This window comes from Streptomyces sp. NBC_01216 (genome assembly GCF_035994945.1).
Classification (GTDB): domain Bacteria; phylum Actinomycetota; class Actinomycetes; order Streptomycetales; family Streptomycetaceae; genus Streptomyces.
Map to the genome: position 1 here is coordinate 5,647,128 of NZ_CP108677.1, position 113,751 is coordinate 5,760,878.

Consider the following 113,751-nt stretch of genomic DNA (forward strand, 5'->3'; position numbering starts at 1 on the left):
TGATGGCGCAGGCCCGCACCGTGCTCGATCTGGGGGCGGCCTTCGAGGAGAGGCTCGGCGAGGTGGGCGCCCGTGAGCTCCTGCACGACGTCGAGCTGCCCACCTCCGCGCTCCTGGCCCGTCTGGAGCGGCACGGCATCGCCGCCGACCGGGCCCATCTGGAAGCCATGGAGCAGCAGTTCGCGGGCGCCGTGCAGCAGGCCGTGAAGGAGGCGCACGCGTCGGTCGGCCACGAGTTCAACCTCGGCTCGCCCAAGCAGCTGCAGGAGGTCTTCTTCGGCGAGCTGAACCTGCCCAAGACGAAGAAGACCAAGACCGGGTACACCACGGACGCCGACGCCCTCGCCTGGCTGGCGGGCCAGACGGAGCACGAACTGCCGGTGATCATGCTCCGGCACCGAGAGCAGGCCCGGCTGCGCTCCACGGTCGAGGGCCTGGTCAAGACCATCGCCGCGGACGGCCGCATCCACACCACCTTCAGCCAGACGGTGGCCGCGACCGGGCGTCTGTCGTCCACCGACCCGAACCTGCAGAACGTGCCGGTCCGCACGGACGAGGGCCGGGCGATCCGGCACGGCTTCGTCGTGGGCGAGGGCTTCGAGGGCCTGATGACCGCCGACTACAGCCAGATCGAACTGCGGGTGATGGCCCACCTCTCCGAGGACCAGGGCCTCATCGAGGCGTTCACCTCGGGCGAGGACCTGCACACCACGGTCGCCTCGCAGGTCTTCGGCGTCGAGCGGTCCGCCGTCGACGCGGAGATGCGCCGCAAGATCAAGGCCATGTCCTACGGCCTGGCGTACGGCCTGTCCGCCTTCGGCCTCTCCCAGCAGCTGAACATCGAGGCGGGCGAGGCGCGTGCCCTGATGGACACGTACTTCGAGCGTTTCGGCGGGGTGCGGGACTATCTGCGCCGGGTGGTCGACGAGGCCCGTGCCACGGGCTACACCGAGACGATGCTCGGGCGTCGTCGCTATCTCCCGGACCTGAACAGCGACAACCGCCAGCGCCGCGAGGCGGCGGAGCGCATGGCGCTGAACGCTCCGATCCAGGGCACGGCGGCGGACATCGTGAAGGTCGCCATGCTGAACGTCGACCGGGCGCTGACCGAGGCCGGTCTCACCTCCCGGATGCTCCTCCAGGTGCACGACGAGATCGTGCTGGAGATCGTGCCGGGGGAGCGGGAACAGGTCGAGGCCCTGGTGCGCCGTGAGATGTCCGCCGCCGTCACCCTGCGCGCGCCGCTCGACGTCTCGGTGGGCGTCGGCCCGGACTGGGAGTCGGCCGCGCACTGACCATGCCGCCCCGTCTTGCGTCGTTCCGTCCTGCGCCGCCGCGTCTTCGTGCCCGTTGCGCCCCGAGGCCCGGCCCGAGGGTCAGTGGGGGCGCCCCGAGCGGGCCGGCGGCGAGGCCCGGTCCCCGGCGGGCGGGCCGGCCTCGGGGCTGCCGGTCGGCTCCGCGGGGACGGCGGTCCTGCGCAGCCGCATCCACGCCCCGTACAGCAGGATTCCGGCGGCCAGTCCCGCGCCCGCACCGAAGCAGGCCGTCGGAATGAGGTCCAGCGGCTTGTCGATCCGGCCCCAGTACGCGTAGAAGCGCAGGCAGCGGTGCACGATGCCGGCGAGGAGGCACGTCCCGATCAGCCCGTAGGCCAGTCGGCGCCCGCGCCGGTCCAGTACCGCGACCTCCACCGGCGGGGCCGCGTCCGGGCGTGTCGCGCGCAGCGCCCGGACCGCGAACCACACCAGCAGGCCCAGGGCCAGAGCGGAACCCCCGTATTGCGCGTACAGATAGACCGGGAACCCGGCCACGAGCTCGCCGAGGAACGGAATCGCCCGTGTGCCCCAGCGGTCGGGATGGGTGAAGGAGTCCCACACGACGTGCGTGGTCGCCCCGAGTACCGCGGACAGACAGAACCACCCGGCCAGGACCGGAGCCCGTCGCCCGCGCCAGGAGCGTCCCCGTACGAGGCCGTGGACCCGCCCCCGCCATCGCGTGGGGAGCAGCGCCACCAGCGGCTCGCGCACCACCAGCCATGCCGCCACCAGCGCCGCGGTGATGAACACGTCGACCGTGACGACTCCCACCGCCGAGTGCGTGACGCTGCCGAAGAGCATCGCGCCCGGGATCGCCGTGGCGGCGAAGTAGGTCATGTCGGGCGAGAACGAACCCGCCACGAGCGCTGAGGCGATGAGCGGTCCCCGCGCGGTGCCGTCCCGTCTGATGACCGGTAGCATCGCGGCGGCATGGCTCAACGTGAACGGCATCGATGGTCCCCCTCAGGATCCGGGCCGGCCACCAGGGTCCTTGCGTCGGCGGTCGGCGGAGATGTCCAGTATGCGGGGGGTGATTTCCTCGCGAGGGTATGCGGCCGAGACGTGACGAAGGCGTGAAGCACGATCAGAACCCGGTGTCCCGGGGTCCGGAGTTGTCGTAGGGTCGCCTGGGTCTCGCGCGGGGAGCGCGGGCGCAGGCCAAGGGGAGGGGACCGTAGGCATGGCAGCGCAATTGGGCCGTCGGCTGCGCAAGGGGGCCACCAGTAGCGCTGTGGTGGCCGCGGCGGTGGCCGCGCTGGCCGCCTCGCAGGCCCCGGGAGTGACACCCCCGCCCACCGACAACACGAGCGGGGACCAGGCCCTCGGCATCGGCGATCCGTCGGTGCCCCCGGACGGCTCCGCGACCGGCGACTCCCCCTACTACACGGCCCTGCCGCCGCTGAACACGCCCAACAAGCCCGGTACCGCGCTGGACACGCCGATCGTGACCGGTCCGGCCGAGGCGGGGATACCCGCGTCCGTGCTCGCCGCCTACAAGCGCGCCGAACAGTCCATACGGTCCAGCGATCCCTCCTGTCACCTTCCCTGGCAGCTCCTCGCCGGCATCGGAAAGGTCGAGTCGGGCCAGGCGCGGGGCGGCCGGGTGAACGCCGACGGCACCACGCTCTCGCCCATCCTGGGTCCGGTGCTCAACGGCGTCGGCTTCGCCGACATCTCGGACACCGATCACGGCGCCTACGACGGGGACACGAAGCACGACCGCGCCGTCGGCCCGATGCAGTTCATCCCCTCCACGTGGGCTACCTGGGGCCAGGACGCCAACGGCGACGGCCGCAAGGACCCCAACAACATCTACGACGCCGCGCAGGCGGCCGGTCTCTACCTCTGCGCCGGCAACCGCGACCTCGCGGTCAAGGCCGACCTGGACCGGGCGATCCTCAGCTACAACCGCTCGACCGAGTACCTCAACACGGTCCTCTCCTGGTTCGAGTACTACAAGCGCGGCACCCATCAGGTCCCGGACGGGACCGGCGTGCTCCCGGCGGACCGCGGCGACGTCCCGAGCAGTGGCCAGAGTCCCTCGCCGTCCCCGGTCACCCCCAGCCCGTCGAAGCCCGTGACGCCCTCGCCCTCGCCCAGCCCGTCGAAGCCCACCACGCCCCCGCCGACCCCGCCGCCCGTGACGCAGCCCCCGGTCGCCCGCGTGGCGCGGCTCGCCGACTCCGGGACCGGCACGCTCCAGGCGACCGCCGGCGGCGTCTTCGCCGCGCGCCCCACGATCGTGGCGCTGGACGCCGCGGGCGAGCCGGTCGCCGGTCTGGCCGTGCGCTTCGAGATCGTCGGCACCACCGACTCCCACTTCGGCGGCGGAGCGAAGAGCATCACCGTCACCACCGGCCCGCAGGGCAAGGTCGTCTCCCCGGCCGTCCGGGCGGGCGAGCAGCCGGGGGCGTTCACCGTGCGGGCGTCAGTCGAGGGGCGCAAGCTGCTGCCCGTCGATTTCACCGCGACCGTCACGGTCCGGCAGGCCGACGCCCTGGCCGCCGACACCGAGGAGCTGACCGCCGTCACCTCCTCCGGCTTCGCCGACCGGATCCTGGTGAAGGCCACCCTCGACGGCGCCCCCGCCGCCTCGGTGGGTCTCACCGCCGCCGTCCTCACGGCCGGCGAGGATCCGCAGCCCGCCGCCGAGGGGCCGCACTTCAAGGACGCGAAGGGCGATCCGGTCCGGACCCTCACCGGTCTCAGGACCGACGAGAAGGGGCTGCTCACCCTCCCCGACCTCTTCGCGGACGACCAGGCGGGCACCTTCGTGCTGCGCCTGACGGCCCCGGGAGGGGGCACCGTGGACATCCTTCTGAAGGTCACCACCGCCGAGCCGGCCCCGAAGCCGACCCCGACTCCCACGCCGACCCCGACCCCGACTCCCACCCCGACGTCGTCGCCGACCTCACCTCCCGCCTCGACGCCGAGCCCGACGCCGACCTCGACAGGCTCCGCTCCTTCGCCGTCGGCCTCTCCGGCCACCTGAGCCTCCGGCTCCTCCTCTCTTCGTGCCGCCTCGCCGCCCGACCGGACGGCGAGGCGGCACACCGCGTTCCGGGTACGACGTGTTCTCATCTCGCGGTCGCGTTGCTACGGTGCCCCCGACCTGACGCTACATCAGATCGAGTACCGGGAGGCCGAACCGTGCGCGCCCTTGTCGCCGCCGCCATCGGGCTGCTCCCCGCCCTCCTGGTCGTGCTGCTCTTCGCCTGGGTGGATCTGCCGCCCGAAGGCCCCACCTCTCCCCGCCCTCTCCTCACCGCCGACCCCGGCCCCCTGAAGTAGGAGGTGCGCCCATGCGCCGCCTGGCGAGCCTCGCGCTGCTCTCCCTCGCCGTCTGCTTCGCCTCGATGGCTCCCACCCTGCGCTGGTACGTGTTTCCCCGGGCGGTGAAGATCCCGCCGAACCAATACCAGGTGACGGTCCTGGAGGCGAAGCCCGCGACCCTGCTCGACTACTCCACGCTCAAGGCCGAGAAGGTCGAGAAGATCACGATCGTCCAGACCCTCAAGGGCAACGTCGAGGAGTCGCGACGGATCGAGCGGGACGCCGGCCGGGACGTCGTCGTCTGGGACTCGCTCTCCCACGTCATCGGCCCCGACGGCAAGATGGTCTCCCAGGTTCCCGAGCGATACGTCTTCGACGCCCACACCCAGGACCCCGTCCACGCCACAGGCGAGATGGTGGACGGCGACGCCGTCCGGCGGGAGGGTATCGAGTTCAAATGGCCCTTCCTGACCGAGAAGCGGGACTACCAGTACTTCGACGCCCAGACCCGTGCCTCCGCCCCGATCCACTACAAGGGTGTCCGGGACTTCCGGGGGATGGAGGTCTACTACTTCGAGCAGGACATCCCCTGGACCGAGGTCCCCATGCCCAAGTCGATGCCCGTCGAGGGCATCACCCCCGAACTCCTCGCCAGGACCGGCCTCACCCGCTGGTACACCACCCGGCGCATGTTCTGGGTCGACCCGGTGACCGGGGCACCCGTCAACGGCGAGGAGGTCCACCGGGAGGAGCTCCGCAACGCCCGCGCCCTCATGGGCCAGGACACCGTCACCGTCTTCGCGGGCCACGTGAAGATGCGCGAGGACTCCCTCCGGAGCACCGCCGAACTGGTCAGGGCCAACCGCACCCCCATCCTCCTCCTCACCTCCTGGCTGCCGTGGACCTTCGCGGGAACCAGCCTCGCGCTGCTCGCCCTCGCCCTCTGGCTGGAGGCCCGCGGTCGACGCGCCGCCCCGGACCCGGTCACCCCCTCTCGGACCGCGCCCGGGTGTACCGGGTAGGCGGCGCGCTCCGTGGGTCCTCCGGCCACGGATGCCGGGGATACCGCCCCCGCAGTTCCGCCCGCACCGAGCGATAGCCCTCCCGCCAGAACGAGGCCAGATCCGCCGTCACCGCCGCCGGGCGCCCCGCGGGGGAGAGCAGATGGACCAAAACCGGCACACCCGCCACCCGAGGCGTCTCGGCCAGGCCGAACATCTCCTGGAGCTTCACCGCCAGCACCGGCTGCTCGCCGCCGTAGTCGACCCGTATCCGCGATCCACTCGGCACCTCGATCCGCTCGGGCGCCAGCTCGTCCAGCCGGGCCGCCTCACCCGACCCCCAGGGCAGCAGACGCTGGAGCGACCGGCCGGCGTCGATCCGGCCCAGATCGGCCCGCCGCCGCGCCCGTGACAGCTCGGGCTCCAGCCACTCCTCCGCCCGGTCGAGCAGACCGCCCTCCGTGACGTCCGGCCACGGTGCGCCCAGCACCCGGCGCAGGAAGCCCAGTCGCCGCCGCAGCTCCGCCGACTCCCGGCTCCACCGCAGCAACCCCAGCCCGTCACGCCGTAGACCGTCCAGCAGCGCCGCCCGCACCAGCCCGGGATCGGCATCGTCCCGCAGCGGACGTACCGTCAGCTCGACCGCCCCGAGACGGGAGACGGACCGGGCGACGACATCACCGTCCTCCCAGCGAACCTCCTCGTCCTCCGCGAGCAGCCGGCCGGCCGCGGCGCGCGCCACCTCCTCGTCCGCCACGGCCGCCAGCCGCACCCTCGCCGTCGCGTCACGCGCCGTACGGTCCGCCACGGCGACGGCCAGCCAGGGAGCGTCGCGCAGGACCGAGCCCGCGGAGAGCTCCGCACCCGTACCGGACACCATCAGCAACCCCCGGCCCTCCCGGGCACGCGCCACCCGCTCGGGAAACGCCAGCGCCGTCACCAAGCCCGCCACGGCGTCGTCCCCCCGCACCGGCCCCTCCGCACGCCCCGCGACGGAGGCACCGCCCCCGTCACCGGCTCCCTTCCCCGTGCCGGCGCCGACCGGCTCCCCCACCGAGCGCTCCAGCCTCCGCGCCTCCGTCTTCCAACGGGCCGCGTACCCGTCACCGCCCCGACGCGCGGCCCGCCAGGCGACCGCCAGATCGTCGCCGTACTCGCGCGGCGGCTCCTCGCTCAGCAGCGCCACCACCTCGGCCGCCCGCCGGGCGCCGACCTCCGGTGCGCCGTCCAGCAGAGCCCGCGCGAGCCGCGGCTGCACCCCGATCCGGGACATCCGCACACCCCGGTCCGACACCCGACCGTCCTCGTCCACCGCGCCGATCGCCGCCAGCACGGAGCGGGCCGCGGCCATCGCCCCGGCCGGAGGGCCGTCGAGGAGCGCGAGCCCGGCCGCGCTCGGATCACCCCAGCACGCCGCCCGCAGCGCGAAGGACGTCAGGTCGGCGATCCTGATCTCCGGCGACGGGAACCGGGAGCGGTTCCCGTCCTCCGCCTCGGACCAGCAGCGGTAGACAGCGCCCGCCGCCTCCCGCATGGAGCGCCCGGCGCGCTGCGTCGCCGCCGCGACCGACACCGGAACCGTCGCCAGGGACCCCAGCCCTCTGGCATGGTCCATCCGCGGCTCCCGCGCGAGCCCCGAGTCCACGACGACCCGGACCCCCGGGACGGTCAGGCTCGACTCCGCCACCGAGGTGGACAGCACCACCCGGCGACGGAGGCCCGGCCCGGAACCCCGCAGCACCGCGTCCTGCACGGCCGCCGGCGCCCGCCCGTGCAACGGGAACACGTCCGCGTCGACGTCGCCGAGCAACCCGGCGACCCGCGCGATCTCGCCCGTCCCCGGCAGGAAGCACAGCACGTCCCCCTCGTGCCGGTCCATCGCCCGCCGCACCGTGGCCGCCACATGACGCAGCAGCGCCGGGTCCACCCAGGTGCCGTGCGCGGGGCGCACCCCCGACGGAGGCGCGGCGAAGAAGACGCGGTACCCGTGCGCCTCCCCGGTGCTCTCCACCACGGGCGCCGGTCCGCTTCCGTCGAGGACCGTGAGCAGCTCCGCCCACGCCGGGGCGTCGCTCGTCGCGGAGGCCGCGATCAGGCACAGATCGGGGCGCAGCGTCGCCCGTACGTCGACGAGGAACGCCATCGCGGTGTCCGCGTCCAGATGACGCTCGTGGCACTCGTCGAGCAGCACCACGTCCACGTCCGGGAGCTCCGGGTCACGCTGGAGCCGTTGGAGCAGGACGCCCGTGGTGACCACCTCCACGCGGGTGGCGGGTCCCTTCCGGCGTTCCCCGCGCACGGAGAACCCGACGGTTCCGCCGGGCTCCTCGCCGAGCAGCCACGCCATGCGGCGTGCCGCCGCCCGGACCGCCATCCGGCGCGGCTCGGCCACCAGCACCCGCCGTCGCGGACCGCTCCCTATGAGTCCGGCCAGCGCCAGCGGTACCAGCGTGGTCTTGCCGGTGCCGGGAGGCGCGGACAGTACCGCCGTGCCGCGCTCCTCGAGCGCGGTCAGCAGCTCGGGTACGGCATGGCGGACGGGGAGACGGTCGAGAACGTCGTTTCGGATCACGACCTCAGTCTCGTCCCTCGGCGGAGACGGCGGCCCCCGCTGTCCACAGGCCCCAGCTGTTCATAGGACTTATGGAGTCCGTCGGGTCCGGGGGACCGCCGGCTCCGAGGGCCGCCGGGAGCCGTCCGGCGCGCCGGTCTCGTGACGGCTGGGACCGGCGGTGCGCCGGCCGGGCCGGGGCGACGAGGTGTCCGCCGGTCGCGCCCCGGCGGCGCGGTACCGCCCGACGGGTCTCAGGACCGCTCGTCCCGCTCGCAGACGAAGATCGCCGAACCTGGGATGAGGTTGCCGCGCAACGGGGACCAGCCGCCCCATTCCTGGCTGTTCCAGGCCGGCCACTCCGGTTCGACCAGGTCGAGCAGCCGGAAACCGCCGGCCACCACGTCGCGCACCCGGTCGCCGATCGTCCGGTGGTGCTCCACGTAGACGGCCCGTCCCTGCTCGTCCTGTTCCACATAGGGGGTGCGGTCGAAGTACGAGGCCGCGACCGACAGGCCCTCGGGGCCGGGCTCGTCCGGGAAGGCCCATCGGACGGGGTGGGTCACCGAGAAGACCCAGCGCCCGCTCGGCCGCAGGACCCGGCGCACCTCTCGGAACACCCGCACCGGGTCGGCGACGAAGGGAACCGCGCCGTACGCCGAGCACGCGAGGTCGAAGGAGCCGTCCCGGAACGGCAGCGCGCAGGCGTCGGCCTCGACCAGCGGGACGTCCGCCCCGATCCGCAGCGCGTGCTGGAGCTGCCGGTGGGACAGATCGAGCGCCACCGGTCGCGCGCCTCGCCCGGCCAGCCACCGGGAGCACTGCGCCGCACCGGCGCCGATCTCCAGCACGTCGCGCCCCTTCAGCAGGTCCGCCGGGCCCAGCAGCTCGGCTTCCGCCTCGTCGAGTCCCTCGGGGCCCCAGACGAAACGGTCGTCCCCGAGGAACGCTCCGTGCTCGGTCTGGTAAGCGTCGGCGTTGCGGTCCCACCAGACGCGACTGGCCCGGCTGCTCTCCGCGTCACCGGCGTCACGCCGCGTCGCCTCCGGCTCGAAGCCGCCCTCGTCTTCCGGTCCGTACTCTTGGTTCATCTCGCCCGTCGATGTAGTTTGCGCACAGCGCGGCTGCGCGGCCCCGCGGCCGGTACGGCCTGGGGCGACTCGAGTTGCGCCGGTTATGGGGTGATCTGCCCCGGGTGCGCGCTTCGCGCATTGACCCTGTCCGGCTGCCCCCGTATGCTAAAGGTTGCGCTGCGGGCCTGCGCGCCTCAGACGGAGCAGGCCGCGCTCGCACCTGTTGTATGTCCCCTCGGTTTTCGAGGCGCCCCCGTTCGCGGGATCGGCGCTTCATTGGCTGTCCGGCTTCTTGGTGCGATACGGGCTCTCGGCGTAGCAGTACCTACGACTTTCTGTCCGTAACCGGAGCCCTTTCCCACATGACGAGCAGCACCGAGACCACCGCCACCACCCCGCAGGTTGCGGTCAACGACATCGGTAACGAGGAAGCCTTCCTCGCCGCGATCGACGAGACGATCAAGTACTTCAACGACGGCGACATCGTCGACGGCGTCATCGTGAAGGTCGACCGGGACGAGGTCCTGCTCGACATCGGTTACAAGACCGAAGGTGTCATCCCGAGCCGCGAGCTCTCGATCAAGCACGACGTCGACCCGAACGAGGTCGTCAAGGTCGGTGACGAGATCGAGGCCCTGGTCCTTCAGAAGGAGGACAAGGAAGGCCGCCTGATCCTCTCGAAGAAGCGCGCCCAGTACGAGCGCGCCTGGGGCACCATCGAGAAGATCAAGGAAGAGGACGGCATCGTCACCGGTACCGTCATCGAGGTCGTCAAGGGTGGTCTCATCCTCGACATCGGCCTCCGCGGCTTCCTCCCGGCCTCCCTGGTCGAGATGCGTCGCGTCCGCGACCTCCAGCCCTACGTGGGCAAGGAGCTCGAGGCGAAGATCATCGAGCTGGACAAGAACCGCAACAACGTGGTCCTGTCCCGCCGTGCCTGGCTGGAGCAGACCCAGTCCGAGGTCCGCCAGACCTTCCTCACGACCCTCCAGAAGGGTCAGGTCCGCTCCGGCGTCGTGTCCTCGATCGTCAACTTCGGTGCCTTCGTGGACCTGGGTGGCGTCGACGGCCTGGTGCACGTCTCCGAGCTGTCCTGGAAGCACATCGACCACCCGTCCGAGGTCGTCGAGGTCGGCCAGGAGGTCACCGTCGAGGTCCTCGACGTGGACATGGACCGCGAGCGTGTCTCCCTGTCGCTGAAGGCGACGCAGGAGGACCCGTGGCAGCAGTTCGCCCGCACGCACCAGATCGGCCAGGTCGTTCCCGGCAAGGTCACCAAGCTGGTTCCGTTCGGCGCGTTCGTCCGCGTGGACGAGGGCATCGAGGGCCTGGTCCACATCTCCGAGCTGGCCGAGCGTCACGTGGAGATCCCGGAGCAGGTCGTCCAGGTCAACGACGAGATCTTCGTCAAGGTCATCGACATCGACCTCGAGCGTCGTCGCATCAGCCTCTCGCTGAAGCAGGCCAACGAGTCCTTCGGTGCCGACCCGGCCTCGGTCGAGTTCGACCCGACCCTGTACGGCATGGCCGCGTCCTACGACGACCAGGGCAACTACATCTACCCCGAGGGCTTCGACCCCGAGACCAACGACTGGCTCGAGGGCTACGAGACCCAGCGCGAGGCCTGGGAGACCCAGTACGCCGAGGCGCAGCAGCGCTTCGAGCAGCACCAGGCTCAGGTCATCAAGTCCCGCGAGGCCGACGAGGCCGCCGCTGCCGAGGGTGGCCCCGCCGCTCCGGCCGGTGCCCCGGCGGGCGTCTCCGGTGGTTCGTACTCCTCGGAGTCGGACGACAACTCCGGCGCCCTGGCGTCGGACGAGGCCCTGGCGGCCCTGCGCGAGAAGCTGGCCGGCGGCCAGAGCTGAGGCTCTGAGCGCCAGCTGAACAGCTGAGGCCACAAGGCCCGCTCCCCTCGGGGGGGCGGGCCTTGTGTCGTTTCACGGGGCGATGGGCGATGCCCGGCCGTCCACCGTGGCCGTCGGCGATGCCGGACGCGATGCTCCGCTCGCCGACGAGACGCCGGTCGTGGCGTGTCGGGGTCCGGACCGATCCGCGCACGGGCGGCCCGACTGCCGACGGGCCCGGGAATGGACGCTCCCCGGACGGCGTTCCCTCCAGTGCCGCGTCAGCCGAGGTTCGCCCCGCCGTGACGCCCGGCACGGCACTTCGCCCGACTGCAGCATCGACCGAGTAGACCCTTACAAGGCCGGTCCGGCACCTCACGAAGCGCCGCACCGGACGCCGCGTCCTTGACGGGCACACCTCACCCGGCGCGGCACCAGGAACAGAGGAGGAGCGGAAATCGTGCTTGACCCCCAGGATTTGTACGAATGGGACCGGAAGGGCCGGGCCGCGGTGGACATGGCCCTGGCACAGGAGTCGGCCGGGCTGGTCATGCTCTACCACTTCGACGGTTACATCGACGCGGGCGAGGCCGGAGAGCAGCTCGTGGAGAGGCTCCTCGGCTCGCTGCCCCACCAAGTGGTGGCCCGCTTCGACCACGACCGTCTGGTGGACTACCGCGCCCGCCGCCCTCTGCTCACCTTCCGCCGTGACCGCTGGACAGCGTACGAGACCCCGGCGATCGAGCTCCGCCTCGTCCAGGACGCCACCGGCGCACCCTTCCTGCTGCTCTCCGGGCCCGAGCCGGACGTCGAGTGGGAGCGTTTCGCCGCGGCCGTCCGCCAGATCGTCGAACGGCTCGGCGTGCGGCTCGCGGTGAACTTCCACGGCATTCCGATGGGCGTTCCGCACACCCGTCCCGTGGGTCTCACCCCGCACGGCAGCCGCACCGACCTGATGCCCGGCCACCGCAGCCCCTTCGACGAGGCGCAGGTGCCCGGAAGCGCCGAGTCGCTGGTGGAGTACCGCCTCACCCAGGCCGGTCACGACACCCTCGGCGTCGCCGCGCACGTACCGCACTACATCGCCCGCTCCGCCTACCCCGACGCGGCACTGACGGTTCTGGAGGCCGTCACCGCGGCCACCGGGCTGGTTCTGCCGACCGTGGCGCACGCCCTGCGGGCCGAGGCCCGGCGCACCCAGACGGAGATAGACCGCCAGATCGGCGAGGGCGACGAGGAGCTCGTGGCGCTCGTCCAGGGCCTTGAACACCAATACGACGCGGCGGCCGGCGCCGAGACCCGGGGCAGCCTGGTCGCGGAGCCCGTCGATCTGCCCTCGGCGGACGAGATCGGCCGGGAGTTCGAGCGCTTCCTGGCGGAGCGCGAAGGCGACGGGTAGGCCGGGCGCGGCCCCCGCGCGGGCACCGGCCGGGTGGGGGTCCTAAGCTGCCGCTCATGCTGAAGGTGGGCCTGACCGGTGGAATCGGCGCCGGCAAGAGTGAAGTGTCGCGGTTGCTCGTCTCCCTCGGGGCGGTCCTGATCGACGCCGACAAGATCGCCCGCGAGGTCGTCGAGCCAGGGACACCCGGGCTCGCGGCGGTCGTCGACGCCTTCGGGGCCGGGGTCCTCTCCGCCGACGGGACACTGGACCGGCCGAAGCTGGGCTCGATCGTCTTCGCCGACGCGGAGCGCCTGGCTGCCCTGAACGCCATCGTCCATCCGCTGGTCGGCGCCCGCTCCGCCGAACTGGAGCGCGCCGCGGGACCGGACGACGTCGTGGTCCACGACGTTCCGCTGCTCACCGAGAACGGCCTGGCCCCGCTCTATGACCTGGTCGTCGTCGTGGACGCGTCCCCCGAGACCCAGCTCGACCGGCTCGTCCGGCTGCGGGGCATGGCCGAGCCGGAGGCGCGGGCCCGGATGGCCGCCCAGGCCACCCGCGCGCAGCGGCGGGCCGTGGCGGACCTCGTCGTCGACAACGACGGCCCGCTCGCCGAGCTGGAACCCCAGGTGCGGACGGTCTGGGCGGAGCTGGCGCGGCGAGCGGCGGCCGACCGAGACCGGGACGGGACGTGACCAAGCCGCACGTGTGACGGCGGAGGCGTCGGCGCGACCGCGTCGGAGGTCGGCCGCTCACCGGTCCGCGCGCAGGACGGGTACGGCCGCTTCCACGCTCGGGCCGGCGAGGCGCGGCCGCCGGAACGGAACGGGCGCGGGGAGCGTGCGGGGGCGCGGCGTCCGGCCCTGGAAGAAGCCGGCCCGGGGCGCCGATGCCCGCGGCTGTCGGCTGGGTAGGTATCGCCGGGACGGCCGCCGGCTCCCGCCCGCCGTGGAATACGGCTGTCGTCCGCCATGTTGAACCGCCGGAGTGAGGGGAAGGATGCCACCGTGGCCGAGAACAACCCGGAGACCCACGTCATCGACTTCCGTGCCGCCGAGCAGTTGCTGGCCGCGCGGGACCCGCGCGGTGCCGTGAAACTGCTGGACTCGGTGATCGCCGCCCATCCCGAGAACACCGCGGCGCGACTGCTGCGCGCCCGCGCCTTCTTCGCCGCGGCCCAACTGCGTCCCGCGGAGCTTGAGTTCGAGCTCGTTCTGGAGCGCGAGCCGGACAACGCCTTCGCCCACTTCGCGCTCGCCCGGACCTTCCAGCGCTCCGGCCGTCCCGAACAGGCCACCCGCCACTTCCGGCTGGCGGCGGCGCTCGACCCGAAGCCGGAGTACCTGGAGGCGGCCCGCTTCGGCGGCCTGGAGGACCGGTCCCTGGACGACTGATCCGGCGAGGTCAGCGGGGCCCGTCCCGGCCGCCGTGGTCGGGCTCGTACGGAGGTACGTCCCGGCCGGGCTGCCAGTGCGGGCCCTGGCGGAGGTGACGCACCACGAGGACCAGATCCACTGCGACCACCAGGAACAACGCCCCGCAGGCCGCCGCCCACCCAGGCCGTCCGACCAGTGCGAACACCGTCGTGCCGAAGGCCGCCCAGAGCAGCCCCCACAGACCCAGCCAGAACCTCATGCGCAGCGGGCTGCGCGCGGTCGACGGTTCGCTTCCGGTACGCATCACGGTCACACCTCCGACGGTGCCTACCGGGCATGTACCCGCGACGAGGACCGGCGAACGGACGCGCTCGGCAGGAGTGGCGGCCGCAGGCCCCGGAACGGTCCGGCGGACGGGGGTCCGGGACTTGCCGGGCTCGTTGCCACCCCGCCAGGTGTGCCGCGCCCGGTGGAGACGTCCGGGCACGGCACACATGGCGGCGGGGCCGGTCGAGGCGCCGCCGGGCGGTCGTGTCCGGCCGCCGGGGCCCGGCGGCGTGCCGCGTCGTCCGTCGCCCCACCGGCCTGACCGGGAGGCTCCGCCCCGCCCCTCCGTCCCGCTCCCCGTCGCAGGCCGGGGCCCACCGGGCGCGGCCCGCACCCCCACGTCCCGAGGCGCTCAGTACACGACGCTGTAGCTGCGCCAGGGGAGGCTGCCGGGGACGATCTCGTTGGTCGTGTTGGTGGCGATGTAGATGGGGTCCGGGTCCTTGCAGTCCCGCGTCCGGTACATCTGGATGTCGTTGAGCGTCCGGTTCTCGACCTTGCGGGTCCCGGCCGGCCCGAGCCGGTGGCAGCCCTTCACCGGGGGGCTCGTCACCGTCACGACGAGGTCGCGCTCGGTCTCGTACGTCAGCGTGCCCACCGCGGTCCGGCCGAGGCCGGAACAGCCCGCGACGGCGAGGGTCAGGAGTGCGGCCCCGGCTGCGGTGCCGAGACGCCGTGGAACGGACATGGCGGGTCCTCGTCTGTCGGGCGAAGGAGGCGGAGGCCTCGTTCTCTCGCACCTTGCCGTCTTGCGCGCGCGACGGCACCCGCTGCTGGTCCGGCCGGGCGAAGCGCGGCGGCACCCGTCGCGCCGGATCCCCGCGCGATACCGCGCGCACCCCCGCTGTCAGACCCCACCCGTAAGGTCGGAGGTCCAGTCGCAATCCGTCACCCGGGAGCGGGGAGGTGAGCAGCGCCGTGACACACACCTGGCAGACCAGTGCCGCCGTCTTCCTGCCGGCCGCCCTGCCCCGGGAGGGCCGGGTCGCCTTCTGGGCGCCCGATGGCGCCGCCCTGCCCGACGGGGGCGAGCCGGCGGCACGAACCGAGCTGACCGTCGTCCGGCGGCACGGCACCGGAGTCCGCGGGCGCGCCGTACCGGTCGTGCTCCTTCCCGTCGCCGACGCCCTGCCCCATCTCGTCGCCGCCCGCTCCTACCCGGCCGCCCATCCGGCCACCGCCTGTTGGGGCGCCGCGGCCCTGCACGCCCTGCACCTGGTGGCCCGCGGGCGCCTGCTGCCCGGTCTCACCGCCGACGACCTGGACGCCTGGCGGGCCGGTCCGCTCGACGCGGAGGACATCGCCCATCTGCGTGCCGTCGCCGCCGCCATGCCGCACGAGGCCCACGCCGTGCCCGTTCCCGGCCGGGGGCCGCTCCGGCTGCCCGAACCCGAGGCACTCGTCCGGGCCTTCCTCGACGCGGTCGCCGACGCCCTGCCCCGTACGCCCGCCGCCGCCCACGCGGCCGGCGCGCCGTTCGCCGCCCGGGAAGCCCAGCACCTGCCCCGCGCACGTGCCTGGGCCGCCGAGGCCGCGGCGGGCATGGACGCCGGGGTCCGGGTCTCGCTCCGCCTCGACCTCACCGGGTACGAGCTCTTCGACCCCGCCGAGGAGGGCGGCGACGAGCGACCGGCCGCCGCCGCGCTCCTCCAGGTGCACAGCCTCGCCGACCCCACCCTCGTGATCGACACCGCGGCGCTGTGGGCGGGTGACGGCGTAGAGCACTTCGGACCGCGCGTCCAGGTCGACGCCGTCCTCGCCCTGCGCCGCGCGGCCCGTGTCTGGCCGCCGCTCGGCCGCCTCCTGGAGAGGGACGTCCCGGACACCCTCGCCCTCACCGAGGACGAACTGTACGAACTGCTCGGCCCCGCCGCGGCCCGCCTCGCGGACGCCGGAGTCGCCGTCCACTGGCCACGGGAACTCGCGCGCTCGCTCAGCGCCTCAGCCGTCGTCCGGCCGCCGCGGTCCGCACCGGGCTCCGCCACCGACGGCACGGCTTTCTTCGACGGCGGGGACCTGCTGCGCTTCGACTGGCAGCTGGCGCTCGACGGCGATCCGCTCAGCGAACGCGAGATGGACGCCCTGGCCGAGGCGCACCGGCCCGTCGTACGCCTGCGCGACCAGTGGGTGGTCGTCGATCCGGACCTCGTCCGCAAGGCCCGTAAGCGTGAACTCGGCCTGCTGGAGCCGGTCGACGCCCTCGCCGCCGCGCTCACCGGGACCGCCCAGGTCGACGGCGAGAACGTCCCCGCCGTGCCCGTCGGAGCCCTCGCGACCCTGCGCGACCGGCTCGTCGGCGGCCCGGGGGACGTCGAACCCCCGGCCGGTCTGCACACGACCCTGCGCGACTACCAGCTCCGCGGCCTCGCCTGGCTCGACCTCATGACCTCGCTCGGTCTCGGCGGCTGCCTCGCCGACGACATGGGGCTCGGCAAGACCGTCACCCTCATCGCCCTCCACCTCCGCCGTGCCCGCCGCGCGCCCACCCTCGTCGTCTGCCCCGCCTCCCTGCTCGGCAACTGGCAGCGGGAGGTGCGGAGGTTCGCGCCCGGCGTCCCCGTGCGCCGTTTCCACGGCGCCGACCGTTCCCTGGACGGACTCGACCACGGTCCCGGCGGGTTCGTCCTCACCACCTACGGCACCCTGCGCACCAGCGCCCCCCGGCTCGCCGAACAGGAGTGGGGCATGGTGGTCGCCGACGAGGCACAGCACGTCAAGAACCCCTTCTCCGCGACGGCCAAGGCCCTGCGTACCATCCCGGCACCGGCCAGGGTCGCTCTCACCGGCACGCCCGTGGAGAACAACCTCTCCGAGCTGTGGGCGCTCCTCGACTGGACCACGCCCGGCCTGCTCGGCCCGCTCAAGACCTTCCGTTCCCGCCACGCGCGCGCCGTCGAGAACAGCGAGGAGATCGAGAACGACGAGGCCGTCGAGCGCCTCGCCCGGCTCGTCCGGCCCTTCCTGCTGCGCCGCCGCAAGTCGGACCCCGGCATCGTCCCCGAACTGCCACCCAAGACCGAGTCCGACCACCCCGTCCCCCTCACCCGCGAACAGGTCTCCCTGTACGAGGCGGTGGTCCGGGAGACGATGGCGCAGATCGAGGGAGCGCGGGGCATGGCCCGGCGGGGGCTCGTCATGAAGCTGCTCACCTCGCTCAAGCAGATCTGCAACCACCCCGCCCAGTACCTCAAGGAGCACACGGCTGACGGCGGCGGCACGCCCCGGCTCGCAGGCCGCTCCGGCAAGCTCGCCCTGCTCGACGAACTTCTCGGCACGATCCTCGCCGAGGACGGAGCCGTGCTCCTCTTCACCCAGTACGTCTCCATGGCCCGGCTCCTCGCCGACCACCTCGCCGCCCGGGGTGTTCCGGCGCAACTGCTGCACGGCGGAACGCCGGTGGCGGAACGCGAACGGATGGTGGACCGCTTCCAGGACGGTGAGGTCCCCGTCTTCCTGCTGTCGCTGAAGGCCGCGGGCACCGGACTCAACCTCACCCGCGCGGGCCACGTCGTCCACTACGACCGGTGGTGGAACCCGGCGGTCGAGGAACAGGCCACCGACCGCGCCTACCGCATCGGACAGACCCAGCCGGTACAGGTCCACCGGCTGATCGCCGAGGGCACGGTGGAGGACGCCATCGCCGAGATGCTGCGGGCCAAACGTGCCCTGGCCGACGCCGTCCTCGGGTCCGGAGAGGCCGCGCTGAGCGAACTGACCGACCGGGAACTCGCGGACCTGGTCTCGCTGAGGAGGCCGTCGTGACCCCTCGCCCGTCCGCCCGGGGGCTCGGCCCGCGCCACGACGACCGCCGCCGTACGTTCCCGCCGCTCGCCCCGCGCGAGGCGCCGGACGGCCGCTTCGCCGGCACCTGGTGGGGCAACGCCTGGGTGGACGCCCTGGAGGACACCGCCCTCGACCCGGCCCGCCTGGCCCGGGGCAGGGCCTATGCCGGACGCGGCCACGTCGACGCCATCACGGTCACGCCCGGCCGTGTCGTCGCCTACGTCCACGGCAGCCGGCCCCGCCCGTACCGCACCGAGATCCGGCTGCGCTCCCTCGGAGAGGACGGCTGGGAGGACTTCCTCGACGAGGTGACCGCCCGGCCGGACCACCTCGCCGCCCTCCTCGACAAGGACGTCCCGCACGCCGTCGGCGCGGTGACGGGCCTGCTGCCCGCGCCCGGCGATCTGATCCCCGACTGCTCCTGCCCGGACGACGGGTTCCCCTGCAAGCACGCCGCAGCTCTCTGCTATCAGTCGGCCCGGATCCTCGACGAGGATCCCTTCGTCCTCTTCCTGATGCGCGGGCGCGGGGAGCAGGAACTCCTCGCCGCTCTGACCCGGCGCAACGCGGCGCGGTCGGCGGCCGAGGCGAGCGCGGCGGCCCCCGCCCTGGCGACCGTCCCCGCCCGCGCCGTCCTCACCCCGCCCGCGGACGACTCCGTGCCGCGGCCCCTGCCCCCACTGCCCGAACCCCTGCCGGTGCCCACGCGCCCTGGCCGCCCGCCCGCCTTCCCGCCCGACCCCGACGCCCCCGACCCGGTGGCCCTGGACCTCCTGGCCACCGAGGCCGCCGCTCGCGCACACGCCTTCCTGACGACTGGTCAGGATGCCGTCGCCTCGCTCTCCCCCTGGCAGGACGCCGTCCGACTGGCCGCCGCCCACCCCGGCTCCGGCCTCACCGCGTCCACCCGCGCGCTCTACCGTGACCTCGCGGACGCCCTCGACCGCACCCCCACCGACCTGGCACGGGCGGTGGCCGCCTGGCGGCAGGGCGGTCCGGCCGGTCTCGACGTCCTCGAAACCCCCTGGGACCCGCCCGCCGGCCCCTTCGACCGGGCCCGCCCCGCCCTGCTCGCCACCGACTTCCCCGCCTTCCGGCCCTGGCGCAACCGGCTCTCCACCCGCTCGCTCCAGCTCCGTCTCGGCCGTGACGGCCTCTGGTACGGCTACGAGTCCGACACCGACCGCGAGGACTGGTGGCCCCGCGGCACCCCCGACGCCGACCCCGTCGGCGCGCTCTCCGCGCTCCTGGGCGGCTGACGGGGCCCTGGGTCCCGATCGCGGGAACACCCCCGCCCGGCACATCCCGCCCGCGCCGGCCGCCACACCCTGCCCGCGCAGGACGGCGGACGCCCCCCGCCGTCCTGCGCGGCGGCACCCGCGGCCGAGTGGCGGCACCCGCCCCGGCCGGGCGCGGCGGCCCGCCTCAGCTTCCCCACGCGTGTTCGACGGTATGCCCACTCGTTGGAGTGAAACACGCCGACGGCCTGATCCCGCCGCGTCCGCCTCGCGTTATTGCGGATGCGGGCAAATACCCGTGAACACCTTCCGGAAGGCAGGAAGCCATGAGGCAGATTCGCCGAAGTGGTCTGGCCACACTGATGGTCACGGGCGGCGCACTCGCCCTCTCGGCGGGCGCCGCGCACGCCGACGCCGGCGCACAGGGTGCCGCCGTCGGTTCGCCGGGCGTGATCTCCGGCAACAGCGTCCAGCTGCCGGTGCACGTGCCGGTCAACGCGTGCGGGAACACCGTCAGCGTCGTCGGGCTGCTCAACCCGGCGTTCGGCAACAGCTGCGAGAACCGCTCAGGCGGATCCGACGGCGTAGGCCGTGCGCACAAGGACCAGCCGGGCACCCCGCGTGCCGGACAGCAGGGCGGTCACAGCGGTCATACGGGCGGGAACGCGTCCAACGGCGGCGGCGCCGCCGCCGAGGGTGTGGCGCACCACTCCCCGGGTGTGATCTCCGGCAACGGTCTCCAGCTGCCGATCGACCTCCCCGCCAACCTCAGCGGCAACTCGATCAACGTGGTCGGTGTCGGCAACCCCGTCTACGGCAACACCGCGGTCAACGGCCCCGCCACGCCCGAGACGCCCCGTGTGGTGACCCCGCCGACCGAGACCGTGGAGAACCCGCCCGCTCCGAGCACCGCCGTGGACATGCCGGCTCCTCAGCCGCACGCGCACTCCGCCGCGCTCGCCAGCACCGGCTCGGACACGGTCGGGATCGCCGCACCGGCCGGCGCCGCGCTGCTCCTCGGCGGCGCGCTGATGTACCGCCGCGCCCGTCGGACGGGCGGAGCGGCCTGAGGCCCTCCAGCCCTCATCCCGGACTCCAGGCCCGGAGCACCGTCTCGATGACGGGGGCGACCCTCGACCGGGCCTGGTGACGGGCAACCCCGCGCATGAGCAGCGTGTCGTAGTCGGTGTCCACGTGCCGGACGGAGGCCCGCACCGCGGCGGTGACCGCACCCCGGTCCAGCGCCCGGCCGGCCGCCGTGCGCCCCACCCGGCCACTGCCCTTCCGCGCTGCGTGCGCGGCGATCTCCGCCGCCCGCTCCGGCGGGCAGGACGGGAAGAGCCGCCGGATCTCGTTCTCCAACAGCGCCGTGACCTCCGCGTCGCGCTCCGCGCGGCGGGCCGCGTCCCGGGACCGGCGCCGGGCCCGTGCCTCCGCGTCCGCCAGGCAGGCCGTCTCCGCCAGCGCGAGCGCGGCCTCCTCGACCAGCAGCCCCCGGCGCTCGTACCGGGTGCGCCGCCTGTTGTGGCGTACGACCACCGCCCACAGCGCGCTGCCCTCGCGGGCCCTGCGGGTGAGAGCGGTGTCCCCACGGGGGAGGAACACCAGATGGCCGAGGTCCGCGCAGTCCAGGCAGACCGGCGCGTTGAACTCGACGATCATCCGCTCCAGCGGGCCTCGGCGGCACTCGGAACAGTGGCGGCGTCTCAGCGGCTCGACGACCACGGGTGCGACGAGTTCCACGGTGTCTCCCCTCACTCGGCGGGCGCCGGGGCGGGGACCGGGTCGCACGGACCGGGCGGGTGCCGGTCCCGTCCCCGGGCGCCTGCGGGGAGGCGGCGACGCAGAAAACCATTCGCTCCCTCACGGCGGACGGCCCTAGGGTCGGCCGTGTGGCAACGAGACTCAATCAGATCATCGCCGTGGAGAAGGGCGTCAAGTCCCGGGCGCATCAGGACCTGACGGCTGCTCATCACGGTCTCCAGAAGCCGGCGTTGCTCGCCGGCATCTCCCGCACTTACCAGCCGAAGGACGAGGAGGGCGAGCAGTTGCCGCCCGAGTCCACACGGGTGCAGGTGAAGGCCGAGGACGTGCTGCGCGACACCGCGCGGGTACTGACCCGCCTGTTCGACGTAACAGCCACCAAAGACTGGGCGAACTGCGAGGCGCGGGCCGACATCACGGTCGACGGCCGCGTCCTGGTCGGCCGGGTGCCCGTGGCCTACCTGCTCTTCCTGGAGAAGCAGTTGACGGACATCAACACCTTCGTCCGCAAGCTGCCGGTGCTGGACGCCGCCGAATCCTGGACGCAAGACCCGTCGACCGACGCGTGGAAGACGGAGGTCGTGCGTACGGTCCGTACCAGGAAGGTGCCGCGCAACCACGTCAAGGCGGAGGCCACGGAAAAGCACCCGGCACAGGTCGAGGTCTACTACGAGGATGTGCCGGTCGGCTACTGGACGACGGTCAAGTTCTCCGGGGCGCTGCCGGCCCGGCGGGTCAACGAACTGCTGGAGCGGGTGGAGAAGCTCCAGCAGGCGGTGAAGTTCGCCCGTGAGGAGGCCAATGGCGCCGAGGTCACCGACCAGCGTGTCGGAGACGCCGTCTTCGGCTACCTCTTCGGGTAGCCGGGACACACCACAGACTCCCCGCCCGCGATCGCGGACGGGGTGCGCGAGGAGCGCAAAGCTGAAGCTGAGGCTTGTCGTGACATCCGCGGTCCAGTGGGGGTTCGAGTCCCTCTCCCGGCACTTACCGCGCCGGGATGGCCCAACCAGGCAGAGGCATACCGCGGTCAATCTCAGACTATTGCTCCAGACTCAGCATGCGCCGCTCATCGCCGGATCGACCGGGCCCGGGCCCCGGTGCGTCGAAATGCCAGTTCGAATCTGGTCCGCCGAGCTCGATCGGCGGTGGTCCAACGGCAGGACGCGACGCCATGACGAATGACCCGGGTCCTCAAGCGTGCCGGCGTGTGAAGGGGAGCGGCACCGACAGGGTCCGGGGGCAGGCTACGCCCTCGGACCCGCTCCGCTTGCCGGCGGACGACCCGCCGGTGCTCCTCCGGCGGAGGAATCCCCTCAGGTGATGTCGAAGGCCCCTCCGGCGGGTTCCGGCCGAGGAACCCCCTTCGGTCGTGTCATTGCCGGTAGCCGCTCAGGAACCGCCCGATGCGCCCGACGGCCGCGTCCAGGTCGTCGGCGTGCGGCAGGGTCAGGATGCGGAAGTGGTCCGGGCGCGGCCAGTTGAATCCGGTGCCCTGCACCACCTGGATCTTCTCCCGCAGCAGCAGGTCCAGGACGAACTTCTCGTCGTCGTGGATCGGGTGCACCTTCGGGTCGAGCCTGGGGAAGGCGTACAGCGCGCCCTTGGGCTTCACGCAGGACACGCCGGGGATCTCGTTCAGCTTCTCCCACGCGCGGTCGCGCTGCTCGTACAGCCGTCCACCCGGGGCGGTCAGCTCGTGGATCGACTGCCGGCCGCCGAGCGCGGCCTGGATGGCGTACTGGGCCGGGGCGTTGGGGCACAGCCGCATCGAGGCCAGCATGGTCAGCCCCTCGAGGTAGTTTTTCGCGTGCTGCCGCGGGCCGCTGACGACCAGCCAGCCGGAGCGGAAGCCCGCCACCCGGTAGGTCTTGGAGAGTCCGGAGAAGGTGAGGACGACCAGGTCGGGGGCGAGGGCGGCGGCGGTGTGGTGCACGGCGTCGTCGTAGAGGATCTGGTCGTAGATCTCGTCGGCGAAGACCATGAGCCCGTGGCGCCGGGCGAGGTCGAGAACGCCCTCGACGATCTCGCGCGGATAGACCGCGCCGGTCGGGTTGTTGGGGTTGATGATCACGACGGCGCGGGTCCGGTCGGTGATCTTCGACGCCATGTCGTCGAGGTCCGGGTACCACTCCGCTGACTCGTCGCAGAGGTAGTGCACGGCCCTGCCGCCCGCGAGGGTGGTGGCGGCGGTCCACAGGGGGAAGTCGGGGGCGGGGATCAGGATCTCGTCGCCGTCCTCCAGGAGTGCCTGAACGGCCATCGAGACCAGTTCGGAGACACCGTTGCCGAGGAAGACGTCGTCGACGTCGACGTCCGGCAACCCCTGCGCCTGATAGCGCTGGGCCACGGCCCGCCGGGCGGAGAGGATGCCGCGGGAGTCGGTGTAGCCGTGTGCCTTCGGAAGCATCCGGATCATGTCCTGGACGATCTCCTCGGGGGCCTCGAAGCCGAAGAGCGCCGGGTTGCCGGTGTTGAGGCGCAGGACGCTGTGGCCCGCCTCCTCCAGGGCGTTGGCGTGCTCGATCACCGGACCGCGGATCTCGTAGCAGACCTCGCTCAGCTTGCTCGACTGCCGGAACTCCATGCGACGAACCTTCCCCAGAACCAGTGATACTTGGTTTTACCAAGTTGAAGCTTGGAAAGTCCAACAACTTGTCTAGACTGCGTCGCATGCCACGCCGCCGAAGCTATGACCAGTACTGCGCCGCCGCCCGCGCCCTCGACGCCGTCGGTGACCGCTGGACGCTGCTGATCGTCCGCGAACTCCTCGCCGGACCACGCCGCTACACCGATCTGCACGCCGATCTGCCGGGTGTCAGCACGGACATGCTGGCCGGACGGCTCAAGGACATGGAGGGCGCCGGACTCGTCACGCGCCGCCGCCTTGCGCCGCCCGTCCCGGCGTACGTGTACGAACTCACCGCGCGCGGCACCACGCTGCTGCCCGTGCTGCGGGCCCTCGCCGCCTGGGGGGCGCCCGCCCTGGAGGAACCCCGGCCGACCGATGCCGTCCGCGCGCACTGGTTCGCCCTGCCGCTGCTGCGCGCACTGGACGGGCTCGCCGAGGGCGTCGTCCAGGTGACGTTGCCGGAGGGCGGGTTCCACGTACGGGTCGGCGGCGACTCCGCTCCGGAGTACGCCGATGGGACGGCCGACGCCCCGGACGCGCACCTGCGGACGGACATGGCGACCTGCCGCGCCCTGGCGAGCGGCGCACTCGCACTCTCCGAGGCCGTCGCGAGCGGCCGAGCCGAACTGACCGGACCGACCGAACCGACCGAGCCGGCCGGCCTCCGGTCGGGGCACTCGGGAAGCGCATCCGTCGCCGCCGGGTGACCCGAGCCGTCGCCCGCCGTCCCCGCACCGTCGAAGCCGTACGTCCGGGCCGCACCCCGACGCGGCACCGGTCCGCGGCACCGTGACCGCGGACCGGCATGATGGGCCGGGTGCGATTCCTGCCGACCACCTGGGAGAAGCTGACCGACGCCGTCGCGGCGCATGTCGACGGGACGACCTCAGGTGACGGCGGCGAGTGGCTCAAGGTGGGCGTGGACGGCGCACCCGCCGCGCACACCGGGGAGTTCGTCCGGCGGCTGGCCGACGCGCTGCGGCTGCGCGGGCGTTCCGTGCTCGTGGTGGGTACCGGCGGCTTCCTGCGCCCGGCGTCGCTGCGCTTCGAGTACGGCAGGCGGGACCCGGACGCCTACTACGACGGCTGGTTCGACACCGGGGCGCTCTGGCGCGAGGTGCTGGGCCCTTTGGGGCCCGGCGGCACCGGGCGCGTCCTGCCCGACCTGTGGGACCCCGACACGGACCGGGCGACCCGCAGCCCGTACGTGCCGCTGCCGCCGGGGGGAGTCCTGCTCCTGCACGGTCCGTTCCTGCTCGGCCGCTGGTTCCCCTTCGACCTGACCGTGCACCTGCGGCTGTCACCCGGCGCCCTCGCCCGGCGTACCGAAGAGCCCTGGACGCTGCCCGCCTTCGCGCGGTACGAGGACGAGGTCGGCCCCGCCGACTCCGCCGACCTGGTCGTCCGCGCCGACGACCCGCGCCACCCGGCCTGGAGCGGCCTGCCCGGCGGTGCCCCGGCCTCCTGATGCCGCGTCGGGACAGGCGCGGCCCCCGGGCACACCGCCCGCCGCGGCTCCGGGTGCGCCCCGGGCGTCCCGGCTGTCCGAGTTCACGAGCCCCCGGCATGGAGTCCTGAACCGAACGGGGCATGACGGTCTCCGTCACAAGGGGACGTCGTCCGGAGCGCCTGGGGGGACTGTCGTGGGCGGCAGATCGAAGGTTTCGGTGCGTCGACGCAGACGCGTCGGCATGGTGTGGGTGGTCGTGTCCGTCCTGCTGATCGGAGTGGCGGCCGCGCTGGGCGCCGTGGCCGAACTCACCCCGGCGCAGGGCGGCATCCTGCTCACGGAGACGGTTCTGCCGCGGTACCAGGTGGCCTGGCTGATGACCGCGGCCCTCGACGGCCGCCTCGACGTCGACGACAACCAGCACCACCCGACGCCGACCCGCCGGAGAGCCCCGCGCGACCGCGCTGTCGATCCGACGGTCAAGGACGTGCTCGACCATGTTCCCCGGCCGTGGCGTCGGTGGCGGCCCCCACCGCCTCCGGCGGTGGTTCCGGCGGGGGCGACTTCGGAGGTGACGGGGTGGGCGGCGGCGAAGGTGGCGGAGGCGGCGGCTCCTGGTGAACGGGGGGCGCCGGCCGCTCTCTCGGTCGGCGCCCCCCGTACCGGCCGTACGGCCGGGCGCCCACCCGGCCTCGCCGCGGATGTGATCAAAGCTCCCGGCGCCGGGAGCTTCCGGCTCTCCCGCCGCCGCTCCCGGGTGGTCTGCCGCCCACCACGGTCACGGCCTCCGCGCCCGCCCGGCAGCCGGCCTCGGCCGCCTTCGCCGGTCCGGCCCCCGCGAGGCGCGCGGCGAGGAACGCGCCGGTGAAGGCGTCGCCCGCCCCTGTGGAGTCGACCGGGCGCACCGCCGGCGCCGTGACCCGGGCCGTCACCTCGCCACGCTCCGCCACCAGTGCCCCCTCCCCGCCCAGGGTGACGGCCACCAGGGGGAAGGCGCGGCTCAGTTCCCCCGCCGCCCCGGCCGGTCCGGACCGGCCGGTGAGCAGCCGGGCCTCGTCGGCGTTGGGGAACAGCACGTCCGCCCCCGCCACCGCGGCCAGGAACCGGTCCGCTCCCCGCTCCGAGAGGAATCCCGCCGACGCCGGATCCACGCTCACGGTGATGCCCGCCTCCCGCGCCTGCCTCAGCGCGAGCCGGGCCGTCGTCCGGCTCGGCTCGGCGAAGAAGAGGTATCCGGACAGGTGTAGATGGGCGACCCCGTTGAGCAGGGCGGACGACCAGTCGGTGGGGGAGAGGCGGAGGGCGGCGCCGCTGTCGGTCAGGAAGGTCCGCTCCGAACTCGGGTCGACCAGCGCGATCACCGTCGCGGTGGCGGCCTGCGGGTCCGTGACCAGCAGCGGCAGCACCCCGGCCCGGCGCAGCTCCCGGTCATGCCAGTCCGCCGCGTCGCTGCCGGTCCGCCCGAGCAGCCGCACGTCCGGGCACCCCGACCGGGCGGCCCAGCAGGCCGCGTTGGCCCCGGCGCCGCCCGGCAGGGTACGGATCTCGGCCGTCGTGTCCGTCGCGGGCGTGAGCGGGGTCCTGTGCCGTGCGATCACGTCGGTGACCACGTCCCCGACGACCAGCAGCGCCGTCACCCGGCGTCGCGGAAGGACGTCGCGATCCGCGCCGCGAGTCGCACGTTCCCACGTACGGCCGCGAGGTTCGCCTCCAGTGAAGCCCCGCCGGTGTGCGTGGTCAGGTACTCCAGCAGGAACGGTGTGACGGCCTGTCCGGTGATCCCCTTCTCCCGCGCCTCGGCCAGCCCCCGCGCCAGCACCCGGTCGTGCAGCTCCGGGTCCAGCTGGTCGGAGGCGGCGACCGGGTTGGCCACGACGAGCGAGGAGCACGGCGCGCCCAGGGAGTCCCGGGCCCGCATCACCCGGGCCGTCTCCTCGGGCGTGTCGACCGTCCAGTCGACCGGTTCCCCTGACGAGGCCAGGTAGAAGCCGGGGAACCACCGCGTGCCGTACCCGAGCACCGTCACGCCCAGCGTCTCCAGGCGCTGGAGCGTCGCGGGGACGTCGAGGATCGACTTGACGCCCGCGCAGACCACCGTGATCCCGACCCGGGAGAGCAGCCGCAGATCCGCCGACTCGTCCTGCGTCCGGTCCCACTCCCGGTGTACGCCGCCGAGTCCGCCGGTCGCGAAGACGCGGATGCCGGCGGTGTCCGCGAGGAAGGCCGTCGCGGAGACCGTGGTCGCCCCCGTCGCGCCCGCCGCGAAGGCGGGCGCGAGGTCGCGGTGCCCCAGCTTCCGTACGTCCGGGTCCCGCGCGACGCGGTCCAGCCGGTCCGGTTCCAGCCCCACATGGGCGGTGCCGTCGATCACGGCGATGGTGGCGGGTACGGCGCCCTCGTCCCGGACGATCGCCTCCAGTTCCCGTGCCACGGCCAGGTTGCGCGGGCGCGGCAGGCCGTGCGCGATGATCGTGGACTCGAGCGCGACGACGGGGAGGCCCTCGCGGAGAGCCTCCCGCACCTCTTCGGACACCTGTATGGCCATGTCCCATCCCTGGCGCGGCGGCGGACCGGTCAAACCTCGGCGGCGGTCATCCGCCACAGCCGGGCAGCGCGGGCAGCCGTCCGGCGTCCACCACCTGGATGACCGACCGGGAACCGTCCGCCTTGGCGTCGCCGAGGCTGTAGGCGACGGCCAGGGCGCCGTCGCCCGCCTGGGCGTAGCCGTAGGCCGGTGTGATCCGGGTGTAGGAGAGCGAGCCGAGGTCCAGGGCGTAGGAGGTCTCCGGCGTGCGCCAGGTGATCAGCCGGCCGCTGATCCGCAGCTGGTCCATCCCGTCGACCGCCGGGGACGTCGTCACCACGGCCGTCGGCCGGGCGTCCCCGGTCCGCCAGACCATGAGGCGGGGTTCGGTCTCGCCCGCCACCCATGCCCAGGTGGTGCCGTCGGAGACGACCGAGCGGAGGTCGCGGAGGGCGGCGAGCGGAGCGGGCAGGGCGGCGGACCTCAGGCCGCGGAGGGAGACGGCGGAGAGCCGGGTGGTGGGGCCGGCCGACTCGCGCCACACCAGCAGGCCGCCGGCGGCGAAGGGGGTGTCCATCACGCCGGTGTGGACGGCGCGGGGCTCGCCGCCGGCCACCGGGGCCGCGTACACCGTCGCCTCGCCGTCTCCGACGCCCTGCGCCCAGTGGACGGTTCCTCCGCTGACGACGGGCCGGGGGAGCGGCCCCGGGCGGTCGGCGTGGGTGAGGCGGCGGGCTGTTCCCGTGGTGCCGTCCCAGACGTACAGACTCCACGGGCTGTCCAGGGTCCGTCCTTCCAGGACGGCGAAGGCCGCCCACCGCCGCCCGTCGTAGTCGGCGGCGAGCAACTGGTGTGCGTCGGGGTCGTCGAAGGCGAGGAGGGTACGCGGGGAGCCGCCGCCGGCTTCGACGAGGGCCGCGCGACGCCGGCCGGAACCGGTGAGCTGGACGGCGGTCCAGCCGGGGCCCGCGTCGCTGAGCACGGCCCGTTCGCCGGGCGGGGTGCGTACCTCTCCCGCGGCGAGCGCGGAGCTCCAGGGGGCGGGCAGCCGTACTTCGCAGGCGGCGGCGAGCGTCCGCGGCCCCGGGCCGGAGGGCGAACCCGTGGCCTGGGGGGAGCGTGAGGCGCTCGTGGCCGAGGCGGCGTCCGGGGTGGGGGCGGGGCCGGGCCCCGCCGACGAGCATCCCGTGAGCAGGACGCCCGTCAGCAGCAGGGCCGGCGGGAAGACCCCGCCGGCCAGGGGGAAGGCCCTACCAGACGTAGCCACGGCCGCCCATGATGGTGGTGAGGGTGTCGGAGGAGATGTGCGCCGACCTGGGTACGGAGCCTGCCCAGGAGATCACGCTGGTACTCACCCCGCCCACCGGGTCGAGGTAGTTGACCTGCGCCGCCGCGGTGTCCGCGTTGTAGCCGTCGATCGCGACCCAGTGGAAGATCTCTATGTTGGGATGGCCGACGAGGTGCGGGCCGCCCGGCACCTCCCAGGCGTTGCCGGCGATCGCGTAGTCGTGGTCGGTGTTGTGGGTGATGTGCTGCCGGAAGTTCGTCTTGTCGGTCGCCGTCGGCGTGTAGGGCAGGGCCCTGGGCACGTATCCGGCTCCGGGCAGCCGCTTGTTGAGCGCGTCGGCCATCGGATAGCCGGTCGGGCTGGAGACGTTGATGTTGATGCCGTACCAGGCGGTGCCGTTGGTGCCGGTCTTCAGGAGTGTCGCCGCGTCCTGCTGGGAGCGGCCCGCGACGCCGTCGTGGGCGGACTGGGTGATCACGAGGGCGGCCGGCCCGCACCAGTAGGACGTCTTCTGCGGCTGGTGCAGGCCGCCCGACAGCCGATAGCCGGCGAGCGCCCGGCTGTCGGTGGCCTTGGCGTAGGAACCGGCGGCCTGTGCTTGCTTGACGGCATCCAGTCGCTGCTGGGCGGGAGTCAGGCGCTGGGGGCCGAGGGTGTCGTAGGCGGCCTTGTAGGCGGCGCCGGGGGCGATTGGCGGCAGGGAGGCCGCGCCGAAGGGTGACGTGACGGTGGCCGAGCCGGGCACCGGGTCACCCGGGGCCGCGTGTGCCGTGGGTGCGGCCACGGTGGCCGCGAACAGCGCCGCGGTGGCCAGGGCGAGGGCGCGGGGGAGGAAGGCTGAGGATGACATCGCACTCTTCCGTCGGAGGTGAGGGGAGACGTTCACGGGGTCCGTCGCGTGCACGCTTCGTGTGACGGGGCCCGGCGGATTCCCGGCGGCATGCGGCGGGCGTGCCGGGGACTCCGTCCGCGACCGGCGGGGCGCCGAGGGGCGCCGGCCGGTTCTTCCGCCGGGCCGGCGCCTTTCCTCCTCGGTCGGCGGGTTCCGCGTACGAGGGGGCCCGTGGCCGGGCGTGCCGAGATGTCCACCCGTCCCTTCTACGACGGTCCGGTGAGCGGCCACGACCGGATGTACGCCGACCGGCGGTGCGGGCGGCACCGTACGAGGGGTGCGCGCGCCGGTTGAGGGAGCCGGGACCGCCGCCACGGAATCGGTGGCCGGGAGGCCCGCTCCGTGCGCCGGTGTCCGGCGAGGGCGCGGGCCCGCCCCGGCCGCGTCGGCCCGTGGGTCCCGACGTCGCCCTTCGGATTTCGTCGTCCTCGCCCCGGAAGGGGAAGCCGCCTGGTCACAGCGCTATCGGAGGCAGGGATTCCAGCGGGTCCCGCGCGTGGGGAGACGTCCTGCCCCCGCTACAGTCACCGGCCATGACCACACACGACCGCCCTTCCTTCTCCGTCCACATCCCCGACGCGGACCTGGAACCGGAGCCCCTGGACCCCGCTCAGATCGTCTCCGGGACCCCCGAGGTGACCGGAAAGGTCCTCTGGGAGTCGTCCGACGGCAGCCAGGTGCGCGGCATCTGGCAGATCACGCCCGGCGTGATGACGGACACCGAGGCCGACGAACTCTTCGTCGTCGTGAGCGGGCGCGCCACCGTCGCGGTGGAGGGCGGCGCGACGATGGAGATCGGCCCCGGCGACGCCTGTGTGCTGCGCGAGGGCGACCGGACCACCTGGACCGTGCACGAGACTCTGCGCAAGGCGTACCACATCAGCCTCTAGGCGTTCTGTCCACGGAGGTTGGTGGCGGATTCCACGGCGTGGGGATCTTGAACGGGTGAGGGCCTTCCGGGTTCGGTGCGGATTGCGACGTCTACACCGACCGAAAGGCCCTCGTGTCCTACCGTCATGCACCTCCGACAGAGCCTGGACGCCTGCGTCTGGCCCGCTGCGCCGTCGAGGACGGCCGGCCCCCGCGGCGGGGCCCCGCGCGGCAGGCGCCGTCGGCCCCGGACGCGGAGTGGGGCCCTCCCGTGCGGCGGATTCGCGCCGGTCAGCCACGCCGGTCAGCCGCGGCGGACCGCACCCCGGACGGCCAGCGCCGCCATCGGCAGCAGCAGGCACGCACCCGCCAGGTTCAGCCAGCCGTATCCCGCCTTGGCCACGATCAGTCCCGCCAGCAGGCCGCCGAGGCCCGCCGCGGTGTTCATGGTGAAGTCCGACAGTCCCTGGACCGCCGCTCGGGCGGCCTGCGGCACCGAGTCCGTCAGGAGCGCGGACCCCGAGACGAGGCCCGCCGACCAGCCCAGGCCCAGCACGAACAGACCCGCGGCGGTCCTCCCGTGACTGGGCCCCGCCGTGCCCGCCAACAGCGCGGCCGCCGCCAGCAGGCCGACGGCCAGGCCGATGACCGAGAGCCGTCCCAGCCGGTCCGAAAGCCAGCCCATCACCGGCGAGAACGCGTACATGCCCGCGATGTGTCCACTGATGACCAGGCCGATCAGCTCGATGCCGGCGCCGTGATGGCTCAGCGCCACCGGGGTCATCGACATGATCGATACCATCGCGGTGTGGGAGGCGGCCACGGTCACCAGGGCCAGCCGGGCCCGCGGGGAGTCCCGTACCGCGCGCATCCCGGCCCGCAGGGAGTGCCCGCCCGGCTTCTCCCGCTCCGCGGGACCGGCGAGCGCGCGGGCTGTCAGCAGGGGGTCGGGGCGAAGCAGCACCGCCATCAGGGCGGCGGCCAGCAGGAACACCCCGGTCGCCCAGACGAAGGGGCCCGCCGCGACCGGGATGCCGAGGGCGGCGACGCTCCTCCCGGCCGGTGCGGCGACGTTCGGGCCGAGGACCGCGCCGATCGTCGTCGCCCACACGACCGTCGAGATGGCGCGGCCCCGCCGCTCCGGCTCGGCGAGGTCCGCGGCGGCGAAGCGCGCCGCGAGGTTGGCCGAGGAGCCCGCACCGAAGCCGACCAGCCCCAGCAGCAGCAGGGGGAAGCTGTCGGCCACCGCCCCGAGGACGACCACGGCGGCGCCCAGTGCGCCCAGCAGGTAGGCCAGCACCAGCCCGGCCCGCCGCCCGCGGGAGTTCATGAGGGCGGCCAGCGGCATGGCGAGCAGTGCCGTGCCGACCACGGTGGCCGTCGATGCCAGACCGGACAGGGCCTCCGTGCCGCTGACGTCCTTGGCGAGTACCGAGGCCAGCGCGACGCCGATCGCGATGCCGAGGCCGCCGAGGATCTGGCTGATGATCAGTACGGCCTGGACGCGGCGCCGGAGCGCGGGCAGTCCGAGGGCCGTGACGGCGGGCGCCGTCTCGGCCGGAAGCATGGCGTCAGGGGTGCCGGGGGTGTTGGTCACTTACGCAGTGTGCCAGGCGACGCACGTCGCGGGAACAACTGTTTGATCATATCCGGGCCGTCCGCGTCCGCCGGAGCAGGCCCGGCTCAGAACAGTGGCTGGGGCAGAACGCCCTCCAGCTCCAGCAGTCTCCGTTTGGTCTCCAGGCCGCTCCCGAAGCCGCCGAGCCCGCCGTCGCTCTCCACCACCCGGTGGCACGGCACGACCAGCGGCAGCGGATTGGACCCCATCGCCACCCCGACCGCCTGCGCGGCGCGCGGCTGTCCGACCCGCTTCGCCAGCTCCCCGTACGCCACGACCGTCCCGTACGGCACACCGTCCAGCAGCTCGCGCAGCACCTGGCGGTTGAATCCGGTCGCCAGCGACCAGTCCAGGGTGAGGCCGAACTCCCGCAGGCCGCCCGTGAAGTACTCCGTGACCCTGCGGATCGGCTCGGCCAGCCGGCCGGTCGAGCGGTGGACCGGCTCCGCCCCCAGCTGTCCCGCGACCCGGCTCAGCGTCCGCTCCCGTACGGCACCGTCGGCGTGGAAGGCCACGCTCACCAGGCCGCGCGCGGTCGCCGCCAGCAGCAGCGAACCGACGGCGCTGTCCACGACCGCCCACTCCAACCGTTCCGTGCGTCCCGGGGGCACGGGCCTCTCGTTCTCCACACGGCTCACCGTACGACGCGCCACCGACATCACGGGGCGGTCTCGCCCCGGTCTCGCCCCGGTCATTTCCCGGACCTCGTGGTCGTGCCGCTTCCGGCGCGCCATAATCTCGCCCCGGTAGTACTACTCAGCGGTACCGAATGTTTTCGGACGACGTCGCACCACGGGTGGAGGTCACACGCTCATGCAGGGCACGGTCGACGGATTCAGCCACGGGCTCGTCACACCCGTGGCCGCCTACCTCATGGCCTGCCTCGGCGCGGCCCTCGGGCTGCGCTGCACCACCCGGTCGCTGTGCCACCTCGACACCTTCAGGGCGGGCTGGCTGGCGCTGGGCGCGACCTCCCTCGGCACCGGCATCTGGTCCACGCACTTCATCGCCATGATGGGCTTCTCGGTCCGGCAGGTCCCCGTCGGCTACGACCGGCCCCTCACCTTCGCCAGCCTGGGCGTCGCCGTGCTGATGGCCGGTGTCGGGATCTCCATCGTCGGCTGCCGCGGCGCCACCCCGCTGCCCCTGATCACCGGCGGCACCATCACCGGTCTCGGCATCGCGACCATGCACTACCTCGGCATGGCGGGACTGCGGCTCCACGGGCGGGTCGAGTACGACAGCCTCACCGTGGCGCTCTCCGTCGCGATCGCCGTGGTGGCCGCCACCGGAGCCCTCTGGACGGCCGTTTCGGGCCGTGGATTCCTGGCCGGCCTCGGCGCGAGCATGATGCTGGGAATCGGCGTCAGTGGTATGCACTACACCGCCATGGCGGCGGTCGACGTCCACCTGGCCGACAGCGCCCTCTTCGAGGGCGACGGAGGCGCCGCCACCGCGCCGCTGCTGCAGATGCTGATCGGCCCGGCCGTGTTCCTGCTGCTGGCCGCCGTCGTCGTCCTGTTCGACCCGCTCCTCGTGATGGGCGAACCGGACCGGCGCGAGCCCGTCCCCCCGGGCTCGGGGCGACCCGGAGTGCCCGCGCCGCGCCGTGCCTCGTCCTACGGGGAGCCCGCCAACTGGTCGGCCCGTCCCGCCGGACGCGGCCCGCGCAGAGGCGGCGCCCGCGGCGCCCACCGCTCCCGGGGCTGGTGACCCGCGGGCCCGCCCGGCCGCCCCGAGCCGTTCACCGCCCGACTGTCGGCGGTGGGTCGTACCGTGGTGGCATGCGGCCCGTTTCCAAGATCGAACGTTCGGTGGCGCCCTTCGAGGTCGTCAGCCCGTACCAGCCCAGCGGCGACCAGCCGACAGCCATCGCGGACCTCGAGCGGCGCGTCCGCGCCGGCGAGAAGGACGTCGTGCTCCTCGGTGCCACCGGCACCGGCAAGTCCGCGACCACCGCGTGGATGATCGAGAAGCTCCAGCGGCCCACGCTGGTGATGGCGCCGAACAAGACGCTCGCGGCACAGCTCGCCAACGAGTTCCGCGAACTCCTGCCGAACAACGCGGTCGAGTACTTCGTCTCCTACTACGACTACTACCAGCCCGAGGCATACGTCCCCCAGTCGGACACCTACATCGAGAAGGACTCCTCGATCAACGAGGAGGTCGAGCGGCTGCGGCACTCCGCGACGAACTCGCTGCTCACCCGCCGTGACGTCGTCGTGGTCGCCTCCGTCTCGTGCATCTACGGCCTCGGGACACCCCAGGAGTACGTGGACCGGATGGTGCCGCTCAAGGTCGGCGACGAACTCGACCGGGACGGACTGCTGCGCCGCTTCGTCGACATCCAGTACACCCGCAACGACCTGGCGTTCACCCGGGGCACCTTCCGGGTCCGCGGCGACACCATCGAGATCTTCCCGGTCTACGAGGAGCTCGCCGTCCGCATCGAGATGTTCGGCGACGAGATCGAGGCGCTGTCCACCCTGCATCCGCTCACCGGCGAGGTCATCAGCGAGGACCGTGAGCTGTACGTCTTCCCCGCCAGCCACTACGTCGCCGGCCCCGAGCGCATGGAGCGGGCGGTCGACGGCATCGAGCGCGAACTCGAGAGCCGCCTCGCCGAACTCGACAGGCAGGGAAAGATGCTGGAGTCCCAGCGACTGCGGATGCGGACCACCTACGACATCGAGATGATGCGCCAGATCGGCTCCTGCTCCGGCATCGAGAACTACTCGATGCACTTCGACGGCCGTGAGCCCGGCTCCGCACCCAACACCCTCCTCGACTACTTCCCCGAGGACTTCCTGCTCGTCATCGACGAGTCGCACGTGACCGTGCCGCAGATCGGCGCCATGTACGAGGGGGACGCCTCCCGGAAGCGGACCCTCGTCGACCACGGGTTCCGGCTGCCCTCGGCCCTCGACAACCGGCCGCTGAAGTGGGAGGAGTTCCAGGAGCGCATCGGGCAGACCGTGTACCTCTCCGCCACCCCCGGGACCTACGAGCTGTCCCGCGGCGACGGCTTCGTCGAACAGATCATCCGCCCGACGGGCCTGGTCGACCCCGAGGTCGTGGTCAAGCCCACCGAGGGCCAGATCGACGATCTGGTGCACGAGATCCGGCTGCGCACCGAGAAGGACGAGCGGGTCCTCGTCACCACCCTCACCAAGAAGATGGCCGAGGACCTCACCGACTACTTCCTCGAACTCGGCATCCAGGTCCGCTATCTCCACAGCGACGTCGACACCCTGCGCCGCATCGAACTGCTGCGCGAGCTACGGGCCGGCGAGTACGACGTCCTGGTCGGCATCAACCTGCTCCGTGAGGGCCTCGACCTGCCCGAGGTGTCGCTCGTCGCCATCCTCGACGCCGACAAGCAGGGCTTCCTGCGTTCGGGCACCTCGCTGATCCAGACCATCGGCCGCGCGGCGCGCAACGTCTCCGGACAGGTCCACATGTACGCGGACACGATCACGCCCGCCATGGAGAAGGCCATCGACGAGACCAACCGTCGCCGCGAGAAGCAGATCGCCTACAACACGGCGCACGGCATCGACCCCCAGCCGCTGCGCAAGAAGATCAACGACATCGTCGCCACCATCGCGCGCGAGGAGGTCGACACCGAGGAACTGCTCGGTACCGGGTACCGCCGGGGCAAGGACACCAAGGCGCCGGTGCCCGCACTGGCCGCGCACGGCGCGAAGGGCCGGGGCAAGGGCGCCGGGGCGGGCTCCACGCTCGAACTCGGTGACCAGCCGGCCGGCGAGCTCGCCGCGATCATCGAGGAGATGACCGACCGGATGCGCGCCGCCGCTGCGGAGCTCCAGTTCGAGGTGGCGGCCCGGCTCCGGGACGAGGTCGGCGAGCTGAAGAAGGAGCTGCGCCAGATGAAGGAGGCGGGCCTGGCCTGAGAGCCCGTCGGGTGTGTTGCAGGAACGACACAAAACCGGACCTCGCCTGCTGCGCTGTCGGTGACACTGCGTAGGGTGCTGGACAACCGCACGTTCATCGGGGACTGCCGCGGTGATCGCAACGAGAGGGGACGCGCGTGACGGTCAACATGACCAAGGGTCAGGCCATCAGCCTGGAGAAGCAGGGCGGGGGCGCCCTTACCGCGGTGCGCATGGGGCTCGGCTGGCAGGCGGCGCCTCGGCGCGGGCTGTTCGGCTCGCGCACCCGGGAGATCGACCTGGACGCCTCGGCGGTGCTCTTCGCCGACAAGCAGCCGGTCGACGTGGTGTTCTTCCGGCACCTGGTCAGCGACGACGGCTCCGTGCGCCACACCGGCGACAACCTGGTCGGCGGCGCGGGACAGGGCGGCGACGACGAGTCCATCCTCGTCGACCTCCAGCGCGTCCCGGTCCACATCGACCAGATCGTCTTCACGGTGAACTCCTTCACCGGCCAGACGTTCCAGGAGGTGCAGAACGCCTTCTGCCGGATCGTCGACGAGACCAACGGCCAGGAGCTGGCCCGCTACACCCTGGACGGCGGCGGCCAGTACACCGCGCAGATCATGGCGAAGGTCCACCGCGCCGGTTCCGGATGGCAGATGACCGCGCTGGGCAACCCGGCCAACGGCCGCACCTTCCAGGACCTGATGCCGGCGATCCTGCCGCACCTGTAAGCGGCCCGCCCGCACGATCCACAGCTCCCGGAGGCCCACGGCCTCCGGGAGCTGTCCCGCATGACCGAGACGTTCACGACCCGATCCGAGCCGATCGCGGCATTTCGAGGGGACAGCGCCGATGACGGCCGAGCTGGTCCGGGGGCAGAACCACCCCCTGCCCGACACCCGACTGGAGATCCGGGTGTCGGCAGGCGATCCGGTCGTCGCCGGCACCACCCTCGGCGACGAACGGGGAAGGGTCGCCGGGGCCGAGTGCATCGCCCACCCGGGCTCGCCGTCCCTGCCCGGGATCGAGGTCTCCCGGCAGGCCGCGGCCGACCACCGCCTCGCCGTCGATCTGGAAGCGCTGCCGGAGACCGTCCACCGCGTCTGCGTCCTCCTGGCCCTGCCCGTGGGCGCCGGCGGCCCGTCCCGCTTCGGCGCGGCCGCTGCCCCCTTCGTGGCCGTCACCACCCTCGACGGCACGCGGATCGCCGAATACACCCTCACCGGTCTCGACAGCGAGTCCGCCGTCGTGGCCCTGGAGCTGTACCGGCGACAGGGCGCCTGGAAGGTCCGCGCCGTCGGCCAGGGGTACGAAGGCGGGCTCGCCGCGATGCTCCGGGACCAGGGGCTGGAGAACCCGGGCGAGCTCGCCGCCACCATCCTGGACGCCGTCGTCCGGGGCATGGCCCGCTCGGTGTCCGCCCCGCCGCCGCGCGTACCCGGTGACGAACGCGTCCGCCGCGCCGCCCCGGCCGGCGCGGCGGACCCGGCCGTACCGGCGGCTACCTCGCCCGCTCCGCCCGTGGCACCGGCCGCCGGGCCGACGCCGCACGGCGGGGGCGGTCCGATCGACTACACCCATCCGGGCCGCCGCACCACCACCCCGCCGCCCAGGCGGACACCCGAGCCCGAGCCGCCGCAGGGCCCGCCGGTTCCCGTCGCCGGGGACGCCTCCGGCTGGTCCATGGACGAGCGGCTCTACAACCAGGTCTGGGGCATGTTCGAGGACCTGGCCCGCAGCACCGCCGCGTACCGCAGCGCCCGGGACTTCGCCGAGTCCCGACTCGACCAGGAGATCGACCGTGCGCTCGCCGACCCGCGCGGGCGCGTCGGCGGCAGCGGCGACGCCGCCCGTGCCGCGGCCCGCGCCAGATGCGACGAGCTCACCACCCGCGCCCGGGAGGCACTGGACCGGGACCTCACCCAGCTCGCCGCCGAGTCCGACGTCGTCGAACCGGCCCTCCCCCCGGCCTTCGCCCGCTGGGACAGCCCGGTCTGGCAGGCATACCGCGTCCCCATGGAGATCCCGATGGCGCTGCGCCTGGGCGACCTCCACCTTCCCGAGCGCCCCGCCCTGCGCGTCCCGATGCTGCTCCGCCTCCCGCTGGAGCGTGGCTTGTGGGTGGACAGCGGCCGGAACCGTTCCGCGGCGGCCGCCCTGCTCGACGAGGCCGAGGTGCGCCGGCTCGCGCTCGACACCGCGGTCGCGCACACGGCCCGGCTGCTCGCCGTCCATCCCGCCGGCGAGTTCACCGTCCATGTCATCGACGCGGCGGGCGCCGGAGCCGCCTCCCTCGCCCCCCTGGTGGAGGCGGGCGTGACGGCCGCCCCGCCGGCCGCCGGGGCGGCCGGCGTCTCCGCCGTCCTTGCCCGGCTCACCGAGCGCGTCGACCTGGTCCAGATGGCCCTGCGGGCCGGCGCCTCCGACGCGCTGCCGCCCGGTGTCGACACCTCCGAGCAGCTGCTGATCGTCCACGACTTCCCGCACGGCTTCGACGACCGGGCCGTCACCCAGTTGCGCTACCTCGCCGACGAGGGCCCGCGGGTCGGCGTCCACCTGCTGATGGTCGCCGACCGCGAGGACGCCTCGGCGTACGGCCCGCTGCTCGATCCGCTGTGGCGCGCGCTGCTGCGGGTCACCCCGGTCGCCGACGACCATCTCGCCGATCCGTGGGTCGGTCACGCCTGGACCTATGAACCGCCGCGGGTCCCGGCCGGCAGCCGGGTGCTCGGGCAGGTCCTCGCCCAGGTGGCCGACGCTCGACGCCTCCATGGACACTGACCTGGCTATTTGGCGTTCCATTACCCTTCTCTTTACCTTCTCTTGGTTTTTCGGGTAGTCTTCTCGGCGCGGAGGGGAGTACTCCCCATTGCGCGGCGTTCCCGTCAATACGGACAGATCCCCAGAGGTCTGATCCCGGGGCGTCGGCCCGGCCGGCCGTGTACCGGCCCGGGTGGAAGAGACCTCCGGCAGCGACGACGCTGATCAGTAGCCGTACGACGCCGGAGGCGCAGTGGACGTTTCAACGACTCTGTGGGTGCTGACCGTTCTCGGTCTGTCCGCCCTCATCGCCATCGACTTCCTCATCGGGCGCAAGCCTCATGACGTGTCGGTCAAGGAAGCCGGAATCTGGACGATCGTCTGGATCGCGCTGGCCGTGCTCTTCGGGATCGGCCTGCTCGTCTTCGGCAGCAGCCAGGCGTCCGGCGAGTTCTTCGCGGGCTTCATCACCGAGAAGTCGCTGAGCGTCGACAACCTCTTCGTCTTCGTCCTGATCATGGCGAAGTTCTCGGTGCCCTCGTATCTCCAGCAGCGCGTCCTGCTCGTCGGTGTCCTGATCGCGCTGGTCCTGCGGGCTGTCTTCATCGCGGCCGGTGCGGCGATCATCGCCAGTTTCTCCTGGGTGTTCTACCTCTTCGGCGCGTTCCTGATCTTCACGGCCTGGAAGCTCATCCAGGAGGCGCGTTCGGACGACGAGGAGGACGAGTTCGAGGAGAACCGTCTGCTCAAGTCCATCGAGAAGAAGTTCGGCGTCGCCGACAAGTACCACGGTACGAAGCTCTTCATCCGGGTGAACGGCAAGCGTGTCCTCACCCCGCTGATGGTCGTCATGCTGGCCATCGGCACCACCGACATCCTCTTCGCGCTCGACTCGATCCCGGCGATCTTCGGCCTGACCCAGGACCCGTACATCGTCTTCACCGCGAACGCCTTCGCCCTGATGGGTCTGCGGCAGCTGTACTTCCTGATCGGCGGCCTGCTCAAGAAGCTGGTCCACCTCAGCTACGGACTGTCGGTGATCCTCGGCTTCATCGGTGTGAAACTGGTGCTGCACGCTCTGCACGAGTCCGGGGTGCACGTCCCGGAGATCTCCATCCCGGTCTCGCTGGCGGTCATCTGTGGTGTTCTGGTCGTCACCACGATCACCAGCCTGATCGCCTCGAAGCGGCAGGCCGAGCGAGAGGCGGCCGAGTCCGGCCGCTCGGGCAGGCCGCCGGTGGCGGCGGGGGAGGCCGAGAAGGACAGCGTCGAGGTCTGAGGCCCCGATCGACGTGCCGGGGCCGGTGCGGGAGACGGATGTCCCCCGCACCGGCCCCGGCGTCCGTGAACAGGCCGCTCCGTCGTGTCCCCTGTCGGGGCCCGGCTCCCGGGAGCACGGTCACCAGCCGCGTGCGCGCCACTCCGCGAGGTGCGGTCGCTCGTCGCCCAGGGTGGTGTCCTTGCCGTGGCCCGGGTAGACCCAGGTCTCGTCGGGGAGCACGTCGAAGAGCTTGGTCTCCACGTCGTGGATCAGGCTCGCGAAGGCGGCCGGGTCCTTCCAGGTGTTGCCCACGCCGCCGGGGAACAGGCAGTCGCCGGTGAAGACGTGCGGGTGCCCGTGCGGGTCGTCGAAGACCAGGGCGATCGAGCCGGGGGTGTGCCCGGCCAGGCGCCGGGCGGTCAGCTCGACGCGGCCGACCCGGAGGGTGTCGCCGTCCTCGACCGCGACGTCGGTGGGTACCGGGATGCCCTCGACGTCGTACGCGCCGGCGTAGGTGCGGGCGCCGGTGGCGGCGACCACCTCGGCCAGGGCCTGCCAGTGGTCGCCGTGCCGGTGGGTGGTGACGACGGACGCGATGCCGTCGTCACCGATCAGCGTCAGCAGGGTGCCGGTCTCATTGGCGGCGTCGATCAGGAGCTGTTCGCCGGTCGCCCGGCACCGCAGCAGATACGCGTTGTTGTCCATCGGCCCGACCGCGACCTTGGAGATCATCAGGTCCGTCAGCTCGTGTACGTCGGCCGGTCCGCCGACCCTCACCGCTCCGCTGTACGTCATGGCGCCAGCCTATCCCCGGCCCCCGACAGGCTGCGTTACAACGGGGGGAGTTGTGGCAGCGGGCCGCCCTCGGTCTTCAGGGCGGAGCCGTCCCTTCGGCCGGCGAGCCAGCCGAGCAGTTCAGGGGCGGGGCCGGAGACGGCGACGGGACCGCCGTCGGCACCGCCGCCGGTCGTCCACGTCGCGCCGCTGTCGGACCGCAGTCCGGTCGACGGTACGTCCTCGCGGCCGGCGAACCGCTCGGCCAGGAAGTCGATCTCCCGCAGGGTGAACTCCTCGGGCAGGTCCTCCAGCTCGTAGCCGACATCCAGGTCGACGTGGTGCAGCGCGACCTCCGCCCAGCGTCGGAAGGGCAACCGGCCCGCGCGGTCCGTGACGCCGTTGCGCAGCTCCACGATCCGGTCCCAGTCGGCGGGCTCCGCGGCCACGGCCTGGAAGCGCTCGCCGGACTCGCGCACGTCGGCGATCTGGACGTCGAGCGGGCGTACGGCGTCACGCGCGATGTCGCCGTCGCGGGTCGCGGCGTCCGCGTACATGGGAAGGCCCTCGAGGACGTTCACCAGGGCGTCCGCGTTGCGGGCGAGGTGGGCGAGGACGTGGCCGCGGGTCCACCCCGGAAGCCGTGACGCCGACGCCGTCGACGCGTTGTCCAGGGAAGCGGCTGCGTGGAGGAGCCGGTCGGTCGCTTCACGTACAGATTCCAGGTCACGCACATGGTCGATCATGGGGCCGACCCTAGCGCCGCCACTCGTTCGGGTGAAGCGGTGAGAGCGAGGCCGTAAATCGAATGTGCGTGCTATAGGCTCGGTGGAAGCATCCGGCATCCTTGGTTGTTGGGTATTCAGCACATCCAGGCATATCTGCGACCCGCACTCCTGTGCCTCCGCTCTCTCAAGAAAGGTGCGGACCGGCGTGGCCGACCGTCTCATCGTCCGTGGCGCTCGCGAGCACAACCTCAAGAACGTCTCGCTCGACCTCCCGCGTGACTCACTCATCGTCTTCACCGGGCTGTCCGGGTCGGGGAAGTCCTCGCTCGCGTTCGACACGATCTTCGCCGAGGGGCAGCGCCGGTACGTCGAGTCGCTCTCCTCCTACGCCCGGCAGTTCCTCGGTCAGATGGACAAGCCGGACGTCGACTTCATCGAGGGGCTTTCGCCGGCCGTCTCGATCGACCAGAAGTCGACCTCGCGCAACCCGCGCTCGACGGTCGGCACCATCACGGAGGTCTACGACTACCTCCGGCTGCTCTTCGCCCGCATCGGCAAGCCGCACTGCCCCGAGTGCCGGCGGCCCATCTCCCGGCAGTCGCCGCAGGCCATCGTCGACAAGGTCCTGGAACTGCCCGAGGGCAGCCGCTTCCAGGTTCTCTCGCCGCTGGTGCGCGAGCGCAAGGGCGAGTTCGTCGACCTCTTCGCCGACCTCCAGACCAAGGGCTACAGCCGGGCCCGGGTCGACGGCCGGACGATCCAGCTGAGCGAACCGCCGACCCTGAAGAAGCAGGAGAAGCACACGATCGAGGTGGTCGTGGACCGCCTCACCGTGAAGGACGGCGCCAAGCGCCGGCTCACCGACTCCGTCGAGACCGCACTCGGACTCTCCGGCGGCATGGTGGTGCTCGACTTCGTCGACCTCGCCGAGGACGACCCCGAGCGCGAGCGGATGTACTCGGAGCACCTGTACTGCCCGTACGACGACCTGTCCTTCGAGGAGCTGGAGCCGCGTTCCTTCTCCTTCAACTCGCCCTTCGGAGCCTGCCCGGACTGCACCGGCATCGGCACCCGCATGGAGGTCGATCCCGAGCTGATCGTCCCCGACGAGGACAGGTCCCTGGACGAGGGCGCCATCCACCCCTGGTCGCACGGCCACACCAAGGAGTACTTCGGGCGACTCATCGGCGGCCTCTCCCAGGCACTGGGCTTCCGCACGGACCTGCCCTACGCCGCACTCCCGCAGCGGGCCAAGAAGGCCCTGATGCACGGCCACAAGACCCAGGTCGAGGTCCGCTACCGCAACCGCTACGGCCGCGAGCGGGCCTACACCACGCCCGCCTTCGAGGGCGCGGTCTCCTTCGTGAAGCGGCGCCACAGCGAGGCCGAGAGCGACTCCAGCCGCGAGCGCTTCGAGGGCTATATGCGCGAGGTGCCCTGCCCGACCTGCGAGGGCACCCGGCTCAAGCCGATCGTCCTCGCGGTCACGGTGATGGAGCGGTCCATCGCCGAGGTCTCCGCGATGTCGATCAGCGAGTGCGCCGACTTCCTCGGCCGGCTCACGCTGAACGCCCGCGACAAGAAGATCGCCGAGCGCGTCCTGAAGGAGGTCAACGAGCGGCTGCGCTTCCTCGTCGACGTCGGCCTCGACTACCTCTCGCTCAACCGCGCGGCCGGTACGCTCTCCGGCGGCGAGGCCCAGCGCATCCGGCTCGCCACCCAGATCGGCTCCGGCCTGGTCGGCGTGCTCTACGTGCTGGACGAGCCGTCCATCGGCCTGCACCAGCGCGACAACCACCGGCTCATCGAGACCCTCGTCCGGCTGCGGGACATGGGCAACACGCTCATCGTCGTCGAGCACGACGAGGACACCATCAAGGTCGCCGACTGGGTCGTCGACATCGGTCCGGGAGCGGGCGAGCACGGCGGCAAGGTCGTCCACTCCGGGTCCCTGGCCGAGCTGCTCACCAACACCGAGTCGATGACCGGGCAGTACCTCTCGGGCCGCCGGGCCATCGGGACGCCCGAGACCCGGCGCCCGGTGGACCCCACGCGCCGGCTCACCGTGCACGGCGCCCGGGAGAACAACCTGCGGGACATCGACGTCTCCTTCCCGCTGGGCGTCCTCACCGCCGTCACCGGAGTCTCCGGATCGGGCAAGTCGACCCTGGTCAACGACATCCTCTACACCCACCTGGCGCGCGAGCTGAACGGCGCCAAGTCGGTGCCCGGGCGGCACACCCGGGTGGACGGCGACGAGCTCGTCGACAAGGTCGTCCACGTCGACCAGTCACCGATCGGCCGCACGCCGCGGTCCAACCCGGCGACCTACACCGGCGTCTTCGATCACGTCCGCCGGCTGTTCGCCGAGACGATGGAGGCCAAGGTCCGCGGCTACCTGCCGGGCCGCTTCTCCTTCAACGTCAAGGGCGGCCGCTGCGAGAACTGCTCCGGCGACGGCACGATCAAGATCGAGATGAACTTCCTGCCGGACGTCTACGTCCCGTGCGAGGTCTGTCACGGCGACCGGTACAACCGCGAGACCCTCGAGGTGCACTACAAGGGCAAGTCCATCGCCGAGGTCCTGAACATGCCCATCGAGGAGGCACTGGACTTCTTCGAGGCCGTCCCGACCATCGCCCGCCACCTGCGCACCCTGAACGAGGTGGGCCTCGGGTACGTCCGTCTCGGCCAGTCCGCGCCGACGCTCTCGGGCGGTGAGGCGCAGCGCGTGAAGCTCGCCTCCGAACTTCAGAAGCGGTCCACCGGACGCACGGTCTACGTCCTGGACGAGCCGACCACCGGTCTGCACTTCGAGGACATCTCCAAGCTGATCAAGGTCCTGTCCGGTCTCGTCGACAAGGGCAACTCCGTCATCGTCATCGAGCACAACCTCGACGTCATCAAGACCGCTGACTGGGTCGTCGACATGGGCCCGGAGGGCGGCAGCGGAGGCGGTCTCGTGATCGCCGAGGGCACGCCGGAAGAGGTCGCGTCGGTGCCGGAGAGCCACACCGGCAAGTTCCTCCGCGAGATCCTCGGGGCGGACCGGATCAGCGACGCCACGGTCCCGGCGGCACGTGACGGCTCCCGGACCGCGAAGAAGACGCCCGCGAAGAAGACGCCCGCGAAGAAGGCGACGGCGGCCGGCAAGGCGGTCGCGAAGACCGCGGCCGGTACCACCATGGCGAAGAAGACGGCGGCGAAGAAGACGACGGCGAAGAAGACGGCCACCGGGACGGCGACGCGCCGCTCCCGCGCGTCCTGACGATCCCCTCCACCGCGCGGCGGCCTTCCCGCGGAACGCCGCCGCGCCGCGGAGCCCGCCGGGTGACCCCGGGCCCGCCGGAGATCATCCGGCGGGCTCCCGGAACGGACCCAGTTCGTGCGGGTACGGCGGCTCCGCGCCCGGACGCGTACAGGTCACGGCCGCCGCCCTCGCCGCGTACCCGAGGAGATCTCGCCAGGCCCGCGCGTCCAGGGCCCCCACGGCCCGGTCCCCCAGACCGTGCAGCAGCGCCGCGTTCACCGTGTCGCCCGCGCCGATCGTGTCGGCGACCGGCACGCCGACCGCCGGTACCGACACCTCGCCGGCGGCGGTGTATGCGGTCAGGCCCGCCGCACCCCGGGTCAGCACGACCGCGCGGGGCCCCCTCCCGAGCCACTGGGCCGGCGTGCCGCCCAGCCAGGCCGCGTCCTCCTCCGAGAGCTTCAGGACGGAGACGTGCGGCAGCCAGGACACGAAGCGGGCACGGTAGGTCCCCGCGTCGGGGATCAGGGCGGCCCGAACGTTGGGGTCCAGCAGGACCGGCGTACCGCGCTCCGCCTCCCGTCGCAGCAGCGCCTCGTACGCGCTCGCGCCCGGCTCCAGGGCCAGCGAGCAGGTGCCGAAGGCCAGGGCCCGCACCCCGTCCGGGAGGGAATCCGGCAGGGCGAAGAGCCGGTCCGCGGTCCCCTCGACGTGGAAGGAGTAGCCTGCCGAGCCGTCCGGCCCCACCGAGGCGACCGCCAGTGCCGTCGGTTCCGGGCCGCGCTGCACGAGTCCGTCGTGGACCCCCGCCGCCCGTAGCCCCCCGAGGAGCGCCTCCCCGAAGGCGTCCGTGGAGACCCGCGAGCAGAAGGCCACGTCCGCGCCGAGCCGTGCCAGCGCCACGGCCGTGTTGTACGGGCCTCCGCCCGGCCGGGGCACCAGCGGGGACAAGGGGCCCGGGGAGCCGTCCGGCACCAGGTCGATCAGGGATTCACCGGCGACGACGATCACGTCCGTGAACGTAGCCCATGCCCCGCCCGTCACGACAGCCCCGGCGACGGTCCGCCGCGGACCGCCGGTATCGTCGCTTCCGTCACCCGATGCCCCGATCCCACCGTGGAGCCCACATGTCCGGCCAGTCCAGCCGCCGCACCGTACTCAAAGGCGCCGCACTCGCCGGTACCGCCGGGCTGGGCGTCGCCGCCTGTTCCACCGAGTCGAACCTGGGCCACGCCCAGGTCCCGACCCCGACGGCCCCGGTCCCCCTCGGCGCACCCGAGGAGGTGCCGGTCGGCGGCGCGCGGCTCTACCGCGAACAGCGGGTCGTGGTGAGCTGCCCCGCCGAGGGCCGCTACAAGGCGTTCAGCGCCCAGTGCACCCACGCCGGATGCCTGCTCGACGAGGTCGAGGACAACGAGGGCCATTGCCCCTGCCACGGCAGCCGCTTCGACGTCACCACCGGCGAGGCCGTCCAGGGCCCGGCGACCGTCCCGCTCCCCGAGGTCCCGGTCAGGGTCGAGGGCGGCAGGCTCGTCGCGGGACCGGAGGCGTAACCGCGAGACCGCCGGGCCCTCACACCCAGTCCCAGTCGATCCCCAGGATCCCCGGCCGTACCCCCTGCTCCACCCGGTGGACGGCGCGATGTCGGCCGCTCAGTGTCAGGTCCGCTCGTCCGCCGCGCGGCGCCCCGGCCGAGACCTGCGCGAAGCTGCGGCACCGTACCGGCAACGCCGCCTCGTCGAAGCGCACCTGCAGCACGTACTGCCCGCCGGCGAAGCGGAAGCCGCGCAGGTACTCACCGCTCGGACCGGCCGTCCCGTCCTCGAAGCCGTAGCCGAAGAGATGGGTGTCACCGGCCCGCAGCCGGGTGTCGAAGAGCAGCTCGGCGACCACCACCCCGGTGTCGGCGTGCCAGCGCACCCGGCCGGTCCGGCAGTTCTCCAGCGCGCGCACCTCGACCCGGGACGGATCGCATCCCGGGTCCCCGCGGTGGACGGCCAGGTAGCGGTCGACGCCGTCCCGGTGCGCCCGCACCACATGCTGGGACTCGCGGCCCACCAGTTCCCGGCCCGCCCCGATCCGGACCCGTTCGTGGTGCCCCACCGTGTGCAGCCCGCCGTCGACCGGCGTCTCCAGTTCCGCGAGCAGCTCCTCGACCGCGCCGGACGCCTCCACCAGCGAGCGGTACGAGCGACTCGCCGGCCGCTCCACGTCACCGCGCCCTCCGGCATCCTCGGCCAGCAGCCGGATCAGCGAGTTCACGGGCAGCTGGAGCACTTCCTCCAAGGCGCGGACGGCTTTCATCGACTCCGGCCGCTGCGGGCGCCGGGCGCCCTGCTGCCAGTAACTGAGACTGGTCACACCGACCTTGACGCCCCGGTGCGCGAGATGGTGCTGCACCCGCTGGAGCGGCAGACCGCGCACGGCGAAGGCCGTGCGCAGGGCCAGGTGGAACGGACCGGTGTGCAGCAGCTGCACCAGATCGGCCTCGGTGTGCCCCACGGGGACTCCTCAGTGAACGTTCACGACGCGAGGGGCGGGCCGTCGCGCAGCCGGTCGCGGGGCCGCAGGTGGCGTGAGGACGTGTGTTCACAGCCGGGTCACACCGTTCACAGCCCGCCGTCACCCCGCATTGAAGCGTGTTGACCGGTTTCCGACAACGCTCGATGCTCCTCAGCAGCGTCCGGACGCGCTCCTCCACCCCCCACACCCCCACCCCCCACACGCTCCACACACATCCCCACACCCCCCCCGCCCCGGGAGGAACGCGATGCGCAGGAGAAAAACGTCCCTCGCGGCACTCGCCGCTGCCGCCCTCTTCCTCGTCCCCACCACCTCGGCCTCCGCCGCCACCCCGGCCTCCGGTGCCCCGGCCCCTGTCGCCGCCCCGGCCGGGAGCGACGTGTCGGCCCTCGCGTACAAGCGCCTCGGCATCACCATGCAGGCGCAGCAGAAGAGCAACTGGTGCTGGGCCGCATCCGGCAACACCATCGCGACCTGGTTCGGCCGCGGCTACTCGCAGAACCAGTTCTGCAACGCCGCCTTCCGGCGGACCCAGGGGTACGACTGCCCCGACAACCAGGCCACGCTGGGCCATGTGCAGACCGGTCTGAGCTGGGCGGGCATCAGCCCCGGCTCGTACGTCAACGGCTGGCTGCGGTACTCCACCGTGCAGAGCGAGATCAACGCCGACCGCCCGGTCGAGACACGGATCCAGTGGTCGAGCGGTGGTGGCCACATGCACGTGGTCTACGGCTACGACGACTCCGGCAGCTGGGTGTACTGGGGGGACCCCTGGCCCTCCAGCGACCGCTACAACTGGGCCTCGCACGCCTGGTACGTGAACAACGGCTCGTTCTCCTGGACCCACTCGCTCTACCGGATCGGGGCGTGACGGCCATGACGTTCCTCCGTGCCGCGACCACCGGACTGCTGTCCGCCGCCGGTCTCGTCGCCCTCGGTGCCGTGCCGGCCGCCGCGCAGCCCGCCGGGCCGCCTCCGCCGTCGGCGGCCAGCCCCGAACAGGCCGCCTCCGCCCCGGCGACCCTGGACACGCTGTCCCGCTTCTTCGCGCGGGACGGCGCCCTCGCCCGCTCGGCGACCCGGCCGCGGATCGAGGGGGCAGCGGTGCCGGTGCGCGTGCTGTCCCCGGACTTCGTCGCGGGGAAGCCGGGGGCCCCGGTCGCCCGGGTCGAGTTCCACGCGAGCAAGGCGGTGGCCTCGGACGGCCGGACGGCCTCGCTGTGGACCGTGCGGCAGACGGACGGCGCCTGGCAGGTGGTGAACATCGCCACCGGCGACGACGAGGTCCGCTACGCGGCGCAAGGGGCGCGGGCGCTGCCCGGCGGGGTCGTGTTCCGTGAGCCGCAGATCGACGCCTGGTACGTCCAGAAGGGGGCGAAGGTGCTGCCGCTGGACGAGGACGCGGTGCGGGCCGTCGGCCGGAACGGCACCAGCCTGAACGCCTACCGACAGCGGGTCGCGGCGGCGTACGGGGACAAGCTGCCCGGCTCCGCCTACGCCCGGAAGGGCGCGGCCGGCGGCTACGGTACCGCGGCTCCCGTTTCCGCCGGCGAGGAGCCGGCCCTCCCGGCGGGCGTGACGGCGGCGGGCGTGGGGGTCGCCCTGGCGCTGTGCGTGCCGGCGGTGGCGGCCGTGCGACGCCGGCGAGGTACCGCCACCTGATCGCGGGGCCCGGCCGGTTCCCTCCGGGGCCGCCGGCCGGGCCCCGTGCCCCGCGGCTCAGAGGCCACCCGACAGGCTCTCAGAGCCCTGAGCCGCGGTTCCCCGTCCGGGTTGTCCCGGCCCGGACGGGGCCGGTCCGCCGGCCGTCCGCACCCGCCCGTACCCCGCGGACCACCCGCCCGCCGTGCACGGGCCGTGGCGCCGTCGCCCGGCCGGTTACCCGCCGCCGCACCCGTGGTCCCGGAGCGCCCGGCGCCCCGCTCGTCCCGCCGTACCAACGGGCGTGCCCGCCCTGAGCGTCGGTCCCCGCCAGTAGGGTGGGGAGCATGGCCGACCCCTCCAGCTACCGGCCCCAGCCGGGGCAGATCCCCGATTCGCCGGGGGTCTACAAGTTCCGCGACGAACACCGCCGGGTGATCTACGTCGGGAAGGCGAAGTCCCTGCGACAGCGGCTGGCCAACTACTTCCAGCCGCTCGCGAGCCTGCACCCGCGTACGGCCACCATGGTGACCACCGCCGCCTCGGTGGAGTGGACGGTCGTCTCGACGGAGGTCGAGGCGCTGCAGCTGGAGTACTCCTGGATCAAGGAGTACGACCCGCGGTTCAACGTCAAGTACCGGGACGACAAGAGCTATCCGTACCTCGCGGTCACCCTGGGCGAGGAGTTCCCGCGCGTTCAGGTGATGCGCGGCCACAAGAAGAAGGGCGTGCGCTACTTCGGGCCGTACGCGCACGCCTGGGCCATCCGCGAGACCGTCGACCTGATGCTCCGCGTCTTCCCCGTCCGTACCTGCTCCGCCGGCGTGTTCCGCAACGCGGCCTCCGCCGGCCGGCCGTGTCTCCTCGGCTACATCGGCAAGTGCGCGGCCCCCTGCGTGGGCCGCGTCACGCCCGAGGAGCACCGCGAACTGGCCGCGGAGTTCTGCGACTTCATGGCCGGTCGCACCGGTACGTACATCCGGCGTCTGGAGAAGCGGATGACGGCGGCGGCCGAGGAGACGGAGTACGAGAAGGCGGCCCGGCTGCGGGACGACATAACGGCACTACGCCGGGCGATGGAGAAGAGCGCCGTCGTTCTCGCCGACGCCACCGACGCCGACCTGATCGCGCTCGCCGAGGACGAGCTGGAGGCCGCCGTCCAGATCTTCCACGTCCGCGGCGGACGCGTGCGCGGACAGCGCGGCTGGGTCACCGACAAGGTCGAGGCCGTCACCACGGCCGGGCTCGTCGAGCACGCGCTCCAGCAGCTGTACGGGGAGGAGAGCGGCGACGCGGTGCCCAAGGAGGTCCTCGTCCCGACGCTGCCCGAGGACGCCGGAGCCCTCAGCCAGTGGCTCGCCGGCCGGCGCGGGTCCGGTGTCTCGCTGCGCGTCCCGCAGCGCGGCGACAAGAAGGACCTCATGGAGACGGTCGCGCGCAACGCCCAGCAGGCTCTGGTCCTGCACAAGACCAAGCGCGCCAGTGACCTGACCACCCGCTCACGCGCCCTGGAGGAGATCGCCGAGGCCCTGGAGCTGGACTCGGCGCCGCTGCGCATCGAGTGCTTCGACGTCTCGCACCTTCAGGGCGACGACGTGGTGGCCTCCATGGTCGTCTTCGAGGACGGACTGCCGCGCAAGAGCGAGTACCGGCGCTTCCAGATCAAGGGCTTCGAAGGCCAGGACGACGTCCGTTCGATGCACGAGGTGATCAGCCGCCGCTTCAGGCGGTACCTCGCGGAGAAGGAGCGGACGGGGGAGTGGGGCCCCGAAGGGGTCGCCGAGGACGAGAGCGCCGTCGGCGCGGACGACGGTTACGCCGGCGGAGCGCCGCGCCGGATCGACGGCGAAGGCGTGGACCCCGCCGCCACGGACGACGGCAGGCCGAAACGCTTCGCCTACCCGCCCCAGCTCGTCGTCGTCGACGGTGGCCGGCCCCAGGTCGCCGCCGCCCGGCGCGCGCTCGACGAGCTCGGTATCGACGACATCGCCGTCTGCGGTCTCGCCAAGCGCCTCGAAGAGGTCTGGCTGCCCGGAGACGACGACCCCGTGGTGCTGCCCCGCTCCAGCGAGGGCCTGTACCTCCTCCAGCGGGTACGTGACACGGCTCACGACTTCGCCATCCGCTATCAGCGCTCGAAGCGCAACAAGCGCGTCAGGACCAGCCCCCTGGACGCGGTCCGCGGGCTCGGCGACAGCCGCAAACAGGCGTTGATCAAGCATTTCGGCTCGGTGAAGCGGCTGCGGCAGGCGACAATCGAGCAGATCTGCGAGGTCCCCGGCATGGGCCGCAAGACGGCGGAGGCCGTCGCGGTGGCCCTCGCGCAGGCGGCCCCCGCCGCGCCTGCCGTGAATACGGCGACAGGAGAGATCATGGAAGACGACGGGGGCACGACCGCATGACCGCGCACGACGAGCACGCCGTGCGCGAACCGCGTGAACAGCACGACACGCACGACCGAGAAGAAGACGGAGCAGGACACGTGAGTACGAGCACGAAGGAGGCCGGCGAGACCGCCGACGCGGCCATCCCCGAGCTGGTCATCATCTCCGGCATGTCCGGCGCCGGCCGGTCCACCGCGGCGAAGTGCCTGGAGGACCTCGGCTGGTTCGTCGTCGACAACCTGCCACCCGCGCTGATCCCCACCATGGTTGAGCTCGGCGCACGCTCCCAGGGCAACGTCGCCAGGATCGCCGTCGTCGTGGACGTCCGCGGTCGGCAGTTCTTCGACGCCCTCCGGGAGTCCCTCGCCGTCCTCGACTCCCAGCAGGTCACCCGCCGGATCGTCTTCCTGGAGTCCTCCGACGAGGCCCTCGTCCGGCGCTTCGAGTCGGTCCGCAGACCTCACCCTCTCCAGGGCGACGGCCGGATCACCGACGGGATCGCCGCCGAGCGCGACCTGCTGCGCGAGCTTCGCGGGGACGCCGACCTGGTCATCGACACCTCCAGCCTCAACGTCCACGAGCTGCGTGCCAAGATGGACGCCCAGTTCGCGGGCGAAGAGGAGCCGGAGCTGCGGGCCACGGTCATGTCCTTCGGATTCAAGTACGGGCTGCCCGTCGACGCCGATCTCGTCGTCGACATGCGCTTCCTGCCCAACCCGCACTGGGTCCCCGAGCTGCGGCCCTTCACCGGCCTCAACGAGGAGGTCTCGGCCTATGTCTTCAACCAGCCGGGCGCCAAGGAGTTCCTCGACCGCTACACCGAGCTGCTCCAGCTGATCGCGGCCGGCTACCGCCGCGAGGGCAAGCGGTACGTGACGATCGCCGTCGGCTGCACGGGCGGCAAGCACCGCTCGGTCGCCACCTCCGAGAAGCTGGCCGCCCGCCTCGCCGCGGAAGGGGTCGAGACCGTCGTCGTCCACCGGGACATGGGGCGCGAGTGAAGCCCTATCGCCGACGTACGTCCACCCTTTCGGTGCGTACGCTCCGCAGACGCGGCGCCCAGCCCAAGGTCGTCGCACTCGGCGGGGGCATGGGCCTGTCGGCCTCCCTCGCCGCCCTGCGCCGCATCACCGGTGACCTGACCGCCGTGGTCACCGTCGCCGACGACGGAGGCTCCAGCGGACGGCTCCGCGAGGAACTGGGCGTGCTGCCGCCCGGCGACCTGCGCAAGGCGCTCGCCGCGCTGTGCGGCGACGACGACTGGGGCCAGACCTGGGCCCGGGTCATCCAGCACCGCTTCCAGTCCAAGGGCGACCTGCACGAGCACGCGGTCGGCAACCTGTTGATCGTCGCCCTGTGGGAGCAGATCGGCGACCACGTCCAGGCGCTGGACCTGGTCGGGAAGCTGCTCGGCGCGCACGGCCGGGTGCTGCCCATGTCCGCCGTCCCGCTGGAGCTCCAGGCGCTGGTCAGGGGCCACGATCCGACCCGCCCGGACGAGGTGGACACCGTCCGGGGCCAGGCGACGGTGGCGCTCACCCCCGGTGAGGTGCAGTCGGTGCACCTGGTCCCCAACGATCCGCCGGCCGTGCCCGAGGCCGTGGCCGCGGTCCTGGACGCGGACTGGGTCGTCCTGGGTCCCGGCTCCTGGTTCTCCTCGGTGATTCCGCACCTGCTCGTGCCCGAACTGCTGGACGCCCTGACGGAGACCAAGGCCCGTCGGGTGCTCTCGCTCAACCTCGCGCCGCAGCCGGGAGAAACCGAGGGGTTCTCTCCGCAACGTCATTTGGAGGTTTTGGGACGACACGCCCCTAAACTCGCGTTGGACGTGGTGTTGGCCGACGTGGCCGCCGTGCCCGACCGTGAATCCCTCGCCGACGCCGCCAAGCGGTTCGGCGCCGCGGTCGAGCTGGCGCCGGTCGCCCGCGCCGACGGGCTCCCGAAGCACGATCCGGAGCTGTTGGCCGCCGCGTACGACCGTATTTTTCGGATGCATGGAAGGATCGGCCCATGGCGATGACGGCAGCGGTGAAGGACGAGATCTCCCGGCTTCCCGTCACCCGGACCTGCTGCAGGAAGGCAGAGGTCTCGTCGATCCTGCGGTTCGCGGGCGGTCTGCACCTGGTGAGCGGCCGGATCGTGATCGAGGCGGAGCTGGACACCGCGATGGCGGCCCGGCGTCTGAAGCGGGACATCCTGGAGATCTTCGGGCACAGCTCGGAGCTGATCGTGATGGCCCCCGGCGGGCTGCGGCGCGGTTCCCGCTTCGTCGTCCGCGTGGTCGCCGGCGGCGACCAGCTGGCCCGCCAGACCGGCCTGGTCGACGGCCGCGGCCGGCCGATCCGCGGCCTGCCCCCGCAGGTCGTCTCCGGAGCCACCTGTGACGCCGAGGCCGCCTGGCGCGGCGCCTTCCTGGCCCACGGCTCGCTGACCGAACCGGGCCGCTCCTCCTCGCTGGAGGTGACCTGCCCCGGTCCGGAGGCCGCCCTCGCCCTCGTGGGCGCGGCACGGCGGCTGAGCATCGCGGCGAAGGCCCGCGAGGTCAGGGGGGTGGACCGGGTCGTCGTGCGGGACGGGGACGCGATCGGTGCCCTGCTGACCCGGCTGGGCGCCCACGAGTCGGTGCTGGCCTGGGAGGAGCGGCGGATGCGTCGCGAGGTCCGCGCCACCGCCAACCGGCTGGCCAACTTCGACGACGCCAACCTGCGCCGTTCGGCCCGCGCGGCGGTCGCCGCCGGCGCCAGGGTGCAGCGGGCGCTGGAGATCCTGGCGGACGAGGTGCCCGAGCACCTCGCCGCCGCGGGCCGGCTCCGCATGGAGCACAAGCAGGCGTCCCTGGAGGAGCTGGGCGCGCTCGCGGACCCGCCGCTGACCAAGGACGCGGTCGCCGGCCGGATCCGCCGCCTGCTCGCCATGGCGGACAAGCGGGCCCAGGACCTGGGTGTCCCCGGGACCGAGTCCAATCTGAGCGAGGAGCTCGACGACAGCCTGGTCGGCTGAGCGCCTGTCGGCCGAAGGCCACCCGACAGGCGCTGAGCGCATCTCGGGTGGTCTTCGGCCGAAGGGTGGGGCTCCCGCCCGTCGGGGGCTCGCCGGTCGAAGGGTGGTTCCGCTCGACTCGCCGCCGACGGTGCCTTGTTGAGGTATCGCCGACGGCTTTGCGCCGCCCGCGCCCGACACGCCGGACGCGCTCTTGACATGGTCATGGGCCCACCAGAGCCTGTCGTCTGTTCATTTTCGTGGCAGACGACAGCAAGGGGGGCTTATGAGACGCAGAGCGGGATCGATCCTCGCCGCGGCTTCACTGCTGATGGCGGGGCTGGCGGCGGCACCCGTCGCCGGAGCGGAACCGAACGGCTCGCCCCACGGCGCCGACGGCGAAGCCCTCTCCGTGTGGCGCGCGACGGTCGGCAAGGAGCAGGTGCCGCTCCTGCTCGACGCGGGCGCCGACGCCCACGAGCTGACCGAGCAGGTACCGGAGCGGGGCTCCGCCACGCTGGAGCTCGTCCTCACCGGCCGGCAGGCCGGCCGGCTGCGCGAGAAGGGGGTCGCACTCGCCGAGCACACGCTGACCTCGCAGGCAGAGAAGCGGGTGGCCGCGGCGGGGGACGGCGTGTTCCGCCCGTACGGCGGAGAGAACGGCCTCAAGCGGGAGGTCCTCGCCACGGCCCGGAGCCATCCGGGCCTCACCAAGGTCGTCTCCCTCGGCAAGACGGTCAAGGGCCAGGACATCCTCGCCCTCAAGGTCAGCAAGGGCGCCGCGAAGTCCAGGGACGGTTCCCGCCCCGCCACCCTGTACATGTCCAACCAGCACGCCCGTGAGTGGATCACCCCCGAGATGACCCGGCGGCTGATGCACTACTACCTCGACGGGTACGGCAAGGACACCCGGGTCACGAAGATCGTCGACTCCACCGAACTGTGGTTCGTGCTCTCCGCCAACCCGGACGGCTACGACTTCACCCACGCCGATCCCGCCAACCGGCAGTGGCGCAAGAACCTGCGCGACAACGACGGCGACGGCCGGATCGAGCCGGGCGACGGCGTCGACCTCAACCGCAACTTCGCCTACAAGTGGGGATACGACAACGAGGGTTCGTCGCCCGACCCGGCCGACGAGACCTACCGCGGCACCGGCCCGATGTCCGAGCCGGAGACGAGGGCCCTGGACGCCTTCCAGAAGCGAATCGGCTTCCGGTACGGCGTCAACTACCACTCGGCCGCCCAGCTCCTGCTCTACGGCGTCGGCTGGCAGGTCGCCACCGACACCCCCGACGACATCGCGCTCAAGGCGCTCGCCGGCACCCCGCAGAAGCCGGCGGTCCCCGGCTACCGTCCGCAGGTCTCCTCGGAGCTCTACACCACCAACGGCGAGGCCGACGGCCACGCGGCCAACGTCAACGGGATGCAGATGTTCACCCCGGAGATGTCGACCTGCGCCACCGCCTCGCGCGTCGACCCGAACGACGACTGGGAGCCGGCCGACTGCGCCTCCGTCTTCACCTTCCCGGACGACGAGCGACTGATCCAGGCGGAGTTCGCGAAGAACGTCCCCTTCGCCCTCGCCGTCGCCGAGAGCGCCTCCCACCCGGACCGTCCGGTCTCCCTCACGGGCCTGGACGCCCCGGACTTCACCCCGGACGCCTTCACCACCTCCTACGCCCGCGGCGGCGGCCAGGAGGTCTCGGTCACCGCGCGCGGGTCGCTGGTGGCCAAGCGGCTCAAGTACCGCGTCAACGGGGGCCGTACGCACACCGGACGGCTCACGGCGTGGCGCGGCGGCGAGACCTACGGCGGTGAGGACAACCTCTACTTCGACCAGTACCGGGGCGAGGTGGCGGGCGCCGGGCCGGGCGACACGGTCGAGGTCTGGTTCACCGGCCGCACCCGCGGAGGGAAGACGACCTCGTCGGCGCCGTTCACCTACACGGTGGCCGAGCGTCCGCGGGGCGACGTGCTGGTCCTCGCGGAGGAGGGCGGGACGTCCGCCGCGCGGCACGCCGCCGCCTACACCGAGGCGCTCGCGGCCACCGGCCGCCGCGCCGTCGTCTGGGACGTCGCCACCCGGGGCACCCCGGACCCGCTCGGCGTGCTGAGCCACTTCCGCGCGGTCGTATGGTACACCGGCGCGGAACAGCCCTCGGGTCCGGTCATGCTCGCCGTCCGCGCCTACCTCAACGAGGGCGGCAAGCTGGTCGTCGCGGGGGAGAAGTCCGGCGGATTCGTCGACATCGGCCGTGCCGACTCCAACGACTTCGCCCAGTACTACCTCGGCGCCTACCACCGCGCCGGCCTGAAGGGTGCCTCCGCCTTCGCCGGTTCCGGCGGATTCGGAGGCGTCCGGGCCACGCTCGGGCCCGCCGCGGACAACCCGCTGGACGACGCCGGCGCCTACACCGTCACCTCCGACACCCTGAAGCCCGACCGGTTCCCGCGGTTCCGTAGCTCCTCCGCGGGCGACTACCCCGGTCTCCGCACCCCCTTCGAGCCCTACGAGGGCTCGTACTTCGCCGCCGCGCGTCATGCCGACGACACCTGGACCCGGCTCAGCCGGACCGTGGACCTCACCGGGGTCGACGCCGGCGCCGCGCCGGCCCTGAGGTTCCAGGTCAGCTACGACACCGAGCCGGGCTACGACAACCTCGTCGTCGAGGCGCACACCGTCGGACAGGACGACTGGACCACCTTGCCCGACGCCGAAGGCGGCACCTCCTCCGCGGCCCCGGCCGACTGCGGCGAGGGCTACTACGTCGGCGGTCACCCCTTCCTCACCCACTATCTGACGGTGGGCGAGGACGGCTGTGCCACGACCGGCACCACCGGTACCTGGAACGCCTTCACCGGCCCCTCCAACGGCTGGCAGCGGGCGTCGGTCGACCTGAGCGCCTACGCGGGCAAGAGGGTCGAGCTCTCGCTCTCGTACATCTCGGACCCCGGCACCGGGGGGATGGGCGCGTTCGTCGACGAGACCGCGCTCGTCGTCGGCGGCACGCCCGGGGGCGGCGAGGGCTTCGAGACGGCGCTGGGTGCCTGGTCCGTGACGGGGGCGCCGGCCGGCAGTCCCGGGAACGGCGGTGACTGGGTGCGCTCCCCGGGCCTCTTCCACTCCCAGGCGGCCGTCACCACCCGGGACACCGTCCTCCTCGGCTTCGGACTGGAGCACCTCGGGAACGCGGCGGAGCGGAGGCAGATCATCGGAAGGGCGCTCGGTTCCCTGCGCCGCTGACCTGGATGAATCGGCTCATACGACCTCGCGCGGCCCGTTACTCGTGAGTAGCGGCAGGACGCCACCGTTCCCTTATGAGCGGCGGTGCGCTCAATGTCACCCCCCGTCTTTCGGGGGGGTAGGGTCGTAAGCGGTCGGGGACATCCCATACAGCTCGCCGGCGTCGAAACCCGGCGTACCAACGAGGAGATCGGTTTCGTGACGATCCGCGTAGGCATCAACGGCTTTGGCCGCATCGGTCGTAACTACTTCCGCGCGCTGCTGGAGCAGGGTGCTGACATCGAGATCGTGGCTGTCAACGATCTGGGTGACACCGCGACCACTGCTCATCTGCTGAAGTACGACACCATCCTGGGACGCCTCAAGGCCGAGGTCACCCACACCGCCGACACCATCACCGTCGACGGTCACACCATCAAGGTGCTCTCCGAGCGCAACCCGGCCGACATCCCGTGGGGCCGGCTGGGCGTCGACGTCGTCATCGAGTCGACCGGCATCTTCACCAAGAAGGCCGACGCCGAGAAGCACATCGCGGGCGGCGCGAAGAAGGTCCTCATCTCGGCCCCGGCCAAGGACGAGGACATCACCATCGTCATGGGCGTCAACCAGGACGAGTACGACCCGGCGCAGCACCACGTCATCTCCAACGCCTCCTGCACCACCAACTGCGTGGCGCCGATGGCCAAGGTCCTCGACGAGAACTTCGGCATCGTCAAGGGCCTGATGACGACGGTCCACGCGTACACCAACGACCAGCGCATCCTGGACTTCCCGCACTCCGACCTGCGTCGCGCCCGCGCCGCCGCGGAGAACATCATCCCGACCACGACCGGTGCCGCCAAGGCCACCGCCCTGGTCCTCCCGCAGCTCAAGGGCAAGCTGGACGGCATCGCCATGCGTGTCCCGGTTCCCACCGGCTCCGCGACCGACCTGGTCGTGACGCTGCAGCGCGAGGTCACCAAGGACGAGGTCAACGCCGCGTTCAAGAAGGCCGCCGACGACGGCGACCTCAAGGGCATCCTGTACTACACCGAGGACCCGATCGTTTCCTCGGACATCGTCAGCGACCCGGCCTCCTGCACCTTCGACTCCTCCCTGACCATGGTCCAGGAGGGCAACACGGTGAAGATCCTCGGCTGGTACGACAACGAGTGGGGCTACTCCAACCGCCTCGTCGACCTCACGGTCTTCGTCGGCGGCCGGCTCTGATTCCCGGGGTGGCCACCCCTTGATGTGAGCGCAGGGCTCGGACAGCGTAACGTCGCGCTGTGCGAGCCCTGTGTCGTGTGCTCCACCGCGTTCCAAGGAGTCAGTACGAAGATGAAGACGATCGACGAGCTTCTCGCCGAAGGCGTCGCCGGCAAGCGGGTATTCGTCCGCGCCGACCTCAATGTGCCGCTGGACGGCACCACCATCACCGACGACGGCCGTATCCGTGCCGTGGTCCCCACGATCAAGGCGCTCGCCGGCGCCGGTGCCCGCGTCGTGGTCGCCTCCCACCTGGGCCGCCCCAAGGGTGCCCCGGACCCGGCCTTCTCACTCGCCCCGGCCGCCGCCCGTCTGGGTGAACTGCTCGGTGCCGATGTCGCGTTCGCGACCGACACCGTCGGTGACTCCGCCGCCTCCACCGTCGCGGCCCTGGCCGACGGCGGGGTCGCCGTGCTGGAGAACCTCCGTTTCAACGCCGGCGAGACCGCCAAGGACGACGCCGCGCGCGGCGCCTTCGCGGACCGGCTCGCGGCCCTCGCCGACGTCTACGTCGGCGACGGTTTCGGTGCCGTGCACCGCAAGCACGCCTCGGTCTTCGACCTTCCGGCCCGCCTGCCGCACGCCGCCGGCTACCTCATCGCGACCGAGGTCGGCGTCCTCAAGAGGCTCACCTCCGACGTCAGGCGGCCCTACGTGGTCGTCCTGGGCGGCGCCAAGGTCTCCGACAAGCTCGCCGTGATCGACGAGCTGCTCGGCCGGGCCGACCGCATCCTGATCGGCGGCGGCATGGCGTACACCTTCCTCTACGCCAAGGGCTACGAGGTCGGCGTCTCCCTGCTCCAGAAGGACCAGGTCGAGATCGTCAAGGAGTACATGCGACGCGCCGAGGACAACGGCGTCGAGCTGGTGCTCCCGGTCGACGTGCTGGTCTCCGCGGACTTCCCGGACCTCAAGACCAAGGCACCCGCCACGTTCGAGACCGTCGACGCCGACAAGATCCCGTCGACGATGCTGGGCCTCGACAGTGGCCCGAGGACGAACGCGCTCTACGCCTCCAAGATCGCCGATGCCGAGACCGTCTTCTGGAACGGTCCGATGGGCGTCTTCGAGCACCCCGACTACGCCGGCGGCACCGTCGCCGTCGCCCAGGCCCTCGTCGACAGCAGCGCCTACACCGTGGTCGGCGGTGGCGACAGCGCCGCCGCGGTCCGGACCCTGGGCTTCGACGAGAACGCCTTCGGCCACATTTCGACCGGTGGCGGCGCCTCCCTCGAATACCTCGAGGGCAAGACGCTCCCCGGCCTCGCCGCACTGGAGGACTGAGAAAAAGTGAGTTCCCGTACCCCGCTGATGGCGGGCAACTGGAAGATGAACCTCAACCACCTCGAGGCCATCGCCCACGTCCAGAAGCTCGCCTTCGCGCTCACCGACAAGGACTACGACGCCGTCGAGGTCGCGGTGCTGCCGCCCTTCACCGACCTGAGGTCCGTGCAGACCCTCGTCGACGGCGACAAGCTCAAGATCAAGTACGGTGCCCAGGACATCTCGGCGCACGACTCCGGTGCCTACACCGGTGAGATCTCGGGCCTGATGCTGTCCAAGCTGAAGTGCGCCTACGTGGCCGTGGGTCACTCCGAGCGACGTCAGTACCACGCGGAGTCGGACGAGGTCTGCAACGCCAAGGTGAAGGCCGCGTTCACGCACGGACTGACCCCGATCCTGTGCGTCGGCGAGGGCCTGGACGTCCGCAGGGCGGGTGAGCAGGTCCCGCACACGCTGCGCCAGATCGACGGCGGCCTGAAGGACGTCCCGGCCGAGCAGGCCGAGTCCGTCGTGATCGCCTACGAGCCGGTGTGGGCCATCGGTACCGGTGAGGTGGCCACCCCCGAGGACGCGCAGGAGGTCTGTGGCGCGATCCGCGGCCGTCTCGCGGAGCTGTACTCCCAGGAGCTGGCCGACAAGGTCCGCATCCAGTACGGCGGCTCGGTCAAGGCGGGCAACGTCGCCGCGATCATGGCGCAGCCGGACGTCGACGGCGCCCTGGTGGGCGGCGCGGCACTGGACGCCGACGAGTTCGTCAAGATCGTCCGCTTCCGCGACCAGTGAGTATGCCGTAGCGGCGATCCGTCGTACCCTTGCGGGGGCCGGGCAGGCGTGCACCGTCTGCCGGCCCCCGTAGTTCGTCTCCATCCGGGAATTGCCAGGAAGTAGGGTCCAGCCGTGGTTATGGGGTTCTCGATCGCCCTGATCGTCTTCAGCGCGCTGCTGATGCTGCTCGTGCTGATGCACAAGGGGAAGGGTGGCGGCCTCTCCGACATGTTCGGCGGCGGCATGCAGTCGTCCGTCGGTGGCTCCTCGGTCGCCGAGCGTAACCTGGACCGGATCACCGTGGTGGTCGGTCTGATGTGGTTCGCGTGCATTGTCGTACTTGCCGTGCTGATGAAGGCGAATGGCTGAGCGCAGCAGTTTGTAACTCCAATCACTGGACGCGCGTTGGGCCTTACGTAGACTGGGGCATCTTCGAGCACCATCACGCAGGGAGTTACGACCGTGGCAAGTGGCAACGCGATCCGGGGAAGCCGGGTCGGAGCGGGGCCGATGGGGGAGGCCGAGCGGGGCGAGTCGGCACCGCGCCTCCGCATCTCCTTCTGGTGCTCGAACGGGCACGAGACGCAGCCGAGCTTCGCCAGTGACGCGCAGGTCCCGGACACGTGGGACTGTCCGCGCTGCGGATTCCCGGCAGGTCAGGACCAGGACAACCCGCCGGACCCGCCTCGAACCGAGCCGTACAAGACGCACCTCGCGTACGTGCGCGAGCGACGCAGCGACGCGGACGGCGAGGCCATCCTCGCCGAGGCGCTCGCCAAACTCCGCGGCGAGATCTGAGCGTGGTGTGACGACGTGACGGAAGGGGCCTGGCCCACGAACCGAGTTCGTGGGCCAGGCCCCTTCCGTCGGTTTCGCGCCGAATCCGCGAGGTGTTCCGGCGGCGTTCCCCGGTGAGCCGCCGGCCGGGCCCCGCGCACCGCGACCACCGGCCGCCGTCCGGCTCGCCACGGGCTCGCCCGCCGTCGCGTCCTTCGCCCCGCGATCAATTAGGTTGGACGGGCAGCGGGGCAAGGAGCAGCACGAGAAGAATGGGCGATGTCCGAGATGAAGACCGAAGGCCGAACCAGGCTCAACCAGACGCCGGAGTGGGCCGCCCTCGGCAAGCACCGTGAGCAGCTGGGCGACACCCATCTGCGCGAACTGTTCGCCGCCGACCCGGAGCGCGGGGGCACGTACACCCTGCGGGTGGGCGACCTGTACCTGGACTACTCGAAGAACCTGGTGACCGACGAGACGCTGGCGCTGCTGCGCGAGCTGGCCGCCGCGACGGGGGTCGCCGACCTGCGCGACGCCATGTTCCGCGGTGAGAAGATCAACACCACCGAGGGCCGCGCCGTCCTGCACACCGCGCTGCGTGCCCCTCGCGAAGCCGTGATCGAGGTCGACGGCGAGGACGTCGTCCCGGGCGTGCACACCGTGCTCGACAGGATGGCCGTCTTCGCCGACCGCGTCCGCGCGGGCGACTGGACCGGCCACACCGGCCGCCCGGTGAAGAACATCGTGAACATCGGCATCGGCGGCTCCGACCTCGGCCCCGCCATGGCCTACGAGGTCCTGCGCTCCTACACGCAGCGGGACCTGACGTTCCGTTTCGTCTCCAACGTGGACGGCGCCGACCTCCACGAGGCCGTCCGCGACCTCGACCCGGCCGAGACGCTCTTCGTCGTCGCCTCGAAGACCTTCACCACCATCGAGACGATCACCAACGCCACCTCCGCGCGCAGCTGGCTGCTCGCCGGACTGGGGGCCGGTCAGGAGGCCGTCGCCCGGCACTTCGTGGCCCTGTCGACCAACGCCGGGAAGGTCGAGGAGTTCGGCATCGACACGGCCCACATGTTCGAGTTCTGGGACTGGGTCGGCGGACGCTACTCCTACGACTCCGCCATCGGCCTCTCCCTGATGATCGCCATCGGCCCGGACCGTTTCCGCGAGATGCTCGACGGCTTCCACCTCGTCGACGAGCACTTCCGCACCGCGCCGCCCGAGGAGAACGCCCCGCTGCTGCTCGGCCTGCTCGGCGTCTGGTACGGCGCGTTCTTCGACGCCCAGTCACACGCCGTGCTGCCCTACTCGCACTACCTGTCCAAGTTCACCGCGTACCTCCAGCAGCTCGACATGGAGTCCAACGGCAAGTCCGTGGACCGCGAGGGGCGGCCCGTCGACTGGCAGACCGGACCGGTGGTGTGGGGCACTCCCGGCACCAACGGACAGCACGCGTACTACCAGTTGATCCACCAGGGCACCAAGCTCATCCCCGCGGACTTCATCGGTTTCGCCGAGCCCGTCCGCGACCTACTGCCGGGCCTGGTCGCCCAGCACGATCTGCTGATGGCCAACTTCTTCGCCCAGACCCAGGCGCTGGCCTTCGGCAAGACGCCCGAGGAGGTACGGGCCGAAGGCGTTCCCGAGGAGCTGGTCCCGCACAAGACCTTCCGCGGCAACCACCCGACGACCACGATCCTGACGAAGGCACTCACCCCCTCGGTCCTCGGCCAGCTCGTCGCGCTGTACGAGCACAAGGTGTTCGTCCAGGGCGCGGTGTGGGACATCGACTCCTTCGACCAGTGGGGCGTCGAGCTCGGCAAGGTGCTCGCGAAGAAGATCGAGCCGGTGCTGACCGGGGGCGGCGGAGGCGAGACGCTCGACGGCTCGACGGCCGCACTGGTCGGCACCTACCGCTCCCTGCGCGGTCGTTGATCGGATGACCACGGGGGAGAACACGGTGCCCGGCCCGGTGCGGCTGCGTCCGCCGCGCCACACGGTGAACCGGCGGGCCGTCGCCTGGTGGCGCACCCGGTCACTGCTGGTGGCCGCCACGCCCGTCGCGGTCCTGGCGGTCCTGGGCCTCCTCGTCGGGCCCGCCCGGTACGGGCTGCTGCTCGCCGCCGCCGTCCTCGCGGCCCTCGGCCTGGCGGGCGCCGTGTTCCTCCCCCACTGGTGGTTCCGGGTACACCGCTGGGAGGTGACCGACGACGCCGTCTACGTCCGTACCGGAGCCTTCCGGCAGGAATGGCGGATCGCGCCGATGTCCCGCATCCAGACCGTCGACACCGTCCGCGGCCCGTTGGAGCAGGTGTTCCGTCTCGCCACGGTGACGGTGACCACGGCATCCGCCCGGGGCGCGCTGCGGCTCGAGGGACTCGACCACGAGCTCGCCGCCGAACTCGGCGAACGCCTGACCCGGATCACCCGGGACACCCCCGGGGACGCCACATGACCCCGCGTGAGGGGGCCGGCTCCGACGGCATACCGGAGGGTCCGGAGTGGCGGCGCCTGGACCGTCGCACGGTCCTGGTCACCGCAGCCGTCCTCACGGGTGTCGCCTCCGGCGGCGCGGTACCCGCCGTCCTCGCCCTGAGCACCGCCCTGCCGTGGTGGCGGGCCGCCGCCTGGGTCCTGGCCGGAGCCGTCCTGCTCGTCGCCTGCGGCACGGTCGCCGACCACGTCCGCTGGCGTCGCACCCGGTACCGCATCGGCGCCGAACGCGCCGAGCTCCGTACCGGACTCCTGCTGGTCAAGCGCCGCTCACTGGCCCGCGCGCGCATCCGCACCGTGGACCTCACCGCCCACCCGCTGCTCCGTGTCCTCGGGCTGGTGCGGGTCCGCATCGGCACCGGTGAGAACACCGGGGGTGGCGAGTCCACCCTCGCGCTTGACCCGGTCACCCGGGCGGAGGGAGAACGGCTCCGCCGTGTGCTGCTCGCCCACACCGTCCGGGACGGAGTGGACGGCCGTCACGACGGCCTCCTCGCCACCCTCGACCCGCGCTGGATCCGCTACGCGCCGGTCTCGTTCCTCGCCCCGCTCCTCGGCTGCGCCGCGGCCGGGGGCGTGCTTCAGGTCAGTGAATGGTTCGGCGCCCAGGCCGCGGTCATCGAGTGGGCGGGGGAGCGCTTCGAGGACGCCTCGCTCCTCTGGGCGATCGTCGTGCTCGTCCTGCTCGCCACGGCGGTCGGCGCGGTCGGCGCGCTCGGCCTGTGGACCGGGATGTGGTGGAACCACCGGCTGGAGCGGGAGCCGGGCGGCACCCTGCGGGTGCGCCGCGGGCTGTTCACCACCCGCTCGGTCTCGATCGAGGAGCGCCGGCTGCGCGGCGTGGAGATCGTCGAGCCGCTTGGCGTACGGCTCTGCCGCGCCGCCCGTGTGGACGCCGTCGCCACCGGTCTCACCCACGACGACGGGGACCGCCACGGAGAGCACAAGACCCTGCTGCCGCCCGCGCCCCGGGCGATCGCGGACCGGGTCGCGGCGCAGGTGCTGCGGGAGCCCGTGTCCCCGACGTCCGCGCCGCTCATCGGCCACCCCCGGGCCGCCCGCGCTCGTCGGCTGCGGCGCGCCCTGGGCGGTGTGCTCCTCCCGGTCGCGGTCCTCACCGTCCTCGGCGCGTCGGTGGCGAGCGGGCTGCTGGACGTCGCGCTGCTCTGCGCGCTCGCCGGCGTTCCGCTCGCCGTCCTGCTCGCGCTCGACGCCTACCGCGGTCTCGGCCACGGCGTCAGCGGGGCGTACCTGGTGACCCGTTCCGGCAGCCTGCGCCGCGGCACCGTCGCCCTGCGGCGCGACGGGGTGATCGGCTGGACGGTGCGGCAGACGTACTTCCAGCGGCGGGCCGGCCTGCTCACCCTGACCGCGACCACCGCCGCCGGTTCGGGCGCGTACGCCGTCCTCGACACCGGCGAAGGGGAGGGGCTCGCCTTCGCCGACGCGGCGGTGCCGGGTCTCCTCGGACCCTTCCTGGAGCCCGTACCGCCGACGAAGACGCCGCCCGCGACGACGGAGGCCCGGCCCACCGAGAGGTGAACCGGGCCGTGCCGGGCCGCTGTCAGGCCGCCGTGCTTCGCAGAGCCTGTCGGGTGACCTGCGACCGACAGGCTCTCAGGCGGAGGCCGGCGGATACAGGTCGCGCGGCAGCTCGGAGGCCGCCGCCGCGTCGAGGAGCCACAGTGTGCGCGAACGCCCGCGGGCGCCCGCCGCCGGGGCCTGGATCTCTCCCGCGCCGGACAGGGCCATGGCCGTGGCCTTGGCCTTGTCCTCGCCCGCCGCCAGCAGCCAGACCTCCCGCGCGTGCCGGATCGCCGGCAGCGTCAGCGAGATACGGGTGGGCGGCGGCTTCGGCGCGCCCCGGACGCCGACGACGGTGCGCTCGGTCTCGCGCACCGCCGGCAGCTCCGGGAACAGCGAGGCCACGTGGGTGTCCGGGCCGACGCCGAGCATCAGCACGTCGAAGGCGGGCACGGCCACGTCCGGGTCTCCGTCCGCCGGCCGGTAGTGCTCCGGACCGGCCGCCGCGGCCAGCTCGGCCGCGTAGGACTCGGCGGCGGCGTCGACGTCGCCGCCGGACGGTCCGTCGGAGGCCGGCATCGCGTGCACCCGGGCGGGGTCCAGCGGGACGGCGTCCAGCAGTGCCTCGCGAGCCTGGGTGACGTTGCGGTCCGGGTGTCCCTCCGGCAGGAACCGCTCGTCGCCCCACCACAGGTCGAGCCGCGACCAGTCGACCGCGTCCCGGGCGGGAGCCGAGCCGAGCGCCGCGAGCAGGCCGTTGCCGTTGCGTCCGCCGGTGAGGACCACGGAGGCCGAGCCGCGGGCGGCCTGGGCGTCCACGACGCGCGTGATCAGCCGGGCCGCCGCGGCCTGCGCCATCAGTTCCTTGTCCCGGTGGACGACCAGCTGCGGAGCGCTCACTTGGCCGCCTTCCTGGCCGCCGTCTTCTTCGCGGCCGGGGCGGGTGCCGGGGCGGGCTCCCGGGACTCGGCCTCGGGGTCCTGGGCGGGAGCCGTCCGGTGTGCCTCCTCGTCCAGCCGGTCGAGGCCGAAGCGCAGCGCCGACGCGTAGGTGTCGTCGGGGTCGAGCCGGCGCAGCTCCTCCGCGATCAGCTCGGCCGTCTCGCGGCGCTTGAGCGCCACGGCACGGTCCGGCTGCCCCTCGATGGAGAGCGTCGCGAGCGAGCCGTCCGGGCGGTCGAGCACGATCGGCCCGCGGTCGGTCACCAGCCGCACGGAGGTGAGGCCCGGACCCGCTGACGCGGAGCGCCGCACCGGGATCTTCAGCCGGTCCGCCAGCCACATGGCGAGCAGCTCGACGCTCGGGTTGTACTCCTCGCCCTCCACCTCGGCCGAGGTGACCTCGCAGGCGACCTGGTCGAGCGCGGCGGCCAGCATGGAGCGCCAGGGAGTGATCCGGGTCCACGCCAGGTCGGTGTCGCCCGGGGTGTAGGTGTCCGCGCGCCCGGTCAGCTCGTGGATCGGCTGCTCGGCCGCGTAGGTGTCGGTGACCCGCCGTTGGGCCAGCGCGCCCAGCGGGTCGTTCGCCGGGTCGATCGGGGCGTTGGCCGCCCACCAGACGACGACGGGGGCGTCGGGCAGCAGCAGGGGCAGGACCACCGACTGCGCGTGGTTGACGACCTCGCCGTACAGCCGGAGGACAACCGTTTCGCCGGTGCTGGCGTCGGCGCCGAGGCGTACCTCGGCGTCGAGCCGCGCCTTGGCCCGGTCGCGCGGCGAGCGCGAGACCCGTTTGATGACCACCAGGGTGCGCGAGGGGTGCTCGCGGGAGGCGTCGTTGGCGGCCTTCAGCGCGTCGTAGGCGTTCTCCTCGTCGGTGACGATGACGAGGGTGAGCACCATGCCGACAGCCGGCGTGCCGATGGCCCGCCGGCCGAGCACCAGCGCCTTGTTGATCTTGCTGGACGTGGTGTCCGTCAGGTCGGTCTTCATGGCCGCCGCCAGCTCCGTCCGTCTCGTGCGAGCATTTCGTCCGCCTCGACCGGGCCCCAGGTGCCGGACTGGTACTGCGCGGGTTTGCCGTGCCGGTCCCAGTACCGCTCGATCGGGTCGAGGATCTTCCAGGACAGCTCGACCTCCTCGACCCGCGGGAAGAGGTTCGAGTCGCCGAGCAGGACATCGAGGATGAGCCGCTCGTACGCCTCGGGGCTGGACTCCGTGAAGGACTCGCCGTAGGCGAAGTCCATCGACACGTCCCGGACCTCCATCGAGGTGCCCGGCACCTTGGAGCCGAAGCGCATGGTCACGCCCTCGTCCGGCTGAACCCGGATGACCAGGGCGTTCTGGCCCAGCTCCTCCGTCGCCGTCTGGTCGAAGGGGGAGTGCGGTGCGCGCTGGAACACGACCGCGATCTCCGTGACCCGGCGGCCCAGACGCTTGCCGGTCCGCAGGTAGAAGGGGACACCCGCCCAGCGGCGGTTGTCGATCTCCAGCTTGATGGCCGCGAAGGTGTCGGTCTTCGACTTGGGGTCGATGCCGTCCTCCTGCAGGTAGCCGACGGCCTTGGCGCCGCCCTGCCACCCGGCGCCGTACTGGCCGCGCACGGTGCTCGCGCCCAGGTCCTTGGGCAGCCGGACCGCGCCGAGCACCTTGGTCTTCTCGGCCGCGAGGGCGTCCGGGTCGAAGGCCGCGGGCTCCTCCATCGCGGTGAGAGCGAGCAGCTGGAGCAGGTGGTTCTGGATGACGTCCCGGGCGGCGCCGATGCCGTCGTAGTAGCCGGCCCGGCCGCCGATGCCGATGTCCTCGGCCATGGTGATCTGGACGTGGTCGACGTAGGACCGGTTCCAGATCGGCTCGAAGAGGGTGTTCGCGAAGCGGAGCGCCAGGATGTTCTGGACGGTCTCCTTGCCCAGGTAGTGGTCGATCCGGAAGACCTCGTCGGGCGGGAAGACCTCGTGGACGACCTCGTTGAGTTCCTTGGCGGAGGCCAGGTCGTGGCCGAACGGCTTCTCGATGACGGCGCGACGCCAGGAGCCGTCCTTCTGGTCGGCCAGGCCGTGCTTCTTGAGCTGCCGGACGACCTTCGGGAAGAACTTCGGCGGCACGGACAGATAGAAGGCGAAGTTGCCTCCGGTGCCCTGCGCCTTGTCCAGCTCCTCGATGGTGGTCTTCAGCTGGTCGAAGGCGTCGTCGTCGTCGAAGTCGCCCTGGACGAAGCGCATCCCCTGGATCAGCTGCTGCCACACCTCCTCGCGGAACGGTGTGCGCGCGTGCTGCTCGACGGCGTCGTGGACCTCCTGCGCGAAGTCCTCGTCCTGCCACTCGCGACGGGCGAAGCCGATGAGCGAGAAGCCCGGCGGCAGCAGGCCGCGGTTGGCGAGGTCGTAGACGGCGGGCATCAGCTTCTTACGGGACAAATCGCCCGTGACGCCGAAGATGACCAGACCCGACGGCCCCGCGATGCGCGGGAGCCGTCGGTCTGCGGCGTCACGGAGCGGGTTGGCTCCGTGGACTGCGCTCAAGGTGGTTACGCCTCCGAAGGTGCGAGGCGCTGGAGCTCCGCCTCGGTGGACTTGAGCAGGTCGTTCCAGGACGCCTCGAACTTCTCGACGCCCTCGTCTTCCAGCAGCTGTACCACGGCGTCGTACGTGATGCCGAGCTTCTCGACCGCCGCCAGCTCGGCACGGGACTGGTCGTAAGTGCCGCGCACGGTGTCGCCGCTGACCTCTCCGTGGTCCGCGGTCGCCTCCAGCGTGGCCTCCGGCATGGTGTTGACCGTGCCCGGCGCGACCAGGTCCACCACGTACAGGGTGTCCTTGTACGCCGGGTCCTTGACGCCGGTCGACGCCCACAGCGGGCGCTGCTTGTTGCCCTGCGCCTTGTCCAGCGGGGCCCAGCGGTCGGAGGAGAAGACCTCCTCGTACGCCTCGTAGGCCAGACGGGCGTTCGCGAGGGCCGCCTTGCCCTTGAGACCCGCGGCCTCCTCGGTGCCGAGGGCGTCGAGGCGCTTGTCGATCTCCGAGTCCACACGGGACACGAAGAAGGAGGCCACGGAGTGGATCTTGGAGAGGTCCAGGCCGCGCTCGCGTGCCTTCTCCAGGCCCGCCAGGTAGGCGTCCATGACCGCGCGGTACCGCTCCAGCGAGAAGATCAGCGTCACGTTGACGCTGATACCGAGGCCGATCACCTCGGTGATCGCCGGCAGACCCGCCTTGGTGGCCGGGATCTTGATGAGGGTGTTGGGCCGGTCGACCAGCCAGGCCAGCTGCTTGGCCTCGGCGATCGTGGCGGTCGTGTGATGGGCCAGACGGGGGTCGACCTCGATGGAGACCCGGCCGTCCTGGCCGTCCGTGGCGTCGAAGACGGGACGCAGGATGTCGGCGGCGTCCCTCACGTCAGCCGTCGTGATCATGCGGATGGCCTCGTCCACGGTCACCTTGCGGGAGGCCAGGTCGGCGAGCTGCTGCTCGTAGCCGTCGCCGTGTGAGATCGCCTTCTGGAAGATGGACGGGTTGGTGGTGACACCGACCACGTGCTGCTGGTCGATCAGCTCGGCCAGGTTGCCGGACGTGATCCGCTTGCGCGAGAGGTCGTCCAGCCAGATCGCGACGCCTTCGTCGGAGAGGCGCTTGAGAGCGTCTGTCATGGGAATTGCATCTCCATTAGTCGTGCGTAGGGGCGTCAGCGCGCGGCCGCGGCCAGGGATTCCCGGGCGGCGGCGGCCACCGCCTCGGGCGTGAAGCCGAACTCGCGGAACAGGACCTTCGCGTCCGCCGAGGCGCCGAAGTGCTCCAGCGAGACGATCCGGCCGGCGTCGCCCACGTACTTGTGCCAGGTCAGACCGATACCGGCCTCGACCGCCACACGGGCCTTGACCGACGGCGGCAGGACGGAGTCCTTGTAGTCCTGGTCCTGCTCCTCGAACCACTCCACGGACGGCATCGAGACCACCCGGGCCGGGACACCGGCGGCCTGGAGCCGCTCGCGGGCCTCGACGGCCAGGTGCACCTCGGAGCCGGTGCCGATCAGCACGACCTGCGGCTCGCCGCCCTCGGCGTCGAGCAGCACGTAGCCGCCCTTCGCCGCGTTCTCGTTGGGCTCGTACGTCGGCACGCCCTGGCGCGTCAGCGCCAGCCCGTGCGGGGCGCCCTTGCCGAACACACGGGTGTGCCGCTTCATGATCTCGCGCCAGGCGATCGCTGTCTCGTTGGCGTCCGCGGGGCGGACGACGTTCAGACCGGGGATCGCGCGCAGCGAGGCGAGGTGCTCCACCGGCTGGTGCGTCGGGCCGTCCTCGCCCAGACCGATCGAGTCGTGGGTCCAGACGTAGGTCACCGGCAGGTGCATCAGAGCGGACAGGCGCACGGCGTTGCGCATGTAGTCGGAGAACACCAGGAAGGTGCCGCCGTACACGCGGGTGTTGCCGTGCAGCGCGATGCCGTTCATCTCGGCGGCCATCGAGTGCTCGCGGATGCCGAAGTGGATGGTCCGGCCGTAGGGGTCGGCCTCCGGCAGCGGGTTGCCCTCGGGGAGGAACGACGACGACTTGTCGATCGTCGTGTTGTTCGAGCCCGCCAGGTCGGCGGAACCGCCCCAGAGCTCCGGGATGACCGCGCCCAGGGCCTGGAGGACCTTGCCGGACGCGGCACGGGTGGCCACGCCCTGGCCCGCCTGGAACACCGGGACGCGGGACTCCCAGCCCTCGGGCAGCTCGTTGGCCTGGATCCGGTCGAACTCGGCGGCGCGCCCCGGGTTGGCGGTGCGCCACTCGGCCAGCGACTTCTCCCACTCGCCGCGGGCCTCGCGGCCCCGGTCGCCGAGCGCGCGTGTGTGGGCGATGACCTCGTCGGAGACCTCGAAGGTCTGCTCCGGGTCGAAGCCCAGGACGCGCTTGGTGGCCGCGATCTCCTCGTCGCCCAGGGCCGAGCCGTGCGCGGCCTCGGTGTTCTGCGCGTTCGGGGCGGGCCAGGCGATGATCGAACGCATCGCGATGAAGGACGGACGCTCCGTCTCCGCCTCGGCGGCCCTGAGGGCCGCGTACAGCCCGGCCGGGTCCAGGTCGCCGTTGGCCCGCGGCTCGACCCGCTGGACGTGCCAGCCGTATGCCTCGTACCGCTTCATCGTGTCCTCGGACACGGCCGTCTCGGTGTCACCCTCGATCGAGATGTGGTTGTCGTCCCACAGCAGGATCAGATTGCCCAGCTTCTGGTGACCCGCCAGCGAGGACGCCTCCGCGGAGATGCCCTCCTGCAGGCAGCCGTCACCCGCGATCGCGTACACGTGGTGGTCGAACGGGGAGGTGCCGGGGGCCGCCTCCGGGTCGAACAGGCCACGCTCGAAACGGGCGGCCATCGCCATGCCCACGGCGTTGGCGACACCCTGGCCCAGCGGGCCGGTCGTCGTCTCCACACCCGCCGTGTGGCCGTACTCGGGGTGACCGGGGGTCTTCGAGCCCCAGGTGCGGAAGGACTTCAGATCGTCCAGTTCGAGACCGAAGCCCCCCAGGAACAGCTGGGTGTACAGGGTCAGGGACGAGTGGCCGGCGGACAGCACGAAGCGGTCACGCCCCACCCAGTCCGGCTCGGCCGGGTCGTGCCGCATCACCTTCTGGAAGAGGGTGTACGCGGCGGGCGCCAGGCTCATGGCCGTACCGGGATGGCCGTTGCCGACCTTCTGTACGGCGTCCGCGGCCAGGATGCGAGCGGTGTCGACGGCCCGCTGGTCCAATTCGGTCCACTCGAGGTCTGTGGTGGTCGGCTTAGTGCTCACCCTAGGTCAGGGCTCCTCTCCACATGGTCTAGAAGCCGGTGACTGAGGGTGTACCGGCGGTGTCGAGCCTACCCCCGAAGAACCGCCCTCTTTTCGGCTCCTGGCCCCTCAGATGAGCGGACAGAGCCAGAGTGCCGCCCCCTGTGCCCGTTCGCCTCCCGAAGGCTTGTCCACGGCTCGGTACGAGCCCCCAACACGACCCCACCCCCGCGAAGATCGGTGTCTGGGCAACGTCTAGAGTGGCGTGGTACGCGCAAGTCTTCACCCCGACCTCGCCGGGGAGCTTGCTGGGAATTCTCTGTCAGGGGTGTGCGTGACGGCCGTCGAGTCCCGACCCGCAGGGGTCGTCTTGACTCCCAGCCCGGGGGGCCATCGGCCGTTCGGGGCTCGCGTCAAGGCGTTCGTGGCGCTGACCAAGCCGCGGATCATCGAGCTGCTGCTCATCACCACCGTGCCGGTGATGTTCCTCGCCGAGCAGGGCGTGCCGGACCTGTGGCTGGTGCTCGCCACGTGCTTCGGCGGCTACCTGTCGGCGGGTGGCGCCAACGCGCTGAACATGTACATCGACCGCGATATCGACGCGCTGATGGACCGGACCTCGCAGCGTCCGCTCGTGACCGGCGTCCTCACCCCGCGCGAGGGGCTGGTCTTCGGACTCACCCTGGCCGTGGTGTCCACGCTCTGGTTCGGCCTGCTGGTCAACTGGCTTTCCGCCGCGCTCTCGCTCGGCGCGCTCCTCTTCTACGTCGTGGTCTACACGATGATCCTGAAGCGGCGCACCACCCAGAACATCGTCTGGGGCGGCATCGCCGGCTGTCTGCCGGTGCTCATCGGATGGTCCTCGGTGACCGGTTCGATGTCGTGGGCCGCGGTCATCCTCTTCCTCGTCATCTTCTTCTGGACGCCGCCGCACTACTGGCCGCTGTCGATGAAGGTGAAGGACGACTACGCCCGCGCGGGCGTGCCGATGCTCCCCGTGCTCGCCTCGAACAAGGTCGTCGCCCGGCAGATCGTGGCGTACAGCTGGGTGATGGTCGCCGTCTCCCTGCTGCTGACCCCGCTCGGGTACACCGGCTGGTTCTACACCGCCGTGGCGCTCCTGACCGGCGGCTGGTGGCTCTGGGAGGCCCACGGCCTGCTGAACCGGGCGAAGGCGGGCGCCACCGGGGCCAAGCTCAAGGAGATGCGCCTCTTCCACTGGTCCATCACCTACGTCTCGCTGCTCTTCGTGGCGGTGGCGGTGGACCCCTTCCTCAGGTAGCCGAGGGGTCCGTCGTTCTCCGACGGGACCCCGGACTCCGACGACGGCCGGCGCGCGTGGGACAGCCCACACGCCCCGGCCGTCGCCAGTCGATCTACCGCTCGGTAGCATCCTTGTCATGGCAGACACCAAGCAGGCGGAGCGCAAGGCGGCCAGGCTCGCCCGGCAGATCCAGGCGTTCTCCGAGAAGCACGGCGGCGCCGAGGGGCAGCTCGCCTACATCGGCCAGATGGGCACCCGGATCGTCCTCGTGGGCGAAGACGGCCGCTGGGGCGACCTGGTCGCCCCCTCGTACCCCGTCGCCGAGAAGGCGGCGGAGAAGGCCGGTCTGACCCTCCACGAGGAGTTCGACGGCGAGTTCGCCGCCAAAGTCGTCACCGGCCCGTACGAGTGGACCCGGATGGCCGGGATCCAGATCGGCGGACCCGCCGACCGGTAAGGCCGGTCCAGGCAACAACCTCGCGTGGGGCTCACCCGTTAGGACCTGTGGAAGCACGTCCACACAGGGAGCCCCCGAATGATCGAGACCCCGAGCCTGGCGGACCAGCACTGCCACGGGGTGCTCCGAGCGGAGCTCGGCCTCGGCACCTTCGAGGCCCACCTCGGCCCGGCGGCCGGGCTCCCCGCGCCCGGCACCACCTTCTTCGACACCCAGACCGGCTTCGCGGTGCGCCGCTGGTGCCCGCCGCTGCTCGGCCTGGAGCCGTACTGCCCGCCGGCCCGCTACCTCGCCCGGCGCCGGGAACTGGGCGCCCCGGAGTCCGGGCGGCGCCTGCTGCGGGCCTCCGGCATCACCGCCTATCTGGTGGACACCGGCCCCTCGGGCGATCTGACGGGCCCCGCGGAGCTCGCCGCCGCCGGGGCGGCCGAAGCCCACGAGGTCGTCAGGCTGGAACGGCTCGCCGAGCGGGTCGCCGACTCCTCCGGCACCGTCGAGGGACTGCTGGCCGGTCTGGCGGCGGCCGTCCACGGAGCCGCCGCCACCGCCGTCGCGTTCAGCTCGGTCACCGGGGTGCGCCGCGGGCTCGCGTACACGGCCGAGCCGCCGGGGCCCGGGGAGGTCCGCGGGGCGGCCGGGCGCTGGCTCTCCGGACGACCGGCGGGAGGCCGGCTCGACGACCCCGTCCTGCTGCGCCATCTGCTCTGGATCGCCGTCACCGCGGGACGGCCGCTACAGCTGCACACGGGCGGCGAGGACCCGGCCGCGCTCGCCGGTTTCGCGGCCCGTACCGCCGGGCTCGGCGCCGATCTCGTGCTGCTGCACGGCAGTCCGGACCACCGGCAGGCCGCACGGCTCACCGGCCGCTTCCCCCACCTGTACGCCGACCTCGGTCCCGCCCTCGCCCGGACCGGAGCGCGGGCGGCGGCCGTCCTCGCCGAGGTCCTGGAGCTCGCCCCCTTCGGCAAGCTGCTCTTCTCCAGCGGGGCGCGGGGCCTGCCGGAACTGCACCTCGTCGCGGCGAGCGTCTTCCGCGGCGCCCTCGGCCGGGTGCTCGGCGAGTGGGTCGGCGAGGGCGCCTGGTCCCTTCCGGACGCCCAGCGCGTCGCGAGGATGATCGCCTCGGGCAACGCGCGACGCGTCTACCGGCTGAAGGACCGGCCGGCCGGGTGACCCGGGCCGGTCCGGCCGGCACGCGTCATCCCGCGGGCGCTCAGGCCGACGCGAGCGCCGGGTCCGGCTGGGCCGGGATGCCGGGAGCCGTCACCGGCCGCTCCCGCAGGGCCAGGAGGAGCCGCAGGACCGCGATCCACATCAGGGCGGAGCCGAGCATGTGCGCGGCGACCAGGAGCTCCGGGACGCCGGTGAAGTACTGGAGGTAGCCGATCCCGCCCTGCGCGAGCAGCACCAGGACCAGGTCGCGGGCGCGGGCCCGGGTGTCGTCCGGAGCGTCCACCACCCGCAGGGCCAGCCACATCGCGAGCGCGAGCGCGCAGACGACCCAGGCGGCGATCGCGTGGACGTGGGCGGCGGCCGTCCAGTCCCAGGGCATCCGCGGGACCTCGCTCTTGTCGCCGGCGTGCTTGCCGGAGCCGGTGACCGAGGTGCCGAGCACGATCAGCAGCGCCGATACCGCCACGATCGCCCAACCCAGCTTCCGGACCGGGCCGGGGACCCGGGGGCGGGGCATCGTGTCGCCCTCGCGGGTGCGCTGCCAGGTCAGCACCGCGACGGTCAGCAGACCGTTGGCGGCGATGAAGTGGCCGGCGACCGTCCACGGGTTCAGGCCCATCCACACCGTGATCCCGCCGATCACCGCGTTGCTCATGACGATCCAGAACTGGGCCCAGCCCAGCCGGGTCAGCCCGCGGCGCCAGGGTTTGGTGGAACGGGCCGCGACGATGGCCCAGCCGACCGCGGCGGACAGCACGTACGTCAGCATCCGGTTGCCGAACTCGACCGCGCCGTGGAAGCCCTGCTCGGGCGTGACGAAGAGGCTGTCGTCCGTGCACTTGGGCCAGGTGTCGCAGCCGAGACCGGAGCCGGTCAGCCGGACCGCGCCACCGGTGACGATGATCACGACGCTCATCACGACGGCGGAGAGCGCGGCGCGCCGGAGGGTCCGCGGGGACGGGGTCCAGCGCCGGGCGATGAAGGCGAGGGGGGTCTGCACGGGCCCTATCGTAGGCCGGGGCTTGTGCACGCTTTCACGAGGGGGCGTCGCGGGGGAGGAATGTCTCCGGACGTCATCAACCGGTCACTCCCAGCGGAACCACTTCGCCGCCGCGCCCAGGCCCAGCACCGCCCACACCGCGAGGACGGCTGCCTGGCCCCAGGGCATCGCCACCCCGTCCCGCAGGACGTCGCGCAGTCCCTCGGAGAGCGCCGAGACCGGCAGCAGCTCCAGGGCCGCGCGCACCACCCCCGGGAACCTGTCCAGCGGCACGATGACCCCGCCGCCGACCAGGAGCAGCAGGAACACCAGGTTCGCGGCGGCCAGCGTGGCCTCGGCCCGCAGGGTGCCCGCCATCAGCAGGCCCAGCCCCGAGAAGGCGGCCGTCCCGAGGGCGAGCAGCACCAGCACGGGGAGCGGGCCGCCGTGCGGCGACCAGCCGAGCCCCAGCGCGATCGCCGCCAGCAGCAGCACCTGGAGCACTTCGGTGACCAGCACGGACAGTGTCTTGGACGTCATCAGGGCCCAGCGCGGCAGTGGCGAGGCGCCGAGCCGCTTGAGCACCCCGTACCGGCGCTCGAAGCCGGTCGCGATGGCCTGGCCGGTGAAGGCGGTCGACATCACGGCCAGTGCGAGGACGCCCGGCGCGAGGAAGTCGACGGCCGCGTCCGCACCCGTGTCGACGATGTCGACCGTGGAGAAGAGCACCAACAGCAGCGAGGGGATGATCACGGTCAGCAGCAGCTGTTCACCGTTGCGCAGCAGCATCCGCGTCTCCAGGACCGTCTGCGCCGCGATCATCCGGCCGACGGGGGCGGCCCCCGGCCGGGGGACGTGGGTTCCCGTGCTCATGACCGCAGCTCCTTGCCCGTGAGTTCGAGGAAGACGTCTTCGAGGGTGTGGCGCTCGACGGTGATGCCGCTGGGCATCACACCGTGCTGGGCGCACCAGCTGGTGACGGTGGCGAGGAGCTGCGGGTCGACGGCGCCGCTGATCCGGTACGCCCCCGGGGTGAGCTCGGCCGCGGCCGAGCCGTCAGGCAGTGCCTTGAGGAGCGAACCGAGGTCGAGCCCGGCGCGTCCGGTGAACCGCAGGGTGTTCTCGGCCCCGCCCCGGCAGAGCGCCTCCGGGCTGCCCTGGGCGGCGACCCGCCCGGCGTCGATGATGGCGACGTCGTCGGCGAGTTCCTCGGCCTCGTCCATGAAATGTGTGGTCAGGACGGTGGTGACGCCGTCGGCGCGCAGCTCCCGGACGAGTTCCCAGGTGGCCCGGCGGGCCTGTGGGTCGAGACCGGCGGTCGGTTCGTCCAGGAAGACCAGCTCGGGGCGGCCGACGACGGCCATGGCGAGCGCGAGGCGCTGCTGCTGTCCGCCGGAGAGCCGGCGGTAGGCCGTCCGGCCGCAGGAGCCGAGCCCGAGTCGCTCGATCAGGGCGTCGACGTCCAGCGGGTGGGCGTGCAGGCGCGCCATGTGGCGGAGCATCTCGTCGGCGCGGGCGCCGGAGTAGACGCCCCCCGACTGGAGCATCACCCCGACCCGGGGACGCAGCCGGGCGGCGTCGGCGACCGGGTCGAGCCCGAGGACGCGCACGGTGCCCGCGTCGGGCTTCCGGTATCCCTCGCAGGTCTCGACGGTGGTGGTCTTGCCGGCCCCGTTGGGGCCGAGGACGGCGGTCACGGTGCCGGCCCGGACGTCGAGGTCGAGGCCGTCGACGGCGGTCTTGGTCCCGTACCGCTTGACCAGGCCGCGGACCTGGACGACGGACTCGTATCGCATGCCGGAAGTCTAGAGAGCGCCCGGGGCCGCTCCGCCCACCGGGCGGCTCATTCGTCCTACGAATGATCGTTTACGCAGGTCAGGTAAGCCTTACCTGAGTGACGCACGGCACCGCCCCCGTGTTCGACCTCGCTTGTCAGGCTTCGATGAATTACGCAACAATGGCGTTGTGAAATACGTCGGCGAGGCCCCGGAGGAACTCGCGACCGGTGAGCGGTCCACCCGCAACCGGGTCGCGCGCTCCATCCTGGACCACGGCCCCTCGACCGTCGCCGACCTGGCGCAGCGACTCGGCCTCACCCAGGCGGCGGTACGCCGCCATCTCGACGCCCTGGTCGCCGAGAACGTCGTCGAGGCGCGTGAGAAGCGTGTCTACGGAGCCCGCACCCGAGGCCGCCCCGCCAAGGTCTTCGCGCTGACGGACTGCGGCCGGGACGCCTTCGACCAGTCGTACGACACACTGGCCGTGGAGGCCCTGCGCTGGATCGAACGGAACGCGGGAGGAGAGGCGGCCGTCGCCGCCTTCGCCCGCGACCGCTTCGAAGCCCAGGCGGAGTCCTACCGCGAGGCGGTCGAGTCGGCGGGGCCCGCCGAGCGCACCGAGGCCCTGGCCAAGGCCCTGAGCGCCGACGGGTACGCTGCGACGGCGCGGAACGCGCCGGTCGGCGAACAGCTCTGCCAGCACCATTGCCCGGTCGCCCACGTCGCCGAGCAGTACCCCCAGCTGTGCGAGGCGGAGACGGAGATCTTCTCCCGCCTCCTGGGGACCCACGTCCAGCGGCTGGCCACCATCGCGCACGGCGACGGCGTCTGCACGACGTTCGTCCCGCACGGCGCCCCACAGACCAACCCATCATCAGCATCCGCAAGCACGGCCGGGAGGAACCCCGCATGACCACCGAGATCAGCCACCCCGAGCTCGAGGGCCTGGGTCGGTACGAGTACGGCTGGGCCGACTCGGACGCGGCCGGTGCCACCGCCAAGCGCGGTCTCTCCGAGGCTGTCGTCCGCGACATCTCCGAGAAGAAGAACGAGCCGGAGTGGATGCTGAAGCTTCGGCTGAAGGGTCTGCGCCTCTTCGACAAGAAGCCCATGCCGAGCTGGGGCTCCGACCTGTCGGGCATCGACTTCGACAACATCAAGTACTTCGTGCGGTCCACCGAGAAGCAGGCCGAGTCCTGGGAGGACCTGCCCGAGGACATCAAGAACACCTACGACAAGCTCGGCATCCCCGAGGCGGAGAAGCAGCGCCTCGTCGCCGGTGTCGCGGCCCAGTACGAGTCCGAGGTCGTCTACCACCAGATCCGCGAGGACCTGGAGGAGCAGGGCGTCGTCTTCGTCGACACCGACACCGCGCTCAAGGAGCACGAGGAGCTCTTCAGGGAGTACTTCGGCACGGTCATTCCGGTCGGCGACAACAAGTTCGCCTCGCTGAACACGGCCGTGTGGTCCGGCGGCTCCTTCATCTACGTGCCGAAGGGCGTGCACGTCGAGATCCCGCTCCAGGCATACTTCCGCATCAACACCGAGAACATGGGCCAGTTCGAGCGGACGCTGATCGTCGTCGACGAGGACGCCTACGTCCACTACGTCGAGGGCTGCACCGCCCCGATCTACTCCTCCGACTCCCTGCACTCCGCGGTCGTCGAGATCATCGTGAAGAAGGGCGGCCGCTGCCGCTACACGACGATCCAGAACTGGTCGAACAACGTCTACAACCTGGTCACCAAGCGCGCCGTGGCCTACGAGGGCGCGACCATGGAGTGGGTCGACGGAAACATCGGCTCCAAGGTCACCATGAAGTACCCGGCCGTCTACCTGATGGGCGAGCACGCCAAGGGCGAGACCCTGTCCATCGCCTTCGCGGGTGAGGGCCAGCACCAGGACGCCGGCGCCAAGATGGTCCACATGGCCCCGAACACCTCCTCCAACATCGTCTCCAAGTCGGTGGCGCGAGGCGGCGGCCGGACCTCCTACCGCGGTCTCATCGAGATCGGCGAGGGTGCCCCGGGCTCCAAGTCGAACGTCCTGTGCGACGCCCTGCTCGTCGACACGATCTCCCGCTCGGACACCTACCCGTACGTCGACGTCCGCGAGGACGACGTCTCCATGGGCCACGAGGCCACCGTGTCCAAGGTCTCCGAGGACCAGCTCTTCTACCTGATGAGCCGCGGTCTCACCGAGTTCGAGGCCATGGCGATGATCGTGCGCGGCTTCGTCGAGCCCATCGCCAAGGAGCTGCCGATGGAGTACGCCCTCGAACTCAACCGGCTGATCGAGCTGCAGATGGAAGGCGCGGTCGGCTGACACGCCCCGCGGACCACACCAACGACCCGGGCTCAGTCGCTGAGCCCCGCGAGCCCGCCGCACGGCGGCAGGTTCCCGGCCGGCACCGCAGGGTGTCCGGCCGGACCGGCCGCCCGCACCCGGCGGGCGCGTACGACGAGGCAGGAAGAGAGCAAGACGACAGCCATGGCTGAGGCTCAGAACTCCCCCGAGGACCTTCGCTCCGCAAAGGTCCAGGGGGGACCCCCACCGGCGGGCTCCACCACCGCCGGCTCGATCGCGGTGGCCGCCGAGTCCACCGTCGCCACGCGCATGAGCGCGCCCCCGTCCTTCGACGTCGCGGACTTCCCGGTCCCGCACGGTCGCGAGGAGGAGTGGCGGTTCACGCCGCTGGAGCGTCTGCGGGGCCTGCACGACGGCACCGCCACCGCGACCGGCGAGGGCGTCAGGGTCGAGGTGGACGCCCCCGAGGGCGTCACCGTGGAGACCGTCGGACGTGACGACGCGCGCCTGGGCAAGGCCGGCACGCCCGTCGACCGGGTGGCCGCCCAGGCGTACTCCGCCTTCGAGAAGGCATCGGTCGTCACCGTCGCCAAGGAGGCCGTCCTCACCGAGCCCATCCGGATCTCCGTGCACGGCCAGGGCGGAACCGCCTTCGGCCACCAGGTGATCGAACTCGGCGCCTTCGCCGAGGCCGTCGTGGTCATCGACCACACCGGCGACGCGGTGCTCGCCGCCAACACCGACTACCTCCTCGGCGACGGCGCCAAGCTCACGGTCGTCTCCGTCCAGGACTGGGACGAGAAGGCCGTCCACGTGGCGCAGCACAACGCCCTGCTCGGCCGCGACGCCTCCTTCAAGTCGGTCGTGGTCACCTTCGGCGGCGACGTCGTCCGGGTCCACCCACGCGTCCGGTACGCCGGGCCCGGCGGCGAGGCCGAGCTGCTCGGCCTGTACTTCACCGACGCCGGCCAGCACCAGGAGCACCGCCTCCTGGTCGACCACAACACTCCGCACTGCAAGTCCAACGTGGCCTACAAGGGCGCGCTGCAGGGCCAGGACGCGCACGCCGTCTGGATCGGCGACGTGCTCATCCAGGCCGCGGCCGAGGGCACCGACACCTACGAGCTGAACCGGAACCTGGTCCTGACGGACGGCGCCCGCGTCGACTCCGTGCCGAACCTGGAGATCGAGACCGGCGAGATCGCCGGCGCCGGCCACGCCTCGGCCACCGGCCGCTTCGACGACGAGCAGCTCTTCTACCTGATGGCCCGCGGGATCCCGGAGGCCGAGGCCCGTCGCCTGGTCGTCCGCGGCTTCTTCACCGAGCTGGTCCAGCAGATCGGCCTGCCGGACCTCGAGGAGCGCCTCATCGCCAAGATCGAGGCCGAGCTGGAGGCTTCCGTCTGATGGCCTTCGTCCGAGTCTGCGCACTGAGCGAACTGGAGGCCGACACCCCCAGGCGGGTCGAGGTCGACGGCACGCCGGTGTCGGTCGTCCACACCGACGGCGAGGTGTTCGCGATCAACGACATCTGCTCGCACGCGAACGTCTCACTCTCGGAGGGCGAGGTCGAGGACTGCGCCATCGAGTGCTGGCTGCACGGCTCCAGCTTCGACCTCCGCACCGGCAAGCCGTCCGGCCTTCCCGCGACGCGCCCCGTCCCCGTATACCCCGTAAAGATCGAAGGGGACGATGTGCTCGTCTCCGTCACCCAGGAGTCCTGAGTCACCCATGGCAACGCTCGAAATCCACGACCTGCACGTCTCCGTCGAGGCGGAGAACGGCCCCCGCGAGATCCTCAAGGGCGTCGACCTGACCATCAAGCAGGGTGAGACCCACGCCGTCATGGGCCCCAACGGCTCCGGCAAGTCGACCCTGGCGTACTCCCTCGCCGGCCACCCGAAGTACACGGTCACCGGCGGCACCGTCACCCTCGACGGTGAGGACGTCCTGGAGATGTCGGTCGACGAGCGGGCCCGCGCCGGTGTCTTCCTGGCCATGCAGTACCCGGTCGAGGTTCCCGGTGTCTCGGTCTCCAACTTCCTGCGTACCTCCGCCACCGCCGTCCGCGGCGAGGCACCCAAGCTGCGCACCTGGGTCAAGGAGGTGAAGGAGGCCATGGCGAAGCTCCAGATGGACCCCGCCTTCGCCGAGCGCAACGTCAACGAGGGCTTCTCCGGCGGCGAGAAGAAGCGCCACGAGATCCTCCAGCTGGAGCTCCTCAAGCCGCGCATCGCGATCCTGGACGAGACCGACTCCGGCCTCGACGTCGACGCCCTGCGCGTCGTCTCCGAGGGCGTCAACCGCGTCCGCGAGACCGGCGAGGTCGGTACCCTCCTGATCACGCACTACACGCGGATTCTCCGTTACATCAAGCCCGACTTCGTGCACGTCTTCGCGAACGGCCGCATCGCCGAGTCCGGCGGCGCCGAGCTCGCCGACAAGCTGGAGAACGAGGGCTACGAGGCGTACGTGAAGGGTGGCGTATCCGCGTGACTTCTGCCCATCAGGGGCTCTCCGGCCTCCTCGACACCGAGGCGATCCGCAAGGACTTCCCGCTCCTGGATCGCGTGGTCCACGACGGCAAGAAGATCGTGTACCTCGACTCCGCGGCGACCTCGCAGAAGCCGCGCCAGGTCCTCGACGCGCTCAACACGTACTACGAGCGTCACAACGCCAACGTCCACCGCGGCGTCTACACGGTCGCCGAGGAGGCGACGGCGCTGTACGAAGGTGCCCGTGACAAGGTCGCGGCCTTCATCAACGCGCCGAGCCGCGACGAGGTGATCTTCACCAAGAACGCCTCCGAGTCGCTCAACCTCGTGGCCAACATGCTGGGCTGGGCCGACGAGCCCTACCGGGTGGACCACGAGACCGAGATCGCCATCACGGAGATGGAACACCATTCCAACATCGTGCCGTGGCAGCTGCTCTCGCAGCGCACCGGAGCGAAGCTGAAGTGGTTCGGCCTCACCGACGACGGCCGTCTCGACCTCTCCGACATAGAAGAGGTCATCACCGAGAACACGAAGATCGTCTCGTTCACCCTGGTCTCGAACCTGCTGGGCACGATCAACCCGGTGGAGACGATCATCCGCCGCGCCCAGGAGGTCGGTGCGCTGGTCTGCATCGACGCCTCGCAGGCCGCCCCGCACATGGTGCTGGACGTGCAGGCCCTCCAGGCCGACTTCGTGGCCTTCACCGGGCACAAGATGTGCGGCCCGACCGGCATCGGTGTGCTGTGGGGACGGCAGGAACTCCTGGAGGACCTGCCCCCGTTCCTCGGCGGCGGCGAGATGATCGAGACGGTCTCGATGCACTCCTCGACCTACGCGCCCGCCCCGCACAAGTTCGAGGCGGGTACGCCCCCGATCGCCCAGGCCGTCGGTCTCGGCGCGGCCGTGGACTACCTCGCGGCGATCGGCATGGAGAACATCGCGCGCCACGAGCACGCGATCACCGAGTACGCCGTCCGCCGCCTCCAGGAGGTGCCTGACCTGCGGATCATCGGCCCCACCACGGCCGAGGACCGCGGCGCCGCGATCTCCTTCACGCTCGGCGACATCCACCCGCACGACGTGGGCCAGGTCCTCGACGAGCAGGGCATCGCGGTCCGGGTCGGGCACCACTGCGCGCGACCGGTCTGCCTGCGGTACGGAATTCCTGCGACCACGCGGGCGTCGTTCTATCTGTATTCCACCCCGGCCGAGGTCGACGCCTTGGTCGAGGGTCTGGAGCACGTACGGAACTTCTTCGGGTAGGGGTTGGCCGTGAAGCTGGATTCGATGTACCAGGACGTCATCCTGGACCACTACAAGCACCCGCACGGGCGCGGTCTGCGGGACGGCGACGCCGAGGTGCACCACGTCAACCCGACGTGCGGCGACGAGATCACCCTCCGGGTGAAGTACGACGGCTCGCGCGTCGCGGACGTCTCCTACGAGGGCCAGGGCTGCTCGATCAGCCAGGCGTCCGCCTCGGTGCTGAACGAGCTGCTCGTCGGCAAGGAGCTGGCCGAGGCGCGGAAGATCCAGGCCGCCTTCCTGGAGCTGATGCAGTCCAAGGGCCAGATCGAGCCGGACGACGCGATGGAGGAGATCCTGGAGGACGCGGTCGCGTTCGCCGGGGTCTCCAAGTACCCCGCCCGGGTGAAGTGCGCGCTGCTCAGCTGGATGGCGTGGAAGGACGCGACGGCCCAGGCGATGGGTGACGGGCCACAGGAGTCTGCGAGGGAGTCGGCATGACCGAGAACGCTGAGGCCACGATGAAGCCGGCCTCCGAGGAAGAGATCCGCGAGGCGCTGTACGACGTCGTCGACCCCGAGCTGGGTATCGACGTGGTCAACCTCGGTCTCATCTACGGCATCCACGTCGACGACTCCAACGTCGTCACGCTGGACATGACCCTGACGTCGGCGGCCTGCCCGCTGACCGATGTGATCGAGGACCAGGCGAAGGCCGCCACCGACGGCCTCGCCAGCGAACTGAAGATCAACTGGGTCTGGATGCCGCCGTGGGGCCCGGACAAGATCACGGACGACGGTCGCGAGCAGCTGCGCGCGCTCGGCTTCAACGTCTGACCGAGGCGCCGTCGCCCCCGCGACGTCCCTCACGAACGGCCATGCCCGCCGACCGCACCGGCGGGCATGGCCGTTCGTCCGTCCGCCGTCCCGGCCTCGGTCCGGGCACGCGGGAGAGAGGCCGGTGCGCGGCGGCGGGTCCACGGACGGACGGGGGACACGGACGGGGTGTCACGGACCGGGGGATCACGCTCTCCGCGGCCGGGTCACACGCCGTACGGCGCGACGCCTGCCGCCTGGGCCAGCGTCGGGGCGAAACCCTCCTTGCGGAAGCGTTGGTCGACATAGACCAGTCCCGTCACCAGCGGCGGAAAGACCGACGAGACGATCTGGCCGACCAGCGAACCGATCATGGCGATCACCAGCCCCGGGCCGATCAGGGCCAGGACCTCGGCGGGCGACTGAGGCTCCGAGCCGTCGACGGGGAACGCCGTCGGTGCCGCGGCCACGGCCCCGAACACCTGCTGCAGAGCGAAGTTGACCGCCGAGGCGATGAAGGCCGCGGCCACCAGCGCGCCGAAGACCCGCCACCAGGAGCCGGTGACCAGGTGCCAGGAGCGGCGGAGCGCCGCCACCGCGCCCTGGCCCTCCACGACGGCCGCGGTCGGCGCCAGGCTGAGCTTCACCCACAACCACGCCGTGAGCGGCAGGATCGCCAACAGGATGAGCAGGCCGACCAGCGGCAGCGCGAAGGACGGGCCGCCGGAATCCGTGGCCGTGGCGATCAGGGCGACCATCAGCCCCACCACCCCGAGCAGGAACAGGGCGGCCGGGATCAGCATGAGCAGCATCGTCAGGAAGACCGTGCCCAGCACCGCAGGCATGCGCGACCAGGCGCGGTGCCAGATCAGACCGAAGGGCGCGGGGCGGCCCAGGACCGCTTCCTGGAGCACGGCGGGGCAGGCCGCGTAGACCACCCCGGTCGCGAGGTACATCACGATCATGGTGACGAGCCAGACGCAGCCGAACGCGATGAGCAGCGGTCGGCCGTCGTCCCAGGACGGGCTCTGCCCGTCCGGCAGGTCGAAGATGCCGGGCAGATGATCGCCGACGGTGGCCCAGGCGACGCCCACGGCCGCGCCGGCGATCAGCAGCGCGCCCGAGAAGGCGGCCAGCGCGATACCGAGCAGCGGTTTCCAGTAGCGGCCGAACACGGTGAAGGCACCGGTCAGGATCTCACCGAAGCGAAGCGGCGCCAGGGGTATCACCCCCGGCTTCGGCGGTGGCGGCGGTGGCTGGCCGTAACCGTACGGCCCCGAGTGATACGTCATGCGGGACACCGTATCCGCAGCCGATGTGTACGGGCGTACACAGTCTTGGGTACCGTCTCCCCATGGGATACGGACTGCTCGCGGGGGCCATCGCCGCCGAGATCGTCGGGACGACGGCGATGAAGTACAGCGAGGGCTTCTCCAGGCTCTGGCCGTCGGTGATCACGGTCGCGGGCTACCTGCTCGCCTTCGCCCTGCTCGCCCAGACCCTCAGGACGCTCCAGATCGGCACCGCGTACGCGATCTGGTCCGGGGTGGGCACCGCGGCCGTCGCCGTCATCGGCGTCCTCTTCATGAACGAGTCCGTCGGCGTCGCCAAGATCGCAGGGATCGCCCTGATCGTCGCGGGCGTCGTGGTCCTCAACCTCGGTGGCGCGCACTGATGCCGGCCGGAACGCCCCGTACCCGCCGCCATGACCCCGACCGGCGCCGACGGCTGGTCGACGCGGCACTGCGGGTCGTGCGCCGACGCGGCATCGGAGGGCTCAGCCACCGCACGGTGGCGGCCGAGGCGGACGTGCCGCTCGGCTCGACCACCTATCACTTCTCCTCCCTCGACGACCTCCTCGTCGCCGCCCTGCGCCGTGCCAACGAGAACTTCGGACTGCTCCTGCTGCGCGAGCGGGAAGGGCTCGGCGCGGCCGGATCGGATCTCGCGGCCGAGCTGGCCCGGCTGGTGGGGGAGTGGATCGGCGGTGAACGCACGGCCGTGCAACTGGAGTACGAGCTCTACCTCGCCGCCCTGAGGCGTCCCGCCCTGCGCCCCGTCGCCGCCGAGTGGACCGACACCGTGAGCGAGGTCCTGGCCGGCCGCACCGACCCGGCCACGGCGCGCGCGTTGGTCGCGCTGATGGACGGCATCTGCCTGCACGTGCTCCTGACGGGAGGACGCTACGACGAGGAGTACGCCCGGGAAATGCTGGGCCGGCTCCTCGGACCCCGCTGACACCGGGGCGCGCCGCCGGTCCAGCCCGGGGCGGCTGCCCGCCGAGGGCACCGTCCGCGGCGCGCGCTGCCGCGGTCACCCGGAGGAGAGGAGCGGACAAGACCGCGCCGCCGTCCTTGTCGTTTCCGCCGGGCGGCCCGACCGGCACCTGAGACCGGTTGGCCCAGGCGGGGGCCCGACCGTTAGGTTTTCCGCATGACCACTGCTCCTCGCACCACCGGCGCCGTCGCCGCCGGCCTCGCCACCATCGCCGGTGACGGCACCGTCCTCGACACCTGGTTCCCCGCCCCCGAGCTGACCGAGACGCCCGGCCCCGCCGGAACCGAGCGGCTCGTCCCCGATGCCGCCGTCGCCGCCCTCGGTGAGGGTGCCGCCAAGGCCCTCGGTGTGGACGCCCGTCGCGGCGTCGAGGTGGTCGCCGTGCGCACCGTCATCGCCTCGCTCGACGAGAAGCCGCTCGACGCCCACGACGCGTACCTGCGGCTGCACCTGCTCAGCCACCGGCTGGTCAAGCCGCACGGCCAGAGCCTCGACGGGGTCTTCGGCCTCCTCGCCAACGTCGCCTGGACCTCGCTCGGCCCGGTCGCCGTCGACGACGTCGAGAAGGTGCGGCTCAACGCCCGCGCCGAGGGCCTGCACCTCCAGGTCACCTCGATCGACAAGTTCCCGCGGATGACCGACTACGTCGCGCCCGTCGGCGTCCGCGTCGCCGACGCCGACCGTGTCCGCCTCGGCGCGCACCTCGCTGCCGGCACCACCGTCATGCACGAGGGCTTCGTCAACTTCAACGCCGGCACCCTCGGCACGTCGATGGTCGAGGGCCGGATCTCCGCCGGAGTCGTCGTCGGTGACGGTTCCGACATCGGCGGCGGCGCCTCCACCATGGGCACCCTCTCCGGTGGTGGCAACGTCGTCATCTCGATCGGCGAGCGCTGCCTGATCGGTGCCGAGGCCGGCGTCGGCATCGCGCTCGGCGACGAATGCGTCGTCGAGGCCGGTCTGTACGTCACCGCCGGAACCCGGGTCACCCTGCCGGACGGCGCGGTCGTCAAGGCCCGTGACCTGTCCGGTGCCTCGAACATCCTCTTCCGCCGCAACTCGGTGACCGGCGCCGTCGAGGCCCGCCCGAACAACGCGGTGTGGGGCGGTCTCAACGAGGTCCTGCACAGCCACAACTGACCACCGGCGGTCCACCCGGGCGGCGTCCGCTCCCACGCCGGGACGCCCGCCCGGACCTCCCGCCTCGGCTCACGTCCCGACCAGCCGCTCGTAGGCGGCACGCAGTCCGTCGGCCGCCTCCCGGTCGGCGGACTGCAGCGGTTCCCGGACGTGATCGCCGAGCAGCGCCTTCGTCGTCACCGCGCCCGGCAGCCCGTCGGCCATCATCAGCTCGACCAGCGGCAGCGTGCGCGCGTGCAGGCGGGCCGCCCCGGCCGTATCGCCCGCGTCGAAGGCGTCGAGGACGGCCCGCATCGCGCCCGGCGCCACATTGGCCACCGTGCTGACATAGCCGGCGCCGCCGACCGCGTACAGCGGGAGATTGAGTTCCTCGCTGCCCGAGTAGTACCCCAGCGAGGTCTCCGCGATCAGCCGGGCGGAGCTCAGCAGGTCGCCCGCGCAGTCCTTCACGGCGACGATCCCCGGGTGAGCGGCCAGTCGCAGCAGAGTGTCCGGCTCGATGCGGACGCCGGTGCGGCAGGGGATGTCGTAGAGCATCACCGGCAGGGCGGTCGCGTCCGCCACCTTCAGGAAGTGCGCCTCGACGGCGGCCTGCGGAGGGCGGCTGTAGTACGGGGTGACCACCAGCAGGCCGTCCGCGCCCGCCTCCTCGGCCTGCGCGGCCAGGGTGACGGTGTGCCGGGTGTCCGCGGTGCCGACCCCGGCCACGATCGACGGTTCCGGTCCGACGGCCGCGCGCACCGCCCGGACCAGCGCGGCCTTCTCGGCGTCCGTCGTCGTCGGGGACTCGCCCGTCGTGCCGTTGAGGACGAGACCGTCGCAGCCCTCGGAGACGAGGCGGGCGGCGAGCCGGCGGGCCCGGTCGAGATCGAGCGCGCCGACGGGGGTGAACGGGGTGACCATCGCGCACAGGGCGCGGCCGAAAGGGCGTTCAGTGCTCATCAGGCAGTCTGCGCATAACAGACCCTGAAGGTCTACTTAGTTCTTCTTCGGGTGAAGCTCAAGCAGTCCTGAACGGTGGGTGGCGTCTCCGCGGGCCCGGCGGCGGTCCGCGCCGAGCGCCCGTCGTCCGAGGGTGGGGAACCCTCGTCCGAGGGCGGGAACCTGCGGCGTCCGGTGGCTCCCTCAGAGGAGCAGTTTGAACCCGTCGTGGCTGCGGGCGAAGCCCAGCGAGGCATAGAAACCATGGGCCCGGGTCCGCTGTTTGGAGCTCGTCAACTGCACCAGCGCGCAGCCGCGTTCCCGCGCCCGCCGCACCGTGCGCCGCATCAGCTCGTGGCCGAGGCCGTCGCCGCGCCGGTCGGCCCTGATCCGCACCGCCTCGATCAGGGCCCGCTCGGCGCCGCCCTTGCCCAGGCCGGGGATGTACGTGACCTGCAGGCAGCCCAGGACCGTCCCGTCCTCGTCCACGAGCACCAGCATCTCGTTGCGCGGATCGGCCTCGATCTCCGCGAAGGCCCGTTCGTACACCCCGGTCACGACGACGGAGGCGGGGTCCACCACCCTCCCCTCGTCGGCCAGCAGGGCGAGGACGGCGGGGAGCTCGGTTCGGGTGGCGGCGCGAAGGATCATGCCGCGAAGTGTGCCCGACCGGCGGCGCCGCGCGGCACGACGGCTGACGCGTCTCCCCTTGTGGTGAGTGCCAATCGGCCAAAGAACGGCGAAGACTCATCCCTTGGACAACCGCGACGGCGATCGGGGAAGAACCACACCCGGGACGTCGTCCATCGAGGGGAAGCGCGATGCCGCTGCGTCGGCGGGCCGGGAGCAGCGTCGCGGAACTGGGCGGCGGTGTCTCCGGTCTCACCGCGGCCATGGAACTCGCCGAACCGTCCCGCCAGGAAGACGGTCAGTCCCACGAGGTCTCCGACGGCGGAGGAACTCTCCGCAGGCAGCGGGCCGGAGCCGCCCAGCCCTTCCAGGAAGGCCCGTGCGCTCGCCGTGTACGCCTCGGCCTCCGCCATCGTCGCTCCCGTCCCCCAGCGGCTCCACCAGCCGCATGGTCCCTCCGAGGTCCAGCCGGCCGGACCGGGGTGGCCGACGCGTACACCTCCGAAAGTCGCTCCGCCGACGGCGTACCGGTCGACAGCGCCGCCGCCACGGGGAAGGGCTTCTTCCGGGCCGTCAGATCCGATCCGTCCGGCTTCCCGGTGAGCGAGGGATCACCCCAGATCCCCCGTACGTCGTCCACCAGCTGGAAGGCCATGCCGAGGTCCTCGCCGAACCTCGCGCAGGCGGCGACCCGTTCGGCGTCGGCCCCGGCGTACAGCGCCCCCAGTCGGCACGCACACGCCATCAGCGAGGCCGTCTTGCCGCTCACCATCCTCCGGCACTCCTTGAGCTCACATACCGGCGTCGTTCGAACGCCAGGTCCAGCGCCTGCCCCTGGAGCGGCCGCAACAGGGCCTCGCCGAGCGCGGACGCCGCGGACCGGGCCACGGTCAGTGGCGCGGGCGGGTCGAACAGCCTCGCCAGGGTGAGCGGCAGCGCGGCGTCCGCGGCCCGCTCGACGGCCGCCCGGCGCCTCACTCCCTGCGGTACAGCCGACTACCGGCGGCGAGCCCGACGCCGGAACGCGCCGCGGACGCAGGTGCAGGACGGCGCCGTCCGGCCTCATGTGTTGCGCCCGCACGTCGATACGGCCCCAGCCGTCGGCGCACACGGGACGCCCGGTCGGCCCCCGGTCCGCGTACCAGCCCGCGCGGCTGATTCCCTCCGGTCTGCCGGGGACGCGCCCGTGTGGGCGTCCGCGGGCGTCCACGCTAGGCGCTTCGGGGCCGCGGCGACAGACGGCCGCCGGGCTCCGGGGGCGGACGCCCCGCCCCGCCCGCGCTCCGGGAGGACGCGGGCGGGGCGGCGGCGCGAGCGGCGGTGCTACGGGCGGAAACGCAGCACCTGCGGGTCGTGGTCGCTGTTCTGGTCCGCGAACTCCGCGTTGATGTGGACGCTGTCGTACTCGAAGTGACGCACGCCGGGGCTGGTCAGGATCTGGTCGAGGACCTGGCTGTTGCCCTGGTAGACGTATGAGTAGCGCTCGCTGCGCGGCAGCGACTTCACCGCCGGGTACAGCGCCCCGCCGTCCGTCAGCGCCTTCGTGGTCCCGGAGAACTCGAAGTCGTTGATGTCGCCGAGGACCAGCACGTCGGCCCGCTTGTCGACGGCGAGGACGTCCTTGACGAACGTGTTGACGGCCTGCGCCTGCAGGAGGCGCTTGGTCTCGGAGGAGCGGACCGGCGGCTGGTGGTGCGAGGTCAGGCTCTCGTCGCCGCCCTTGGAGCCGAAGTGGTTGGCGATCACGAAGACGGTACGGCCGCGGAAGCTGAACTCGCCCGCCAGCGGCTTGCGGCTGTCGTCCCAGGCCGGGTTCTCCGGGTCGATCCGGCCCGGTGAGAGGGTCAGCGCGGCGCGCCTCTTCGCGCCGTGCGTCACGCCGGTGGCCGTGGTCGCGTCGCCGCCCGCGCGGTCGGTGAAGGAGACCCGCGCGGGATTGAAGAGGAAGACCTGACGGATGTTGCCTCCGGGCTGGCCGCCGTCCTGGTTGTTCTCCGGGTCGATCGAGCGCCAGGCGTACGCCGGCCCCCCGGCGGCCACGATGGCGTCCGTGAACTTCCGGAGCGTCTCCTCGGCCGTCACCGTGCCGTCGTTCGTGGCGCCGTTGTCGTCCTGGATCTCCTCCAGCGCGACGATGTCGGGCGAGGCGAGGTTGCGCACCACGGCCGCGGCCAGCGCGTCGAACTTCTCCTGCGGGTCGGACGGGTCGAGGTTCTCGACGTTGTACGTCGCCACCGCCAGCTCGTTCTTGTGCTGCTTGTCCGTGGTCTCGCGCTTCAGGCCGCGGTCGACGACCTTGCCCAGCGTGCGGGCGGCCAGCGTGTAACCACCGTACTGGTTGAAGTCGAGCGGGCCCTCGGTCGGGCCGGCGAGCACGTCGCCGACGTTCGCCTTGGGGAAGGGCTCCTCGGCGACCGGCGTCAGCGACTGGATCTGGAGCCGGCCGCCGTTCTGCGCGTCGTACGAGCCGTAGACCGCGCCACCGCGCCGGTTGCGGTTCTCCCAGGGCTTCACCGTCACCCAGAGCTCGTAGTACGGGTCGGTGGCGCCGACCACGCGCGAGGTGCCGATGCGGACGTTGGTGCCCTCCAGGGACTCGTAGTAGTCCAGGGCGTACGAGCGGGGCCTCAGCGTCAGGCCGTTGACGGAACCGTCCGCGGCGGGGTCGCCCGCGGGGGCGTACGCGTCCGGGACGGAGAAGGCCGAGATCGTGACGGGGGCGGGCACCGGGTTGCCGGAGGACAGCACGGTGACCGTCGGCTTGGAGAGCTGGGTCACCGACTGGTTGCCCGACTTCAGGCCGCCGGGCACGTACTCGCCGACCGTGCCGTTCACGCTCACCGCGTCGCCGACGGCGACGGTCGGGACGGAGCTGGTGAAGACGAAGACGCCCTCGCTGGTGGCCGGGTTGTCGTCCGCCTTCGGGTCCTGCATCCAGAAACCGCGCGAGCCGTACGCGCGGACACCGGTGACGATGCCCGTGACGTCGGCGACCTGCCGGCCCACGAGGGGTGAGACGCGGGTGGTGCCCTGGATGTCGTGGATGCGCACGCCCGCGGCGGGGGCGCTGTCCTCGGCGACGGCGCCGCCCGCACCGGCGAGCAGGCCGGCGGCGAGCGCGGCGGACACGACGGCGGCGACGGCCGCCGATCTCGGTATGGAGGAAGGCATGAGGGTGCTCCGAAGTCGCTTGGAGGATCGGTCGATGATATCTACGCGCGTCAATCTCTTGTGAGAGCAGGGAACTTGTCAAGAGTCGACGGGTGTACGAAGGCTGACGGCCCCGTGAACCGGCGGGCACGGCCCCGAAAGCGTCTACCCTGAATTCCGCCGTGGCCCACGAACGCTCCGAGGAGAAGACCGCAGATGGCATCGGACCGCCCCACCCTGCCCCCCGTGCGGCTGCACACCGACGCGGAGCTGGCTCGGGACGCCCTGGTCACCCCTCTGCTCGCCCGCGCCGTCCGGCTCGCCCGCTGGGCAGGACCCGAGACCATGGTCGGCGCCGGCGGTGAACTCGTCGACGAGCAACTGCCCGCCGCGGCAGAGGTCCTGGGGCTCTCCGCGGACGAGGACGGCGCGGCGTACGCGAGCGAGGCGTGGCGCGTGGCGGTCGACACCGGGCTGCTGGAGATCGAGGACGGCGACGAGGACCGTCCCGGTGCGGTGACCGCCGGCGGGAACCTCGCCGTCGTCACCGGCGGAGCGCCCCTCGACGTCCTCGGTCTCTGGCTGGACGCCCTGGAGGCCGTGTTCGCCGACGCCACCGCCCCGGTGCTGGACGACCTGGCGGAAGTCATCGGCGAGGACGGCGAGATCGACTTCGAGCTGCTCGACTGGGACCCGGAGGCGGAGGCCGAGTTCCTGGAGGGCGTGCTCGGCAACCTCTACCTGCTGACCGTCGGCGACGGCGGCGCGGGCGAGGGGGCCGTGCCGCTGCCGGCGCTCGCCGCGTCGATGATCGTCCCGGACGACATGGGCGAGCCGACCGACGACGTCCTGGAGCAGGTGTCCGAGGCGATGATGCGCCTCGACGACCAGTTCCGGCTGCTCGAACCGATCGGCCTGGTCGCCTACCAGCCCGTCGACGAGGCGCTGATGGCCGAGGAGGGCGAGGAGCCCGCGCCCCCCGCGGACGACGAGGACGTCACCCGCTACGGGATGGTCCGGCTGACGCCGCTCGGCCTGTACGGCGTGCGGGCCCGGATGCTGGAGGCGGGCGTGGACGCGCCGGCCGTCGGCGACCTGGCGGACAAGGGCGCCGACGCGCTGCTCGACGGCCTGGCGTCGTACCCGGAGCCGGCCGCGCGCGCCGAGACGGTGCTGTGGCTGGAAGGCCGGGACGCCGTGGCCGCGGCGCGCGAACTGCTCGGCGCCGCGCGCGGGGCGGACACGGGCTCGCCGCTGCGCCGCCTGCACTGCCAGCAGGCACTGGCCCTGGTCGGGCCCGAGGCGGAACCGGCGGTCCGGGAGGTGCTGGACGACGCCGAACTGGGAGGTCTGGCACGGGTCTGGCTGGCGGAGCGGGGCGCGCCGGACATCCCGGCCCCGCCGGAGTCGATGATCTTCTGGCTGGCGGTCGACACCATCGCGGCACAACTGGACGCGGATGGGGACCTGGCGGAGCTCCAGGACCTGGTGGAGGGCCTCACGGGTCGCCACAGCGGGTTCTTCGACAGCGCCTGGCGGGTGGACCACCCGGCGACGGCGGAGGTCCTGGAGGCCATGGGCCGTGTGCACCGCGACAAGCGGGTCGCGAAGGAGGCCCGGAAGGCGGCGTTCAAGGCACGCTCGCGGACATAGGCGTGACGGCCTGACCACGACGCCCGCGTGACCGCTCGCACCGACGTGCCGGGGTGAGCGGACGACTGCCCCGCCCGCCCCGGTCGCGACGACGGCCTGACCGAGACGACGGCTTGAGCGCTTCGGCTGCCGGGCCGGGGCCCGGCCGACGGACGCGTCCGGTCCGGCCTCCGTCCCGTCAGGTCCGCAGGTGCGAGGCGCCGTTCAGGTCCAGGACCGTGCCCGAGGACCACTCGGCCTCGGGGGAGGCGAGCCAGAGGACCGCGGCGGCGATCTCCTCCGGCGTGCCGACCCGGCCGAAGGGGCTCTGTGCCAGGATTCCGGGACCTTCGGGCCCCGTGAGACGGTCGGCGACCCGTTCGGTGGCGAAGAATCCGGGTGCCACCGAGGCGACACCGATGCCGTACGGCGCCAGCGACACCGCGAGGGACTGCCCCAGCGCGTGGACCGCGGCCTTCGTCGCGCCGTAGGCCGGGTGGTCCGGTTCCCCCCGGAAGGCGCCGCGCGAGCCGATGTTGACGATCCGTCCGCCCTCGTCCCGGTCGATCATGCGCCGGGCCACGAGATGGCTGAGATTCGCCGTGGCCAGCAGATTCACGGCGACGTGCCGCTGCCAGACGGCCACCCACTCCTCGTACGGTGTCTCCGGCAGCGGATGACGGATGTTCACGGCGGCGTTGTTCACCAGCACGTCGATCCCGCCGAGCGCCTCGGCGGCGGCGTCCACCACCGCCGCGGCGCCCGCGGGGTCGGCGAGATCGCCGCCGGTCAGGGCATGGCCGCCGCCGTCGAGGGAGTCGAGCGTCGCGAGGGCCTCGTCGGCGCGGGAACCGAAGTGGACGGCGACGCGGTCCCCGTTCGCCGCGAAGGCACGGGCCACGGCGCGGCCGAGTCCCCGGGAGGCTCCGCTGACGAGAACGCGTCGGCCGGTGGGGGGCAGGTTCATGGTCGGTCGCCTCTCTGTTCAACCGCTGTTTATACGCGAGCGGGACCGTGTGCTCCGACACCAGGTGACCCCAGGGAGACGCATCAGCATGCCGCTCAACCGCAGAGAATTCGCCAAGAGGTCCGCCGCGTCCGGCGCGGGTCTGGCCCTCACCGGCGCCGTCGGCGCGCTCGCCACCGCTCCGGAGGCGCTCGCCGCCGCCGACGACCGCCACGGCCACGGCCATGGCCACCGCCTCGGCTACGGCGAGCTCGTCGAGGACCCCCTGGGTGTCCTCGCCCTGCCCGCCGGATTCACGTACCGGGTCATCACCCGCAGCGGGGTCACCAAGCTGGAATCCGGTGAGTTCACCCCGTCCAACCACGACGGCACCGCGACGTTCGAAGGCCGCCGGGGTGTCACCCTGCTCGTGAACAACCACGAGCTGAAGGGACCCCGCTCGAAGTGGGCGTACCCCGTCCCGCTCACCGAGGGCCTGGTCTACGACCCCGCCGCGGCCGGTGGGTGCACGGTCGTCGAGGTCCACCGCGACGGCAGCGTCGCCGAGTGGGTCGGCATCGCCGGCACCTCCACCAACTGCGCCGGCGGACGGACCCCCTGGGGTACCTGGCTCACCTGCGAGGAGAACTCCGACCGGGCCGGCGAGAACGGCATGACCAAGGACCACGGCTACGTCTTCGAGGTCGACCCGCACGACCGCCGCGCCAACCGCGACCCGCGGCCGGTCAAGGCATTCGGCCGCTACGACCACGAGGCCGTCGTGATCGACCCGCGGACCGGCCACGCGTATCTCACCGAGGACGACTCGAAGCCCAACGGTCTCCTCTTCCGCTGGGTCCCGCCGAAGGGCTTCGCGCACGGCCGCGGCCGGCTGGCCACCCTCGCCGACGACGCCGGCGTGCTCCAGGCCCCGAAGTGCTTCGACGCCGCCGGACGGTTCGTGGACGATCTCTCCCGCGCCACCCGGATCGGCACGGTCTACGGCGTCGACTGGGTCGACGTCCCCGACCGTGACGGCCGTACCGTCGCCGTGCGTGAGCAGTTCGCCGAGGGCGAGGTCACCCGGGCCCGCAAGCTGGAAGGCATGTGGTGGGCCGACGGCGGCGCGTACATCGTCTCCTCGTTCGCCCGTGGCGAGAGCCCCGGCACCCCGCACGACGGCCAGGTCTGGTTCTACGACCCCAAGCGCCGCACCCTCACCCTCCAGGTGCTGCTGGGCGTGAACCCCGCCCCGGACGAGGACGGCGCCTTCGACGGCCCCGACAACATCACCGTCTCCCCGTACGGCGGCCTGGTCATCGCCGAGGACGGCGAAGGCGTCTCGCACCTGTTCGGCGCGACCGAGCGGGGCCGTACCTACCCGATCGCCCGCAACGACCTGAACGACAGCGAGTTCACCGGTGTCGTCTTCTCGCCCGACGGCGACACGCTCTTCGCCAACATCCAGACGCCGGGCATCATGGTGGCCATCACCGGCCCCTGGCGTCGCCAGCCTCGCCGCTGACGGCGCGCCGCGCGGAACGTCGGCCAGCGCGCCCGCCGTGTCCTCGCGCGGGAGCCCTCCGGACCCCGTCCGGAGGGCTCCCGCGCACTCGGCTACAGAGCCTGGGCGCCGGGCTTCACCATGCCGCGCACGGTGCGGGACTTCACGAAGTCACCGATCGCCGTCATCTCCCACTCGCCCGAGAACTGCTTGACGAGCTTGGCCATCATCACGCCCGTCTGCGGTTCGGCGGTCGTCAGGTCGAAGCGGACCAGCTCCTCGCCGCTCGCCGCGTCCAGCAGCCGGCAGTACGCCTTGGTCACCTCGGTGAACTTCTGGCCGGAGAAGGAGTTCACCGTGAAGACCAGACCGGTGGCATCGGCCGGGAGACGGCCCAGGTCGACCACGATGACCTCGTCGTCGCCGGCGCCCTCGCCGGTCAGGTTGTCGCCGGAGTGCTTGATCGCGCCGTTCAGGATCGAGAGTTTGCCGAAGTAGCAGCTGTCCAGGTGGTTGCGCTGCGGCCCGTAGGCGATGACCGAGGCATCGAGGTCGATGTCCTTCCCGCGCGATGCGGGCTCCCAGCCGAGGCCCATCTTGACCTGGGAGAGCAGCGGCCGGCCGCCCTTGACCAGGGAGACGGTCTGATTCTTCCGGAGGCTGACCCGGCCCTTGTCGAGGTTGATCTTGCCGCCGGCCGCCGCGGCCGGCGGGGCCGCCGGGGGAGTGGCGGGCATCGGCGGCGTCGCGGCGACCCGGGGGTCGACCGGGGGCGTGGCGGGGGCCGGGGGTACCGCCGCCGGGGTGGTGGCGGGCTCCTCGTCGACGGAGACACCGAAGTCGGTGGCGATGCCGGCCAGCCCGTTCGCGTATCCCTGGCCCACCGCGCGGGCCTTCCACGCGCCGTTGCGCTGGTAGATCTCGACGACCACCAAGGCCGTCTCCGCGCCGAGCTGCGGCGGGGTGAAGGTGGCGAGCGCGCGGCCGTCGTCGGCGTCCCGGATGGTCGCCGTGGGCTCGATGCCCTGGAAGGTCTGGCCCGCCGCGTCGGGGCTGGCGGTCACGACGATCTTCTCGATGCCGGCGGGCAGGGCGCCGGTGTCCACGACGATCGCGTCCGGGGCTGTGCCGCCGCCGGAGCGGTAGGCCACGCCGGGTCCGGCCGGCTGGTTGTAGAAGATGAAGTCGTCGTCCGAGCGCACCTTGCCGTCGGCGGTGAGCAGCAGGCCCGAAACGTCGAGCCGCACCGGAGCGGCGACGTCCACCGCCACGCGAGCAGCGGAGAGAGGGATGTTCGAGCCGGGGGTCATTGCGGTCATGCCAGGGCTAACGAGCGAGACGGCTTTGCCGTTCCCTTACCTTCCGCTCGCCTCCTACCCCCTTCGGCGGGCCTGCTGACGGGGATGGTTCCGGGCGGTGCGTTCGTTCCCGAACTTGTAGGACCCGGTCCAGCGGGCCATCACCAGCTGGGCGTCCCCGGCGGTCGCCTCCGCCAGGAACTTCTCCGCACGGCCTCCGCGCAGCGTGCCCGCCGCGCGTCCGTGGTGGGTGAGGACGACGGTGCCGTCGGCGTGCTGCGTGTAAGAGAATCCATGAGGACGAGGCATGGCGGCATCCTTTCGTCCCGGGGGCGGATCCGTCAGGTGAGTATTTCTCTTCACACCCCTTCGGGGGCGCTGGAAGCCGGTTCCGCACGCGGGACGTCGACGAGGTGCGACGGGAGACCGACGCGCTACTACGCGCACTCCCTGGACGTCATCGAGCAGCGGGAACGCTCCTTCGCCGCTCGGTTCGACATCTTCCGCTCATGCTGCCTGCGAGCGCCGCTGCCGAGCTCCGGGTACAAGTCGACAGTCTGGATGAGGTGCTGCGCAGGCGAACGCATCACGAGCCCGTGGAAGATCCGGAGTCGTCGTGGTGGCATCGCAGATGCTGACCGTGTCCATGTCGTCCTCTGGTTCGCGGTGACCTCGTCACCGGTAGGTGGTCGACGGGATTCCGCACCGGGTTCGGACCGGGGTGCAGTGGCGTGACCTGCCGGACACAAGCCCCGTCAGGCGGGCGCGCTCCTGCGGGCGGCACGACCCTCGTGACGCAGTGCGGCCCCCGTCACCACCGCGCCGAGCCCCTCCCACAGGCCGACGCCGAGGAAACCGGCGGGCGCCCGGCCGGAGACGACCGCGAGGGTGAAGACGGCGCAGGTCAACAGCCGGAAGGGCACCGTCCACCGGAAGAAGGACTTCCAGTCGGCCAGCGAGGCCAGCACGTAGTACACGCCCATGTTGAGCGCGGCCATGGAGGAGGCGGTGAGGAAGACGAGGGTGTGGTCCCCGTCCGCCCGGCCCGGGGCGGGCACGGGTTCGAAGCCCATCGCGGCGAGCAGGACGTCCGGGGCGAGGAGCCCCACTACTCCCATGGCGGCGGCGAGCACTCCGAAGACCGCCATGGTCCAGCCGGAGAGGGAACGGGGCAGTCGCACGACGGTCCTCCGCGAGATCGAATCTATGCTCGGATCATGAGTGACCTTGCATACCGTGTCGCGGGGCCTTCCGACCAATCCGCTCTCGACGGGCTCGACGACTCCTTCGACACCGACCACGTTTACGAGGTCGCGGCGGGCGACATCGGCTTCGGGCTCCGGCTCGTCCCCGTCGACCCGCCGCTGGTCAAGGTGTTCGCCGAGGATGCCGAGGACCCCGGAGACGGTCCGGACGGGGGAGACGCCGGCCACGACGGCGCCGCGGGTGTGCACGAGATCGTCGCCGTCCACTCCGACGGCACGCTCCTCGGCGTCGTCACGGTCGCCCACCAACGGTGGAACCGGCGCCTCGTCGTCCGGCGGATCACCGTCGACCCCGCTCACCGCGGCCGGGGCATCGGTGGCGAACTGATGCGCCGAGCCCTGGCCCACGGTCGCGAACGGGGCGCCCGGACCGCCTGGCTGGAGGTCAGCAGCGTGAACGTCCCGGCGGTGCGAGCCTATCGGCGGATGGGGTTCCGGCTCTGCGGACTGGACACCACCCTCTACACCGGCACCCCGTCCGAGGGTGAGACCGCCCTGTTCATGGCCAGGCCGCTCGGCTGAGGGTCCCCTCGGGCGGCCCGCCGCCGGAAAGCGCGGCTGTTCCGGGCGCGACCGCCCGGACGGAGGTCACCCGAAAGGCTCCGGACCGGTCGGACCACGGCGTCCGGCCGGTTCCCTCCGCGTCGCCCGCCCCGTACCGGCCCGCTCAGGCCAGCGCGGCCTTCATCATCGCCCGGGCCACCGGGGCGGCCAGTCCGTTGCCGCTGACCTCGGAGCGGGCCGCGCCCGAATCCTCGATCAGGACGGCGACCGCGACCTTCTCGCCGGTGTCCGGGTCCTCGGCGTAGGACGTGAACCAGGCGTAGGGCGTCTTGCTGTTGTTCTCGCCGTGCTGCGCGGTGCCCGTCTTGCCGCCCACCTCGGCGCCGGGGATCGCCGCGTTGCCGCCGGTCCCCTGTTCGACCACGGTCACCATGGCGCTGCGCAACTGCTCGGCCGTCTCGGACGACACCACCCGCCGGGTGTCCCCGTCCTCGAAGGACCGGAGTGTGTCGCCGTCCGAGTCGACCACCTTCGAGACCATGTGCGGGGACGCCAACAGCCCGTCGTCGGCGATCACCGCGGACACCATCGCCATCTGGAGCGGGGTGGCCGTCACGTCGAACTGGCCGATGCCGCTCAGCGCCGTCTGCGCCTCGTCCATGCCTGACGGGTACACGCTCGGATAGGCGCGCACGGGCACGTCCCGCTCGGTGTCGTCGAAGCCGAACTTCTCGGCCATCGCCCTCACCTCGTCCTGGCCGAGGTCGACGGCAAGCTTGGCGAAGACGTTGTTGCAGGAGTACCGCAGCGCGGTGCGCAGCGTGGCGTTCTCGCAGGGGGCGGAGGCGTTCTCGTTCTTCAGTACGGTCCGGGTGCCCGGCAGGGTGTAAGGGTTCGGACTGTCGGTCGGCGTGTCGACCGAGGCGTACCTGCCCTGCTCCAGGGCCGCGGCGGCGACGACCAGCTTGAAGGTCGACCCGGGCGGCAGCGGCTGCCGCAGCGCCCGGTTGACCAGCGGCTTGTCCGCGTCCGTGGTCAGTTCCTCCCACGTCGAGCCGTCCGTCAGACCGGCGATCTTCGACGGGTCGTAGCTGGGCGTGGACACCATGCCGAGGACGCGGCCCGTCTTCGGGTCGAGGGCGACCGCCGCGCCCTTCTTGGAGCCGAGCGCCTGGTAGCCGGCCTTCTGGACGTCCGGATCGATCGTGGTGAGCACGTCGCCGGGCTGTTGCCGCTCGCCGGTGAGTGCCTCCAGCGGGTTCTGCAGCCGGCTGTCGGTACCGTCCAGGACGTCCGCGTAGATGCCCTCCAGCTGCGTGGCGCCGTACGCCTGCGAGCTGTAGCCGGTGACCGCCGCGTAGAGCTCGCCGTCGGTGTGGTCGCGCTTGTAGGCGAGGTCGCCGTTCTCCGTTCTCACCGAGCCGGTGACCGGTGTGCCGGCCACGACGATGTTCCCGAGCGGCTGCGCGTACCGCGCCATGATGTTCCGCCGGTTGTGCTGGTCGTCCGCGAGGGCCTTGCCTTCGTACGCCTGCACCCAGGTGGCCCGGCCCAGCAGGGCGAGGACCAGGAGCAGCGAGAAGACCGAGGCGTGCCTGATCGTCTTGTTCATCCCACAGGGGGACGAACGAAGCGACAGGGGGCGTTCCGGAAGTGTCCGGTTTCTCAGTCAACCTTCATCCGGGCGGTCGGCGGCGAGAGGCGTGTCACATCCCTCGGGCCGTGTGCCGGGCCGCGGCGGCGTACGGGGGTGCGCGCCCGGGTGCGATTGACCCATGATTTCGGACCGTGAATGCACCTCCTGTCCGGTCACCACCCGGCCTAGGGTGATGCTCATGAACGAGATCACCACGCCGGGGTCCTTCGCCCCGTTGCTGACCCGTGCCACCGATGCCGAGACCACCGCCGACCCGAGCAGCGTGATGACCCTGCTGGCCGATTCCGACACGACCGGCGGGCTGCTCACCAGCTACCGCTCGTCCTTCGCGGAAGGCGCCGTCGGCGCCCCGGCGCACTTCCACACCAAGGCGTCGGAGCTGTTCTTCGTGCTCGGCGGTTCGCTCCAGGTGCTGGTCGGCGAGGAGGTCACGGTGCTGGAGGAGGGGGACTTCCTCCTCGTGCCGCCGCACACCCCGCACGCGTTCGCGGCGGCCCCGGGGGCCGAGGCCGACGTCCTCTTCGTCTTCACGCCCGGGATGGCCCGCTTCGACTACCTGCGCCTGCTGGGCCGGGTGATGCGCGGCGAGGCGGGCTTCGAGGAGATCGAGGAGTCCTCGGAGCGCTTCGACAACCACTACGTCGACAGCCCGGTCTGGCGGAAGGCGATCGCCGAGCGCGGCTGAGGTGCCGGGTCGCCGGGGGCGACCCGCGAGGCCGGCAGCGGCGCGATCTATAAGCATCTCTTGGGGTAAAGCCTTGATCTTATAGGATTGACGTATGGTCGAGGGGGCTCCAATCTGGAGGCATGGACGTCACACACCCTCTCGGCGGCGCCGAGTTCGCGCCCCGGAACACCTACCTCAACACCTCCACCTGCGGGTTGCTGCCTCGCCGGACGATCGAGGCGGTCACCCTGCTCGCCGAGGAGACGGCGGACGGGCGGCCGGACGGCGCCGGCAGCTTCGACATCGTCGCCGAAGCCCGCGCCACCTACGCCCGGCTCGTCGGCGTCCACTCCGACCGGGTCGCCGTCGGAAGTTCGGTCTCCGTCCACGTCGGCCTGATCGCGCAGTCCATGCCGGCCGGGGCCGAGATCCTCTTCGCCGAAGGCGACTTCAGCTCGGTCATCACCCCGTTCACCGTCCGCGGTGACCTCAGGGCACGCTTCGTCCCGCTGGAACGGCTCGCGGAGTCCGTTCGTCCCGAGACCGCGCTCGTCGCCTTCTCCAGCGTGCAGTCCGCCGACGGCCGCACGGCCGACCTTCCGGCCGTGCGCGCCGCCGCGGCGGCGCACGGCGCCCGCACCCTCCTGGACGCCACGCAGTCGGCGGGCTGGCTGCCGCTGCGGGCGGGAGAGTGGGACTACACGGTGGCCGGCGGCTACAAGTACCTGCTCTGCCCGCGCGGTGCCTCGTTCCTCACCGTCACCGAGGAGGCGCAGGACTCACTGCTCCCGATCCACGCGGGCTGGGTCACCGGCGAGGAGCTGTGGACCAACAGCTACGGTCCGGTGCGTGAACTGGCCCGCTCCGCACGGCGGTTCGACGAGCCGCCGGCCTTCCTCTCGTACCACGGGGCGGCTCGCTCGCTCGCCCTGCTCGAGGAGACCGGCATCGAGCGGATCGAGCAGCACAACAAGGCGCTCGCGGCCCGCTTCCGCGAGGGACTCACCGCCCTGGGCCACGCGCCGGTGCCGGACGTCTCCGGCGTCGTCGGCATCCCCGGCATGGGTGACCGCCAGGACGACCTGCGGAAGTCCGGCATCCTGCTCTCCGCCCGCGCGGGCAACCTGCGCGCGTCCTTCCACCTGTACAACTCCGTCGGGGACGTGGACCGCGCACTGGAGGCGCTGGCCGGCTGAGGGCCTGTCGGGCCCAGGCATCCGTGACCGCGCGTCCGCGCGCCCTCCGGGTCACCGCCCCGCCGAGCGCCGCGCCCAGCGCCTCCAGGGAGGAGAGCGCCGCGTCCGCCGTGGCGTTCACCCCGTAGGGGTTGACCCGGATCATCTCCTTCGCCAGCGCACCACCACCCGCGGCCGGCGGCAGCGAGGAATCCGCCGTCGGCGAGGACGACCAAGCCCACCTGACCCAATCGGTAGAGGTGCGCGGTACCGGCTCCGGCTCGGGGATATCGGCCGCAGAGTTCCCGGTTCGAGCCCCGGGGTGGGTAAGGGCTACGGCTGCGGGGGCAAGGCGTCCCCGAGGTAGGGGGTAAGGGCGGAAACTCCTGCGGCTGCCTGCCCAACGGTCGGGGCTACGGGAATGAGGCCCGGCACATGCGAATGGTTGCCGGCGGCGTCGAGAGCACCGGAGAGGTCCGGGTCATCTGCGGCGTGTGCAGGAGCGGCAAGAGCGAGCCCCGAGAGGGCGAGTGCTGCGGCAGTAACGATCTTCTTCATGCCTTGCTGAACGAACGCCCCGGGGTGGGGAAACGGTCCCTCACCCCATCGGAGCCCGCTAGCCCAACGGCAAGAGGCGTCGCGCCTAAGACCTGTATCGACTGCGCAGAGCCCGCGACGCACCGCCGACGCTGCGAGCGACACCACGGGGCGTACGAGCGCCGACCGACCGTCCGCAACCGACGGGCACGGAGTCGGCGACGAGCGGCCCGGAACGACGCTGCCGCACGGCTCCGCCGGATCATCGAGCGGAAGGGGACCGCGTGGTGTGACTGGTGCCTCGACGACTTCCCCACGGTGGACGTGAACGTGGACCATGTGCGGCCCCTCTCGATGGGAGGGACCGACACGGACGGGAACGTTCAAGTGCTGTGCCGGGGATGTCACCAGCTCAAGACGGAGACGGAGTTTGGGCATGCTCCGTTCGGGCTACCGCACGTGAGACGCGCCCACGCCACTGATTCCGCCGATAGGCGAACCAGGGGCGAAGGCATTGTCCATTCCGCTCATGAGCGAGTCCCCGGCAGCGAACACGTTCTGATTCGTGGACGCGTCCCAGTTCTGTCCCCCGGTGTCGCCGAGCCCCAGGATGCCGCTTCCTGGGGTCGCGGGTGGTGCGTCGTCGGCATGTGCGACTCCAGTCATGCCGAGTGCGGCCCCGGTGATAGCGAGTGTGGCGAACATGCGCCGAGCGGTGTTGTTCATACCGCGCCAACGAGGACGGCCTCGGCGGGTCACGGCGTACGGCCGGCAGGCCAGGGCCTTGACCTGGGCGGTCTGCAGTGCGGTGAACGCGCGCGGGCGGCCTGGGCGTGTGCGGTCGGCCAGTCCCGCAAGGCGCTGGCCGGCGAATCGGCCCCGCCAGGTGCGCACGGTGTCCAGGTGCAGGCCCGTCTCCCGGGCGATCGTTGCGTTGGAGCGTCCGCGCGCCGCGTGCGGCACGACCTGCGCGCGCAGCCGCATCCGGTACTCGCTCTTGTGGCCGTAGGCCATCTTCTTCAGCCGTTGGCGCTCGACGCCGGTCAACGTTATCGGGCGCGCAGTGGCAACGGGCGTGGGCGGCGGACCGATCGGTAGAAGCGGATCATGGCGGGTCGCGGTCTGCCGCGCGCGCCGCGGAATGCCGGGGCGCCTGCTGCACTGAAGGCGGGGAGGCGCGCGCGGGATGGCCGTCCTTCCCGCGCCGGCCGTGGTGCACGTGCGCCTGGGGGTGTCTGGCCGGTCTGGCTATGCGGCGGGATAGCGGCGGGGCACGGCGGGTGCCACCCGGTGGCAGGGACGGATCAGCTCAGCATGACGAGGTATCCGGCCGCGATGGCGATGCCGACGACGGTGAGGGTGTAGACGGCGAGCAGGCGCCGTGACATGACCCGGCTCAGCAGTCCGAGTTCGGGAACGTTGACTCCGGCTGCGGAGATGATCAGGGCGAAGACCGCCCCCAGACTCATACCGGCCTCGTGCAGGGCGGCCGCGATGGGCAGAAAGGCTTCGGTGGAGACGTAGAAGGGCGCGCCGAGAACCGCGGCGACGGGCACGGCGAGGGGATTGCCGGGCCCGGCCAGCCGGGCGACGAGCTCCTGTGGCACGAGGCCGAGGATCGCAGCGGCAATGGCGACGGAGACGATCAGCGGTATCGCCAGGCTGCGGGCGAGGTCCAGCGCATAGCGCAGGGCGGGGCGGGCCTCCGCGCGCCATCCGCCCCATGCGGCGGTATCGGTGAACGGGTCGTATAGCGGGGAGGCACAGGTGTCGTCCGCCGCGGCCGGGTGGGTCACCGGGCCGCTTTCGGAGGTGACCACCGCGGCGGACGCTTTGGCGGGGCGCAAAGCGCGCTCCAGGTGGGCCACGTCGGCCATCAGCGCGGCGAGCAGCACAGCCAGACAGGTCGCCACCACGTAGGCCACGGTGACTTTCCAGCCGAACAGCGGGATGAGGACGGCGACGATGACGGGGTCAAGGACCGGCGAGGACAGCAGGAAGGCGGTCAGCGTCGCCGTCCGGATCCGCGCGTTGATCATCCCGATGACCACCGGGACCGCGGAGTACGTGCAGAAAGGGGTGAGGAACCCCAGCAGGATCCCCTTCGCCGCTCCGGGCAGCCGGCCGCCGCCGAGCCAGTTCTGCAGGCGGGATATGCCGATCCTGCGGGCCATCAGCGCCATGAGCGCCGAGACCACGACCAGCAGGACGGCCAACTCCACCAGCAGCACGCCGAATTCGGTCAGCGCGGCCGACAGCCGATCACTCACCCCTCTCACCTGTCTGCCAGGGCGCCAGGGCTCGCGAGCTGTTCGCGACCCGCACCGGTGCGAGCCCCATGACCACCTCGGCGGCGGTCGGGAACTCGTCCAGGCAGTCCGGGTTCACACGCACGTGGCTGGCAGTCCCGACGCGCTCGACGAACACGAACTCCAACTCGGCGAGACGACGGACATGAGCCGAGACCGTCGACTGTCCCACGCCCGTCGCGGCGGCCAGCGCCCCGATCGTCATGGACGTGCGCTCGGTGGCCAGCAGGTGAAGCAGCTGCAGCCGGGTCGGGTCCGCCAGGCACCCGAACCAGCTCGCGTACGCCTCCGCAGAAGAGCGGTCCAGCATGACTCTCTCCCTCATTCCCATCCATCGTTCATCGACGATGATAGCTCATGGGGGAGTGGCGTCTTCAGCCGACGCACGGAACGCCACGCAGGAAACGCCCGACATCCACGACACGGTCGGCGACACGCAGGGCCGCAGGGCGCCAAGGGGTGACGCGACCCTGCACGCGCCCCGGCCTCACGTCAACCCCCGAAGGACTCACGACGCAGACCGCTTAGCGCTGTGTCCACCACGTGAGCGCTGCCCCGCTGGCCGTGGTGGCGAGGGCGACCAGCCATCCGGGGATGCGTTGCACGGTCAAGTGCACTTCTCCGCAGCGGAGTTCAAACGCGGGGGCGGGCTTTCCGGCCCTCTTGGTCTTTTCCATGTCTCTGATTCAACGCAGAGCGCAGACCGTGCACCATGTGGCGTTGGCTAGCGGATGAAGTACGTCGGACCTGATCGCCAAACGTGCAGGTCAGCGATCTGCCGCGTCTTGAGCTGCCGAGTCCCCTTCCCTTTTTGGTTCTGTCGCAGGTGTCGCCGTAACCTATACCACCCCATCTGACCTGGCCTTTTGCTATTCGCCACCCCCTTGCGCCACCACCTTCGCGTGCAGGAGGACCTATGCCGCGTAGACCCCGCCCCCGTGCTCGGTACCCGGATGCCCCGAACTGACGGCCCGTGGTGGCCGCTGTGCCGCTCACGAGCGCGGTGCGGGTGGGACCGTGCCCAGGGTGAGGCGGCCTCCCCCCGAAGTCCGCGCCGACGCGGCGGGCACGGTCCGGGGTCCGCGCGCCGGCGGCCGGCGACGGTGTCCCGCCCGGGCGTCCGGCCGGGGGCCGGCCCTCGTACAGTGCAGGCATGAGTGATCACGTGGTGCTGCGGGTGAAGGGACGAGTGCTCGTCGGTCCGGAGGACGTCCGGGACGAACTGTGGTGCGTCGACGGGCGGATCACCTTCACCCGCCCTTCCCGCGAGGCCCTGACGGTACGGGGCTGGGCGCTGCCCGGCCTGGTCGACGCGCACTGCCATGTCGGGCTCGACCGGCACGGGCCGGTGGACGACGCCACCAGCGAGAAGCAGGCGCTGACCGACCGCGACGCGGGCACGCTGCTGATCCGCGACGCCGGTTCGCCCTCCGACACCCGGTGGATCGACGCGCGCGAGGACCTGCCGAAGATCATCCGGGCCGGCCGGCACATCGCCCGCACCCGCCGCTACATCCGCAACTACGCACATGAGATCGAGCCGGCGGAACTGGTCGCGTACGTGGGGCGGGAGGCGCGGCGCGGGGACGGCTGGGTCAAGCTCGTCGGCGACTGGATCGACCGGGAGGCCGGGGACCTGACGGCCTGCTGGCCGCGGGCCGAGGTCGAGGCGGCGATCGCGGAGGCCCACCGTCTCGGCGCCCGGGTCACCGCGCACTGCTTCGCCGAGGAGTCGCTGCGGGACCTGGTGGAGGCGGGCATCGACTGCGTCGAGCACGCCACCGGGCTGACCGAGGACACCATCCCGCTCTTCGCGGAGCGGGGTGTGGCGATCGTCCCGACGCTGGTGAACATCGCGACCTTCCCGCGGCTCGCGGACGGCGGAGAGGAGAGGTTCCCGCGCTGGTCGGCGCACATGCGCCGGCTGTACGAGCGCCGCTACGACACCGTCCGGTCGGCCTACGACGCGGGTGTCCCGGTCTACGTCGGCACCGACGCGGGCGGTTCGCTGGCGCACGGCCTGGTCGCGGCGGAGGTCGCCGAGCTGGTCAAGGCAGGCATCCCGCCGCTGGAGGCGCTCTCGGCGACGGCCTGGGGGGCGCGGTCCTGGCTGGGCCGCCCCGCCCTGGAGGAGGGCGCGCCCGCGGACCTGGTCGTCTACGACGAGGACCCGCGCGCGGACGTCCGCGTGCTCGCGGCGCCGCGGCGGGTGATCGTCAACGGGCGGGTGATCGGCTGAGAGCCTGTCGGGTGGTCTTCGGCCGGCAGCGTGCGTGTCAGGGTGTGACCGCCCGGTCAGAGGCCACCCGACAGGCTCTGAGGGCTCGTCGGGTGGCTCGGTGCTCGTGTGGGGGTCAGGGGGTCAGGAACGCCAGGCGGGCCTTCTTCTCGGGGATGAAGACCTCCGGAAGGTCCACCTCCGGCAGGAGGACTTCCGGGCCCAGCACGAAACCCGTGCGGACCAGCCGGGCGATCGCCTTGTGGTTGTCGGTGTCCGGTTCGGCGACGGCGCGGGTGCGGCCGGTCAGCGCGAAGTCGGTCAGCTCGGCGAGCAACTTGCTGGAGAAGCCCGGCTCGGGAGTGGTGGCCGGGGCGAGGAAGAGGTGGACGCCGATGTCCCCGGGCCGGACCTCGTAGCACGCGGCCACCCGGTCGGCCGACGGCTCGTACGTCTGGAAGAGTGCCACCGGCTCGCCTTCCAGGCGGGCCAGGAAGCCGTGGTGGGTGGTGAGCGAGTCGAGGTGCGCGTAGATGTTCCGCACCTGCTCGACGGTCGTCCCGCCCATGCCCCAGAACCGGGCGCGCTCCTCGTTGACCCAGCGGTGGATGAGGGGGGCGTCGGCCTCGGGGTCGACGCGGTCGACGCGGACGGTGCCGAAGCCCTCCACGGCGCGCAGGTGGACGGGCTCAGTGGGCGTCATGGGGATGCTCCTTGGAGAGGTGGTGCCAGTCGGTGGTGACGGGGACGAGGTCGCCCCGCAGCCAGAGGGGCAGTTGGTCACGGTGGTGGGGGTCTCCGGCGACCCCCGAGGCGCCGAACGGGACGACCCAGAGGCTGTCGTCCCGTTCCGCCAGGTCCCATACGTAGCGGGCGGCCGAGCTCCGGGCGCTGCGGTCGGTGAAGCCGGGGACGCTGGAGGTGGACAGCACGCAGTCGTGGTCCCCGGCGAGGCCGGGCCACTGCGCGTCGTCGTGGTCCGGGAGCGCCTGCCAGGGGGCGAGCCGGTGCGTCACGCCCCAGGCTCCCGGCTCCGGGCCGGTGGCGACCTCCTCGAGTGCCTCGCGGACGATCCGCGCGATGTCCGCCACCGGCACCGGACCGGCGACCAGCAGGGTCTCCAGGGCGTAGGCCACCCGGGGGCCGAGCGCCAGCCAGGGCTGGAAGACCGCGGGATACGGGGTGGGTTCGCGCAGCGGGGCGAAGACCGGGTGTCCGGTGATCCGCCGCACCACGGCCCCGCGTACGGCTGCGTACAGGCCGGCGTCGGTGCTCTCGGCGTCCATGCGCCGGTCCCAGGCGAGGAGCCGGTCCCGTATCCGGGTGGCGGCCGGGGAGAGCGTGCCGGGAGCGGTACCGGAGGGCGCGTCGCGCGCGGCGACGACGCGGGAAGCGGGCGTGACGCCGGACGCCGTGCCGCCGGGTGGCCGGGGCGTGCCCGCCGCCCGTACCACCGCCAGCAGGGGCGCGGCGGACGGGTTGTCGGTGTCGGTGTGGACCGACGCCATCGCGCCGGCCGTCCAGGCGGCCGACGCGCCGAGCAGGGTGTCGATCCGCGCCGCGCGGTGCGCCGGGGCGAACTCCACGCCGAGCGGGGCCGCGAGTCCCCGGGCGTTGGCCATGACGGCATGGCCGCGGACCTCGGCCCGTGGCAGCGGGGCCGGTGCCTCCCGCCACCGGTGACGTGCCTCCCAGGCGGGCACCACCCGCAGGGAGTTGGCCCGGTCGCGGACGGGTACCCGGCCGGCGACACGGTGCAGCAGGCCGCCTTCGGTGTCGGCGGCCTGCACGACGTTCACCGGTTCGATCCACCCGTCGACGGCGCGGTCCACGTCGGCGACGCGGTGTGCGCCGAGCAGCGCGCTCAGCGCACCGAATCCCAGCTCCCCGGTCACCCGGGGCACGCAGCGCAGACTGACGGCCTCCCAGGACGCCGTGGCGCCGGTGTCCTCGTCCCGTTCCGGGCCGTCGGCCGCTCCGGGAGCCGCTCCGACCGGTCCGGTGACCACCGGACCCCGGTCCGTCTCGATCACCTCGGTCGCGACCGGCTCGCCGCCCGCGACCTCCACCGTCTCGACGTGCGCGGACGCGGGACGCCAGCCGTCGGGGCCGAGCGCCTCCACGCCGCCGCCGGCCCGTCGGCGCAGGCGTTCCCGGTACAGGTCCTGGTAGTCGGCCATCGCGTTGGTGATCGCCCACGCCACCCGCCCGGTGTGGCCGAAGTGCGGCAGCCCGGGGACTCCGGGGACGGCGATGCCCACCACGTCGTACTCCGGGCAGGCGAGGCGGATCTGCTGGTAGACCCCGGGCGCCTCGATGAACCGGTGCGGGTCGCCCGCCACGATCGGGGCGCCGCTCGCCGTCCGCTCGCCGGACACGACCCAGCCGTTGGAGCCGGCCGTGCCCGGCCCGTCGGTGGCGAACAGCTCGGTCCACTCCTCGCCGAGCCGGGTGGCGACCGTCTCACGCCAGATTTTGGCCGGGAAGCCCGCGAAGAGGATGTGGGTGGACAGCCAGACCGCCAGCGGCGTCCAGGGCTCCCAGCGCCCGGCGGAGAGTCCGGTCGCGGCGAACTCCGCGGCCCGGCCGGCTCCCGCCGGAAGGCCGTCGTTGACGCCGTCCGCGTACGCCCGCACCCACGCGCCGGTCTCCGGGTCGAGCCGTTCGAAGCAGCGGCGTGCGGTGTCGGCGAGGCGGGCCCGCCGTACGAAGGTGTCCCAGGGGACCTCGGCGGCACCGAGGAAGGCCGCCGTGGTGCCCTGGGCCCGGTGGCGTTCGACCTCCAGCTGCCACGCCCGGTCCGTGGCGGTCACGCGTCCCTGCGCGAAGGCGAGTTCGCGGGGATCGGCGGCCCGCAGATGCGGAATCCCCCAGGCGTCCCGGTAGACCTCGATTGTCACTCTGATCCCGATCTCTTAGGTTAGGCTGTCCTAACTTATGCGAGGGGTGTCCGGGAGGCAATCCCGGACCCGAGGGGAGGAGGGTGCGATGGGGCACGGTTGGGAGGGGGTGGTCCTCAGGCTGCTGCGCGGCAGGGACTTCACGTTCACGGTGACGGGCGCCGAACAGGTCACCGAGCACTATCGTCGCGTGTACGTCACGGACGGCGGCCTGCTCGCCGCCGCGGGCGTCCATCCGACGATGTGGGTGCGGATCTGGTTCGAGGGCGGCGGCAAACCGCACCAGCGCGCCTACACTCTGGTCGACCCGGACCCCGAGGCCGGCACCTTCGGCCTGGAGTTCGCCCTGCACGACGGCCTCGCGAGCCGCTGGGCCCGCACCTGCCGGCCCGGCGACACCGTGGCCGCCACCCTCCAGGGCACCGGCTTCACGGTTCCCGAGCCGCGGCCCGGCCGCCTGTGCGTGGTCGGCGACGCGGCCTCCCTGCCCGCCGTCAACTCCCTGCTCGACGCCCTGCCCGGTGTCCCCGCCACCCTCTGGTTCGAGACCGTCCACGCCTCGGACGAGGGCTTGCCGGTGCGCCTCGACCCGGACCGGCACGAGCTGCGCCGGGTGCCGCGCGAGCGGGACGGGGCCGCCCTGGTGGAACGCGTGACGGCGGAGCTGCCCGGACTCGTGGGCGAGGACCCGTACGTCTGGATCGCCTGCGACACGGTCACCACCCGCACGCTCAGCGCCCGGCTGCGCCGCCGCGAACTCGGGCTCCCCAAGGAGCGGGTGCACGCCCTCGGGTACTGGCGGCCCTCCTGACGTGGCTCCCCACGCGGCGGTGCGGGGGGTCTTCCGGGTGGCGGCCTCCCGGTCCGGCGGGTTCGGGTGCCGGGTTGACTTTCCGTGACCCGGGGCGGGTCCCCTTCGTTGGTCAGCCTTGCGCGCGTGACGGCGACCGGTGCGACGCGCGGGGCGCGCGGGAACGGATGTGTCGAAAGAATCGAATGCGGGCACGGAAATCCCCCGTTGGGGTGAACTCACCTCAGGTGTCTGCTGGTTCACTCTCCGTGCGTAAAGATTCCGGTGTCTCGAGTCGCCGACGCCGCACGGGCCGCGTGTCCCCGCGGTGCGCGGCCGGCGACGCCATGTCTCCCTGGGGGTTCCGCCACCGTGAACAGCAACACCTTCCGCCTGCCCGTACGCCGAACCGCCGCGGCCGTCGGCGCGCTGGCCGTCGGGCCCGTGCTTCTGGCGGCACCCGCGGCGCACGCCACGGGCGGTGAAGGGCGAGCCACCGCCGTCGTCCTGCGGACCGGCCTCGATGTCTCCCTGCTCGACAAGACCGTGGAGGTGCCGCTGCGCACCACCCTCAACGAGGTCACGGCGCCGGAGACGCAGAGCCGGACGGCGCTCACGGTGAACGTGCCCGGTGCCGAGAAGGACCGGCCGATCGACCTCCTGCGGGCCGAAGTCGCCACCTCCAGGGCCACGGTGGACGAAAGGAAGGCCGAGGGATACGTGAACCTGGTCAAGGCGCGGGTCCATGTGCCCGGCCTGCCCCTGCTCTCCCTGATCGAAGCCGAGAAGGTCACCGCCAGGGCGCTGTGCGAGGTGGGGGAGCAGCCGATCGCGGAGGCCGGCGTCCTCGGGCACGTGACCGTCTTCGGCAAGAAGACCACCCTCTCGACGGGCGGCCGGACCCAGGTCACCGTGCCCGGCGTCGGCGAGGTGGTCCTCGACCTGTCCCGTACCTCGACGACCTCGCGCACCGCGGCGGCCACCGCCCTGGAACTCAAGGTGGAGGTCGACCCGCTGAAGTTGGGTGTGGCGGAGGTCAAGGGCGTGGTGACGCTGGCCGAGGCGACCTGTGCGACTCCGAAGGACACCCGGACCGGCGGGAAGCCGACGGAACGGCCCACCGAGCGACCCGCCTCGGAGCCGGCCGACGGGGGTGGCGTGACGACCCAGAACGGGGGCTCGAACCCCGCCGGGCAGAGTCTCGCCGAGACCGGCGGAAGCTCCACGACCCCGTACCTGGCGGGCGGCGCCGTCGTCCTGCTCGCCGCCGGCGGCGGGGCGCTCG

100 protein-coding genes and 2 pseudogenes (2 of these 102 running past the window's edge) are annotated in these 113,751 nt (G+C 72.1%); 61 read left to right on the forward strand and 41 right to left on the reverse strand.

Going from position 1 to position 113,751, the window contains the following annotated elements:
- Positions 1-1,295, forward strand: the 3' portion of a protein-coding gene (gene polA / locus OG393_RS25305) for a DNA polymerase I (protein ID WP_327376998.1). 1,417 nt of this gene lie to the left of the window's left edge; only the last 1,295 of its 2,712 coding nucleotides appear in the window; the start codon falls outside the window, past its left edge; its stop codon occupies positions 1,293-1,295.
- An 81-nt stretch (positions 1,296-1,376) separates the two neighbouring features.
- Here the strand turns inward: polA and OG393_RS25310 are convergent, their stop codons facing one another.
- Positions 1,377-2,267 carry a DUF4184 family protein gene (locus tag OG393_RS25310; RefSeq protein ID WP_327376999.1) on the reverse strand — a complete coding sequence of 297 codons (891 nt, stop codon included), beginning with the start codon at positions 2,265-2,267 and terminating at the stop codon, positions 1,377-1,379.
- 229 nt (positions 2,268-2,496) lie between these two features.
- On the opposite strand from OG393_RS25310, the gene OG393_RS25315 reads away from it, so the two are divergent.
- The 3 genes from OG393_RS25315 to OG393_RS25325 all read left to right on the forward strand — a co-directional run bounded on the left by OG393_RS25315 (position 2,497) and on the right by OG393_RS25325 (position 5,611).
- Positions 2,497-4,308 (forward strand): lytic transglycosylase domain-containing protein, encoded by a 1,812-nt coding sequence (locus tag OG393_RS25315; RefSeq protein ID WP_327377000.1) that lies wholly within the window; start codon positions 2,497-2,499, stop codon positions 4,306-4,308.
- 158 nt (positions 4,309-4,466) lie between these two features.
- On the forward strand, positions 4,467-4,607 hold the full coding sequence (locus tag OG393_RS25320) for an SPW_0924 family protein (RefSeq protein WP_327377001.1): 141 nt from the start codon (positions 4,467-4,469) through the stop codon (positions 4,605-4,607).
- An 11-nt stretch (positions 4,608-4,618) separates the two neighbouring features.
- Entirely contained in the window at positions 4,619-5,611 is a 993-nt protein-coding gene (locus tag OG393_RS25325; protein ID WP_327377002.1) for a DUF3068 domain-containing protein, read from the forward strand.
- On the opposite strand, the gene hrpB is transcribed toward OG393_RS25325, so the two are convergent.
- A complete protein-coding gene (gene hrpB / locus OG393_RS25330; RefSeq protein ID WP_327377003.1) occupies positions 5,574-8,162 on the reverse strand; it encodes an ATP-dependent helicase HrpB in 2,589 nt (862 codons plus the stop codon). The genes OG393_RS25325 and hrpB overlap by 38 nt on opposite strands.
- A gap of 233 nt (positions 8,163-8,395) precedes the next feature.
- Entirely contained in the window at positions 8,396-9,232 is an 837-nt protein-coding gene (locus OG393_RS25335) for a class I SAM-dependent methyltransferase (RefSeq protein WP_327377004.1), read from the reverse strand.
- A gap of 344 nt (positions 9,233-9,576) precedes the next feature.
- On the opposite strand from OG393_RS25335, the gene rpsA reads away from it, so the two are divergent.
- The 4 genes from rpsA to OG393_RS25355 all read left to right on the forward strand — a co-directional run bounded on the left by rpsA (position 9,577) and on the right by OG393_RS25355 (position 13,833).
- A complete protein-coding gene (gene rpsA, locus OG393_RS25340; protein WP_327377005.1) occupies positions 9,577-11,079 on the forward strand; it encodes a 30S ribosomal protein S1 in 1,503 nt (500 codons plus the stop codon).
- A 439-nt stretch (positions 11,080-11,518) separates the two neighbouring features.
- On the forward strand, positions 11,519-12,457 hold the full coding sequence (locus tag OG393_RS25345) for a PAC2 family protein (RefSeq protein WP_327377006.1): 939 nt from the start codon (positions 11,519-11,521) through the stop codon (positions 12,455-12,457).
- A gap of 56 nt (positions 12,458-12,513) precedes the next feature.
- On the forward strand, positions 12,514-13,134 hold the full coding sequence (coaE, locus tag OG393_RS25350; protein ID WP_327377007.1) for a dephospho-CoA kinase: 621 nt from the start codon (positions 12,514-12,516) through the stop codon (positions 13,132-13,134).
- A 312-nt stretch (positions 13,135-13,446) separates the two neighbouring features.
- Positions 13,447-13,833, forward strand: coding sequence for a tetratricopeptide repeat protein (locus tag OG393_RS25355; RefSeq protein ID WP_327377008.1), 387 nt, complete (start codon positions 13,447-13,449; stop codon positions 13,831-13,833).
- Positions 13,834-13,843: 10 nt separating this feature from the next.
- On the opposite strand, the gene OG393_RS25360 is transcribed toward OG393_RS25355, so the two are convergent.
- Positions 13,844-14,119, reverse strand: coding sequence for a DUF6343 family protein (locus tag OG393_RS25360; RefSeq protein ID WP_327377009.1), 276 nt, complete (start codon positions 14,117-14,119; stop codon positions 13,844-13,846).
- Positions 14,120-14,494: 375 nt separating this feature from the next.
- On the reverse strand, positions 14,495-14,830 hold the full coding sequence (locus OG393_RS25365; protein WP_327377010.1) for a hypothetical protein: 336 nt from the start codon (positions 14,828-14,830) through the stop codon (positions 14,495-14,497).
- A gap of 218 nt (positions 14,831-15,048) precedes the next feature.
- On the opposite strand from OG393_RS25365, the gene OG393_RS25370 reads away from it, so the two are divergent.
- The 3 genes from OG393_RS25370 (at position 15,049) to OG393_RS25380 (ending at position 20,233) form a co-directional block, all read left to right on the forward strand.
- The gene (locus OG393_RS25370) at positions 15,049-17,904 is read left to right on the forward strand and encodes a DEAD/DEAH box helicase (RefSeq protein WP_327377011.1); all 2,856 of its coding nucleotides are present in this window, start codon (positions 15,049-15,051) and stop codon (positions 17,902-17,904) included.
- Positions 17,901-19,184 carry an SWIM zinc finger family protein gene (locus OG393_RS25375; protein WP_327377012.1) on the forward strand — a complete coding sequence of 428 codons (1,284 nt, stop codon included), beginning with the start codon at positions 17,901-17,903 and terminating at the stop codon, positions 19,182-19,184. The genes OG393_RS25370 and OG393_RS25375 overlap by 4 nt, the downstream gene beginning before the upstream one ends.
- A 305-nt stretch (positions 19,185-19,489) precedes the next feature.
- Entirely contained in the window at positions 19,490-20,233 is a 744-nt protein-coding gene (locus OG393_RS25380) for a chaplin (protein ID WP_327377013.1), read from the forward strand.
- Between the two features lie 13 nt (positions 20,234-20,246).
- Here OG393_RS25380 and OG393_RS25385 read toward each other — a convergent pair whose 3' ends face one another.
- Entirely contained in the window at positions 20,247-20,906 is a 660-nt protein-coding gene (locus OG393_RS25385; RefSeq protein WP_327377014.1) for a DUF2293 domain-containing protein, read from the reverse strand.
- Positions 20,907-21,055: 149 nt separating this feature from the next.
- Here OG393_RS25385 and OG393_RS25390 point away from each other — a divergent pair, with 149 nt between their 5' ends.
- A complete protein-coding gene (locus tag OG393_RS25390; RefSeq protein ID WP_327377015.1) occupies positions 21,056-21,790 on the forward strand; it encodes a DUF7873 family protein in 735 nt (244 codons plus the stop codon).
- A 512-nt stretch (positions 21,791-22,302) separates the two neighbouring features.
- On the opposite strand, the gene OG393_RS25395 is transcribed toward OG393_RS25390, so the two are convergent.
- Positions 22,303-23,514, reverse strand: a complete 1,212-nt coding sequence (locus OG393_RS25395) for a pyridoxal phosphate-dependent aminotransferase (protein WP_327377016.1) — start codon at positions 23,512-23,514, stop codon at positions 22,303-22,305.
- A gap of 86 nt (positions 23,515-23,600) precedes the next feature.
- On the opposite strand from OG393_RS25395, the gene OG393_RS25400 reads away from it, so the two are divergent.
- On the forward strand, positions 23,601-24,266 hold the full coding sequence (locus OG393_RS25400; RefSeq protein WP_327377017.1) for a winged helix-turn-helix transcriptional regulator: 666 nt from the start codon (positions 23,601-23,603) through the stop codon (positions 24,264-24,266).
- Between the two features lie 101 nt (positions 24,267-24,367).
- On the forward strand, positions 24,368-25,027 hold the full coding sequence (locus OG393_RS25405; protein WP_442817434.1) for a uridine kinase: 660 nt from the start codon (positions 24,368-24,370) through the stop codon (positions 25,025-25,027).
- A 689-nt stretch (positions 25,028-25,716) separates the two neighbouring features.
- On the opposite strand, the gene OG393_RS25410 is transcribed toward OG393_RS25405, so the two are convergent.
- Genes OG393_RS25410 through OG393_RS25425 form a run of 4 tightly spaced genes read right to left on the reverse strand, consistent with a single transcriptional unit; the run spans position 25,717 to position 29,671 of the window.
- Positions 25,717-26,646, reverse strand: a complete 930-nt coding sequence (locus OG393_RS25410) for a carbohydrate kinase family protein (protein WP_327377019.1) — start codon at positions 26,644-26,646, stop codon at positions 25,717-25,719.
- Positions 26,643-27,554 carry a pseudouridine-5'-phosphate glycosidase gene (locus OG393_RS25415; RefSeq protein WP_327377020.1) on the reverse strand — a complete coding sequence of 304 codons (912 nt, stop codon included), beginning with the start codon at positions 27,552-27,554 and terminating at the stop codon, positions 26,643-26,645. Before OG393_RS25415 ends, OG393_RS25410 begins: the two co-directional genes overlap by 4 nt.
- Positions 27,555-27,600: 46 nt before the next feature.
- Positions 27,601-28,800 (reverse strand): hypothetical protein, encoded by a 1,200-nt coding sequence (locus OG393_RS25420; protein WP_327377021.1) that lies wholly within the window; start codon positions 28,798-28,800, stop codon positions 27,601-27,603.
- Positions 28,784-29,671, reverse strand: a complete 888-nt coding sequence (locus OG393_RS25425) for a hypothetical protein (RefSeq protein ID WP_327377022.1) — start codon at positions 29,669-29,671, stop codon at positions 28,784-28,786. Before OG393_RS25425 ends, OG393_RS25420 begins: the two co-directional genes overlap by 17 nt.
- A 575-nt stretch (positions 29,672-30,246) precedes the next feature.
- Between OG393_RS25425 and OG393_RS25430 the strand changes: the two genes are divergently transcribed.
- Together OG393_RS25430 and OG393_RS35525 are read left to right on the forward strand one after the other, a co-directional pair.
- Complete coding sequence (locus tag OG393_RS25430) at positions 30,247-30,603, forward strand: cupin domain-containing protein (RefSeq protein ID WP_327377023.1); 357 nt, start codon at positions 30,247-30,249, stop codon at positions 30,601-30,603.
- 113 nt (positions 30,604-30,716) lie between these two features.
- Positions 30,717-30,815 (forward strand): annotated as a pseudogene (locus OG393_RS35525) (IS481 family transposase); the annotation flags it as partial.
- 72 nt (positions 30,816-30,887) lie between these two features.
- On the opposite strand, the gene OG393_RS25435 reads toward OG393_RS35525, so the two are convergent.
- Positions 30,888-32,150 (reverse strand): MFS transporter, encoded by a 1,263-nt coding sequence (locus OG393_RS25435; RefSeq protein ID WP_327378544.1) that lies wholly within the window; start codon positions 32,148-32,150, stop codon positions 30,888-30,890.
- Between the two features lie 116 nt (positions 32,151-32,266).
- Positions 32,267-32,839, reverse strand: a complete 573-nt coding sequence (locus OG393_RS25440) for a methylated-DNA--[protein]-cysteine S-methyltransferase (protein WP_442817357.1) — start codon at positions 32,837-32,839, stop codon at positions 32,267-32,269.
- A 175-nt stretch (positions 32,840-33,014) separates the two neighbouring features.
- Here OG393_RS25440 and OG393_RS25445 point away from each other — a divergent pair, with 175 nt between their 5' ends.
- The 5 genes from OG393_RS25445 to OG393_RS25465 all read left to right on the forward strand — a co-directional run bounded on the left by OG393_RS25445 (position 33,015) and on the right by OG393_RS25465 (position 40,139).
- The gene (locus tag OG393_RS25445; RefSeq protein WP_327377025.1) at positions 33,015-33,914 is read left to right on the forward strand and encodes an MHYT domain-containing protein; all 900 of its coding nucleotides are present in this window, start codon (positions 33,015-33,017) and stop codon (positions 33,912-33,914) included.
- A gap of 71 nt (positions 33,915-33,985) precedes the next feature.
- Positions 33,986-36,115 (forward strand): excinuclease ABC subunit UvrB, encoded by a 2,130-nt coding sequence (uvrB, locus tag OG393_RS25450; RefSeq protein WP_327377026.1) that lies wholly within the window; start codon positions 33,986-33,988, stop codon positions 36,113-36,115.
- Positions 36,116-36,252: 137 nt separating this feature from the next.
- Positions 36,253-36,831 carry a TerD family protein gene (locus OG393_RS25455; RefSeq protein WP_147977498.1) on the forward strand — a complete coding sequence of 193 codons (579 nt, stop codon included), beginning with the start codon at positions 36,253-36,255 and terminating at the stop codon, positions 36,829-36,831.
- 121 nt (positions 36,832-36,952) lie between these two features.
- Positions 36,953-38,881: a TerD family protein gene (locus tag OG393_RS25460; RefSeq protein ID WP_327377027.1), complete on the forward strand. Its 1,929-nt coding sequence runs from the start codon at positions 36,953-36,955 to the stop codon at positions 38,879-38,881.
- 232 nt (positions 38,882-39,113) lie between these two features.
- Positions 39,114-40,139 (forward strand): TerC family protein, encoded by a 1,026-nt coding sequence (locus OG393_RS25465; protein ID WP_327377028.1) that lies wholly within the window; start codon positions 39,114-39,116, stop codon positions 40,137-40,139.
- Between the two features lie 120 nt (positions 40,140-40,259).
- Here the strand turns inward: OG393_RS25465 and OG393_RS25470 are convergent, their stop codons facing one another.
- Together OG393_RS25470 and OG393_RS25475 are read right to left on the reverse strand one after the other, a co-directional pair.
- Positions 40,260-40,916 carry an MBL fold metallo-hydrolase gene (locus OG393_RS25470; RefSeq protein ID WP_327377029.1) on the reverse strand — a complete coding sequence of 219 codons (657 nt, stop codon included), beginning with the start codon at positions 40,914-40,916 and terminating at the stop codon, positions 40,260-40,262.
- Between the two features lie 35 nt (positions 40,917-40,951).
- Positions 40,952-41,641 (reverse strand): maleylpyruvate isomerase family mycothiol-dependent enzyme, encoded by a 690-nt coding sequence (locus OG393_RS25475; protein WP_327377030.1) that lies wholly within the window; start codon positions 41,639-41,641, stop codon positions 40,952-40,954.
- A gap of 187 nt (positions 41,642-41,828) precedes the next feature.
- Here OG393_RS25475 and uvrA point away from each other — a divergent pair, with 187 nt between their 5' ends.
- Entirely contained in the window at positions 41,829-44,891 is a 3,063-nt protein-coding gene (gene uvrA, locus OG393_RS25480; RefSeq protein ID WP_327377031.1) for an excinuclease ABC subunit UvrA, read from the forward strand.
- Positions 44,892-44,975: 84 nt separating this feature from the next.
- On the opposite strand, the gene OG393_RS25485 is transcribed toward uvrA, so the two are convergent.
- Positions 44,976-45,884 carry a carbohydrate kinase family protein gene (locus OG393_RS25485; protein ID WP_327377032.1) on the reverse strand — a complete coding sequence of 303 codons (909 nt, stop codon included), beginning with the start codon at positions 45,882-45,884 and terminating at the stop codon, positions 44,976-44,978.
- 116 nt (positions 45,885-46,000) lie between these two features.
- Here OG393_RS25485 and OG393_RS25490 point away from each other — a divergent pair, with 116 nt between their 5' ends.
- Positions 46,001-46,426 (forward strand): Rieske (2Fe-2S) protein, encoded by a 426-nt coding sequence (locus OG393_RS25490; RefSeq protein WP_327377033.1) that lies wholly within the window; start codon positions 46,001-46,003, stop codon positions 46,424-46,426.
- 19 nt (positions 46,427-46,445) lie between these two features.
- Here the strand turns inward: OG393_RS25490 and OG393_RS25495 are convergent, their stop codons facing one another.
- On the reverse strand, positions 46,446-47,375 hold the full coding sequence (locus tag OG393_RS25495) for a hypothetical protein (RefSeq protein ID WP_327377034.1): 930 nt from the start codon (positions 47,373-47,375) through the stop codon (positions 46,446-46,448).
- A gap of 268 nt (positions 47,376-47,643) precedes the next feature.
- Between OG393_RS25495 and OG393_RS25500 the strand changes: the two genes are divergently transcribed.
- The 15 genes from OG393_RS25500 to OG393_RS25570 all read left to right on the forward strand — a co-directional run bounded on the left by OG393_RS25500 (position 47,644) and on the right by OG393_RS25570 (position 65,762).
- Positions 47,644-48,267: a papain-like cysteine protease family protein gene (locus OG393_RS25500; RefSeq protein WP_327377035.1), complete on the forward strand. Its 624-nt coding sequence runs from the start codon at positions 47,644-47,646 to the stop codon at positions 48,265-48,267.
- Positions 48,268-48,272: 5 nt separating this feature from the next.
- Positions 48,273-49,058: a hypothetical protein gene (locus OG393_RS25505; RefSeq protein WP_327377036.1), complete on the forward strand. Its 786-nt coding sequence runs from the start codon at positions 48,273-48,275 to the stop codon at positions 49,056-49,058.
- 326 nt (positions 49,059-49,384) lie between these two features.
- Entirely contained in the window at positions 49,385-51,439 is a 2,055-nt protein-coding gene (gene uvrC / locus OG393_RS25510; protein WP_327377037.1) for an excinuclease ABC subunit UvrC, read from the forward strand.
- A complete protein-coding gene (rapZ, locus tag OG393_RS25515; RefSeq protein WP_327377038.1) occupies positions 51,436-52,422 on the forward strand; it encodes an RNase adapter RapZ in 987 nt (328 codons plus the stop codon). The genes uvrC and rapZ overlap by 4 nt, the downstream gene beginning before the upstream one ends.
- Positions 52,419-53,441 carry a gluconeogenesis factor YvcK family protein gene (locus tag OG393_RS25520; protein WP_327377039.1) on the forward strand — a complete coding sequence of 341 codons (1,023 nt, stop codon included), beginning with the start codon at positions 52,419-52,421 and terminating at the stop codon, positions 53,439-53,441. Before rapZ ends, OG393_RS25520 begins: the two co-directional genes overlap by 4 nt.
- The gene (gene whiA / locus OG393_RS25525) at positions 53,432-54,421 is read left to right on the forward strand and encodes a DNA-binding protein WhiA (protein WP_327377040.1); all 990 of its coding nucleotides are present in this window, start codon (positions 53,432-53,434) and stop codon (positions 54,419-54,421) included. The genes OG393_RS25520 and whiA overlap by 10 nt, the downstream gene beginning before the upstream one ends.
- Before the next feature lie 265 nt (positions 54,422-54,686).
- Positions 54,687-57,647, forward strand: coding sequence for a M14 family metallopeptidase (locus OG393_RS25530; protein WP_327377041.1), 2,961 nt, complete (start codon positions 54,687-54,689; stop codon positions 57,645-57,647).
- A 198-nt stretch (positions 57,648-57,845) separates the two neighbouring features.
- Positions 57,846-58,856, forward strand: coding sequence for a type I glyceraldehyde-3-phosphate dehydrogenase (gene gap, locus OG393_RS25535; protein WP_327377042.1), 1,011 nt, complete (start codon positions 57,846-57,848; stop codon positions 58,854-58,856).
- 111 nt (positions 58,857-58,967) lie between these two features.
- Positions 58,968-60,179 carry a phosphoglycerate kinase gene (locus tag OG393_RS25540; RefSeq protein WP_327377043.1) on the forward strand — a complete coding sequence of 404 codons (1,212 nt, stop codon included), beginning with the start codon at positions 58,968-58,970 and terminating at the stop codon, positions 60,177-60,179.
- A 6-nt stretch (positions 60,180-60,185) separates the two neighbouring features.
- A complete protein-coding gene (gene tpiA / locus OG393_RS25545) occupies positions 60,186-60,962 on the forward strand; it encodes a triose-phosphate isomerase (RefSeq protein ID WP_327377044.1) in 777 nt (258 codons plus the stop codon).
- Between the two features lie 120 nt (positions 60,963-61,082).
- Positions 61,083-61,313, forward strand: coding sequence for a preprotein translocase subunit SecG (secG, locus tag OG393_RS25550; RefSeq protein ID WP_327378545.1), 231 nt, complete (start codon positions 61,083-61,085; stop codon positions 61,311-61,313).
- Positions 61,314-61,406: 93 nt separating this feature from the next.
- Positions 61,407-61,742 (forward strand): RNA polymerase-binding protein RbpA, encoded by a 336-nt coding sequence (locus OG393_RS25555; protein WP_006349936.1) that lies wholly within the window; start codon positions 61,407-61,409, stop codon positions 61,740-61,742.
- A 258-nt stretch (positions 61,743-62,000) separates the two neighbouring features.
- On the forward strand, positions 62,001-63,662 hold the full coding sequence (gene pgi / locus OG393_RS25560; RefSeq protein WP_442817358.1) for a glucose-6-phosphate isomerase: 1,662 nt from the start codon (positions 62,001-62,003) through the stop codon (positions 63,660-63,662).
- A gap of 4 nt (positions 63,663-63,666) precedes the next feature.
- On the forward strand, positions 63,667-64,182 hold the full coding sequence (locus tag OG393_RS25565) for a PH domain-containing protein (protein WP_327377045.1): 516 nt from the start codon (positions 63,667-63,669) through the stop codon (positions 64,180-64,182).
- Positions 64,179-65,762, forward strand: a complete 1,584-nt coding sequence (locus OG393_RS25570; protein ID WP_327377046.1) for a PH domain-containing protein — start codon at positions 64,179-64,181, stop codon at positions 65,760-65,762. Before OG393_RS25565 ends, OG393_RS25570 begins: the two co-directional genes overlap by 4 nt.
- Before the next feature lie 75 nt (positions 65,763-65,837).
- On the opposite strand, the gene pgl is transcribed toward OG393_RS25570, so the two are convergent.
- From pgl to tkt, 5 genes are read right to left on the reverse strand one after another with little or no spacing between them, the layout of a single operon-like run.
- On the reverse strand, positions 65,838-66,644 hold the full coding sequence (gene pgl, locus OG393_RS25575; RefSeq protein ID WP_327377047.1) for a 6-phosphogluconolactonase: 807 nt from the start codon (positions 66,642-66,644) through the stop codon (positions 65,838-65,840).
- Positions 66,641-67,675, reverse strand: a complete 1,035-nt coding sequence (gene opcA, locus OG393_RS25580) for a glucose-6-phosphate dehydrogenase assembly protein OpcA (protein WP_327377048.1) — start codon at positions 67,673-67,675, stop codon at positions 66,641-66,643. Before opcA ends, pgl begins: the two co-directional genes overlap by 4 nt.
- Positions 67,672-69,204 carry a glucose-6-phosphate dehydrogenase gene (zwf, locus tag OG393_RS25585; protein WP_327377049.1) on the reverse strand — a complete coding sequence of 511 codons (1,533 nt, stop codon included), beginning with the start codon at positions 69,202-69,204 and terminating at the stop codon, positions 67,672-67,674. The genes opcA and zwf overlap by 4 nt, the downstream gene beginning before the upstream one ends.
- A 5-nt stretch (positions 69,205-69,209) precedes the next feature.
- Positions 69,210-70,328, reverse strand: coding sequence for a transaldolase (tal, locus tag OG393_RS25590; RefSeq protein ID WP_327377050.1), 1,119 nt, complete (start codon positions 70,326-70,328; stop codon positions 69,210-69,212).
- 35 nt (positions 70,329-70,363) lie between these two features.
- Positions 70,364-72,451, reverse strand: coding sequence for a transketolase (tkt, locus tag OG393_RS25595; protein WP_327377051.1), 2,088 nt, complete (start codon positions 72,449-72,451; stop codon positions 70,364-70,366).
- A 313-nt stretch (positions 72,452-72,764) separates the two neighbouring features.
- Between tkt and OG393_RS25600 the strand changes: the two genes are divergently transcribed.
- From OG393_RS25600 to OG393_RS25610, 3 genes are all read left to right on the forward strand, one after another.
- The gene (locus tag OG393_RS25600) at positions 72,765-73,712 is read left to right on the forward strand and encodes a heme o synthase (protein ID WP_327377052.1); all 948 of its coding nucleotides are present in this window, start codon (positions 72,765-72,767) and stop codon (positions 73,710-73,712) included.
- Between the two features lie 118 nt (positions 73,713-73,830).
- Positions 73,831-74,151 (forward strand): hypothetical protein, encoded by a 321-nt coding sequence (locus OG393_RS25605; protein WP_327377053.1) that lies wholly within the window; start codon positions 73,831-73,833, stop codon positions 74,149-74,151.
- A gap of 78 nt (positions 74,152-74,229) precedes the next feature.
- Positions 74,230-75,324: an amidohydrolase family protein gene (locus OG393_RS25610; RefSeq protein WP_327377054.1), complete on the forward strand. Its 1,095-nt coding sequence runs from the start codon at positions 74,230-74,232 to the stop codon at positions 75,322-75,324.
- 40 nt (positions 75,325-75,364) lie between these two features.
- Here OG393_RS25610 and OG393_RS25615 read toward each other — a convergent pair whose 3' ends face one another.
- From OG393_RS25615 to OG393_RS25625, 3 genes are all read right to left on the reverse strand, one after another.
- Positions 75,365-76,324: a COX15/CtaA family protein gene (locus OG393_RS25615; RefSeq protein WP_327377055.1), complete on the reverse strand. Its 960-nt coding sequence runs from the start codon at positions 76,322-76,324 to the stop codon at positions 75,365-75,367.
- Positions 76,325-76,408: 84 nt separating this feature from the next.
- Complete coding sequence (locus tag OG393_RS25620; RefSeq protein WP_327377056.1) at positions 76,409-77,176, reverse strand: ABC transporter permease; 768 nt, start codon at positions 77,174-77,176, stop codon at positions 76,409-76,411.
- A complete protein-coding gene (locus OG393_RS25625) occupies positions 77,173-78,099 on the reverse strand; it encodes an ABC transporter ATP-binding protein (RefSeq protein WP_327377057.1) in 927 nt (308 codons plus the stop codon). Before OG393_RS25625 ends, OG393_RS25620 begins: the two co-directional genes overlap by 4 nt.
- Before the next feature lie 169 nt (positions 78,100-78,268).
- Here OG393_RS25625 and OG393_RS25630 point away from each other — a divergent pair, with 169 nt between their 5' ends.
- The 8 genes from OG393_RS25630 to OG393_RS25665 all read left to right on the forward strand — a co-directional run bounded on the left by OG393_RS25630 (position 78,269) and on the right by OG393_RS25665 (position 84,967).
- On the forward strand, positions 78,269-78,994 hold the full coding sequence (locus OG393_RS25630; protein WP_327377058.1) for a helix-turn-helix transcriptional regulator: 726 nt from the start codon (positions 78,269-78,271) through the stop codon (positions 78,992-78,994).
- A complete protein-coding gene (gene sufB, locus OG393_RS25635) occupies positions 78,991-80,406 on the forward strand; it encodes a Fe-S cluster assembly protein SufB (RefSeq protein WP_327377059.1) in 1,416 nt (471 codons plus the stop codon). The genes OG393_RS25630 and sufB overlap by 4 nt, the downstream gene beginning before the upstream one ends.
- A gap of 165 nt (positions 80,407-80,571) precedes the next feature.
- Positions 80,572-81,795, forward strand: a complete 1,224-nt coding sequence (gene sufD / locus OG393_RS25640) for a Fe-S cluster assembly protein SufD (protein WP_442817359.1) — start codon at positions 80,572-80,574, stop codon at positions 81,793-81,795.
- Positions 81,795-82,112, forward strand: coding sequence for a bifunctional 3-phenylpropionate/cinnamic acid dioxygenase ferredoxin subunit (locus tag OG393_RS25645; protein ID WP_327377060.1), 318 nt, complete (start codon positions 81,795-81,797; stop codon positions 82,110-82,112). Before sufD ends, OG393_RS25645 begins: the two co-directional genes overlap by 1 nt.
- 7 nt (positions 82,113-82,119) lie before the next feature.
- Positions 82,120-82,884, forward strand: a complete 765-nt coding sequence (gene sufC, locus OG393_RS25650) for a Fe-S cluster assembly ATPase SufC (RefSeq protein WP_327377061.1) — start codon at positions 82,120-82,122, stop codon at positions 82,882-82,884.
- The gene (locus OG393_RS25655) at positions 82,881-84,149 is read left to right on the forward strand and encodes a cysteine desulfurase (RefSeq protein ID WP_327377062.1); all 1,269 of its coding nucleotides are present in this window, start codon (positions 82,881-82,883) and stop codon (positions 84,147-84,149) included. The genes sufC and OG393_RS25655 overlap by 4 nt, the downstream gene beginning before the upstream one ends.
- Before the next feature lie 9 nt (positions 84,150-84,158).
- The gene (gene sufU, locus OG393_RS25660) at positions 84,159-84,632 is read left to right on the forward strand and encodes a Fe-S cluster assembly sulfur transfer protein SufU (RefSeq protein ID WP_327377063.1); all 474 of its coding nucleotides are present in this window, start codon (positions 84,159-84,161) and stop codon (positions 84,630-84,632) included.
- Entirely contained in the window at positions 84,629-84,967 is a 339-nt protein-coding gene (locus tag OG393_RS25665) for a metal-sulfur cluster assembly factor (RefSeq protein ID WP_327377064.1), read from the forward strand. The genes sufU and OG393_RS25665 overlap by 4 nt, the downstream gene beginning before the upstream one ends.
- A gap of 206 nt (positions 84,968-85,173) precedes the next feature.
- On the opposite strand, the gene OG393_RS25670 is transcribed toward OG393_RS25665, so the two are convergent.
- A complete protein-coding gene (locus tag OG393_RS25670; RefSeq protein WP_327377065.1) occupies positions 85,174-86,238 on the reverse strand; it encodes an oxidoreductase in 1,065 nt (354 codons plus the stop codon).
- Positions 86,239-86,300: 62 nt separating this feature from the next.
- Here OG393_RS25670 and OG393_RS25675 point away from each other — a divergent pair, with 62 nt between their 5' ends.
- From OG393_RS25675 to dapD, 3 genes are all read left to right on the forward strand, one after another.
- The gene (locus tag OG393_RS25675) at positions 86,301-86,621 is read left to right on the forward strand and encodes a DMT family transporter (protein WP_327377066.1); all 321 of its coding nucleotides are present in this window, start codon (positions 86,301-86,303) and stop codon (positions 86,619-86,621) included.
- Entirely contained in the window at positions 86,621-87,184 is a 564-nt protein-coding gene (locus tag OG393_RS25680; RefSeq protein WP_327377067.1) for a TetR/AcrR family transcriptional regulator, read from the forward strand. Before OG393_RS25675 ends, OG393_RS25680 begins: the two co-directional genes overlap by 1 nt.
- Before the next feature lie 195 nt (positions 87,185-87,379).
- Positions 87,380-88,363, forward strand: a complete 984-nt coding sequence (gene dapD / locus OG393_RS25685) for a 2,3,4,5-tetrahydropyridine-2,6-dicarboxylate N-succinyltransferase (RefSeq protein ID WP_327377068.1) — start codon at positions 87,380-87,382, stop codon at positions 88,361-88,363.
- 69 nt (positions 88,364-88,432) lie between these two features.
- Here the strand turns inward: dapD and dapA are convergent, their stop codons facing one another.
- From dapA to OG393_RS25710, 5 genes are all read right to left on the reverse strand, one after another.
- Positions 88,433-89,305: a 4-hydroxy-tetrahydrodipicolinate synthase gene (gene dapA, locus OG393_RS25690; protein ID WP_327377069.1), complete on the reverse strand. Its 873-nt coding sequence runs from the start codon at positions 89,303-89,305 to the stop codon at positions 88,433-88,435.
- A gap of 183 nt (positions 89,306-89,488) precedes the next feature.
- On the reverse strand, positions 89,489-89,935 hold the full coding sequence (locus tag OG393_RS25695) for a GNAT family N-acetyltransferase (protein ID WP_327377070.1): 447 nt from the start codon (positions 89,933-89,935) through the stop codon (positions 89,489-89,491).
- Between the two features lie 277 nt (positions 89,936-90,212).
- Positions 90,213-90,686 carry a polyprenyl synthetase family protein gene (locus OG393_RS25700; RefSeq protein ID WP_327377071.1) on the reverse strand — a complete coding sequence of 158 codons (474 nt, stop codon included), beginning with the start codon at positions 90,684-90,686 and terminating at the stop codon, positions 90,213-90,215.
- A complete protein-coding gene (locus tag OG393_RS25705) occupies positions 90,680-90,892 on the reverse strand; it encodes a hypothetical protein (RefSeq protein ID WP_327377072.1) in 213 nt (70 codons plus the stop codon). The genes OG393_RS25700 and OG393_RS25705 overlap by 7 nt, the downstream gene beginning before the upstream one ends.
- Before the next feature lie 345 nt (positions 90,893-91,237).
- Positions 91,238-93,085: an endonuclease/exonuclease/phosphatase family protein gene (locus OG393_RS25710; protein WP_327377073.1), complete on the reverse strand. Its 1,848-nt coding sequence runs from the start codon at positions 93,083-93,085 to the stop codon at positions 91,238-91,240.
- Between the two features lie 195 nt (positions 93,086-93,280).
- Here OG393_RS25710 and OG393_RS25715 point away from each other — a divergent pair, with 195 nt between their 5' ends.
- Positions 93,281-94,717 carry a hypothetical protein gene (locus tag OG393_RS25715; RefSeq protein ID WP_327377074.1) on the forward strand — a complete coding sequence of 479 codons (1,437 nt, stop codon included), beginning with the start codon at positions 93,281-93,283 and terminating at the stop codon, positions 94,715-94,717.
- Positions 94,718-94,895: 178 nt separating this feature from the next.
- On the opposite strand, the gene OG393_RS25720 is transcribed toward OG393_RS25715, so the two are convergent.
- Positions 94,896-95,663, reverse strand: a complete 768-nt coding sequence (locus OG393_RS25720; RefSeq protein WP_327377075.1) for an SDR family NAD(P)-dependent oxidoreductase — start codon at positions 95,661-95,663, stop codon at positions 94,896-94,898.
- An 88-nt stretch (positions 95,664-95,751) separates the two neighbouring features.
- Between OG393_RS25720 and OG393_RS25725 the strand changes: the two genes are divergently transcribed.
- Positions 95,752-97,167, forward strand: a complete 1,416-nt coding sequence (locus tag OG393_RS25725) for an alkaline phosphatase PhoX (protein ID WP_327377076.1) — start codon at positions 95,752-95,754, stop codon at positions 97,165-97,167.
- A gap of 92 nt (positions 97,168-97,259) precedes the next feature.
- Here OG393_RS25725 and OG393_RS25730 read toward each other — a convergent pair whose 3' ends face one another.
- The 3 genes from OG393_RS25730 to OG393_RS25740 all read right to left on the reverse strand — a co-directional run bounded on the left by OG393_RS25730 (position 97,260) and on the right by OG393_RS25740 (position 99,592).
- Positions 97,260-98,456 carry a TerD family protein gene (locus tag OG393_RS25730; RefSeq protein WP_327378548.1) on the reverse strand — a complete coding sequence of 399 codons (1,197 nt, stop codon included), beginning with the start codon at positions 98,454-98,456 and terminating at the stop codon, positions 97,260-97,262.
- A gap of 63 nt (positions 98,457-98,519) precedes the next feature.
- A complete protein-coding gene (locus OG393_RS25735; RefSeq protein WP_327377077.1) occupies positions 98,520-98,753 on the reverse strand; it encodes a hypothetical protein in 234 nt (77 codons plus the stop codon).
- A gap of 446 nt (positions 98,754-99,199) precedes the next feature.
- Positions 99,200-99,592 carry a hypothetical protein gene (locus OG393_RS25740; protein WP_327378549.1) on the reverse strand — a complete coding sequence of 131 codons (393 nt, stop codon included), beginning with the start codon at positions 99,590-99,592 and terminating at the stop codon, positions 99,200-99,202.
- 69 nt (positions 99,593-99,661) lie between these two features.
- On the opposite strand from OG393_RS25740, the gene OG393_RS25745 reads away from it, so the two are divergent.
- On the forward strand, positions 99,662-100,231 hold the full coding sequence (locus OG393_RS25745) for a GNAT family N-acetyltransferase (RefSeq protein WP_327377078.1): 570 nt from the start codon (positions 99,662-99,664) through the stop codon (positions 100,229-100,231).
- A gap of 145 nt (positions 100,232-100,376) precedes the next feature.
- Here the strand turns inward: OG393_RS25745 and OG393_RS25750 are convergent, their stop codons facing one another.
- Positions 100,377-101,825: a peptidoglycan D,D-transpeptidase FtsI family protein gene (locus tag OG393_RS25750; RefSeq protein WP_327377079.1), complete on the reverse strand. Its 1,449-nt coding sequence runs from the start codon at positions 101,823-101,825 to the stop codon at positions 100,377-100,379.
- Between the two features lie 223 nt (positions 101,826-102,048).
- On the opposite strand from OG393_RS25750, the gene OG393_RS25755 reads away from it, so the two are divergent.
- From OG393_RS25755 to OG393_RS25770, 3 genes and pseudogenes are all read left to right on the forward strand, one after another.
- The gene (locus tag OG393_RS25755) at positions 102,049-102,555 is read left to right on the forward strand and encodes a cupin domain-containing protein (protein WP_327377080.1); all 507 of its coding nucleotides are present in this window, start codon (positions 102,049-102,051) and stop codon (positions 102,553-102,555) included.
- Positions 102,556-102,677: 122 nt separating this feature from the next.
- The gene (locus OG393_RS25760; protein WP_327377081.1) at positions 102,678-103,733 is read left to right on the forward strand and encodes an aminotransferase class V-fold PLP-dependent enzyme; all 1,056 of its coding nucleotides are present in this window, start codon (positions 102,678-102,680) and stop codon (positions 103,731-103,733) included.
- 561 nt (positions 103,734-104,294) lie between these two features.
- Positions 104,295-104,660 (forward strand): annotated as a pseudogene (locus OG393_RS25770) (HNH endonuclease); the annotation flags it as partial.
- Positions 104,661-104,699: 39 nt separating this feature from the next.
- Here OG393_RS25770 and OG393_RS25775 read toward each other — a convergent pair.
- From OG393_RS25775 to OG393_RS25785, 3 genes are all read right to left on the reverse strand, one after another.
- The gene (locus OG393_RS25775) at positions 104,700-105,296 is read right to left on the reverse strand and encodes a helix-turn-helix domain-containing protein (protein WP_327377082.1); all 597 of its coding nucleotides are present in this window, start codon (positions 105,294-105,296) and stop codon (positions 104,700-104,702) included.
- A 257-nt stretch (positions 105,297-105,553) separates the two neighbouring features.
- Complete coding sequence (locus OG393_RS25780; RefSeq protein ID WP_327377083.1) at positions 105,554-106,519, reverse strand: permease; 966 nt, start codon at positions 106,517-106,519, stop codon at positions 105,554-105,556.
- Positions 106,512-106,868: an ArsR/SmtB family transcription factor gene (locus tag OG393_RS25785; RefSeq protein WP_327377084.1), complete on the reverse strand. Its 357-nt coding sequence runs from the start codon at positions 106,866-106,868 to the stop codon at positions 106,512-106,514. The genes OG393_RS25780 and OG393_RS25785 overlap by 8 nt, the downstream gene beginning before the upstream one ends.
- An 843-nt stretch (positions 106,869-107,711) precedes the next feature.
- On the opposite strand from OG393_RS25785, the gene OG393_RS25790 reads away from it, so the two are divergent.
- Entirely contained in the window at positions 107,712-108,797 is a 1,086-nt protein-coding gene (locus tag OG393_RS25790) for an amidohydrolase family protein (protein ID WP_327377085.1), read from the forward strand.
- Between the two features lie 115 nt (positions 108,798-108,912).
- Here OG393_RS25790 and OG393_RS25795 read toward each other — a convergent pair whose 3' ends face one another.
- Together OG393_RS25795 and OG393_RS25800 are read right to left on the reverse strand one after the other, a co-directional pair.
- Complete coding sequence (locus OG393_RS25795) at positions 108,913-109,479, reverse strand: GNAT family N-acetyltransferase (RefSeq protein ID WP_327377086.1); 567 nt, start codon at positions 109,477-109,479, stop codon at positions 108,913-108,915.
- A complete protein-coding gene (locus tag OG393_RS25800; protein WP_327377087.1) occupies positions 109,466-111,676 on the reverse strand; it encodes a penicillin acylase family protein in 2,211 nt (736 codons plus the stop codon). Before OG393_RS25800 ends, OG393_RS25795 begins: the two co-directional genes overlap by 14 nt.
- An 88-nt stretch (positions 111,677-111,764) precedes the next feature.
- Here OG393_RS25800 and OG393_RS25805 point away from each other — a divergent pair, with 88 nt between their 5' ends.
- Positions 111,765-112,487, forward strand: coding sequence for a siderophore-interacting protein (locus OG393_RS25805; protein WP_327377088.1), 723 nt, complete (start codon positions 111,765-111,767; stop codon positions 112,485-112,487).
- Between the two features lie 351 nt (positions 112,488-112,838).
- Positions 112,839-113,751, forward strand: the 5' portion of a protein-coding gene (locus OG393_RS25810) for an SCO1860 family LAETG-anchored protein (RefSeq protein WP_327377089.1). 29 nt of this gene lie beyond the right edge of the window; the window shows 913 of its 942 coding nt (coding positions 1-913); it begins with the start codon at positions 112,839-112,841; the stop codon falls past the right edge of the window.

What these genes read in the sequence shown, in the direction of transcription:
- OG393_RS25310 (WP_327376999.1), bottom strand. Translation starts at nt 2,267, where the DNA reads ATGCCGTTCACGTTGAGCCATGCCGCCGCGATGCTACCGGTCATCAGA.
- OG393_RS25315 (WP_327377000.1), top strand. Translation starts at nt 2,497, where the DNA reads ATGGCAGCGCAATTGGGCCGTCGGCTGCGCAAGGGGGCCACCAGTAGC.
- OG393_RS25325 (WP_327377002.1), top strand. Translation starts at nt 4,619, where the DNA reads ATGCGCCGCCTGGCGAGCCTCGCGCTGCTCTCCCTCGCCGTCTGCTTC.
- OG393_RS25335 (WP_327377004.1), bottom strand. Translation starts at nt 9,232, where the DNA reads ATGAACCAAGAGTACGGACCGGAAGACGAGGGCGGCTTCGAGCCGGAG.
- rpsA (WP_327377005.1), top strand. Translation starts at nt 9,577, where the DNA reads ATGACGAGCAGCACCGAGACCACCGCCACCACCCCGCAGGTTGCGGTC.
- coaE (WP_327377007.1), top strand. Translation starts at nt 12,514, where the DNA reads ATGCTGAAGGTGGGCCTGACCGGTGGAATCGGCGCCGGCAAGAGTGAA.
- OG393_RS25360 (WP_327377009.1), bottom strand. Translation starts at nt 14,119, where the DNA reads ATGCGTACCGGAAGCGAACCGTCGACCGCGCGCAGCCCGCTGCGCATG.
- OG393_RS25365 (WP_327377010.1), bottom strand. Translation starts at nt 14,830, where the DNA reads ATGTCCGTTCCACGGCGTCTCGGCACCGCAGCCGGGGCCGCACTCCTG.
- OG393_RS25380 (WP_327377013.1), top strand. Translation starts at nt 19,490, where the DNA reads ATGAGGCAGATTCGCCGAAGTGGTCTGGCCACACTGATGGTCACGGGC.
- OG393_RS25395 (WP_327377016.1), bottom strand. Translation starts at nt 23,514, where the DNA reads ATGGAGTTCCGGCAGTCGAGCAAGCTGAGCGAGGTCTGCTACGAGATC.
- OG393_RS25400 (WP_327377017.1), top strand. Translation starts at nt 23,601, where the DNA reads ATGCCACGCCGCCGAAGCTATGACCAGTACTGCGCCGCCGCCCGCGCC.
- OG393_RS25405 (WP_442817434.1), top strand. Translation starts at nt 24,368, where the DNA reads ATGGGCCGGGTGCGATTCCTGCCGACCACCTGGGAGAAGCTGACCGAC.
- OG393_RS25415 (WP_327377020.1), bottom strand. Translation starts at nt 27,554, where the DNA reads ATGGCCATACAGGTGTCCGAAGAGGTGCGGGAGGCTCTCCGCGAGGGC.
- OG393_RS25425 (WP_327377022.1), bottom strand. Translation starts at nt 29,671, where the DNA reads ATGTCATCCTCAGCCTTCCTCCCCCGCGCCCTCGCCCTGGCCACCGCG.
- OG393_RS25430 (WP_327377023.1), top strand. Translation starts at nt 30,247, where the DNA reads ATGACCACACACGACCGCCCTTCCTTCTCCGTCCACATCCCCGACGCG.
- OG393_RS25435 (WP_327378544.1), bottom strand. Translation starts at nt 32,150, where the DNA reads ATGCTTCCGGCCGAGACGGCGCCCGCCGTCACGGCCCTCGGACTGCCC.
- OG393_RS25445 (WP_327377025.1), top strand. Translation starts at nt 33,015, where the DNA reads ATGCAGGGCACGGTCGACGGATTCAGCCACGGGCTCGTCACACCCGTG.
- uvrB (WP_327377026.1), top strand. Translation starts at nt 33,986, where the DNA reads ATGCGGCCCGTTTCCAAGATCGAACGTTCGGTGGCGCCCTTCGAGGTC.
- OG393_RS25460 (WP_327377027.1), top strand. Translation starts at nt 36,953, where the DNA reads ATGACGGCCGAGCTGGTCCGGGGGCAGAACCACCCCCTGCCCGACACC.
- OG393_RS25470 (WP_327377029.1), bottom strand. Translation starts at nt 40,916, where the DNA reads ATGACGTACAGCGGAGCGGTGAGGGTCGGCGGACCGGCCGACGTACAC.
- OG393_RS25475 (WP_327377030.1), bottom strand. Translation starts at nt 41,641, where the DNA reads ATGATCGACCATGTGCGTGACCTGGAATCTGTACGTGAAGCGACCGAC.
- OG393_RS25490 (WP_327377033.1), top strand. Translation starts at nt 46,001, where the DNA reads ATGTCCGGCCAGTCCAGCCGCCGCACCGTACTCAAAGGCGCCGCACTC.
- OG393_RS25500 (WP_327377035.1), top strand. Translation starts at nt 47,644, where the DNA reads ATGCGCAGGAGAAAAACGTCCCTCGCGGCACTCGCCGCTGCCGCCCTC.
- OG393_RS25505 (WP_327377036.1), top strand. Translation starts at nt 48,273, where the DNA reads ATGACGTTCCTCCGTGCCGCGACCACCGGACTGCTGTCCGCCGCCGGT.
- uvrC (WP_327377037.1), top strand. Translation starts at nt 49,385, where the DNA reads ATGGCCGACCCCTCCAGCTACCGGCCCCAGCCGGGGCAGATCCCCGAT.
- rapZ (WP_327377038.1), top strand. Translation starts at nt 51,436, where the DNA reads ATGACCGCGCACGACGAGCACGCCGTGCGCGAACCGCGTGAACAGCAC.
- whiA (WP_327377040.1), top strand. Translation starts at nt 53,432, where the DNA reads ATGGCGATGACGGCAGCGGTGAAGGACGAGATCTCCCGGCTTCCCGTC.
- OG393_RS25530 (WP_327377041.1), top strand. Translation starts at nt 54,687, where the DNA reads ATGAGACGCAGAGCGGGATCGATCCTCGCCGCGGCTTCACTGCTGATG.
- OG393_RS25540 (WP_327377043.1), top strand. Translation starts at nt 58,968, where the DNA reads ATGAAGACGATCGACGAGCTTCTCGCCGAAGGCGTCGCCGGCAAGCGG.
- secG (WP_327378545.1), top strand. Translation starts at nt 61,083, where the DNA reads ATGGGGTTCTCGATCGCCCTGATCGTCTTCAGCGCGCTGCTGATGCTG.
- pgi (WP_442817358.1), top strand. Translation starts at nt 62,001, where the DNA reads ATGTCCGAGATGAAGACCGAAGGCCGAACCAGGCTCAACCAGACGCCG.
- OG393_RS25565 (WP_327377045.1), top strand. Translation starts at nt 63,667, where the DNA reads ATGACCACGGGGGAGAACACGGTGCCCGGCCCGGTGCGGCTGCGTCCG.
- OG393_RS25570 (WP_327377046.1), top strand. Translation starts at nt 64,179, where the DNA reads ATGACCCCGCGTGAGGGGGCCGGCTCCGACGGCATACCGGAGGGTCCG.
- opcA (WP_327377048.1), bottom strand. Translation starts at nt 67,675, where the DNA reads ATGAAGACCGACCTGACGGACACCACGTCCAGCAAGATCAACAAGGCG.
- tal (WP_327377050.1), bottom strand. Translation starts at nt 70,328, where the DNA reads ATGACAGACGCTCTCAAGCGCCTCTCCGACGAAGGCGTCGCGATCTGG.
- OG393_RS25605 (WP_327377053.1), top strand. Translation starts at nt 73,831, where the DNA reads ATGGCAGACACCAAGCAGGCGGAGCGCAAGGCGGCCAGGCTCGCCCGG.
- OG393_RS25610 (WP_327377054.1), top strand. Translation starts at nt 74,230, where the DNA reads ATGATCGAGACCCCGAGCCTGGCGGACCAGCACTGCCACGGGGTGCTC.
- OG393_RS25620 (WP_327377056.1), bottom strand. Translation starts at nt 77,176, where the DNA reads ATGAGCACGGGAACCCACGTCCCCCGGCCGGGGGCCGCCCCCGTCGGC.
- OG393_RS25625 (WP_327377057.1), bottom strand. Translation starts at nt 78,099, where the DNA reads ATGCGATACGAGTCCGTCGTCCAGGTCCGCGGCCTGGTCAAGCGGTAC.
- sufB (WP_327377059.1), top strand. Translation starts at nt 78,991, where the DNA reads ATGACCACCGAGATCAGCCACCCCGAGCTCGAGGGCCTGGGTCGGTAC.
- sufD (WP_442817359.1), top strand. Translation starts at nt 80,572, where the DNA reads ATGGCTGAGGCTCAGAACTCCCCCGAGGACCTTCGCTCCGCAAAGGTC.
- OG393_RS25645 (WP_327377060.1), top strand. Translation starts at nt 81,795, where the DNA reads ATGGCCTTCGTCCGAGTCTGCGCACTGAGCGAACTGGAGGCCGACACC.
- sufC (WP_327377061.1), top strand. Translation starts at nt 82,120, where the DNA reads ATGGCAACGCTCGAAATCCACGACCTGCACGTCTCCGTCGAGGCGGAG.
- OG393_RS25665 (WP_327377064.1), top strand. Translation starts at nt 84,629, where the DNA reads ATGACCGAGAACGCTGAGGCCACGATGAAGCCGGCCTCCGAGGAAGAG.
- OG393_RS25670 (WP_327377065.1), bottom strand. Translation starts at nt 86,238, where the DNA reads ATGACGTATCACTCGGGGCCGTACGGTTACGGCCAGCCACCGCCGCCA.
- OG393_RS25675 (WP_327377066.1), top strand. Translation starts at nt 86,301, where the DNA reads ATGGGATACGGACTGCTCGCGGGGGCCATCGCCGCCGAGATCGTCGGG.
- OG393_RS25680 (WP_327377067.1), top strand. Translation starts at nt 86,621, where the DNA reads ATGCCGGCCGGAACGCCCCGTACCCGCCGCCATGACCCCGACCGGCGC.
- dapD (WP_327377068.1), top strand. Translation starts at nt 87,380, where the DNA reads ATGACCACTGCTCCTCGCACCACCGGCGCCGTCGCCGCCGGCCTCGCC.
- dapA (WP_327377069.1), bottom strand. Translation starts at nt 89,305, where the DNA reads ATGAGCACTGAACGCCCTTTCGGCCGCGCCCTGTGCGCGATGGTCACC.
- OG393_RS25695 (WP_327377070.1), bottom strand. Translation starts at nt 89,935, where the DNA reads ATGATCCTTCGCGCCGCCACCCGAACCGAGCTCCCCGCCGTCCTCGCC.
- OG393_RS25700 (WP_327377071.1), bottom strand. Translation starts at nt 90,686, where the DNA reads ATGGTGAGCGGCAAGACGGCCTCGCTGATGGCGTGTGCGTGCCGACTG.
- OG393_RS25710 (WP_327377073.1), bottom strand. Translation starts at nt 93,085, where the DNA reads ATGCCTTCCTCCATACCGAGATCGGCGGCCGTCGCCGCCGTCGTGTCC.
- OG393_RS25715 (WP_327377074.1), top strand. Translation starts at nt 93,281, where the DNA reads ATGGCATCGGACCGCCCCACCCTGCCCCCCGTGCGGCTGCACACCGAC.
- OG393_RS25720 (WP_327377075.1), bottom strand. Translation starts at nt 95,663, where the DNA reads ATGAACCTGCCCCCCACCGGCCGACGCGTTCTCGTCAGCGGAGCCTCC.
- OG393_RS25725 (WP_327377076.1), top strand. Translation starts at nt 95,752, where the DNA reads ATGCCGCTCAACCGCAGAGAATTCGCCAAGAGGTCCGCCGCGTCCGGC.
- OG393_RS25730 (WP_327378548.1), bottom strand. Translation starts at nt 98,456, where the DNA reads ATGACCCCCGGCTCGAACATCCCTCTCTCCGCTGCTCGCGTGGCGGTG.
- OG393_RS25735 (WP_327377077.1), bottom strand. Translation starts at nt 98,753, where the DNA reads ATGCCTCGTCCTCATGGATTCTCTTACACGCAGCACGCCGACGGCACC.
- OG393_RS25740 (WP_327378549.1), bottom strand. Translation starts at nt 99,592, where the DNA reads ATGGCGGTCTTCGGAGTGCTCGCCGCCGCCATGGGAGTAGTGGGGCTC.
- OG393_RS25745 (WP_327377078.1), top strand. Translation starts at nt 99,662, where the DNA reads ATGAGTGACCTTGCATACCGTGTCGCGGGGCCTTCCGACCAATCCGCT.
- OG393_RS25750 (WP_327377079.1), bottom strand. Translation starts at nt 101,825, where the DNA reads ATGAACAAGACGATCAGGCACGCCTCGGTCTTCTCGCTGCTCCTGGTC.
- OG393_RS25755 (WP_327377080.1), top strand. Translation starts at nt 102,049, where the DNA reads ATGAACGAGATCACCACGCCGGGGTCCTTCGCCCCGTTGCTGACCCGT.
- OG393_RS25760 (WP_327377081.1), top strand. Translation starts at nt 102,678, where the DNA reads ATGGACGTCACACACCCTCTCGGCGGCGCCGAGTTCGCGCCCCGGAAC.
- OG393_RS25785 (WP_327377084.1), bottom strand. Translation starts at nt 106,868, where the DNA reads ATGCTGGACCGCTCTTCTGCGGAGGCGTACGCGAGCTGGTTCGGGTGC.
- OG393_RS25790 (WP_327377085.1), top strand. Translation starts at nt 107,712, where the DNA reads ATGAGTGATCACGTGGTGCTGCGGGTGAAGGGACGAGTGCTCGTCGGT.
- OG393_RS25795 (WP_327377086.1), bottom strand. Translation starts at nt 109,479, where the DNA reads ATGACGCCCACTGAGCCCGTCCACCTGCGCGCCGTGGAGGGCTTCGGC.
- OG393_RS25805 (WP_327377088.1), top strand. Translation starts at nt 111,765, where the DNA reads ATGGGGCACGGTTGGGAGGGGGTGGTCCTCAGGCTGCTGCGCGGCAGG.